Consider the following 112763-nt stretch of genomic DNA (forward strand, 5'->3'; position numbering starts at 1 on the left):
TTGCTTCTTTGCCTGAAGTGGCAAATGCGACCTCGTACCCCTCGGGTTCCAAAAAGTTGGTCAGCAGTTCAAGGTTTTCAGCCTTGTCATCAACAATCAAAATTCTGCAAATATTCAGTGAAACCGGATCATCATCCATCTTGCACCTCGTCGAGCGCCGCAATAAAGCCTGACATATCAAACCTACTTATAAATTTAGCCAAGTATTGCGCAAGCTGCCTGTTATTTGGCTGCTGTGACTCAATTTCTTTTAGGGCTTGTTTGATGCGCGAGCTGTTATTGACCTGAGCATATTGGATCAATTGCGCGCGTTGTTCCACGGGTAGCGAAAAATTGGCAGGCTGGATCTCATTTGACGACTCATTATCAGAGTTTGCTGATTCCGTCAGTTCTGTACTTTCAAAGTGGTCAGGGAAGAACGACAACAAGGAGTCGAAGATTTGCTCGATTGTGTAGGGCTTACCAATAAACTGGTCAAAGCCAATACTGAGGTAATGTTGTACCTCATGGTGTAAGCTGAATGCCGAAATAGCGACGCATTTTAGCTCAGATAAACCAAGGTCCTTTCGAATGATAACAACGGCTTCATCGCCGCGCATAACGGGCATGAGCAGATCCAGAAACACAATATCAAAGTTCTTTTGCTGAATGAGTTCGATGGCTTGTTTGCCATCCTCAGCGTAATCTACGTCAATACCACAGGCTGCCAGTGTCTGGCCAAGTATCTCCCGATTATAGGCAACATCGTCTACGCATAAGGCGCTCAATTGTTTGTCGGCACGAACACTTAATTGCTGCAAATTTTTTCTCTGGGCGTTGGTGGTAGCCACTTGTGCCTCTTGCAGCGGCAAAGTAAATGAAAAACAACTGCCTTTACCAGGCTCAGATTGCACATCCAGCTTACCGCCCATCATTTCAACTTGCTTCGACGAAATACACAGACCCAGACCAGTGCCGCCTTTTTCAACACCTGCACTGCCTTGCGTAAAGCTAGTAAAGAGGTTTTGCAGATCTTCTGGTACGATCCCCGGTCCGGTGTCTTGCACCTCGAAGTGATGTAACCCCGGTTCTGGCTGGGTGTAGCTCAGTTTAATGGTCCCCTGGTCAGTAAACTTTACAGCATTGCCAAGCAAATTGATCAGCACCTGGCGCAGTTTACCCTGGTCGCCATGAACCCCTATCGGTGCATTAAGCGTGCTGTCGAGTTGCCAGGTAAGCTGCTTTTGCTCGCACTTGAGCTTGAACATACTCCCCAGGTCTTCAAGCAGTGCATTCAGTTCAAAATCAACGGGGTTGAGCTTACTTGAACCCGCTTCTATTTTTGAAATGTCCAGCACGTCGTTAATAATGTCCAGCAGGTGATTGCCCGCGCGGATAATTTTGTTCATGGTGCCTTTGTGGCTGGTGCTTAAATCATTGGCTCGCTCAAGTAATTGGGCAAAGCCAAGCACCGCATTGAGCGGGGTGCGGATCTCGTGGCTCATGTTCGATAAAAACATGCTTTTTGCCAGATTGGCTTGCTCTGCGCGCTCTCTTGCCGATTGCAATTCAGCCGTGCGTTCTTCGACTAACCCCTCAAGCTCAATATTATTGTTACTAAGCCTTTCCTGAAGCTGGGTGTTACGCCAGGCAATGCCCAGGTTATGACCCAAATTCAGCAGCAGTTGCGCTTCTTGCTCTTCTATCGGGTTGGTGTAACAGGCTATCGCAAAGATGGGCGTACCATCGGCTTTATCACCCAGAAATAGCAGGGCGTAATTGTCCAAAATGGCACTGCGCTCTGAATGGGCGCTCTCTTGAGCACTGTATTGCGCCATAAATTGCTGCCGGATTGGCTCTGGCATGGCCAGCGCAATGTCTTCCTGAGGCAGGAGCTGCTCAAAGCTTTCCCTGGTGAGATCCAGCTCAACAATAAATACACTCATTGGGGCAGGTTCAAATTGCTGGCTAAGTGGCAAAGTTTCCGTGAGGGTCTGAAATACCCTAAGTTCGAATTCAACCAGCTCAGAGTCGCTCAAAAGGGCATTGGTACAGGTGATGATTTTGTCCAGTCCTGACTGGACTTGCTGGGTTTTGTCCAGGTGCTGATAAGTGCGTAGTGCAACCAGCACCGACGCTTTTAATTTACTGCTGGTAAGCTCCGTTTTGGTTTTGTAGTCGTTAACATCGTATTCCCGGGTAATGTCAGATTCTGGCGCCATACCTGGCTGGCCGGTGCGCAATATGATGCGAACTTTGTGATTCTGAGCTTGCTCACGAACATATTTTGCAAAATCCAGTCCGGCCTCTGCGGTTTCCATCACTACGTCGAGTAATATCAGAGCAATGTCGTCATGTTCAGCCAATACCTGCTGTGCCTGAGTACCACTGTAAGCATTCAGAAAGGTCACGCCGCGGCCATCCAGTTCCATCTGCTCAAGTACCAGCCTTGAAATCTGATGGATGTCTTCTTCATCATCAACCAACAGGATTTTCCAGGGGGGCAGGCTGGGTAACTCTTCAGGTTCATCATCAGAGCCAAACAGGAGCGTGTCATCGTCAAACATATTACATCTCACTTCACGTACCGAACTTACAGTGTAGTGAATGATCAATAAAAACGACCACTGATTGGCGCATTTATCACGGCTGATGCACCTTGGGTGCAAGCGTTTGGAGGATTATAAAAGCGGCTGGGGCAGTGTGGCTTCCATGGGCTGATAAACCAGGCCGCCAGACTCGGCAACCTCTCCGGCCAACTCAAAACCATACTTTTGATAAGCCCCCACCGATGGCAGCGAAGCCGAAACCGTTACGCTCTGCTCCGTGGCCAGTTCAAATGCCGCATTAATCAGGGCTTTGCCAACGCCCTGATGTTGCTGAGCCGGGGCAACAAACAACATGGCAATATGACGACCCGCCTTTAGCTCAAGCATACCAACAGGCGTGCCTGCAATTTCAGCCACCAAAACTTGGTTGTCTTCCGCCAGCCGCGCCCCAATCGCAGCGGGTGCGGCAATTGCCTTAAAAGTATCCCGACCTGCCGCTGGTAAGGTATTGGCCAGCGCACAATCAAATGATTCCATACAAATCTGACTGAGAATATCTAAATCCTTTTGCTCCGCGGGCCTTACGTGCATGTTATTCCTTGTTTTTTAGTTGTGATATTTTTGGGGGTAATGGTGATGCAGAGATCGATTTTAAAATGTCTATCCCAGTGATCAAATCTACCCCATCTCTACAGAATCAACAATGCAGGCTTTGAACTAAACTATACAAAAGAACGAAGTACTGCCCTGTAGCTGGCTTACCGGTCATCTCTGACTTCACTTCCTAGCGCTGCGAAAAGGTGTTTCTGTCACTCGTCACCGAGCGCCTCTACCCACAGCACCCCAACACTTTTCTTAACCACTTTGACTGTGGTGCCTTTTGCAATAGGCGTTTCGCTTTTTAGCTGCCAGGTGATCCCGGAGTAAGCATGGGTGAGCTGACTTTGCTCGTTGAGATCTTCGCTGAGTGTAAAGGTAATGTCGGCAAAGTCGCTGTTTACTTCTGTGCTTTCTGTCTTAGCTTGCATACGCTTGAGCGGTTGCCAAAGTACAGCTGCCAGAGCGGCGGTTAATACCGCATTGACCCACAGCGCGTTCATCAGGGTAGCGTCCAGTAAGCCCATTGACATCATCAGGCCACTCAGGACCAGTGACAGGCCGAGGAAAAACAACACAAAGGTGGCAAAGCCCAGTACGGCGACTTCTATGATTAAAGCCAGCAGCCCGAGTACAATCAGGATCTGGCTCAGATGTTCAACAAACAGGGTCACGGCTGCTCCTTTTGCTTTTTATTCAGGCTGTTGATGATCGACATGCCCTGTGCCACCAAAGAGCTGGGATCGGTGCCGCTTTCAGGCAACAAGACCACGGAAGATTCACGGGCAATGGCCTCTTTGGCAACAATGGCTTTGCTGGCCAGGTCGAGCTGAATGGCTTTTTGGCCCTCCTCTGTGTTGGCGGCTTCACCGACTTTTCTCAGTGCATCCGCTTGCGCTTCCGCAACGGCGATAATGGCTTTCGCTTCACCTTCTGCTTTTAGGATCTGCTCGGCTTTTTCGGCCTCTGCGGCCAGTACCTGGGCTTGCTTTTTACCCTCGGCCACATTGATGGCGGCTTGTCTGTCACCTTCCGATTCCAGGATCTGCGCACGCTTAACCCGCTCTGCTTTCATTTGCGCTTCCATGGCTTCCATTACTGAGTTGGGTGGCACTATGTCTTTGATCTCATATCTGAGCACCTGAATGCCCCAGGGGTCGGATGCGGCATTGATGGCAGAGACAATATTGGTGTTGAGCATATCCCGCTCTTCAAAGGTTTTATCCAGCTCCATTTTGCCCAGCTCACTACGCATGGTGGTTTGCGCCAGCTGAGTCACGGCGAAGATGTAATCGTCGACGCCATAGGTGGCTTTGTAGGGGTCCAGCACCCGAAAGTACAGCACGCCGTCCACAATTAAAGAGATGTTGTCGCGGGTGATGGCAGACTGTGAAGGCACATCGACGGCTTGCTCTTTAAGGCTGCGGTCGGCAGAGACCTGATCGATAAAAGGCACAATAAAGTTCAAACCGGCTTCTTTGGTTGACTGGTATTTACCAAACCTTTCTATGATCCAGGCGCGGTTTTGTGGTACGAACTTAATGCTGCCTTTGAGCACAAAGATGATAAAAATCAGTAAAAAGGCCTCAACGGTGAGGAGGTAGTCGAGAATGAGCGTGATAGGGTCCATGTTTATTCCTTCTTTATTTCCGTGTCTGTATTATAGCAACAATGCTGAATGTGGACCATTACCAGCCGCCAAATCGTGGCCAGTAGTCTATTTCATCATCCGAGATCACCTGATAACCCGCATGTTGCGCGGCGGTAGCACAGGCGTGGTTCGGCAAAATGCGCAGTAAGGTACCTATGGCAAAGTCGTGGGTGCTGAGTGTGTTTGGTAATACGACGATACCATGCTCCTGATTGGCACTGTTGACATACAACCCGGGTAAAACGTGCCCGGTTTCATCACATACCTGACCGTAACCGCCTGGCTGTGACGCCAGACCAAGGTCGCGTGATAAGGCCATCCAGCCCGCGTCCAGGATCAGCCAGTTCTTTTCCTGATTATGACCAATCACCCGGGTAAGGACGCTTAATGCGATATCCTCTGGCTGGCATACGCCAAGGTCAGCCATAACAAGATCCATACTAGCGTAAACGCCAGCTCGCACTTCGGTGATTTGTGCAAACCCTTCACCCAACAGTGCTGTGGGTGTGGAGCCTACGCTAATAACGTCACAGCTGATTTGCTGCCTTTCCAGTTTACTGGCAGCATCGCGCACTGCTGCTTGTTCTTGCTGTGCCATTGCTCTGATTGCGTCCAGGCTGTGGCAGTCATATGCACCGCCGGCATGGGTCAGGACACCACTAAACAGTCCAGCGCTTTGCAGAATTTTAGCAATGGCAATGAGTTGGGGATCATCCGGTTTTATGCCGGCCCGTTTGCCGTCACAGTCAATCTCGATCAGGCAGCTAAACTGGCAATCATTTTCCCGACAAAAAGCATGGACAAATTGCGCCTGTTCGAAGCTGTCCATAAGAATGTGCATAGTGATGCCCTGGTTTTGCAGGTCCAGTATCTCAGGCAATTTGTGTTCACTGATCCCCACTGCATAAGTGATATCTTTGCAACCTGCCTGAGCAAACTGTCTTGCTTCTTGCAGCGTCGAAACCGTACAGGGCGCCGACAGATCACTTAGCATATACCGAGCGGCATCTACCGACTTCAGGGTTTTGAGGTGTGGCCGCGAGGTCACATCAAAGCGCGCCAGCTGTTTATTTAGCCGATTGATATTGTTCAGTAGCTTTTGCTTATCCAGCAATAGGCACGGGGTCTGTAAAGAATCTAGTGACATAAAAACTCCTGGTGTAATGGATCCCTGACGCAGGTAACAGTCTGCAAAAATGGGGGAGTCCTAGCGTGCTCTCAATCATACTGGTTACATGCGAATAGTCGCGAAGAATACACGGAACTACCCCCCTTTATATGGCAACCAATGTATACGTTTTTGTCACTAAATCAAAGCGTTAATCTTGACTGAACCAAAGCCATATTTAACCAAAATGTCATAATTGTGCCTTTATTATTGTCTATGATGGCGTTGTATCAGGAACAATTAAAAATGGTTGGAGCCTAGCATCTATGCCTATGCAATATTATGAAGACAATGCATTACAACTCGCCAAAGTGTATCAATCATATCGCTTTGAGCTGCTACATGCCTCTTGGCTAAAATTTGTGACGCCATTGATGTCTGAAACAGGTCTGAAGTTCCTGGATATCGGTGCCGGCGCTGGCAGAGATGCCCGGTTTTTTGCTGAGAAGGCAGAAAATGCGGAAGTGGTTGCGGTAGAGCCCGTATGTTCGTTAAACCGTTTAGGGCAAGCTTACACCCGCGATATGCCGGTTAACTGGTATCAGGATGAGTTGCCCTGTTTGTACAAAGTACGTAAGAACCATGCTGCCTTCGATGTGATTTTGGTCAGTTCGGTGTTTAACTATTTGCAGTCCAGTTCCGGCCAGCAGGCAATGCTGACCTTACGCACTTTGCTGAACCAGCATGGTTTGCTGGCTATTAAACTGCGCCATTGTGATGATGAGGAAGCACTTAAAGTGCGCGGCATGCAAAATTGCTCGGTTGAGTATATTCTTGATATTGCACAAAAGGCAGACTTGCATTGTCTTGAGGTAACTGAACCGGAAGAGGATGCACAGGGCAGAGCCTCTGTCACTTGGCAGACGCTGCTATTTAAACCTGCTTAATAGATAAATTAATCCTGTTCAATTGATAAAATCTCCTGGCTGTTACTGCTTGACCAGGCTTGCTCGGCTGCTTGTTGCTGGGTGAGCCAGCGGTAAGCCAGATGCTCTCCTGGCGCCAGCCGTACTTCGCAACCACTCGGCACACAGACACTGAATACGTACTCAGTGTTAACAGTCGCACCTGCGACATATCGGTGCCGCCACTGTTCTCTGATGGTGTACTGATTGCACTTTTGGTGATCTTTGATAGTGACCCCAAGCGCCTTTGCATCAATGCCTGTTTCTTCCAGTAACTCTCTGTAAGCCGTTTCAATCGGCAACTCTCCGGGATCAACGCCACCCGTCACAGATTGCCAGAAACCGGGATCATCTGCGCGTTGTAGCAGTAAAAATTCGTTGTGAGTAGTATAAATGACGACAAGAACGGAGTGAGGTAGTCTGAGTGTCATAAGTGGCCGCTGTACTATTTTTACTAAATTTACCCAAAAGTAAGTCAGTTTGGCAAGTACAAGGTTACAGGCAAAAAAAAAGGCAGGAAACATCCTGCCCAACCTCCAATAGCAACAAAACTGTGCCAGGAAATACCCAATAAACCAACATCCTTGTTGGTAAGCTCTACTTCTCGGGAGTTCATTTGGAATGACTCGTGTGATAAGCCATGCCCTAAGGAACGACTTCATGCTATCGCAGTGTTTTCCAAATGTAAACACATAAATGAGAAAATTCATATTAATATTTTAATATTGTGTGTTTTTGTCTATTTTTTATCAGTAAAATTATGGTCTTCCTGTTCTGTGTATGATTCGGGTAAAAATGGCGCTTTCTTTTGTTGTTAACATTTGTGTTTTTTTTGTGTGTATTTTGGGGTGTTTTTTGACCGAATTGCATTAATGATAGTCAATCAGAGTTCGGTGTGTTCTCTGGTATATTAATTGTATCTGTACCATGCTTAATAAGATTGCAATTAGGTGTCACTGATTTATGCTCACAAGCTTGTTGTTTTCCGCTGCCGTCACTTTAACACCTGCGGAGTTGTTCAAAACGTTAAACCAACTAAAAGACCTGAATGGCAAAAACCCAACGCGGGCGGTCGCTCTGTTTCGAGAGGTATATGACAAGCTGCCTGAGGAGCCGAGTAAAGGGCTATTGCAAGTTTATCTTGCCGGACTGGAGTCGAGTGTGCGCTCACATGACTCAGCATCTGTGTCAGGTATAATCAACCAACTGAGTAAAGATCAGTGGCAGAGCTATCTGCATGGAGAACACATTCATGTTATTGGCTCTTTAGCCGTATATCACAGGCATATGCACGACTACCAGTATGCGCAGCTGCTCAACGAGTGTGCGTTGAATTATGTAACAGATGATAAGCAGTACGCTCGGATTGCGAACAATCTGGCGGTGGTTTATCGCTTTACAGGTCAGCATAAAAAAGCCACTGGCATACTTAAAGACGCGATGATGCTTTCAGAAGACAGAGAGATCATTGCCAACATCAAGAACAACCTGGGTAATCTGTATTTTGATAGCAATAGTTATCGAAATGCCCAGCTGATGTATATCCGGGCATTTTTATTTCACTCAGAAACTGAACAATTTGGTCATGCCGCTGGTACGGGCCTGAATTTACTGAATACACAAATTCATTTACGTGACTGGGGTGGGTTTATGCGCTTTAAAACATCCGTCGCGACTCAGATAAATGCCAGTGGGCAGGCTGTTTTTAATGACTTCTATCGGTGGCAACTGGCAGTATTCGACACTGTGGTTGAATCACGGGTACTGGAATCGGATATGCGGGACAAATTAATGGCCTCAATGCCGACACTGATCAACTCAGAACTAACACCTTCTATCGATCTTTATGTTCAGTTACTGGCAAATAAAGCCATTGCCGATGCCTGGTCTGCTGCAAAGGCAAAACAGCAACCCGAGCAAAATGATAAACCAGTTACAGCAAGGATTTCGTTGCGTCGTTGGTGTGGTCAGGTTGAAAGTACACCCGGCCGAAATAGGGTGGCAGCGTTTTGGTAATAAAAATTTAAATTTGATAAGTTGTAAAAATATGGTTAATAATTAAGTTCCCAATTTCATATCAAACCTGATATGGAAGGGGCTATTACACATGTAAAGGAACTTAATTATGCGAACACTACACGCTTTATTGGCTATCAGTGCAGTCACTGTGACCACACTGATTCAGGCCGCAATCCCCTACAACAACACACGTTACGAATTCACTCAGCCAAATGGTCAGACTGTGACCCTGTATCTGCAAGGTAATGATTACTACGCAGAGCAAAGGACCGCGGACGGTCGCCTGGCTGTTTACGATCCATCACTCAAAGGCATGGCTTATGCTAAGGTCAGTGCGGATGGCGCAACGCTGGTTTCAACTGGTCACCTAGTTGAGGAACTGCACTCTGTTCATCGCCTTACTGTCAGTGAACCACAGACAGGCCTCAGTGACGCCGCGAAAGCTGCGTTAGTGACATCAAAACGCGCGCAAATGCTGGGCAGCGATAAGCTCTCTCGTTCATCCACGATCCGTACGCAGGGGGGCGAAGAGATCAGCGGTCAGGTGAAGGGGCTGACGATCATCATCGATTTTCCGGATGAACGGGGTAGCATTTCCAAAGCGCAGGTAGAGCGCTTTTTAAACGATTTAAATTACAATGAGTTTGGTAATGCGCAGTCGGTGAGGGGCTACTTTCGATCTGTATCAGGCGATAAGCTGGATTACACCAACACGGTGACACAGTATTACACCGCGAAAAAGAACAAAGCGTATTATGCCGATTCCAGCCTGAGCTCGACGGTTCGTTCTCAGGAGCTGATCAATGAAGCATTACAATGGCTCGAATATCAGCAGGGGTTTGATTTTTCTCAGCTGACCACCAACAGCAGTAATCAAATTCGTGGTCTGAATATCTTCTATGCTGGTGACTCGGACAGCGCCTGGTCGAAGGGGTTGTGGCCCCACATGGCCAGACTCAGTCCGCGTTTTTGTGCCGATGGCGTCTGTACTGATCGCTACCAGATCACAGATATGCGCGCTAGCCTGGCGATCGGCACGTTTGTTCATGAATCGGGTCACTTAATTACCAACTGGCCAGACTTGTATGATTACGATGGTAGCTCTGAAGGATCCGTTGCCAGTTTTGGTGTTATGGGATACGGCGCCATTGGCACAACCAATCGCTATAAACCAACGCCGCCAGTGGCGCATTTCAGAGCCATTGCTGGCTGGGACACAGTAACAGAATTAAACCCCGCGATTAACGCCAATGCACCATCTGGCCGGCTAAGTCATACCTCAGACAGCGGCACTTCTTATAAATGGACGAATCCGGCCAACAGTAACGAAGCGTTTTACATCGAAGCCATTCACAAGTCGGGGCAAAACTCAGAACAACTCGATCAGGGACTGGCTGTGTGGCATGTCGACAGTCGTGGCAGCAACTCCAATGAATGGTATCCGTACATTCAGATGGAGCATGGTGACGGCAATCGGGACCCGGAATACAAACGCAATCGTGGTGATGGCAGCGACCTATTCGATGTAGCAGGAGAATTTACCCAGGCTTTACCTAATGCACAAACGTCTCGTGGTACCAATGCGCTGTGGTGGAACGGCAGTGATTCCGGACTCAGGATCCGTGACATTTCCGATCCGGCACAAACCATCTCTTTCACTATCGAATCGACCACACAACCTGAACCGGATACTTACACAGGCACTTTGAGCGATAAGCAAAGTGCGATTGAACCAAATGGCACCTGGTTTCAGTATGGCGGTGGAACCATAGGCTTGTCGTTAAGTGGTCCGGCGAGTGCTGATTTTGATTTAAAAATAGAGAAGTGGCTCAATGGCCGTTGGCAACAGGTTGCCATTTCCGAATCACCCACTTCCACGGAGTCGATCAATTACAGTGCATCATCTGGTTATTATCGTTTTGTGGTCTATTCCTACTCAGGCGCGGGCAGCTACACACTTCGTGTAAGTAAATAGACGAAAAGAGGTAATTAGACGTGTCTGGGAAAACTGGCCAGGCACGTCCGCGCTTAGTCGGCCGTATTGGGTAAAAAAACCGCATAGTTTTACCATGACTTTGAAATCTCGGGCTATGCTTAACACAGCAATATAAAATGCTGTAGGAGCGATACCACTTCGTGTCTAGTGTTTTGCCATATCCTGGGCGAGTACTTCTGACTACTTATCTGATGTAAGTGTTTTACTTGTATTACTAAGACACTTGTATCGCTGCTAGCAGCAGAGCGAAAGCCTTACACTGGCGAGACATGTCAGCGATTTGGTAGCTGTCGTACTCCAGGGATATATAGCACTTGAGAACTTTACCGTCAGATAGAACAAGGTGAAATCATGTGCAACTCCTCGCTCAGAGCCCCATCTTTGCTATTGCGGGCTCTGTCTATACTACTCTGTCCGGCTCTGGTCGTGGCTGAAACACCCACCGATACCCAAAGCAATGAGCAAAGCGCCATCGAGACCATCACAGTAACGGGCTCGCGGATTAAACGCTCTGTCCAGTCAGAGAGCGCATCTCCTATATCAAGTACTGAGCTGAGTGACCTGACGGATATTGGTGCCAATAATGTCAGAGATCTCATCGAAGTATTGCCGTTTAATGCAGGCTCGCAAAACAACTCAGATAATTTGTCGCAAAACTTCACCGCGGGCACCTCGAACGTCAACCTCCGGGGGCTGGGTGTATCTTCTACGCTGGTGCTGCTAAACGGTATCAGGCAGGTCACATCCGCAGTGGTAACCGATCAGGGCGCAAGCTTTGTTGATACCGCCTCCCTGGTGCCAACCCTGGCGATCAAACGAGTTGAAATACTCAAAGATGGCGCATCTGCTATTTACGGCTCTGATGCGGTTGCCGGGGTTGTGAATTTTATCACCCGTGATGATATGGAAGGCACTGAGATCCAGTATGAGTATCGGACACGCTGGAGCGATGGAGATCAGGAGGACACCAAAATAGACTTTGCCCATGGGGGTTATGTTGGCGACACCGGTCACATGCTTTTTGCTGTCAGTTTTCTTGAGCGTTCCAGCTTATTACTCGACGAAGTAGATTGGTTACAGCCTGCAACCAGTAGTTTCGGTAATCCCGGCAGTTTCGTTATTCCTTCTCTTGCCGACGAGAACAATCCCAACGGCCTGACGGTTGCAGATCCAAACTGTGTGCAAAATGGTGGGATTTTCTCCGAAGGGTCGAATGGCAACTCGTTTTGCTTGTTTGATTTTGGCCCGCAGATCACCGCAGTGCCGAACGAAGACAGATTGCAAGCTTACGCTCGTGCATCCTGGGACTGGAGCGATACAACACGCTTATGGGCTGAGTTTGGTTATGCAAGAAATAAAATAACCCGGGAAGTGTCGCCCAGCTTTCCCGTACTTAATGCGCCCAGCGTGCTGGCCAGTCACCCCGATAACCCCTACGGCGAAGATATTTTCTTCAGAGGTCGCCCTTATGGTGTGGGGAAACCGACCGAAATCAATTACTACGATCATACTACATCGCGCTTTGCGATGGGCGGAGATGGTGAATTAACCGAAGGTATTTACTGGCAGTTTTCGTTTGTTGCGGCTGCGAACGACGCCATACTGAACCCCAGAGATGTGATCACAGATAACTTCCAGGCTGCCTTACATGGTTTCGGGGGGGCAAAATGCAGCGGAGCCTCTCAGGCTGGGCAGGGCGAGTGTTTCTATTTCAATCCTTTTGATCCGAACGACCCTGACAACGAGCGGCTGAGAGACTATATCATCGGTGACTATATAGGCGACGCTGAATCAGAAATGCGTGTCTATGAACTGGTCATAACTGGCGAATCTTTGTTTGAAGTGGGCGGAGGCGATGTAGGGTACGCGCTTGGCATGCAGTATCGCGATGAATCTATCAATAATGTCTACGACTCTTTCACTCAGCAAGATAGCTTTGCTTTTTTGATTGGCAACCAGAATTTTTATGGGGAACGTGACGTAAAAGCGCTGTTTGCTGAAGTCCTTGTGCCAGTGACACTCGACTTAGAAATAGGTGCAGCTGTACGCTACGAAGATTATGGCGAGTTTGGCGGTGACACTACCAATCCAAAGGTCTCCTTCTTGTGGCTGGCCAATGATATGTTTTCGTTCAGGGGAACCTATAGTACTTCTTTCAGAGCGCCTTCTGTGCATCAACTTCAGGGCGTACAGACAAACTTTGCCAATATAACTGATCCTGAAGACGGGTCCACAACCTTTGGCGGCAACAGAACTGTGGGTGATCCTGATTTGGTGCCAGAAACCTCGCAGGCGGTTAACTTAGGTTTGTCATTCTCCGTTGATGAGCTGTCTGTGGATGTTGACTATTGGGACTTTTCTTTTGAGGATGTGCTAACACGAGAGAGTCACCAGGCAGTGGTCAATGCCAATCCTAATGACCCAAGCCGGGTGATCCGCACCTCTGCCGGTACTATTTCCATCGTCAATACCAAATTCATCAATGCTGAGGCCATTGATACTTCTGGTTTGGACATCAGCGCCACCACCCTTTATCGCACCGATATGGGGGATTTCAGGCCACAACTTAAAGCCACCTATTTGCTGAGCTACGATTTGATGGATGCATCTGGTAACACCAGCGACGGACTGGGCCAGCTCAACCGAAATACGGTGGGCAATCCGGCACCACGTTTAAGGGGAAGCATAGGTCTGAACTGGTCTGATGGTGAGCATAGTGCCAACGTATACCTGCGTCATGTAGCCAGCTATGAAAACGACGTCAGTGGGGAGTCTATTGGCTCTTTCAATACCCTTGATTTGCAATACAGTGTCAATCTTGGCGAGGTTATCAGAGATGACTCCGAAACCCGGCTTATTGCAGGAGTCGTCAATGCAACTGACGAGGATCCACCCTTTGTGAGTATTGCGGGCAGCTATGACCCCAGAACCGGCGACCCAAGAGGGCGTCGGGCATACATTAAGATTCAGCTGAGTTTTTGAACTATGGCCAGGTGTTTACACAAGTCACTGTATCGGTCTCACTACTCAGTTGCTGGTTGGGTGATACAAACCGCGCGACGAGAGACGGAGTAACTATGACCTGCCGGGTGTTACTTCACTTCGTTGCATTGTTGTGTTTGCTGGGGGCCAGTGTACCCGAGGAGCGTGTAATCAAACTCGTGACGCTGGAATACCCACCCTATGAGTTTCAGGGGAAAAATGGTCCCAGTGGCATTGCCGTTGAACTGGTTCGGGAAGTGTTCAAACGCATGGAGCAGCCCTATACGATTGAAATTTTACCCTGGGGCAGGGCCATCAGAGAAGTCGAAACGGGACGCTACGATGGTATTTTCACTATTTATAAAACTCCGCAACGACTCAAGTTTTTAGATTACGCGGACGAAGTATTGATAGATCAGTCTATTGCGCTGTTTACCCTGAGGAAAAATAATATTCATTTCGATGGTCGGCTCAACTCTCTGGCACCTTACCGGATAGGTGTGATGCATAAAGTAAGCTATGGATCTGAGATCGATAAGGCCATCCGCACCGGCGTATTTGAGAGTGTGGTGACGACAGATACAGGTCGCAGGAGCTTTGAGCTGCTGCTTGCCGGCCGTGTTGAGGTGGTGATAATCAACAAACTGGGAGCGCTTGAGATCATCAAGCTGCTTGGCATTGAAGAGCTAGTTGCTGAAGTCCCCAGCTATCGCTACGAGATACCAAGCTTTATCGCATTTTCTATGGCTAAAGCCCTGGATAAAACCAGGCTGGAAGTTGAGCAAACGCTGCGGGAAATCAAAAAAGACGGGACGTACGATAAAATCCTGCGGGAGTATCTTAAACACTACAACAAGGAAGAATCCATATACGATACGTCGCCGCAAACCGGCAAAGACGTCGAAGAGCGCTCCTAGAGCAGCGCAATAAAGAGGCCGAACAGCATGAAACTCAAAATAAAATCCAGGCTCATCTTGTTGTCATTGATCCCTGTGATCATCATCTCATCGGTTGTGACCCTGATTACTTATCTTGAGGCCAAAAAACTCAATGAGGTGCAGGTTGACCTGAGCCGTAAAGAGATGATGCGGATGAAACGCGTTGAGCTCAAAGCGTATCTGGAAATTGCCAAATCAGCATTAACTCCTTTGATGCAAGGCGACCATCCACAATCAGATGCCATTGCACTCCTTAAGAACATTAAGTTCAGTGGCAGTGGCTATTTGTTTGGCTTTAAACCCGACGGTACGCGGGTTATGCAGGGAGACAGTGAGCAGGGAATTGGTAAAAACTTTATCGATTTACAAGACAAAAGAGGCAATTATCTGGTACGAGATATTATTAATTCTGCAAAAACAGGTGATGGCTACTCCGTTTACTATTTTCCCAAGCTGGGTCAGACTGAGCCTCTGCCCAAGCTGGCTTATAGTATCTATATTGCCAAATGGGACCTGGTCGTGGGCACGGGCTTTTATACCGATGATGTCGATGCATTGGTTAAGTCAATGCGAGATAAGAATGAAATCCAGCTTTACGAGAGCATCACCAATATCTTGTTGTTCACGCTAGTAGTATCCGTTGGCGTTGCAGCCCTGGGCCTGATCATCAGTAAGAGCATTACAGTACCCTTATCTAAGTTTGAAGACACCATCCATATTTACGCGGCAAGAGATGCCGATTTAACGGTACGCATTCCGGATTTTACCGTTCCTGAGTTTGACAGTCTGAGTCGGGATTTTAATATTTTCTTAGGACAGCTTCACGAATTAATCAAAAAGGTCGCTAAACTGACCAATGAGGTTGTTGATGAAACCCAGCAAATCTCTTCGGCCTCCGGAAATATCAATTCCATTTTGCTTCGCCAGCAGTCAGAAACCGAGCTGATTGCGACGGCAATGACGCAGTTAACAGCATCGGCAGAAGAAATCTCGCGCAATGCCAACGAGGCAGCAAACTCAGCTAAAAATGCCGATGGCAGTGCCAAAGATACCCGTCACTCTGTTGATGAAGCGATGAACTCGGTGAATACTTTAGCGCAAAAGCTGGATGAAGCCAGTGGTGTTATCTCTAAACTGGAAGGGGATGTTCAGGGGATCTCCGGGTCTTTATCTATCATTCAGGAAATTGCTGAGCAGACCAACCTGCTGGCGCTGAATGCAGCCATTGAAGCGGCACGCGCGGGAGAGCAGGGGAGAGGGTTTGCCGTGGTTGCCGATGAAGTGAGAGAGCTGGCTACCCGGACACAAAAAAGTGCAGCTCAGATCCTGAGTGTGATTAACACGCTGACAGACGGCTCAAAAGAAGCGGTGCGTGCCATGGATTCGAGCAAAAGCTACAGTGCCACCACCGTTGACAAGGCTGCATCTGCAGCCGAGTCGCTCAAGCAGATAGTGCTGTTTATCAATGAAATTATGAATGTGAATGAACACATTGCCGATGCGACGAAAGAGCAAAACATCGTAGACAAAGAAATATCGGAGCGGACGGAGTCCATTTCGCAGCACAGTAAAGAGTCTGTCTCAATCGGTACCGAAAACTTAGCGATCAGCACCAATCTTAGCGAAAAAGCGGCAGAGCTGGCAGCCATCGTGAATCGTTTCAAAATTTAAGTGAGGTGAGTTAAGTGGATACCAAAGTACCTGTCAGGAAAGCGTGAACCATGCTAAAGAAAATACAAAACCTGGGGCCGGGTGTGATTGTGACCGCAGCCTTTATCGGACCCGGCACAATTACCGCCTGTACGTTGGCTGGCGCTCAATTTGGATATGCTTTGCTGTGGGCATTGGTGTTTGCAACCATAGCAACGATTATTTTGCAGGAAATGTCGGCTCGGGTGGGAATCGTGACACAAAAAGGATTGGGCGAGGTGATCCATGAGTCGTTACGAGAATCTGTCTGGAAATGGCCGCTCTTTGCTTTGATTATTGTGGCTATCTGTATTGGCAACGCCGCCTATGAAGCGGGTAATTTGGTGGGCGCTGCGCTGGGTATTGAGGCTATTTCTACCCCAGGTAAGTGGGTATTCAGAGGATCAATTATTGCTTTAACTGCCCTTGGTGCGGTGATTTTAATGCTCGGAACCTATAAGCAAATTGAGCGTATTCTCATCGCGCTGGTCTCGATTATGGCGCTGGCATTTGTGGTCACTTTCTTTTTGGTGGGCCCAGATCTGACAGCGTTGTTCAAAGGATTGGTGACACCTCAGTTACCTGAAGGGTCTTTACTTACAGTCATCGCGCTGATCGGAACAACGGTGGTGCCCTATAATTTATTTTTACATGCGTCAGCGGCAAAAACGCATTGGTCGGATCCTAACGATATTCCTCAAGCGCGTACTGATACCGCAATTTCAATTGGTCTGGGTGGCCTGATTGCGATATTGGTGACGTCAACGGCTGCAGCCAGCATTTTTACGCTTGGCCTGAGCGTCAATAACGCCGTGGATATGGCCAAGGTGTTTGAGCCCTTGTTTGGAAGTTTGTCTAAATACCTGCTGGGCGTTGGGCTTTTTGCTGCGGGGTTGAGCAGTGTGATAACCGCGCCATTGGCAACCAGTTACGTAGTATCTGAGCTGCTGCAGTTGAACACTGAGGTGGATGGCAAAGCATTTCGTCTGATCAGTGTGACTATTATAGGGATTGGGGCAGTGCTTTCAATGGCTAATATAAAACCCATAGAGATCATTTTACTGGCCCAGTTTGCTAACGGACTATTGTTGCCGATTATTGCCGGTTTCCTGCTCTATGTTATGAATAATACGCGGATGTTAGGGCAATACTCAAATACGCGCGTTTCAAATATTCTAGGATCTTCAGTGCTGATTTTCACTGCAATGCTGGGCATTCGGTTAATAGGAAAGTCACTGGGCTGGATTTAACACCCAATAACTTTTGTTTGAACCGCTATAATTGCACGCGGTTTAAACCTGTCATTTTTTGTGCAGCCATAGTAATCATCATTGTGATGATTAAAAGGCCGCTTAATGCCAGCGCGACAGTATCGCATTTTTGCCTGTAACCTCTTTAAATACATGGCAAAGATAAACGATGCTGTCGGCTTCTGTTGCAAAATTATTGGGCAAGCTGTGTTTTTAAGTATGTCACGGCGGCTTCCAGTTGGTTATCTTGCTGTGCTCTTACACTGTCAATAGTTCTGGGGACCAGCATGTCTATTTCAACGCCTGCGTTTATAAGGGGGTCACCATTGAGGCGGTTAGCGAGCATATTGGTGAAAACAAAGATGTGCTCCAGGGCCAGCTGATGTGAGAAGTTAAAAAAGTCTGCTTCAAAGATCTCTCCATTAATACCGGATGTCGGTTCGCCGAGTACTTTCAGGCCACCGCTTCGCGCAAATACCAAAGCATGCTCATTTTGACTCTGGCTTTCCCGTGAAGCCAGAACTATCGCTGGAATGTTTAAAGAGTTGCTATCGACACGAATAGTCTGTGACAGGTTTTGTACGAGAGTGTCGCTCTGATCTGGGGCGCCCTGCCAAAAATAGGTGAGTGTGTTGTTAATGGCATCACGTTGGATAAACCAACTCAGCACGCCTTGCCAACCATGCCAGCTGGTTGGGTATTGCCGTAAATCTAGTACCACCGCTTTGGCATCACTCAACTGGGCTTTCAGGTCTCCAAGGGCTTGTTGTTCGACATTGTAGACATTGACCCGATAAATATTATCACCCAGGTGCTCAAGTATATCGCGGCTCGTTGGTACGTATCGCATGCCGTTGAACGTGAGCAAACCTTCGAGCTGTATCGGTGTGACAGTTTGCTGAATCTCGCTGCCATCTGGTTTTTTGAGCTGATACACAATGGGCGCATCAGATTTTTGATACAGGTGCTTTCGTGCTACCCAGTTAAGCCGGTGTAATTGATTTCGCAGTGAAGTGGTTGCGCGGCTTTGCAGATAAGCTTGAACAGGTTCTCCATCAATTGAGATGATTTCGTCGCCTATCTCAATATTTGACGTATTTTTTTCTTCTGTCCGGGTGATCACCGCTTTCCCTTCAACAAGCTCGAACAGGAAGGGCATATAGTAACGATAAGGCTGGCGCTCAGGATCCGGCAACGCGATCGAAAGGTGATTGTCATTGAGTTTTGTGAACTCAGAGAATATTTGAGACTCTCGCTGAGTATGACTGGGTTCAGTACAGGCTGTGAGGAGTGGCTTTAAACTCTGTGACCAGTTGACTTCTACCTGTTGAAAGTAAGGCCAGAAGTGCTGGATCATAGCCCACATACCAGAAACCGTAGCCATGCATATTTCCGGTTGCGCGAACGCTTCTTCCAGTTGCCAGCGACCTAACCGGGAGAATGTTTCACCTGATAACGTCGTCTGCACAGGCAGGTACAAAGGGAAATACAAGGTTTGCTGATCATAGGCTTGCGTTGTATATGGGTTACTTGGCAGATACACCCGATTACTTAGTGAAGCATAGGTGCCCGACAGTAAGTTTCTGTCATAGGTGACCTGAGAAAAGGGCGCATTTTGCTGCCAGGCTGCAACCTGAGTTTGTTGCTCTAATGCAGGTAACTGATTTTGCGCGGTTGTGATGTATGGTGCTATTTGACGCAGTAGCTCAATTCCTTTATCTGAGCGTTCAGCCTCATTGGTCTGGCTTAATTCGACAATACTCTCAGCAATAAAAAGCGGCCAGTCTGAATCCCTAACCTCTTCAGAGGGATAAAAATATTGCACCGAATGTGCGAGAGTTACAAAGTCCTCTATGTCGTCTATCAGGATTTCATTGAATGTTACGGCAGGACGGGGCTGAGGCGCGCTGGGCAGACGCGTGTTATCGGGTGGTGTTCCCTGACTGACTTCGGAGGAAGTATTTTGATTTTCACTATTTCCGCCGCCTCCACAGGCTACCAGACAGAGGCTTATACATATAAAAAACAGCTGACGTCGCATGATGCATTTTCCTTGTTTTTATCTTTATCAGGTACGAAGCTAGCGTTAATTTGAACGTATGTAAACCACCACTCAGGGATTGATCTTTGAGAGCATCAGGTCACTGTCGGTGTTTTTCCAGTGCGAATAATAATAAATAAGGGCGTTTTGCCCGGTATAGAAAGCACTGCTCACAAACTGGGCTGAATCAGGCAGCGGCCGCTGAGTAAGCAGGGTGAGCTGGTGGTTAAACTCAAGCAGCTGAGGAGTATCCGAAGCCGCTATCTGTACCAGAATACGCTCACCCACGGAGAAGGCGTGGCGTATTTTTCCGCTTTCGGGTTGCCAGCTATGCCCGGCAGATGTACTGAGTGTATTATCGTGCCAATATACTTGTAACTTCGAGTCTGCATAGACAAGGTGCCCAGAGCCGGGCAGCAACTTCACGTCACCGGAGTCGATTTCATAGCTCACTATATTGGCTTGCCCGGCATCGGCAAGGTAAAGCACCCCGGACTCTGATTGTTCAGAGGTTTGCCAGTATTCGACTCTGCTGATCTTTTGCCCAACAGCTAACTCTGAAAGCTCACGCGTAGCCGGGGTATACTCATAGACCTTGTTGTCAGCAGCAAACACCAGCCGGTTATTTGATGGATGCCAGATAGCGCGTGAAATAAAATCTTCTCTGAGAGGGTTAGAAAAAATAACGTCGGGGTGGGTGTGGTGATCTGTCAGATAAAGCTGAGGGTAACCGCTGCGGTTCGAAACAAATACCACACGACGGCCGTCAGGTGACACTGAGGCAAGGTAGTCTTCATACTTACTGTCAATGAGCGCTGTGTCAGGATTACGGCTGCTAAACACCTTGATATTCTGACGCACCTGAGTGCTGAGAAGCTTGTCCTGAAAAATGTCCGCATTGGCGACGCCTGTAGATAAATCATGCTCAATAGGCACGAGCTGGTTATCGGCTGAGAGTGTAAATATTTCAGGCTTTAAGCTGTCCAGCAACACCAGCGTTTGCAAGCGCTCAGCCCATGCCAGTTTATAGAGTCCATCAAGTTCTGAATGTACGGGGGAGACAGTTTTGAGCTCAGGTTCAATCTTCGCCAGTGTGCTGTTGGATTTATGTTCAAACAATGAAATATAAAGGGCATCAGGTGCAGTGGCCAGGTCCACCACTCTTTGTGTTTCAGACAGGGGCATCAACGTCGTTAACTCAAAGCTGACTAAGTTGAGCTGCACAATCGCGGTGCCCAATCCGCCGATTTGATCAGAAGACAACGTATTGTTTAATTGATGTGCAACAAAATAGAGCGCAGAGCCGGGCCCCTTATGCAGGTGGCTAATATCACTCAGATGCTCGATTGTCGGGAGGCTTTGCTGAGATTGAACGCCAGATTGTGTTAGCGTATATCTTGTCAGCTTTACTCCATCAGAATCTGCCAGTGCAACTATCAGTTGCTCGTTCGTAAGCCATATAAAATCGCGGATCTGATTATCGGTTACGTACAGGTCCTGAGTCGGCTTTTTAAGTTTCCTGACAATCAGGTTAGTTTGTTTATCAATCCCCTTGCGCAGAAAGGCAATGGCCTCCCCATCAGGCGAAAACTGACCTCCAAACTCAGCCTCAGAAGTGAAGGTAAACGGTTGGGTCGAGGAGATAGATGCCGCTGGTTTGGAATAAATATAAGTAATAATAACAGAGAGTAACAGGGAAACTGTGATTGCATATATGATTGCTCTGGACGGTATTTCAGAGCGGGTTTTGGGCTGTGAAATTCTGGCTTCCAGGCTGTAACCCTGTTTGGCATGAGTAAAGATGATCTTGGGTGACTTGCTGCTGTCCCTGAGCGCCTTTCTTAGCAGTGCGATCAGACGTTGTAACGAACTGGGTGAAAAAACACGACCGGGCCAGACTGCTTCATACAGGGTCTCTTGTGCAACCACTGTGCCGGGCTTTGCAGCAAGTACACATAATAAGGCCATTGCTTTTGGTTCCAGCGTGTTAACACCGTCCGGGTGCTGCACCTGATTACGCAGAGGGTCAATGACTATGTCGTTTATTGCAAAAGCGTTAGTGAGTTTTTCCATGTTTAACTTATTGATTTATATGACCTAAGAAATTCCTAAGGTAAAAATTAGGGCGACTGCATCGCCCCTGTATGTGCTTCATGCTCTATTGCGCTACGCAGTCGGTGTGAATGGCCAAACCGGAATTTGCCCCCATTAGGTGCTTTCGTGCATTCACATCATTGCACCTGTTTGTGTACTCATGCGGATGAGTATTTAAGCGCTTTTTAATAATAAATACAATGGAGTAAATGGAAATGAAGCAAGTTTGCTTAGTACTATTGTTACTTTTGTCTGGCGTATCCTGGAGCAACGACAGAGACATAGAGATACCGATCAGTTCAAAGGTGTTCAAACAACAACGGATAGTGCATATCTCTTTGCCAACGGGCTATTTTAGCAGGGAAAACAAAGCGCGGCGCTATCCGGTGCTTTACCTGACCGATGCCAGCGCACAGTTAGAGCATGCTGCCAGTATGATCCATTACCTGCAAGGTGGTATTTCTGAGATGATAGTTGTAGGGATTGAAACGCGTTCTCGAAGTCGGGATTTGAGTCCGTACGGGGATAACGGGCAGGTTATCACTAATCCGGAGCAACATCAGCTACTTGCCTTTATTCGCACTGAGGTTATGCCGCTTGTCGAACAGCGCTATCGAACCAACTCATTCGATTTACTCAGCGGGCACTCTCTGGGCGGCTTATTTACCTTGTACAGTATGTTGTCGGCTCCAGAATTATTCGATGTCTACATTGCGCTATCACCGGCTTTGGGCTGGGGGAGTAGTAATTTCCTGCCTTTTGTTGAACAGCACCCACAACGACTAAAGCTGGATAAAACGCTCATTATCTCGACGGAGGGGGATACACCGTTCGAACAACAAATTCCGAACTTTATTCGCCTGAGAAAGAATCTGGATGCACATGCCGGACCCAAGCTGAACTGGCATGCTGATATCTATGAGGCAGAAGATCATATGACCATAGCACATATTGGCTTGTATGATGCTGTGCGTTACGTTTTTCGTAACTGGTGGATCACCGGTGAGCAGGTCAAAGGAGACAAACGTCAATTTGATAAGCACTATCAGGGATTGTCTGACCGTCTCGGCTATCAGGTGGTGCCTGAGTTTAATGAACTTTGGGGGTTGAGTAATTATCTGGTTGTTAAAGAGTATTTGGAAGAGGCCGAGTACATCGTGAACAAATGGATTGACTATTATCCACACACTGCCGAGCCTTACGGCATGTTGAGCCGGGTGCTGATGGCCAAAGACTCGCCGCAGTTGGCGATAGAAGCAGTAAATAAGGCAATAAACTTGTCTGTGGATGATGCATCTCAGCTGGCCTGGCTAAAAAAGCAAAAGACTAAAATCCAACAAGCATTATGATGTGAGGAAAACAGCCGGAAACCCATCAGATGAGTTACCGGCTGGTGTCAATGCAGAACTCGGTTATTGACACTCATTGACCAGAGTCTTAGTTAAAAACTGATTAACCTGATTTTGTACTTCGCGGTTAAAGCTGTAATGGCCGCCTGGTAATTCAAGGTGTTGATATGGATAAGAAAAATCTGCTTTTTTGAGCGAGGCTATGATCTCTTGTGCCATATAATGAGAGGGCCAGATTTCATCTTGCCTGGCAGAGACCAGCAGTACCGGTCCATTAGTTTTTTCTACCGGGATCCGCGCAGCGTTCAACGTCTTGGTGTCAGCTCTGTCTAGTGCAGCAGAAAATGCGGGTGTGTAACTTCCGGTGACCACGCCCTTTTGCATATGCCAGGAAAGTAACGGTGCATTAACGTAAGGGAGCGGCGATCCGTTAAGCTGCCACCCCGGCTCAGAAGACAGTGTCTTTACAGCGTTCCAGCTAACGTGACTTGGCATAACGGCAACCGCATGGTTGATATGCTCAAAATGACTGGCCAATAGCAGCGCCAACTCAGCCCCTTTTGAGAAGCCATACACGGCAATACAGTTTTTGTTAATGCCCGGATGCTCTGCGAGTTTGCTAATACGGCTGGCGATGTCATCCAGTGGCAGTGAGATCTGCCGTTGCGGTGTGCCCGGCGTGCCATAATAAGCCAAAGAGGCAACCGACATACCGTGCTTATGAAAGCTATCCATGAGCGGTTTAAAATGTGGCTGAGCCAGTGTGTTTCCGCCCTCGCTGCCACCGAGCAGAATGACCAATGGATGAGGCTGACCGTCTTCGATAAAGTGATGCTTTACATCAGGGTCGGTGGACGATGTGCAGGCACTAAGCAGCCCTACCATTAAAATTGGCATTGCAAATTTCATAGAATTTTCCTGTGTTTATTATTGTCAGATATGAAATTGAGTGGACAGGGTCCACTCAAGGGTTAAAGCTGTAATTTTTGGCGAAGGAGTTTGGCCCCACTGCGGCTACTGATCACTTGTTGTTCACTTTGAGTTAATCTGATCAGATAACCTCCGGTTACCCAACGCTCTAAGGCACTAATACTGAGTTTGTTAACTATGGCATTGCGGTGAATGCGAATAAACTCATCGGGCAGGGTGTCCATCAGTTCTTCCAGCGTTAAGTCTATGGGATATGACTGTGTGCCGCTGTAGGCAATGGCATGGCCATGCTCTAATTTAATGACTTCTATCTGGTTTGCTTCTACGCGTGTTACCTTATCGCCCACTTTACTGGTCAGTACGAGAGGGTCGATATTTGGCGAAAGTTGCGCCTGAACCCGAGACAGCGCCAGAGCGAGCCGTTCGTTGGTATAGGGTTTAAGCAGGTAATCAGTTGCGCCCAGTGTAAAAGCATCTACAGCAAACTCGCAGTAGGCCGTGGTAAAAATAATCTGGCCTTTAAAGCCTGCACTTTTTAATTCCTGACTGAGTTGTATTCCATTGAGCCCTGGCAGGTTGATATCAAGAAAAACCAGATCGATAGAATGTTGCCGGAAGCTGCACAAAAAGCTTTCCGGATCCTCACTGTGATAAACAAGCTGATAGTCACATAACTGGGTTAACTGTGCTTTGAGTTTAACAAAGGCAGGCTGTTCATCTTCGATGATTGCAATATTCAGCATGGGAGCTCCTGTAACACAAACTGCGCCCTGGCGCCGCCATTTGGTTGGTTGGAAAGAGTCAGCTTAGTGTTGGCCTCCAGCTCGAGTCTTGACCGGGTGATTGCCAGTCCAAGGCCAGGTTTGACACCGCCAAGTAAAATCTCTGGTCCAAAGCCGACACCATTGTCGTAAACAGCGATAGTGGGGCGGCCAGCAGCAAAGTGCGCATGAATGGTCACGCACAGAGGCCGCCGGTTGCCATGTTTTATGGCGTTTTCAATAAGTGGCTGTAACACCATGGCAGGTATGGGCGCACTTAGCAGCGCTTCATCAATGTCAAATGCCACCTGCAGATTATTGCCAAACCGACATTGCTCGATTTCACACCACTGATGGAGCATCAACAATTCATCCGATAAGGAAACGACGCCAGACGACTGATGGTCCGAAATAGCGTGATTGAGCGAGTAGCGCAGAATCGCTGACAGGTTGTGCACTAGCGTTTCTGCCTGACCCGGGCTGGACTGTACTAAGGCCGCTATAGTATTCAAGCTGTTAAATAAAAAGTGTGGGTTGAGCTGACTGTGAAGTACTTTTATTTCAGCCTGCTGACGCAGCAACTGCTCATCTTTTAAGTGCTTTCGGGTGAGGTAAAATTTAACCAGTAATAGTATTGCGCTGCTCCAGGGCAGAGCGATTATGAGTGCATCGCTAAGCAAAAAGGCAGGTATGCCCAGCAAGTGTGCTCTGAGTGCCCCAAATATCCATCCTCCAGCGACCATGCTCAGATAGAGGGAGGAAAATTGCAGCATCCAGTGCGTTATTTTCGCCCTTTGTATCAGTAAATAGCCCATAATCATGGGTAGCCAGTACATAAAGAGAACGGCACTGATGGACGAAAGAACAACAGGAAGTGAGAGCGCAGCAGCGCGTTGTGCCCAGTCGGTAAAGCTAATAGACAGACTCACCATGGCAATAATGGTTAAGGCGCCGAGCTGCTCATTGCGCTGTAAAGAAACTACTGACATCTCAATCTTCCAGGTAAAAATCGTGTGGACATCTTACCCTAAATCGAGACTCGTGCAGCAATAAGCCAAGTGAACTGTCATTTTTGCTGGCTGAATGGCACAAAGCCATCAAGTCCTTAGCATTGTTTGCCAGGGTTGTGATGGCTGAGCGAGGGAACCTGTTAGCGGAAAATCCGCCTGGTGGCAGCGCCTGTGCTGGCGGTATCTATACCGTACAGCGCTGAGACGCCTTGGGCGACAGGGGTCATAGGAAATGTCTGGGCCACGTTGGCGTTATGTGCTGCGTTAGACAACGCCTGGCTTGTTGCAAGCATAAAGTTACCCGTGGCAACTGCCGGAGCATCACCAAGCACCTTGGTATTGACTTGAGAAACTGAATCCGTGATCTGACTGTTTACAGCGGTAGGAAATGCCATGAGCTTACTCCTTGTTAGGGTTGTAAAGTGCCTTATTATTATGGTCCAGTCATACAGTCTGCACGATTACAGCTGATTACAGAGTATGTACATCAGCTAGTTGCACAAACATCATTATTCCTCATGTGAGTACAATTTACATTTATAGCGGCAGTCCTTATGATACTCACTTGCAACTGATTATCATTACTATCTTTTGGGGCCTTGTGTGGTACATAAAATACTCTTAATCGAAGACGACAGTACATTAAGCGCCTATCTGGCTGATTTATTGCGCAAGGCGGGCTATCACACCGATCAATGCTTTGACGGTGAACGCGGACTTGAAGTGGCGAGGACTCAGCAGCACCATTTGATCCTGCTGGATAAAATGTTACCTAAACTTGATGGGGTGACTTTGCTCCAAAAACTGCGCGAATCTAGCCAGCAGCCTGTGATCATGGTCTCTGCTAAAGGTGCAGAGGAAGAACGGATTGTGGGCCTCAGTCACGGTGCAGATGATTATGTAGCAAAGCCGTTTAACGCAACGGAGTTATTGCTGAGAATTGAGCGCCTGTTAAAGCGCAGTCACGGTAATACTGCACCCATCTCTCAGTCTGAAATTACCGTGGATGGTCTCACGCTGGCACTACATACACAGTCTATTACGCTGCATGGCGAACCGCTGGATTTTACGCCGATCCAGTTCAAGCTGCTGTGGGCCCTCATGTCACAGCAAAATACCATAGTCCCTAAAGCTGACCTTTATTTGTCGGTACTGAACAAAAAGCTTGGCGCATACGATCGCAGTCTGGATATGCATTTAAGCCGGGTACGCAGAAAACTCAATGATGCCAACTGGTTTGGCGAGCGGCTGCAAACGGTGCATGGCCAGGGGTACTGTTTTAAATGAAGCGCACATTTCTATGGAAATTATGCCTAATCGTGGCAACGGGTTTAGTGGCATTTTTCTACCTGTTACATGCTCTGACATTAAAAACCGAAGAAAGCATGAGCATGATTGCAAAAGCGGATCGTGCAGAGCTGACGCAGTGGCGCATCAAGTCTGAGCAACTCTACATGGCTAATAATACTCAGGCACTGAATGCCTGGTTAGCGCAACTGATGGCGGAAGAATCGACCTGGGCATCGGTCGCCAGTTTCAGGGCGATCCACCTTGCCGGAGAACCTATAGACAAAGACATTGTCGGCACTTACCATTTTGGGCGCAGTATAGAGTGGAAAATTCATCTTTATTTTTCCGCAAATCCGGTGATGGAATTACCCTTTGAGCACAGCAATGCCAGCTTGCTGATAAAGCTACCCAGCAGGATGCGCCCCGGTACTTACTGGGCAACCACCAAGTTTTTGCTTCAGGTCCTGATCCCGATGGGGGTATTAGCTGTGCTGTCAGTATTACTTTATCAGCACATTATTACTCCGCTGCGCAAGCTGGACAGTGCCACATCGGCGTTTAGCCGGGGTAACTTTAAGGTCAGACTGGGCAGATATCTGGGAAAACGTAACGATGAGTTTGCTCACCTGGCCGCTACCTTTGACCAGATGGCGGCCAAAATTGGCGAGTTGATAGCCAGTCAGCGACAGCTCATTGCCGACTTGTCTCATGAGTTACGCACGCCGCTTACTCGTCTCGACATTGCGGTAGAGGGTTTTGAAGTGGATGATGCTCAGACACACCTTGCACGGATCGCACGCGAGTCCGCTCAGATCCGTAAACTCGTCGAAGATTCATTGACACTGGCCTGGTTGGAAAATGAAAAACCAGTGCTAAAAAGAGAAAACGTCGACTTAGTGGACTTGCTCGATGTGCTGGTGGAGGATGCCAGGTTCGAGTTTCCTGACAGGCGTATTGTTTTTGAACCACCCGCTAACGCCATTGTACAAAACAGCTGCCACCGAGCTTTGTGTCCTGCCGTAGAAAACGTGATTCGCAATGCGCTGCGTTACACGCCGGTGGGAAAGCATGTGCAGATCACGCTGACACAGCAAACTGAGCAGTATTGCATTCAAATTCAGGATCAGGGGCCAGGGATCCCGGAGGTGTTTCTTGAGAAAGTGTTTGAACCATTTTTTCGCGTTGACAATGCCCGTCTTGCAGAAAATGACAGTTTTGGCCTGGGTCTGGCGCTGGCAAAGCGCCACCTGGCGAGCGTAGGGGCCAGTATTTCGGCACATAATCCCAGCACTGGTGGCCTTTTGGTTACGATAATGATTCCCATTTCTCAAATGTAACAGTTGTAAAAGTGATTGCCTGAAAAGTCTAAATGACAATAATTCCGATTTAGACTTTTAACTTGTTGTTTGACTGAGATGTAAATCATGCCATTTGCCCCACATAGAAATCATTTGTTTAAGAAAAGTTTATTAGCCTGTTCGGTTGCTCTGAGCGCTTTTGGAACCAGCGTTTATGCTGCGCAGACTAGCGATGATACGGACGAGCAGAAAATAGAGCGGATCGCGGTCGTTGGTGCCACAACCAATTCAGAGATCACGCCTGAGGTGTTAGAAAATTATCAGGCGAACGATCTGGAAGATGTTTTCCGCCATACTCCGTCGGTTACGGTCGGCGGCTCGTTGGGGATTGCACAAAAGATTTTTGTCCGGGGCCTGGAAGATTCCATGGTGAATGTCACGGTGGATGGTGCGCCGCAAACCAGTACTTTGTTCCACCATATTGGCCGGGTTGCAATAGAGCCTGAGTTGCTGCGTAGCGTTGAAGTGCAAGCGGGTGCTGGTGAGGCAACGGCAGGTTCAGGCGCCGTCGGCGGTGCTATTCGTTTTAAAACCAAAAGTGCTGAGGATTTACTCAAAGCCAGCGAACGATTTGGCGGTACAGTTAAAGCGAGTTATTTTACCAATGATGGTCACAAAGAAAGTGTGTCTTTATACGGTAAAGTCACCGATTCGATAGGTGTGCTGGCATCGTATGTCACTGTTAGCCGGGAGAACATGGAAGATGGTGATGGCCAAGAAATTCCTGGGACTGCTGCTGATCAGACCCTGGGTTTTGTGAAAGTTAATACGCAACTGACTGACAATCAGGAGTTGGTTGTTAGTTTTGAGCGCCGCAAAGAAGAAGGTAAATTTGGTAAGCAAACGAACTGGGCACCGCTACAAACCGATCCACTGTTCTCATCCTGGGGGGAGCGCGAAACTTTGGTTCTCAACCATACCTGGTATCACAGCGCTCTGGTTAATTTAGAAACCACGGTTTATCAGACCGAGTCATCATTTAAACGTGAGTTATATACCTGGGATGCGTCGATTGAAACGACCGGCTTTGATATTCGCAATACCAGTGATATTGGTACGCACACCGTGACATATGGTATCGAGCGCAAAAATGACAAAGTAGACTCTGAGTCTTATGGCGATTTTGGCGGCATTTATGATGAAGATGGCACAGTGACTGGGCTCTATGTGCAGGATCACTGGCAAATGCGCGACGATTTACTGCTGAGTTTTGGCTTGCGTCATGACAGTTATGAACTCGATCACAGCGGTATTGATGCAAACTGGGTGAAAGTGGATGGTGTCTGGGTTATCGAAAAAGATGGCAATGGCAATCCAGTGACAACCAGCAACGCATTTTCAACGGAAAAACAGGATGGGATCAGTAAAAACGTCGGCCTTGTGTACGAGCTTGCTGACAATCTCAAGCTGTCGTTGGGCTACGCCGAAGCGCTGCGTGGCAGGCAGGTGGCTGATGCCTTTACAGTCGGTGAGTTAACACCCAATGAAAACCTGAACCCTGAAGAGGTTGAAAATACTGAACTGGGTCTGCAATACAACGATGGCACCTGGATGCTGGAAGCGTCACTGTATGTCAGTACCATAGATGATGTTGTATTTGACAAGTTTAAAGGCAAAGAAGGCGTTTTCTATGAAAACATCGGTGAGTTAGAAAGCAAAGGATTTGAGCTGGTTGCAGGATATCAGGCGGATAATTTTGATGTGATTATCAGTTACAACAACAATGATGTTGAACTGAATAACGCTGTATTTAACTTGCCAGACCCGGCAGCCCCGGATTCGACTAAACCCGTTACAATCAATGGTATCGATATGGCTGCCTATGAATATGGCGGGCTGGGGAATGCGGTTGGCGATTCGGTCAATGTTAATTTTAACTATCGCCTGAATGAACAGATTAAACTAGGCTGGAACTATCACTATGTCGCAAGCCTAAATGATATTGAGGTTTTCCACCGCTCAATGGAGCTGGGCTGGGTCTCTGAACTGGAAACCATCAGCAAGCCAAGCTATCAACTGGTTGATGCTTACATCAGCTATGCGCCGTTTGAGGCATTAAAAGTGGACTTGTCTGTTCAGAACCTGCTCGATGAATCATATCGCAGTCATGGCAGTGTCGCCGACTATGGTCATATCCCGGGTTATGAAAACGTGGTTGGTATCAAAGAAGCCGGTCGTGATATTCGTTTGACGCTGACCTATCAGTTCTAACCACTAATCATCTCAGCCATAGTGCTCGTTTAGACTGTGGCTGAGATGGCGTCTGTTTCTTCATATTATGGTTTTAATATCATGAGCTTATCAGCAAAGCCTGTTCAAGCCTTTGCGCTTGGCTGGCGGGTATTACTTGCCCTGGTTGGCGGATTTGCGATTGCTAACCTCGCCGCCATAGCCATTTCTCAATTATCCGGGGATAACAAAGTGGATGGCATCGTTGCCGGTATGATGTGGAGTTTTGTTGTTTATACGCTGGTTGTGATCAGTGTATTTACAGTCAGAACTGCATGGCGTGCAACTTTGCTGATATCGACCCTAATAGCCTTGCTGTATGGCCTAATCCACTTACTTTCTGTATCGGAGGCCCTATGAAAGCAAGGTTTCGACAGTCCATGGGCTGGCTGCACACCTGGAGCGGCGTGGTGTTTGCCTGGTTATTATATTTTATCTTTGTGACTGGCAGTGTCGGTTATTTCGAAAACGAGATTGACCGCTGGATGAAGCCTGAAATTGTCACAAGCAATGATATTTCGGACAAACAAGCCATTGATTTGGCGATGGCACAGCTTGGCGAACACGCTGATGATGCATCTCAGTGGTATGTGAGCCTGCCTACCTCGCGGGATCCTTACATCGAAATCTCCTGGTTACAGCCCGGCGACCCAGAGAAACAGGTCCGCCGTCAGTGGTATGAGAAGCCGCTTGAGCCAAATACGGGAGACATTACGTCTATCCGCGATACCAGTGGTGGAGAAACCCTGTACCGGCTGCACTATAACTTGCATTACGTGCCGCCGCTGGTGGGTTATATCCTGACTAGTCTGGCAGGCATGCTCATGTTAATTGGTTTGGTGACCGGGGTGATCATTCACAGGAAGATTTTTGCTGAGTTTTTTACTTTTCGAAGCGCCAAAGGCCTGCGTTCCTGGCTGGATATTCACAATGTTTTCAGTGTATTGCCATTGCCGTTTCATTTAATGATCACCTACAGCGGCGTTATGTTGCTCATGGGGGTGACCATGTCTAAGGTCATTGACAGCCAATATGGTGAAGGCAGACAGATGCATCGTCAGTTTTATGATGCCTCTCAGCTGGAGGAATACACCACCCTAACCACTGAGATTTTGCCAGCTCAGTTAAATGTAGATACGGCACTGTCTGATGCAAAACAGCGAGTGACCGAGCAGGCGGTCAACTTTGTCGGTATCATTGACAGGGGCACTGACACTGAACACATAGAGATCTGGTTTGAAACCAGTGAAGGAGTTGAGTTTGCCTCATTGCTCAAATACCGTGCCCGTACAGAGCGGGTTGAGGTTGAGATAGCGACTGGCAAAGCAGGACAGGCTGCTGCGGTATATGATCTGCTTGAACACCTTCACGAAGGTCTGTTTGCTGATATTTATCTGCGCTGGGTGTATTTCCTCTGTGGGTTATTTGGCGCTGCGATGATTGCATCCGGAATGATCATCTGGCTAAAAAAGCAGATGATGAAAGAGGCCACACCTCCATTACTTATATCCCTAATCGCCAGACTAAACAGAGGTGTTCTGCTCGGCTTGCCGATTGCAGTCGGCTGCTATTTTCTGAGTAACCGGCTACTCCCTGTTGACATGTCAGGCCGTGCCGCCTGGGAGATGCATGTGTTGTTTGCTGCATGGGTGTTGTGCTGTCTGTTTTGTTTGATTAATCGGAGTCAAAATCAGTGGCTGACTTTGCTTTGGAGCGCAGCTCTTGTTTATTTTGTTATTCCCCTGGTTAATATGCTCACCACACATCACAGTGTCATAAACAGTCTGTTGAACGCAGACTGGCTGATGCTCGGTTTTGATCTCAGTATGTGGTTATTTGCCGTTTGCTTTGGACTGGCGGCGACAGTTGTATCTAAAAAGGGTGCGGGGTCACACGTGGCTAAAAAGGAGCCGTTAGTATGCTGATCACTGTGATACTGATGTTGCTGTTGTTCGGTTTTGCGCTGCTCAGCACGGCGATGCCTCGTCATTACAGTCAGGTTATTGGGCCATCTATACATCCAGCCAGGCAACAGCTTTGGTTGTTGCGTATCGGTGGGACTGGATTGAACCTTATCGCTTTGTTTGTTTGTGTTTTTTCCTGGGGAGTTTCACGAGGACTCGTATACTGGTTTGGTAGTGCAACTATGGTGGTCTTTATTGTGATTGGTGTTTTGACCTACCGTCCCAGATGGCTGCGCTGGATCTGTAGGTCAGTGGCTTACAAGTTATAAAGTTCTCCAAAACAGAACAAATCTATCAGATTTTACGTAATTACGTTCTTAATCAACTATGTAATCATGACCATGGTCTACAGGCACTCGTGCCTATACTTAACGAAAGAAGTGATCACACATGTTTAGCTGGTTAAAACACATGTTGCCGGGACACGCCGAGGCAACTCACGGAGAAACGAAGATGACGAAAGTACTGGTTTTATATTATTCAAGCTATGGCCACATTGAAACCATGGCACAAGCCGTTGCTGAAGGTGCAGGTTCAGTTGAGGGCGTACAAGTGACAATTAAACGTGTTGCTGAGTTAATGCCGGAAGAGGTGGCTAAAAATGCAGGGGTTAAGCTGGATCAGGCCGCTGAGATTGCTGCGCCGGCAGAGCTGGAAAACTATGATGCCATTATTTTCGGCACACCAACACGCTTTGGCAATATGGCATCGCAAATGCGCAATTTCTTGGATCAAACGGGTGGCTTGTGGGCAGCCGGTAAGCTGATTAGTAAAGTCGGTAGTGTGTTTACCTCTACCGGTACGGGTGGCGGTAATGAAACCACCATACAGTCTTTTCATACGACCCTGTTCCATCATGGTATGGTGGTGGTGGGTTTACCCTATGCCGCAGCTGAGCTGACAGATATTTCTGAAGTCAGAGGCGGATCACCACTCGGTGCTGCCTGTATTGCGGGTGCAGATGGCAGCCGCCAGCCATCTGACAAAGAGCTTGCTTTGGCGAAGTTTCAGGGTCAACACGTAGCTGGAATCGCCGCGAAATTGAAGTAACGCGATTTAACAAAGCGTAATGTTTTTTTCATTACGCTTTGTTTTTGCTCATATAAATCTTTCCCACTCGCAGACGATGTCTCGCGCCATACTGAGCTATTCAATTTGTATTCGATGTGTTGAGGTCCCGTGTTTATCTTCCAGGTGTAACAGCTTGTAATGGAATAATTTTAGTTTCTCTCTAGACTTTAGCCCAGTTTTTACGACTGAGACCTATTCGCAGTTGAATGCGTTGCCAGTCGGTTTTCATGCATATCTACGGCAATTTCTTAAGGAGGAATTATGTCTATTGAAGCGGTTCAGGCTCCCCTTTATCCACCCTGTCGGGTTGTTGGCGATTTGGTCTTTGTGTCAGGCCAGAATGCTGAGGTTAATGGCTATATTCAGTCAGAGAACATCGTTGACCAGACCACGACAATTTTTGAGTTACTGACAGTCACCCTGGCCAGCGTCGGGTGTACTTTTCAGGATGTGATTAAAGTTAACGGTTTTTTGCATACCGAAGATGACTTTGAGCAATTCAATCAGGTGTACCGAGAATATTTCGGTCCACAGCATGGCAGCTATCCTGCGCGCTCCATGGCATTGGGTGTATTGACTCAAAAGCATCAACAAAACAAAGCACTCATTGAAATCGAGCTAGTGGCACAAAAGCGCACTTAACGCAGTGTCCTATCTTTATATTTGGTCCACAAGGCGAAGGAACTAACATGTCAAACAGCAAATACAAAATTTATCCGCCACTGGGTATCGCGCGGGTTGGTAACGGACCTGCGGTAAAATCGTTGGCGATCCAGACTCCCGAAGTACCCTGGGCGCATTTGTACGATACTGAGGTTCAGTATCTGGTCACCGAGCAAGAACTGGTTTCATTGGTTGACAAAGTGCTAAATCAGGATGCCAGAAAAGAACTTGAAGAGATTTATCAATCGTTTAGTGCCAGTGGTAAAAAAACACTGGAGTCAGCGAAAACAGCAAGGGTCGTGGGGATATTGAGTTTGTCTCATATGGTAGCTGCACCACAAATCATCCGTGCGCTGGACGACCTGGCACTGGAAACGGTAAGCGATGCCGATGGGTTTATTGCATTAGTCAGAAAAGCGATACTTAAAGTCCTGAGCGACCACTATTTACATGCAGTGAAAAAGCAGGCTCAGAATTTTTATATTTATCAGTGTGATGAAAATGGCAACCCAACCGAAAAACTCAAGCTCGAGGCGGGAGACAAGGTAACCTGGCATGTTGAGGTCGCGAATAAAAAGTCGTTCTGGTACGACTATAATAACGCGCTCGATTTGTCGTTAATGACAGAGGGCACAGGTAACCTGAGCCAGAATGTCAGTAAACACCGTCTTGCTCCCGCACAGACTGCGAAAAGACGTAACCCTAATGTGATCACGCACGGCTTGCGCAGACAACTCGTCATTGCCAGTCAGGGTTGTGTGTCGAGCGACGCGGATACACAAGTGCCACTGCGTGGTAAATTTCCCGCCAATGAACCCGACTCGCAAAACCGCCTGAGTGATTTGCTCAATATGTCACAAAGGCACAATGTACTTCAGGGGACGATAGAGTGTAGCCGTGAGGGGGTATTGACCTTTTTTGCGGGTGATGGCATTTCACAGGCACTATCCCCGTCTTCATTGAATACGGACTTTGCAGATAATTCTAACTGGTTCGATGATATTTGCGATGGCCGTGTTACTGCCGTGGTAGAGTTGAAAAATGGCGATACTTTCACCATCGACAGTGAATCGGACAGTGCCTGGGTTGCGACCACCCCCCCGGATTATGCACCTCAGATAGAGCCTTTGGTGACTATGTATGACATGGTGTCGGGGGCATCATTGAAAGAAAAAGAACTGGCTCAGTTAAACACTCAGTTCAGCGATGTTTTTCCCATTTTGTATCGACTATACAGAATGCAATGGGTTAATCAGGCGGACTTTACTGACAACGCAGTGAACACACAAATTCGTGAACTTAACAGTGAAGGGGCTTTTGGCCGCTTACTGGAAAGTTCGGCGACAGAAAAAACACTCAGAGAGAGCATTTTCAAACAGTTCAGAAACCCACTGTTTGATCAGGATGTTGACATTGAAGACGCGGGCCAGTCGAGCAGTGAGTGGGTCAGCACCAGCCGTATTATTCCGAGTAAAGACGCTACCAATATTGCAAATGAGCCAGCAACGTCCCGATTGCAAATTCCATTTTATCCCAATGATGGCGTTGATTATCCTGGCAGCCCGGTACAGTGGTTTGCAATTCCTCCGTTTATGTATCAGCACCTGCAAAACTGGGCGAACGGTGACTTCAGTGTAACTGATGCTGAGAAAGCCTGTGCAGCAACCATAGATGAACTAGGGCTCTTCTACAGTGAGGTGTTCCAGCGCTCTGAAAACAGTGCATTGCTGTGTGCTCGCGGTGCCCTAGATGCCTTGTATGGTGGTGGGTTTCATCCTGGCGTAGAGCTGACCTGGCCTATGCGTCATGATCTTATTTACAGTAACAACCAGTACCAGGGCGGCGTCACACCTGAGATTAACTTGCTGGGTTTGAGAGAATTCAGACTGAGACAAGATCCTGCCGGTCTGGCTTCTGCCAACATGTATCAGGATTTTGGTCATATCATCAATGTGGAGAATGTAGCGGAGTCAATTATTCCCGACTCTAAAGCCGCCTGGCTGTGGCAAAACACCCCTGGCGATCTGACTAAATGGATGGGGATCCCCTGGCAATCGGATGCCGCGAGTTGTCAGGCAGTCTATACGCCGGAAGACTTCCCAATCCCTTCGTGGTGGGCGGCAAACCTGCCTGTTCATATCCTGCCACTGGCCAGATATAACAAGTTTAAAGACAGTCAGTCAGTGGATGCGCCGACTATCAACGGCATGCAACACTCCGTGGCACAGGGTATGTCTCAAGAGACCTTTGAACACTTGCGTCTGGAGCAGTTTTCGCAACGCCTTGATTGGTTGCATACTGCTGACCTCGGGTTTGTGGGCTACCATGCTGAAGGTGGTTATACCAATGGATTGATCCAGATGGTCAGCCAGTGGAAGAATATGGCGATGGTTATGGCCCGGCCGGTGGATAATCCAGGGACGTCTGGCATACCAAATGTGGTGTATGTCGCATACAGCGAAGCCGACAAGGACTAGCAGTAGCGTTGAGAAGCACTTAGGTGCTTCTCATCAATGAGGAAGTAATATGTGTGTGAGCAATAAGTATGATTGCGTTATTGTAGGTGGCGGGATATCGGGCACTGTCACTGCCTGGCAATTGTTCAGGCAGGGTCTGAAAGTGGTAATCGTTGACCCCCGAAATGCACCCGTTATGCGTCTTGCTGAGAGCTTGCCTGCCAGCGCAGAGCCCATGATGCACCGGCTGGGACTGTTTGAATTACTCCAGCAGGAGCCGCACTCTATGCACTCTGGGCAGATTTCGTCGTGGGGAGAGCCGATACTGCGTAAAGCGCCTCTGAGTGACCGCCATCACGGCTGGAAAGTCGATAAATCGGTGCTGACGACACAAATTCAGACACAGTTGCCTGAGCAATGTCTGTTTAAAGGAAAAGTCGTTGAGGTTTCTGAGCACGACGATGTCTGGTTCTGTCGGGTAAAATCGGCGCAGGATGGGTCTGAGCATAGTCTGGAGAGTCGGTTTATTGTCGATGCCAGTGGCCGGCAAGGATACTTGCCCCGAGTATTGAACCTGCCAAGACACACATTCGACAAACTGACGGCTTTTGTTGCCAACGTACCGAGCCCTTTCAATCTGCAGGGGTTATCACCATCTGTGGTGGTCGAGGCCTTTGAGCATGGCTGGACGCTGATATCTCGCCTGAATGCAGAGCAAAGTATGTTGGCAATTTTCTGCAATCAGCATACTCCCGGTTTTAGTCAGCTCAAACATAGTTGTAACTGGCATGATATAGCAGTCAACACGCCATGCTTTTACAACGCATTGCCCGAACAGCCTTTTACGGTAAAAGCCATCAATGCAAGTAGTCATATAATGGGACGTTTGAGTGGTAAGAACTGGTTGCTGGCAGGTGATGCTGCCATGGCTTTTGATCCTTTGTCTTCTCATGGTATGACAACGGCAATCTATATGGCAGAAAAAGCGTCGCAGGCTATATTAGCGGCACTCAACGGTGAAACTACTGCTTTACACCTATACAGTAAGTCCATGACTGAAATCTACAACAGCTATCTTAATGAGCTGTTTGGGTATTATCGTCGTGAACAACGCTTTCCTGACTCAGAATTCTGGAGAAGTAAGCAAGGTATTCAACAGCCCGAGGTCCGTAACGTGATTAGCTAGCAATGCCGAAAAGGCGTCAGGTAACCCGACCTGCACCAATTGATACAGAGTGCATAACTGGCCTGCCACGATATTTCTTAGTCATGGAAGAGGACCGCGGCAGTTACTCAATTATTGTTGGCTGCTTGGCAGGTATTGCGCCCAGGATGATACCATAAACGGATATTCTCCGGTGACATCAACCCTGCTACGCCAGAATTGCAACGCGCCTGTGTTAATGCCCTGGTAGGCAAAGATCACATCGGCGACCAGTCTGTCGCCACTTTGACTGGTTTGCACGTCTACATTCACCAATTGGTAGCCATTGGGGTTTGGACCATCCCGGCGACTCTGATAGCACAAGTGGTAAGACTGCTGATAAACAGTCGGGTTATTGTACAGCGTATAATTAAGCGCGCGTGTTGCGTCGGTATCACCTGCGGATATGTCGAGTGAGGTGATCTCTGTTACCAGATTTTGAAATTGCTCTTTGCCGTGGTTATCTCCGTGTAACACGTCACCAAAGGGGAGTGCACTGACTGGCACGATGGCCTGTACCTGTAAGGTGTTATAGGATTGCAATTGCCCAATAACCACCATTTGAGCCGCCTCATCGTTTTGTGCCCGCCCAAGTGCCGTAATGCATTGTGTAAGCAGTTCATCCGTTGGGATGAGCAGAGTATACATTTGTTCATTATAGCGATTGTCCAGCACCCACTGCATGCTATAAGCAATATACCGATTTTTAGCCTGATTTAACCCCTTAAACAGCGTTTGGTATAGCTGGTTATTTCGATTCAATCGTTGCAGTGCGATGTCATCATTGATGTTTTCAAGCATAGGTAACTGGGTTTCGTTGCTGCCGAGGAGGCTATTCTGGTAAAGCTCTTTTTCCAGGTTTAGATTGGGGAACTTTGCGTTTATAAACCCAACGGCATAGGCGTACTGGTCGGGTTGTCGTGGTGTTTGCATATCGGGATCCGCAGCAAACATACGCTGAGCTGTATCCGAATGAAGTAACGGCGTATTTTGCTGATCGGTAATAGTTAAAGTCATAGGACCTCCTTAATTACTTTTTGCAAACGGCGAAAGCCGTGATGAGACAAAAGGATATTGATTGGTGACATCAATGCTACAGGCATAACGCATGCGCTCTGAACTGGTCATGATAAACTCAAAACTGTGCCGCGCGGGTTCTGCACTTGAAGGCTGAACATGAATCGCTTGCACATCCTGAAGCAGTAAAGTGCGTTCGTTAGTGACCACAATCTGATAGAAGTGACTCAGGAAATAATTACTGGCTCTGTCTTTAGCACTCAAACCCACATTGGGTTTAAGGACTGGTAATGGCAACTGGCTACTGGCCAATTGGCCGTCGGTTAATGTTGGCACTGTGATATCTGCACTGTCAATCAGGTGCTTGACACAGACCATAGGCAGAGCGGTGCCATCGCTGTAATACGGGATATCGAGCCCGGTCATTTGGCCATTTACAATGTAGGTTGCTTGCGCCTGACTGGTGGTATTGATGAGTGCATCCAGTTGAGTGGGTGTATCGGGGGTAAGGACGTAAGTATCGATCAGATTAATTGTCAGTACCCAGGTTGCTTGCTGTGCCAGGTACAAAAATGGCCGATATGTTAGTTGTGGCTGATTATCAGTTTTAACCTGATAATTAAAGACGGTGTGAAAGTCGTCCGGGCTGGCTTTGATTGACTGTGCCGCAGCTTCATATTGTTTTTCGAGGTTTAAAGTAGGGAAGCTGGGCTGTATTTTTCCGATTGCATAGATAAGCTCACCGCTATCATACTCTGCAACGCGCTGCACTGGCGCGGAATGGTTAGTGGGCGTATTCATTGTGAGTTTCCTTAGCCGAAAATCTGTCGCTACATAGTCTGAAGCGGCATGAATGACTGTATTTCTGTATTGATAAAGGGATACAGACCACTGACATCGACCCGACAGAAATAATAATGGTGCCTGGTGGAGGTATTTTCTTTATAGGTCAGTGTGATATCCACAATTCGGTGGTCGGACAGCGCATCAAATCGGCTAAAGGTGATCCTAACGAGAGATGCGCTGGGGAGTGAATTAGCCCCTGTGTTCATTTTATGCGTTTGAGCATAGATATCGGGGTATCGAAAGGCAACGAAGTTTTTGGCTCTGTCGAAATCGCTACGCCCCGGGTTTGGCTCAACCTCCAGCGCTCTGATGACATCTTGAATGGCGTTGGTCTCAGCTCTCGATATTTTTTGAATGGTGTGGTGCAACTGGGATAAAGTGTGATGATAAATTTGCTGACAGACCACCTCGGGTAAATCCAGCGAGCTATGGCTGCTAGTGATATGGCCAATCACACAGGTATAAACCGTCTCCAGCGTATTCTTGGGAGGCTGTAATGCTTCAATAAGCGCCTGTAATTCAGCGGGTGTGGCCGGGTTTAACACATAGCTGTGCGCTTGCTTGACTGACAATACCCAGTCTACCTGTTCTGCCAGATACAAGTACCTGTTCCTCGAGGGGCTATCAACTGGCTGAGATAGGTTGGTGAACACGGCATAGTAGGCTTTTTCGTCAACGCCTAACTCTGTCGCAGCACTTAGAAATTGCCGCTTGATCCCTTCATTGGGGAAGACGATATCTACCTGACCCAATGCATAAATGTAGTCATAAGTGTTACGTTGCAGAGTTTGCTCAGCGGGCTTTTCTTCTGGCTGACGCTGAACAGGCTGTTCGTTGTCATGCTTTAGATCGTTTTCAGCGTCACATGTTTGCTCTGCGTCCACTTGAGGGTCTGTCACTTGAACTGAGTGAGTTGACTGTGGAGCTGTGTTTTTTTCAGGATGGGCAGGCGGGTCAACAGCAGCTCCGTCGGTGTTCAATTCGTTCATAATTTTCTCTCCGGGAGTGAGGAAGTGCTGATGGAGCACAGCACTTCAGTGAGTGTAATGCCTCTATATTCATTAGGCTAAATACAGGTTTGGTGAGTGGTTAACTACCCAGGATCTTTGTAGTTGCAATCCCTGTAGACGCAGTGTCAATTGAATATAGTGTTGTGACGCCCATGGTTGTAGCTGCCTGCGCTGTCACTGCCATTTGTTGCTGTGCAGTGGTTGCGTTATGCGCTGCATTGGCGAGTGCCTGAGAGGTAGCCTGAAACAGATTACCCATCGACATAGCAGGCGCATCACCCAGCACTTTGACATTGGCCTGAGTAACAGAATCTGTGATTTGGTCGTTTACTGAAGTTGGAAATGCCATGATTTATTCCTTAATGGTTAGTTGCTGTTTTACGTTAATAAGTAAGGAATAATTTAGCGTGTTGTGACGGTGAAGTTTTGGTTTAACTTGTTGAACTAGTGGTATATTTAATGGCTTTTTAGACGCTCAGTTTTAACAGTATATCGTCGGTTTTTAATACTTGCTCTATCTGGTGCAGTGACAAGCATTGGCAAAGAAACAAAGTAGCCCCGATACGGGGCTCCATAATTCCACGCAACAGGGCTAGTAACTCAATTGACATTTCCAACATATGTTGGCGTTTCTAACTATACCCCTGAGTGCTTTTACCAACTTGGTAAAAGTTACGATTAGTGCATAAGAGGCATTGTATATTGATATCACCGTGTGTACTGCCAAATGTGGAGACAGCCGCTCACCGTGTTACCACCTCAGCGAGGTTTGATGCTCTGACAGGCGGGCTATCCCGTCTTTGATATCTTTAAGTTGTATCTCTTTGCGGTTTTGTGCCAGCAGTCTGAGTGACACAAAACGCAACACATTGATAATGTCGGCACCACTGAGTGGATATTGTTGCGAGAGTCTGGCAAGGCACACATCTGGTGACAAACGAGATTGATCGCACAGTCCGCTTTGCCATATTTCAAAGCGCTGCTCTGCTTTTGGGGCCTGAAACTCAACAATGGATTCAAAGCGGCGGAAAAACGCATCGTCTATGTTGTCTTTATAATTGGAAGCAAGGATCACAACGCCGTTAAAGTGTTCAATGCGTTGCAATAAGTAGGCGACGTTCTGGTTAGCAAATTGGTCGTTTGATGAGCTGGTTTGTAAGCGTTTACCAAACAGGGCATCGGCTTCATCGAAAAACAGGATCCAATTCCTATGCTCTGCCAGAGTGAATAACTGCTCGAGGTTTTTTTCTGTTTCGCCGATGTACTTGGAGGTGATCAATGACAAGTCTACTTTGTAAACTGGGTGATTCAGTGCCTTACCCAGCACACTCGCGGTGAGTGTTTTACCTGTGCCTGGTGGGCCATAGAAAAGTGCCCGGTAGCCGGGTCTGAGCTGCCGGCCAATGTGCCAGTGCGAACGCAGCGTTTCGCCATGTTGCACCCAGGTTACGATTTCATCGAGCTGTGCCCTGGTGGTATCGGGAAGTTTTAAATCGTCCCACTCCAGCACAGAACTGACAAGACTGGCCGGAAAGTGATGACTGGTTTCTGGTTGATAAGGTTCCCCTGTGGTGAACAGTTGCACATATTCAGGTTTTAGTGTGAGCGCGGTATGTAACACAGGGCGCTCAGCCTGATCTGGCTCTGAGCTCAGTATTTTTTTGAGTAAAGCGCTGCTACGTAGTCGCTCTAATATCTCAAATTGCGTTGATAATTGTGTACCATTAAACAAAAACGAGGCTGTTGTTCCCGTGGCCAGCAGTTGGCCCTGCGATTCCACAATGCCGAACTCTGTAAAAGGTCTATTGGTCTGTTCATTTATAGAAAGAAAAATGTCAAACAGGCTGGGCCGGATAACGGGCACCAGAGCAAGAATGATGACTAGCCGTTCAACTGCGGTTGGATTGTGTGGAAAGACAGTAGCCGCAAACGGAGAGCCATAATCCTGCGATGTTGATGTGGTGGACGGAGGTGCCGGTGCCGTTTCTGGCGGTGTCAATGCAGTTGGCTCCTCAGGTGAACTAAAATAGCGTGAAACTCTAAACTGAATGGTCCTTTCCAGCCACAAACATTCGTTTTCTAAGTCATGTGCATTTTGTGCGGCGTTCGAAGGAGAGAGTTCAGGCCCTTTGGGTGCGGGTTGCCACATGGGATATTCCTCATTGTCTTGATTGGCGACATTAGTCAGCGGGTTTATTCCTGTGAGTGTAGCTTGGAGCTTGCAGGATCCGGCTGGTAACTATGAGGAATCTTTTGGTAATTTTAATGAAAACAGTGGCCTTAACCCGGTGGTGTTTCGAAGCAATGATGTGTCGTCGTATACCTGATTTTTGGTGTAAATGGGATCATTAAAACCTGGCCAGGCTTTAACTTGCTGAGATCAGCGTGTGCATTGTGCTCTATGAGGTCCATGACAGTAACGCCTGCTACATTTGCCAGCGCGTCACAAATTGAATGTAGCGTGTCACCTTTCATTGTTTCATAGTAAAAATGCCCACTTGCCTTAAAGTAAGGGATTTTGATAGTCGTTTCGCTAGGTAATTCTTCTGATAACAAGGTTGGGTTCAGTCTCTCGATGTCGACAGGTGAAATACCAGCACTCGCTCTCAGTGAGATGCTGATCAAAGCCAAAGTATCACCCGGCTGAACGGTATATAGGAGTACGGTTCGCATAGGAAGTGACCTGTGTTAAGAGCAGGGGGGCGTTGGCATACCTGCTCATATGGGAAAAAAGGCGTTACTGAACTGCCCAGTAAATCGGGAATGATCCCGTATTGTCACCTATCGTTATAGTGCGTACCTTGGCGCCGCTACCGGATTGCTCAAACGGCGTATAGGTAGATTCAAGTACCCGTGCATTAGTTTGCTGCTGTTGTTGCACTTCGTCGCCCAATATTCCTACTGAGTAACCAGATTGAAAAATTTGATGTTCAATCGCCTGAATCTGGTCAGAAGTGACACCCTTATCAGCTTTGGTCAATTGCAACCAGACGGTAGTGCCGATTGGAATAGCTGCTGTACTAAGTGCGCTAAGTACATCGGCAGCAACTGCTGACGGGGTTGGTGCAGTGTTGCCCGACGCTGTTTTGTTAGTAAGTGCTGAGGAGTCCAGAATATATACAGGCATTAAAGCCAATCCATAGCCGTGCTGGTCATTTGTGCCTGTTATTCTGTTGGTTTCTTGTGCCGTTAAGGGGATATATTGACTGGAACCATCTGACTGGTTTAGGTTTCGCATACAAAAGGTGTAACCTTCGCTTTTGTACTTGTCTGCAATACTTGGTTTCATTGTACCATTATAGATAAAGCCTTTTGAATGCGGGTGCGCGACGGTTGAATATGCATGTTGTAACTCAGGTGTGTTGGTTATTTTGACATAGCCTGGATTATCTTTGGAGCCTAAAGCGGGTGCGTTACTCATAATAAAACCTCTAAAGTTAAGTGTCATTGATGTGGGAGTTGTAAAACCAAGTAATCGATTTGGTTGAATTAACTATAAAAGAGGTTTCTTTTACCAACTTGGTAAAAATGGGGGTTGAATTGGTATATGTTACTTACTCGAGTTTTATTTTCTTATTTTGATATGCGAAACGAAAAAGGCCGTCAAAAGACGGCCTAATATCAGCTTAACTGCTTTTTATTTTTGCTATTTTAGCGCTTGTGAAATTGTTTCGATCCAGAGGCCATTTTGGTCACTTGAGAATTGCCAGTTCATGATACCACCCAATTGAGAGGTATTTTGAATAGGAACAATGACCTCGTTAACTATGTTGCGTGCAGGCATGTACCCGGAACCGGCATCGTGCATAGAAACAGGGAAACCTGCCACTATTTTTGCTGGTGACATGTTCGGAAGTTTGGTGTAGTTGAGATACGAGCTGACTATCAGATCAGGGTTCGCGCTCCATGGTGGGTTGTTGTAGAACTGCACATTTAACCAGTCAATATCCTGGCCAGCCTGTTCTACCACCTCAATATAGCCAGCCATAGGACCGCCTTGTTCTAGGTAAGGGGGTTGAGGTGCATGAGAAATAATATAGTCGGGGCTGGGCAGTCGTTTTCTGAGCTCCTGAGTCAAAGATATTAAGAATTGTGCACCGTCGTACCCGGCATTACCCGTGAATGCTGCGGTGTCCTCGTAATCAATATCAATACCATCGAGTTGATGTTCTTTTACAAAATTTGCGAGAGAATCGGCCAGTCGAGGCGTGTCCTCAGACAGTGGGCGATAAGCGTTGAAATCCATGTCGCCGCCGCCAAAGGAAATCAGTACTTTCTGCCCTTTTTGTTGCATTGCCTTGATTGCCTCTATAGTGCTGCCTGTAAAGCTAGAATCAGTCGCTGCGATGGCGCCACTTAATACCAGGTTAAACGGATTGTCGTGTGATGAAGACAAGAATGCCAGATTCACGACATCATATGGTAGTTCGCTGGCGTTTATCAGTGGGATTGCGCCAGAATTGTAGTAGGTAATCGTTTTAGACATGATAGTTCCTTGTATATGTTTGACTGTAAGAGAGGGTGCGCAGTTAGCTTAGCTACACCAGCAATACCTGACTTGGTAAAAGTTACGACATTCAGTATGCAGACAACTCAATTTAACGTCTCGCAGGTTTAGAAAACGATGTTGCAATGCCTCGGCCATGACCTGCTTTCAGTCAGAAAAACTTAGCTGAGTCTGTGATAGATTGATATTACATATGATTACAAGATTTTGATTGAAAAAGCGGTTTAGGAGCTTAGTTTTTGTTCCTAAGCAACAAGGTCGGGCCATTTTTTAGCTGTCCTTGTTGCAGGATATTTGTTTTGCTGAGTTTGCGTTGTCGTTGTGCGGTAGTGAGTTAATTAAGGCGCTCTTTAAGCTGATGCAATCGTCTTTCATATTCCCCCATAATATTGCTCACTATCCAGCTGGCAATGACGCCACTGCCTACATGTGCTGCGCGAATAGCCTGATATTCGGGATAAGAATGCTGTAGCCACTCGATACCCGCGCTGATTGTACCACCGATGATCAGGCCTAATATACTGGCGTACTTGTTGTAAAAACCTCGCGCAGAGTCCATGGCTTCTTTGGCAATGGACAGATCTGATGTTTTTATTTCTTCCAGACCAAAATTCAGAATGCGGTTGGCAATAATCACGTCATCTCGCTGTGGGTTAGTAAAACCCGGGAAAAAAGCCAGAAACCTGGCGATAAGAGCAAGAGCCGTGGTTTTACGCGAGTAAAAAATGCTCAGACTGTCAGGGGGGGAAGTTTGTTCGCTTTCGGGCGGAGATGTTGCGACGGCTGCATGTAGCGCAGAGTTTTCTATGCTTGCATGTTCAGTATCATTGGTATTTTGGGTTGAATGCAACGAATCCATGAGCAATCCTTAAAATTTATCTGGTGTTTTAAATGTTAGTCTGTAACTTGCACAAAAACTTGGCCTTTTCTCAGTTCGTCAGAGGCAAGCTATGGCAAACGATAATTAGAAGAAAGTCCCTAATACATCTCCAGGGACCTCAACATCAACCTCGCCGTTATCAGGGTTAACCAGTACCATTAAGTCGGTATCATTGGGTGGATAGATGGTGGCTGATTCTGAATAATATTGACTGGACGACGGGTGGCTTTTACTAATACCTAATTTGCCAAATGTTTGCTCGGTTGTCGCAACCCATTTGCAAGCTATTCGCCAAACGCCATGTTCTTTTCTGGGGGCCGGTCTTCTTTGCAGGCTTAGTGTATACCCGTCAAGTTTAACGGGTGTCATGAGTACATTTTCGGTATGTTGACGCACATTTAAATCTGTCATTGCCTCTTGGTTAAACTGCATGGTTTTTATTGTTTCATAAAATTCATATCCTAAGCTCCTTCCGTACTCTTCAAGGATTTTAGGTCCGTTTTCTAACCAGTTCTTAACGGCATTGACCGATTTACTCTTACTCGTGAACTTTGAGGCAAAATCTACCCTGTTTTCATTTTTTAGCCGTTCCCTTAAATACTCTTCGTCTACTGCGATATGTTTCTCTATCGCATGCTGATTGCTGGCCTCTTGCTTACCATCACTAATTTCTCTGGCCCTAATGTGGTTTTTTATATCGGCTCTCTTATTGAATAATTCCGCGATTTCAAAATCGACAAAACTAGATTTTGCAAGGTTGTATATAAACTCTATTTCAGAGTCACTCAGAGTATGTTTTGGTTTTATTTTTCCGCTTTTCTCAAATCTGCGCCATTGTTCATTGAACTTCTTTAGGTCTCTATATTGTGATTCTGTTAGGACACGCTGAATAGGCGAGGCTTGAAGTGAGGGATTCTGGAAGAGAATAGGCTTTTCACTCGCTGCGTGATGGGTTACGACTTTTCTATTTGTCTCATTGATTGCGCTTTTTTTTTCAGAGATATACTTGTACATTTTTCCACCCCTCTTGTGGTGAGTTTTTAGTAAGAGTCTTGTTGAACGGTGTCGCTACTTAAATTGGCCCACTTTGATAACTGATCCAGGCTCGCATGTCGGGCTCTACTTAGTGGTTGTTTTATCTTTTTACTATAGAAAGTTTGCTGTCGGGAAAATTGGTAGAATGTGGCCGTTGATTGGTATTTCTAATGTAACTCATGCGGGTGGGGCGCTTGCTGGGCTTTATCGAACAGAATGCTCTCCTATTGACCTTGATACAAATGGCCAACCCCATTGTATTTGCGATTAAATTTTTGCTTATATACCCCGTTTAGTTGCCGCATGCCTTTTGACAGGTTGCCATTCGGGGTTTTTACGAGTAAGTGGAAGTGATTGGTCATCAGGCAATAAGCGTGGATCACCCAGTTAAAACGTGTACACACATCGCCAAGTAGGGTGAGGAACATAGCAAAATCGCCTTCCTCAGTGTAGATAGCTTTGCGCTCATTGCTTCTTTAAGTCACATGATATAAAGCCCCAGCAAATTCCATTCGTAAAGGTCGGCTCATTGATAAAACATCAAAATAAAAAAGGTTAGCTAATCTAAGGATAGCTCACCTTTTGGATCGTGTACGATGCAAGACCTGACCCCGTATTCAATTAGCTCTTGTTTACTTATACTCTTTACTCAGTTGGGTGTTAACTCTATTTCCCCATTCCCTTGCTCCGCTCGTGCCTCCTCTTCTTTTTTTATTTTCTCCAGATACATCCGATTAATTCGTTGGTCACGATAGTACAAAGCGGACATTCCGCTTGACACCAATTCATGGTACGTTTTTAGTACTTTGTCTTTCCATGTTTGACAGTCGTTTGTTATCAGAGAATATTTGGACTCGTCATAATGTAGCCATATGGCTTCAACTAACATTTTTTCGTCATATATCAAGTCGCCTTCCCCGAGTTGTTTTGACCAGTGAGACTTTGACACGTCCTCAGAGTACAATTCTCCTGGCCCTCTCATATCATGGTTTTTTGAATGAAAACCTATATTATCAAATTTACCCGTTGGTAAATCCTGTACCTCTTTAAATATAAAATGTGCATGGTACAGGTGCGTTTTCCCCTCTAACTTCGGTAGTCCTCCGACCATATTATTCGGAACATTTTCATTCCCGTTCCCAAGCCGCCTGTGCGCGACATATGCAGGCGGGTCTACAATCGTCTTAGACTCCCGTATATATCCTAGTTTGTTTATACTTGGTATGTATGCCCAAAAATACGTTTTACCATCGTGTGTTTTGTTAGGCCGCTCTTCATCGTATACCGTTACTATATTTTCGCCTTTTCTGTATTTACCCTTAGTTTTGTTTAAGTTGTAATCTCTTAATGCTCCTGCCTCGCGAGTTATACGCGGTTTTGGCAACATATTAAGTTGTACTGGCAGTAATTTTTTCTTCAGTTGGTGTCTCCCATGTTTTATTTCTTTAGTACTATGTCCTTGCGTAATTTGCCGTTGCTTAAGAAAACTACACTCTTTTGTCTTTGTTTTACTAAATTCAGCGTACATAAATATTCCTTAACTCTTGAAACTGTTTATCTGAATTGTTGACGCGGTCCGGGCTACCGTTGCACATTGAGACATGTCGATAGGATCTGGTCCTGCATTGTACACGCACCCCACCCACAACCCCTTAACCTCGTGGCCAAGTTCACTACTAAACCCTTGCTCCACACTCGCTGTCACATCCTGCGTTACGCCTGCGCTTGCCCAACTGAGCCAACGTTTAACGTAATTAGCAATACCTGCCAAGGTGGTACCTAGCTCACAAAGCAGCTTAAATTTGTTAAAGTGGTTTACTCAGGTTTTCCAGGCGAGTGTTAAGTTTGGTGCTATCCGGTATCCCACAAAATTGTCTGGAACAATTTTGAACAGCGTAGCCGGCCCGAAGGGCACAGGGCAGGAAGCCCGGAGTAACAAATCGAACCCTGCATCTTTAACTCTCCCTTTATAGGTTTTAAACGGGGCTTTGGTTGTGAAACCGCCATAGCCAGCTACTCCTGCCCACCCAAACGCAGCGCCATATTCCCCCACTCTGTGGCCTGTTGCTCAAGCTTTGGATCGTCATTTACCGCTACGCCATTGACCTCATTGGTAGGCTTGACCATCCCCAGCGCCTGCTGTGCAATATGCCCCAGTTCATGGGGCAGATGTTTCTCCTGACCGGGCGACAGATAAATATCACGTCCTTGTGCATACGCGTGGGCTTGTACCTGTGCCGGTTTGGGCGAGTTATAATGCACCCGCACATTGGCCAGATTCACGCCGGTAAGCTTTTCCATGCCCCGCCTCAGACGGGGCGGCAGGGCGCGGCTGACAGGTTGAATGCCCGTTGTTGTACGTCGTTGTGCTGGTCCTTGAGTAACGGGGCGAGCAAAGCGGTTTTGCTTCACCTTAAGTTGATAAAACGCCATGGGGTTATCCCGTGTTTGCTGGATGTATTTACTATAGATGAGCGGTTTAGAGGGAGATTGGTAAAAAAGCGCCAGTGGTTGGTACTTTTCAGTAAGTTAAAATTATATTCAGACTTTGCTGGTTCATTGCTCTCTCACCCTGTCTCTGGAGAGGTTTGGGGCTGATAGAGATTTACAGGCAAAAAAAGACCCGAACGGGTCGGGTACTTTGGCTGGAACTCGTTTCTGCATTATTCCGTCGCTTCCACTGCCTCAGTTGCTATTTGCTCCGCCAAGTCAGGAGTTGTATTTGAGGGCGAGTTAAAGGCTTGCTGATACACGCTCTGATCTGCCGCAACAACGGCATTTCTGGCGACATCTTCGGCCTCAAAAGGTGTGGTAGTGGCGTATCCGGTGGATTGTGCTGCCGTGTCAGCATCGGCTTGTGCTACCGCCTGGGTAGCTTGCTGCTCGGCGCCGTTCACTGCTTGATCGTATAAATTACTCATGGCTGATTTTCCTTACGTATGGTTAAGTTATGCACTATGCAGTGCGTCGAATGGGCCTTCCACCCAAATATCGTTTTGTGTGAATAAATTCAGTAGCTCCAGGGGGCGGGAGCTGGCCAGCTCAGCGAAAGAGGTTTCCCAGATATTGCGCTCAGAACGTACTTTGATCAGTTTATGCTTATCCTGCTGCCAGTTCAGGGGCAGAAACACGCATTTTTCTTTGGGTTTTTGTCCGTATAATTTGTCTCTGGCCGAGAGAAATACGAGGTTACGCTTGTGTGTTTCTGTCAGCTGAGATTCCTCAATACAGTAGCGTAGTGAGGCTCTGAACCAGGCGGGAAAAACGCTGCGTTCTGGTATCGATAAGTTTTCGGGCAGGGAAGGCTCTGCGTCGCTGAGCTCCTGTTCGTCGGACTGATTATGCCAGGTTTGTAAGGCATCGATACTCAAGCTTCTGAACTGAAGTATAGGTAGCGAGTCAATAAATGAGCTCATATCTGATTGTTTACTGTGCCTGAAGTGTTCAAAGGCCAGGTGTAACTGGCTGAGTGCACTCAGCCGAGCAATCACCAGCTCTGGTCGGTTTAACCCCAGCAACTGAATACTGTTCTGGCCTTTACTGAGCTGCTTTAACCTGTCTTTGTCCAGTGAATGAAACCAACTCGTAAACTCTGGTAATTGATGAAAGTCAGGTGCGTGACGCAAAATGTCCGGGTGTGACCAGATTTCTTTTGCTACGCCGTCAAGGTGTAATGTACGGGTATCCATTAAAAAGGCGGCCAGTAAATCAAAAGGGTATGCACGGCCGGTTACAGGGTCAAAGCGAATAAACAGTCTGGGGTCTTCCTCATAGGGGTTGATGAGCAGCGGTTGTTCCTGTTCAATACTGATCGCAGGCAGACGCAGACCTGCCAGTGGAAATCGTCCGCCTTTATGCTGTTCATGGCATGCCTCGCAGACAAATAGCAGGTTTCGCTGTTCATAGGCTTGTGAGTAGTAGGGAGAACAAGTGGTAACCGTACTTTGTCCGGACTCCTGCTCTGTTTCCAACAGCTCTACAGGGCGAAAGTGTCCGACTTTTCCTCCATCAGTTGCCGACAAATAGCTTTCGCAGTAGGCGCAGCACCCCCGATTAAGCTGTGCCAGATATGTCCTGAGGTGCGCAGAACTGAACAGTGAGGTATCAAAAGCCGCGTAGTTAAACCCGCTTGTCACGACATCCTTGCCCAGCTCGTCGGTTCTGAGTGTAATAAACACCAGATTGTCTACCAAGTCTGCAGCATAACCTTCATCAATGAGTTGCTGGCGGTCCTGAGTTGTCAGTGTGTGGTACTTTGGTGCGTCCGCTAATCGTGATACCAGCTCTTGCATTTGCCTGTTTGCCGCATTCACTTTTACTTTTTCATCGGGTAACCAGGTGAGCGGGCTAAAGTTAATTCTGATCATGACGAGGTAGCTCCTTATCTTATGATTTAACCCTCGGGTGTTTCTGTGCTACGTTGCATGACTTCACTTTGAAAAGCCTGATTTTGTTGCATCAGCTGAGCCTCCATGTTCTTAATGGTCGTTTCCATGGCTTGCTGAGCTGCCTGGGCACTTTGTTGAGCGGCCAGCTCTTGTTCCGTGTAAACTTGTTTCATATGAATGTTTTGCTCTTCCAGATAAGTTACCTGAGCGTTGAGCATTTGTTCCTGATTTGGCTCTGCCTGAGTCGTCTCGTCATTCAATGTGTGAGGTGACGCGCTGACAGCCTCGCTTGCCAGTGCGTGATTAATACGGGCCAGATGTTGACGCGACTGATCAACAAGCTGAGATGACTGCTGTAAAGACTGATCTATGGTCTGCCGGGCACTGGCTAGCATGGCGTCTATGTCTGACAGAATAGTGTTCAGCTGTGTAGGCATAACGACTTGGGTTAACTCACCAAGCGCGGCTTTTTTCTGTTGTGCTGGGTTCATGTTAGTTTCTCCGGTTAGGCGGCCGTCGGCCAATGGTTAAATAGGCTCAGGCAGCCCTGACTGTCTACGTTGAGCAAGGCTTCACTGTTGTGTAATTTAAATAAATAGTGACGACAAAGCCCGGCTTGACACACAAAACTGTCACTGGCTAAGGCATTGCTCAGAGTGGTTTGAAGTGTGCTTAAGTAATCATTTGCAGCCTTTACCAGATCGTCAGTATGCAAGTCGATATTGAGTACAATATTGAGTAGCCCAGCGCTGAAACTACTGAATCCCAGGTTATTGCCTCCTTCATGCCACTGCTTTATTGCGTTGTGCAGGTCAATGGCCTGTAGCTCAAAGGTCACAATCGGAGAGTCGAGGTTGCTGTTTACTACTGGCGCCAGTATGTCAACAAGGTGATCGGGTGTACCGGGCATTTCTTTTTTGTTGTTTTTCCATGCCAGATAAATGCAAAAGTAGTGGGCAAATTCGCTCAGGCTTTGTGCTTGTTGTGTTGCCCACTGGCAGGCAGGGATCACTGTCTGGTTTGATAGATCATACACTTGCTCACAGTAGCAGATAACGCTGTATAATGTGAGCTGATCATGGAACGAAGCGCCCCAGCCCAGCGTGTGATAGTTGAGATTATAGCGTCGGTAAAAAAGGGCTATTTTGTTTAAAATGGCACTGTCTACCAGGCGATATTTGGCCAGAATGCTTGCCAGCCTGGCTTTGTCTGTTTCTGAATCCCGGTTACTGAATGTTGCCAGATCCCTGAGGTCGTTGGTACTTAGCTCCAGGAGCTTTTTGATGTCGACAGACAGGGGGATCTGATGTAAATACAGCATCGTTGAGTTCATTAGTCCCAGATACAGTTGCTCGATAAATTGCGCTTCTGAGGTGAAACTAAGTACCTCACTTTGTTGTATGAGTGCATCGGTGCTGTGTGCACCCTGATTAAGAAACTGGATCAGGGTCTGCGTTTTATCAGCAAACTGGTCAAGTTGCTCAATCTCTTTATTGTTCACAATGATCGTCATATTCGTCTCCTTAGTCGCCGTTAGCCTTGTATTTGTTCAGCTAACTGCCACCATCGGGAAAATTGTCGAGCAGGTTACTGGCTGAACTACCTACCGCACCAAAGTTTTTGGTGCCATTTTCTACCATTTTATTTGCGGCTTCGATAATGCCAGCGTAATCACCGACTGAGCCGGTGGCCAACATCTGAGAAATGGCGACCCCCATAGCCGTTGTCGCCATTGTATTGATATTTCTTAGGTTATCGGTGGCATCCTGGATAGCTATGGCAGTTGATTGTGAAACCGACTGATAAGCCTTGCCGGCGCCGGAGAGTTTGTTTAGCTCGCCGTTCAGACTGGCGTTTTTTAACACATCCAGTGAAGTCTGTGTCGATGGCCCGACATTTGTTAACTCGTTCATATGCTGTGCCTCTGTTGGTTACTTTTTGCAGTGCGCATCTTTATGACTTAGCTGGAGTCTGCGAATCGTCTTGTTTCTTCTGCGAATCGTCTTGTTTCTTTAGAAGCTCCTTTACTAACGCTTCTACCTGACTTGGGTCCGGTTTCACTTCTGGCGTCGGTTTCTTTGTAGGTGGTGGTGGCGACTGCTGGAGCATTTTTGCACAGCTCGCGGCTGCGGCAGCTGAAGCTGAAGTTTGTGCATTTTGCTGCGCAGAAACGGCATTAAACATCGACATACCTATGGTTTCGCTCGCAGTAACATTGAGCATTCCCATAGACTGCATAGGTGCAGAGCCCATTAGCAAAGTGTTTATTTGATTCACCGAATCGGTGATTTGATCGTTTATAGTACTCATAATAACTTCCTTAGTTATCCAGATTTAATGGCAGCGGCACCGGCTGCGACCATGAGTGTGCAGCATTGAGCAACAGCAGCGCTGGATGTCAGCTGGCTGCGTGCTTCATTTTGCACCGCATTTTCCATCAACAACGAAATAGAATGGCCCATGGTTGTTGATGCGACAGCGAGTGAAAACCCGTTGGCTTCAAGTGTGTTTAACACAGCGATTCCTCATTAAACTCTCTCAGATGACGCTGACCGAAATGGTACTGATACGATTAGTATCAGTACCCAGGCGGCTTGCTTAACGGAAAACCTTGTGAATGCCTTCTGCCGTTGTTGCCGTATTGACGCTCATGAGCGTATCAACACCCTGAACCAAAGCAGCTTGGGCAGTAACCGTATTATTTTGCTGGCTGGTCGTGGCGTTGTGTGCTGCGTTTGACAGCGCCTGGCTGGTTGCAATCATAAAGTTACCAGTTGCAATAGCAGGTGCATCACCCAATACTTTAGTGTTCACTTGTGAGACAGAATCAGTAATTTGACTATTTACAGCGGTTGGAAATGCCATAACTATTTTCCTTTTAAAGTTTTAATAAATAGGCGTTATTGCCTGGTTGTTTAAGACTGAGAAGAGACCGCTACGCAAAAATTTTGCTGGTCGCAACGCCAGTCGTTGCAGTGTCAATGGAGTAAAGAATATTTACACCCATTGTGGTTACCGCTTGGGCGGTAATATTTGCCTGTTGCTGTGCTGCCGTTGCATTATGTGCTGCGTTGGCAAGCGCCTGAGAGGTCGCCTGAAACAAGTTACCCATAGCAATGGACGGTGCGTCGCCCAGTACCTGTACATTGGCTTGAGTAACTGAATCGGTAATTTGACTGTTTACTGCGGTTGGAAAAGCCATAGTGTCGTCCTTATTTTTGTTTTCAAATTAAGCCTGGTTGTTACCGGCCTTATTCTGGGTGTCGTAAACCTGCGCTTTGTAATTGCAGTTGCGCCATTTCAGTTTGTCGCTACGCGCAACCACGGATGCAAAGTGCATTAGTTGCCTAACCCTGCGACAGGTTGTTTCTGCGGTTGCAGAATGCGTTTGGTCGCAATGCCTGTGGTCGCTGTATCAATTGAGTACAGGGTTGTAACACCCATAGTGGTTGCAGCTTGTGCAGTCATGGCTGATTGCTGCTGCGCAGACGTAGCGTTGTGCGCAGCATTGGCGAGTGCCTGAGACGTTGCCTGAAATAAATTCCCCATAGACATAGCGGGTGCATCACCTAGTACTTTGACATTGGCCTGTGTGACGGAGTCTGTGATTTGATCGTTAACTGCGGTTGGAAATGCCATAATTTCACCTATTTGCTTAGAGTTTTTGAATAAAATACAAGTTTGGTGTCTGGTTCATCATGCTTTGTGGAGTCGCCTAAACACTGAGGTCAGTATAGAAAAAGCCAGGTGTCAGGAATTGGCAGGAACACGTGACTTGATTGGTAAAATCGTGGTGATAAGTTGGTAAAACGGTTGATTGCGGTGTGTGCTGATTCCAAAAGCAATCAGCACAAGGCTTACTCATTGACTAATGCTTGGTGCGCTGGTCGCGGTACACACCCGGACTGACACCAACGACCGATTTAAACTTTCTGACAAAAAAGCTCAAGTCAGAGAAGCCAACATCGTCACACACTTCTGTCACCTGACTGTAGGGATCTTCACGTAGCAGTGTCATCGCCGTTTTGATTCGGATTCGTAGTAAGGTTTGTTTAAACGATTGGCCCACATAGCGTTTAAATAAGAACGATAAATGTGACGGACTAACACATGCATAACTTGCAACTTCGCTCAGGCTCAGTGGTTTTTTGAAGTTTTCATCTATGTATTGCAGCGCACGGGCCAACGCTGGGTGAGGTTTATTGGCAGCTTGTAGTTTGAGAAGCGGGGCGGTGAACTGCTCAGTGCCTGTGCTTTGGGGCTCAAATGAAAGTTCATTATCACAGGCAATGAGCGACTGAATTAACGTGGTGAATTCATTGCTCACTCGCTTCGATGGGGCGTTATCAGGTACTTCGGGGTATTGGCTGTGCGTATCGTTCATGGCCGGAAAAATGCTGATGAGTAGTTGTTTGGTGATCTCCTGTTGGCCACTCAAGAATGACAGCTTGTCCAGGCAGCGTTTAAGCTGTTTTGCATTATGCGGCCAGTTATAAGCCGTTAGTGTTGCCATTGCTTGTTTGTCTATTTGCAGGTTTTCTACATGCTGACAGGTTTCTTTGTAATGGCTTATCAAATCGGGTATATCTTCCTGGCGCTCAGCTAGTGATGGAATACTCAGCTCAAGGCAATGGTAGTGCAACCAGCTTAAAAATGAACTGTGTTGTGGTTCTATTAAGGCTTGGTCATGCTTTTGGGTGGAGGTAGAAGTAATGAGTCTTGGAGTCGCGGAAGCGGTGTTCAGGTTAAGCCAGTAGTCTTTAACAGCTTCGGCTTGTTCGGGAGCCAGTGCATCTATATTCTTCAGGTAAAGTGTGCCATCGCGTGTTTGTGAGAGCAGAGATTCTAGTTTTGTAACTGCGCAACTGTCATCCCAATGATTCACACAAGAGACAACCAGTGGATGAGAGTCTGTTTTTCCCAATTGATGTAGATGACTTACCGCTAAGTGTTTACCACTGCCAGGTTGGCCATTGATGTGGACCGGCAAGTTACACTGGGCAAGTAAAACGATTTGCTGTTTTAGTTTAAAAAGTGCGTCACTACTGCCAATCCAGGGCTGTGCCTTTGGTGTTAGTTTCAAAAGTGTAGACATGGTATTTCCTTGTTTTCAGGTTATGTGAAAACATGCACTTCCAGCAAGTGCTGGAGGTGCATGCCGTGTGGTCAAGGAAAATGTATTTTTTTATGCGCCCCGATATTGGGTCAGATACTGGTCACTTGATTCGGGCAATTATTAGGATGATGGTGTCTGGGGTAGGTGTACCAGCTGAAGTCACTGCGTGTTGTCTGGCTCTTGAGTGCTTCCTGAACCAGAGGGTGTACAAAGCAAAAGTGCTCATCACTTTGTGTGACCAGCCCGCTGCAGAGCATTTTGTGTAATACACATAGCGGAGCGCGAATATTCTCGTTGTCGTTGAATTGTTGTAATTGATGCGTGTTGAAACACAGCCCCAGACTGGCAGCAAACTTAAGCGTATTGGCTACTTCACAAGGCATTGAGTTTAAGCAATTGCGGGCAAAGTGTTGTAATGCGTCGGGCAATGCGACGACTGGATCTGGGTGAGACAAAAGCTGTTTGAGGAAATAGGGGTTGCCTTGCGCACGAGTTATGGCATCAGTTGCTCGGTCCCTGTGTTTGTCGGGCACTCTGCCCTGGCTCAATAATGTGTGATTAGCAATTTGCACCATAGCGTCCAGATCTAATGGTTTTAGAATGATAGTGTGGGCATGGCTGAGCCATTTTGGTGGGTGGATAAAGGTTTGTTTTTGTTGCGCCGAAATAATAAAGGTGATTGCTAGTTGAGCGCCGCACGAAGTGAACAACTGAATGAACTGGAGTGCTTTGGTTGTTAAGTTGTGCGCACCATCAATCATAATCGCTATTACCCCTTTGTGATGTGCATAAGCGAGCAGATTCTGTGCAACTTGTTTATCTAATTGCTTGATTCGAGTTTTGGTTAACAGAGCCAGCGTATCTGTTTCATTCTGGTTTAAGTCGCAGCCTAACCATTGACGCAGGCGCAGCGAGCAGAGCGCACTGCTGGCTACCAGGTCTATTTTATGGCGAATGTCATGGCCTGGAGTCTTATCATTGACAGACATGAGTGCCCTGACAAAATACAAAACGGAGAATGGAGACTGAGTGCGCTCGGTAAAAGCATCACATGAAAAAGTAAGGCTGCGCCTGCCTGCTGTGGTCAGCTGTGCGGCAAAAGCCGTCAGCAGGCTGGTTTTCCCAGCGCCTGTCATCCCCTGTAAGTAGAGTGTTTGTAGTGAACAGAGGTTAAGTGTCTGGTTGAGCATTGAATGGAGGTGATTGAGTTCCCACTCTCTGCCGTAGCAAGGGTTGGGCATATCTTTCACCAGATGACGGTAAATCCAGGGGGGGGCATCTGTATCGTTAATGAGTGTGTCAATACTGACCTGAAAGTAACTAGCAAGGCTTTGTATGGTGCGACATAGTACTTGTTTCCCTGCTTCTGCACGTTTTATTGTGGAAACCGAAACAGGTAAACGCCTATTACTGCACTCTTGGGCTAGTTTTTCCCGGCTAAGTGCTTTTTTTTCTCAGCAAACGCAGAGTTGTTTTGTTTACCGCAATTCTTCCGTGGCTGGAAGTGTACATAGTTAGCTCCTTTATCTTGAGATTGATTATTACGACATTGTTACTATTTAATTATTTACCACCTGTGTCTTTGAGTTTATTTTTATGTTAATGGGTTTGGTATTACAAGTTGTTACACCTGCTTTTAGCAAGTCACACAGAAGATGTGACATGTTAGCCAGCTTATACGCGCTCGCTTGGCCTCTGTATTGCTGATTTAATTGCTAGCTCAGACCATTCTTTGCACGCTCTTTAATCACAATTAAAAATGACATGTTTAAAGATTTTTAAATTTTCTTGATCTTTGTTTCACAAGGTTGCGTATTGCTCGAATGTTGACCACCTTGATGGAGAAAATCGTGAAAGTACTAATAAGAATAATGTTGATCAGTACCCTGGCCTTGCTCGCGGCCTGTTCCGACGATGATCATGAAGTCGTAACAACACCACCACCAGAGGAGAATTCGGTTTATGATGCTGCTAGAGCAGCTGGCAGTTTTAACACTCTGGTGGCGGCCATTGATGCTGCAGGCCTGACAGCCACGCTAGATAATACGGACAGTACGTTTACTGTGTTCGCCCCAACCGATGCAGCATTCGCTGCACTGGGAGAGTCGGCCATAAATGAGTTACTGGCGGACCCAGACACACTGGGCAAGATTTTGACCTACCATGTTCTGGCATCTGAAGTGAAAGCCGAGACGGCGCTTACCTTAGCCGGGCAAACGACAGAAACAGTAAACGGTGCAAAGCTTGCCTTGTCTCTGTCGGGCGACAACCTGCTCATAAACACGGCGACGGTGACACAAACAGACATAATGACCGACAACGGTGTGATCCATGTCATCGATGCTGTGTTAATGCCCCCCAGTGATGCAACCTCAACAGCGAACATTGCACAGGTAGCGACTCAGGCTGGTAATTTTACAACCCTTCTGAAGGCCGTCGAAACAGCCGGTTTGACCAGTGCCCTGACCGGTAGTGATGATCTGACTGTGTTCGCGCCTACTGATGCTGCGTTTGCAGCGTTGGGTACCAAAACCATCAATACCTTGCTGGCAAACCCTGAAGTGTTGGGCAGTATACTTAAACAGCATATTGTGGCAGGTAAAGTCGACTCGGTGACGGCCATGTCGCTCAACGGTAAAAACGCGACAACCCTGGAACAAAATCAGCAAAGTGTGGCAATTGATGCTGCCACAGACATGCTGAAGTTTGCAGGTGTAACGGTAACGCAAACTGATATACCGGCCTCAAACGGTGTGATCCACGTATTAGATGCGGTGGTTGTTGGCGATATCAGTGTGCCGGAATCGCTGGGCCTCATTCCTGAGGTAGCTGCAGGTGCAGGTTCCTTCAATACCTTATTGAGTTTGGTGACAGCAACGGGCCTGGACGCAACACTGGGCGACCCGACTACCAAATTCACCGTTTTCGCGCCCACTGACGCGGCGTTTGCAGCCCTTGGCCAGGCTACACTCGACGCATTGGCCGCTGACACCGACAAACTGAAAGACATTCTTCTGTATCACGTTGTTGCAGGGCAGAGTGTAATGTCAGACACCGCTGCTGGTATTGCGTCCTCTGCAGACAACATGGTTGCGATGGCGAATACTGATAAGAGTGCGCTAAGCATTGTGGATAGCATGCTATTCATCAACGACGCGGTGATCCGCACTGCCAATGTAAAAGCAGACAATGGCGTTATTCATGTGCTCGACAAGGTGATCATGCCGCCAATGGATAAAATGGCGACAGACAAAACCATTGTCGATGTAGCGATGGAGACAGATGATTTGTCGACGCTGGTGACTGCACTTCAGACTGCCAATCTGGTCGATGCTTTGTCAGATACTACTAAGCAATTTACCGTCTTTGCGCCAACCAATCGCGCATTTCAGAAGATTCCCGCGGCCGATTTAAATGCTCTGCTGGCTAACCCAGCAGGCCTTACTCAGGTGTTGACTCAGCATGTGCTGACACTGGAAGCCTCTTCTTCTTTGGCTTTCAGCCTCAATGGTAAGCAGGTAGAAACGTTGGCCACCAATATGCTGGACCTCAAGGCTGTTGACTTTGTATCAACCGCCAACACAGACACTGATATGGTTGCCTATGACGCGATGAATCAAAGATTGGTCTCTGGTAATGGTGCAGCGATGGCTGGCAAAACGCTGTACGTATTTGATGACGACCTGACGTTCGCAAATAGCCAGTGTGTTGATGCATGCGCTACCAACTGGCCACCTGTGATTGCAACGCAAGCGCAGATAGCTAATATTCCGGGCTTGTCGCTGATCGCAAGATTAGATGGCAGCATGCAAGCCGCTTATCTGGGTCGTCCTCTATATATGTATGCTCAAGACGTAAATGCGGGCGATGCAATGGGACAAGGGGTTGGTGGAAAATGGTGGCAAGTAAGTCTACCTACCTCTGGGTTGCAGGTCGAGGGTAGCAACATCACCCAGGTTGATATTTATACCGCAAACGGAGTGGTTCATCTGATTGATACCGTGATAACCACCGTAGATTAATTCCCTTCCTCACTTCTTTCCTATGAGGTTTGGCGCAACGCCCTGAGTTGCGCCTTTTTTATTTGATGACTATTTGTCCAGCGTCAGGACTATTCGGCCATTTATTTCGCTGTTTAGCATTTGATCAAATACATCGTTAATGGCTTCAAGCGGTTGAGTCTCAATAATGGCTTTAACTTTTCCTTGCGCAGCAAATTGCAAGCACTCTATGAGATCCTGGCGTGTACCCACAATGCTACCCACAACACTGACGCCTTTGAGTACAGTATCAAAAATGGGAATTGGCATATCCTCTGGAGGCAGGCCAACAAGCACGCAGACACCGCCTCGTTTAACACTGTGAAAAGACGAGGTAAAAGCGGATTTAGAAACTGCGGTACAGACCACAGCCTGAACACCACCGAGCTGAGATTGTATGGCTTCAGCGGGATCCTCTTTGGTATAGTCGATAACCAAGTCTGCACCTAAAGTGTGTGCCAGTGAAAGCTTCTCTTCACCGCTGTCTACCGCTACCACATTCAGGCCCATGGCTTTCGCGTACTGAATGGCCAGATGGCCCAAGCCGCCAGCGCCAACAATGGACACCCAGTCGCCAGGTTTTGCACCAGACACTTTGAGTGCTTTATAGGTAGTGACACCGGCACAAAAGAGGGGTGCAGCTTCGACAAAAGGCACATTATCGGGGATTTTAACAACATAATTAGCGTCAGCTTTGGTAAATTGCGCATAACCCCCATCAACAGAGTAACCACTGTTTTGCTGCTGCGGGCAGAGGTTTTCGTCCCCTTTAAGACAATGCTCACAGTGACCACAGGCGCTGTGTAACCAGGGCACACCGACGCGGTCTCCAAGCTCAAGATGGGTCACATCGTCTGCTTTTGCTACTACGGTACCAACCCCTTCGTGGCCTGGGATCAGAGGGAGTTTTGGTTTGACTGGCCAGTCTCCGTGGCAGGCATGCAGATCGGTGTGACAAACCCCACATGCAGCAATTTCAACCAGTACTGAGCCGGGCGATAAAGTTGGTTTTGGAACAGTTTGGATCTCTAACGGTTGTTTAAAGGCATGGACGAGTGCGGCTTTCATTTGCTTCTCCCTGATAGGTGTTTGCCATGAGTATAGTGATTTGTACCTGTCATAATTTGATCCGGCGCAAATTCAGCACCAACAAAGTCAGCAATTTGCTGCGGCCATCTTTTATCGACTTTCAGTTAGAATGTAACGATTGTCATACACTGCGCCCAAGATATCTGTGCGTTTTTCAAATGAGCGACTAAACTTCATGAAAAATAGCAGCTTGTGTCACCAACAGCTGGGTTAAGCTAAAGTGATCAAGCCTGGTTTAGGTAATTAAATAGGTACGTAAGCCACTGTAATTTACCCCAGCCAATTGCTGAGTTAGCATTTGGCGTATGCTCTGAACGGCTACTTATCGTTATTTTTATGCTGTTCAACGCCTATGGGTTCTGGCACAACGGTTGTCTAAACTCAGCCATGGGTAATATTATCGTTACGCATATGTTAAATTTGTGATTGGTTTTGCTTTATTTTTTAGTGCTTTGTGTTAGCATCAAGAGGTAAATCATCAAACAGGAACCTGACAGCCAATTGTTTAAACGGCTTAGCAGAAGATAAAAACAACATTAGGGAATGGTATTTTTAGTTCAGTTGTCGTCCCGCTAGATTAACACTATCAGAATATTTTAGCCTGATTGAATGCAATAGATTTAGATTGTTTTCAAGGATAATCAAAGTTTTATGTTTTTCAGGCGAAAAGGTGTAGTTGATTAGCATAGCTTGCGGTTTTAAGCGGTTAGTTAACCTTTAAAACCACAATGACCCTGTGCTGCGTTTTCGCGGTTAGGTGTGATCGGACAGGTCATACTTTGTCATTGTGTTTATGTAATTAATTGGTTTTTGCCAATTTTACGGATCGGACAACTGTACTCAGCCTCGATAGCGGCACGGCGTTGTATTGCCTGCTCAGGGTCATTGAGTCAGATGTTCTGGTCAAAGGAACTTACTCAATAAACCTTGTATGGGTATGGCATGAATAACGATTTAGTGGCTACATTAGTGACATTGGCCCGGACACGTGGCGATGACATTGCATATCAGTATTTCTTCGAAGACAATCAACCGGCAGTTTCCCTGAGCTACGCAGAGCTCGACCTGAATTCCAGACGGATCGCGGCACGCTTGCTGACTTACTTTGAAAAAGGCGACAGAGCTTTGCTCTTGTACAACTCAGGGTTTGAGTTTGTAGAAGCGTTTTTTGCCTGTCTGTACGCTGGCATTGTGGCCGTACCGGCATACCCGCCAAAAAAGAACCAAAATACCGACCGCCTGAGAAGCATTATTGAAGACGCCGGTGCAACGGGTGCACTGACCAGCAACAAGATCTATGAAATTGCACAGCCGCTATTTGAAGCCGAGGAAAGTCTGAGCAATGTGTCTATCATTGCCACCGATGGTGAGGGGGTTGAGCTGGTCGAGCCCATGGCCTGGCAGGATATCCAGATTGCGTCACAAGACCTGGCTTTTTTGCAGTATACCTCCGGCTCGACGGGGAGCCCCAAGGGGGTAATGGTCAGCCATGGCAACATCATGGATAACGAAGAAATGATGAAGCTAGCCTTCGGCCACAGTGCGCAGACGCCCATTGTAAGCTGGCTCCCACACTTTCATGACATGGGGCTGATCTTCGGTATTTTGCACCCTATATACATAGGTGCACCAGCCGCGCTAATGAACCCGACATCGTTTTTACAAAAACCACTGCGCTGGCTGAAGCTGCTGAGTGAGACCAAAGCCGTTACCTCCAGTGCCCCCAATTTTGCCTACGACCTGTGTGTAGACACAATCAAAGAAGAAGAACTGGCAAACTTAGACTTATCGCATTGGCAAAGCGCACTCAATGGTGCCGAGCCGGTTCGGGCCAGTACCCTTGAACGCTTTTACCAGAAGTTCAAACGTTGCGGCTTTCGTCGTGAGGCTACGGCACCCTGCTACGGTATGGCTGAAACCACCTTGTTTGCAACCGGGGGTCGTTTGTTGACTACGCCAGCGGTCCTTACGCTTGACAGTAAAGACATGCATCAGGGCAAAGCGTCGTTGTTAAATACGCAGTCCGCAAGCCGTGCTACGTTTTACGATCTTGATATAGCCGAAGCGACTCAGACAGATAATCAACCCTATTATGCGGTGTCATGCGGCGGTACCTGGCATGGCCACACATTGGCCATCGTTGACCCGAATACAAAACAACGCTGTGAAGACGGACACACCGGTGAAATTTGGGTGAAAGGTGCAAGCGTTGCGCAGGGCTACTGGCGCAAGGACGAGCTGACCGAGGAGATTTTTAAGGCGCGCATTGCTGATGACAACGACGGGCCTTATTTGCGAACGGGCGATTTGGGGTTTGTCTACCAGGACGAACTCTATGTAACCGGGCGCGCTAAAGATGTGATGATTTTCCGCGGTAAAAACTACTATCCGCAAGATATAGAGCTGACTGTGGTGGAAGCCCACAGCGCTATGGACAACAACGGAGGCGCCGCGTTTTCTTGTTTATCAGAGCAAGGAGAGGAACGTCTGGTTATTGTGCAGCAGGTCAAGCGTACCGCTGTGCGCAAACTGAACGAGCAGGAGATCTTTGCAGCGATTACGGCTGCGGTCACTGAGCAACATGGTATTACCCCGTATGAGGTGGTGTTGATCAAGCCCGGGCGGATCCTGAAGACCTCCAGTGGCAAAATTCAACGACAGGAAAACAAACGTCACTATCTTGCCGATACTTTCGATGTACTGGCGCGCTCACGAGCACCGCAAGTGCAACCAAAGAAGATACAAGATAACAGCAAAGTAACTGATTATTCGGGCGTCGAAGCGGCGTTACGTAAAGTTTTGCAGGAAGTCGTAGGGCTGGAAGTCGACCGTCAACCTGGTAGCCTGGATATTGACGCCACCTTTTTATCTTTGGGTGTAGACTCAATGAAGGCAGTGCGGATTTCCGGCGAGCTGATGGAGCTACATGACATAGAGCTCGAAGCAACGGTACTGTATGAGTATCCGTCAATTGCTCAGCTGGCTCATCATTTAAGTCAATTTGAATCGATACGTGAGCGCCTGAGTTGTGATAGTCACACTACGTCTGAGTACAATGCAACGCCCTCAGAGAGTTCAGAAACCAGTACACAAGGTGATGCTTCGACTAGCGAGAGTGAAGGTGACACCGATGTTGCTGTAATTGGTATGGCGTGTCGCTACCCGCAAGCCGCAGACCTCAATGGGTACTGGCAGTTGTTGACTGATAAGCGCGATGCCATCAGTGTACCCGATGCCGTGCGGCAGGCTTTATGTCCGGCACTGAGTAAGACCCGGTTGGGTGGTTACCTGAGTGACATTGAGCAGTTTGATGCCGGACTTTTTGGTATTTCACCGGCAGAGGCCAATTACATAGACCCTCAGCATCGTTTGTTGCTTGAAACCAGCTACCATGCCATCCAGTCGGCCGGAATGATGCCTGCCGAATTGACCGGTCAGCCCGTGGGTGTATATGTGGGCATTTCTCAGAATGACTACTTTAATATGTCGAACCAAGCGCAGCAGGGTAATCCCTATCTTGGCACTGGTACAGCACTGAGTATTGCTGCTAATCGCTTGTCTTATACCTATAACTTCACAGGTCCGAGTCTGTCGGTAGATACAGCCTGTTCTTCTTCCTTGGTTGCTTTGCACCATGCTCTGAATGGGCTCCGTGTTGGTGATATGCCCATGGCCCTGGTGTGTGGCGTCAACCTGATCCTCAGTAATGAGGTCACCGATGCTTGTGACAATGCGCAGATGCTGGCAGAAGATGGTCGTTGCAAAACGTTTTCTCGCGCTGCTGACGGTTATGTACGCAGCGAAGGCGTGGGTTGTGTTTTATTAAAACCTCTGGCGCAGGCAATGGCCGATAAAGACCCTATTTACGGGGTACTCAAGGGCAGTGCGGTAAATCAGGATGGTCGGAGCAACGGTATCACCGCCCCCAATGGTGTGTCGCAGCAGCGCGTTATTAAATCAGCATTGCAACGTGCGGCGGTGGCTCCTGAGGATATCCAGTACATTGAAACCCACGGTACAGGCACAGAGCTGGGCGATCCTATCGAAGTATCGGCACTGGCCAAGGTGTATGGCGAAGGACGTGCACCAAACCAGCCCCTGTTACTGGGCTCAGCTAAGGCCAATATTGGCCACCTGGAGTCTGGTGCAGGTCTGGCGGGGTTGATCAAAACGCTGTTGTGTCTTGAGAAAGCGCAGCTACCTGCACAATTACACACAGAGCAACTGAATGCGCATATTCCATGGCAAAAACTGCCGGTTGAGGTTGTAACCCAGTCTCAGACATGGCCTTCGCAGGAAAACAAGCCGAGACTGGCAGCGGTGAGTTCGTTTGGATTTGGTGGCACCAATGCCCATGTTATTTGTGCGCAACGGCCAGAAAATGTTGCAAAAGCCGATAAAGATGCATCGCAATATGCGGGATACGTGCTGCCACTATCCGCAAAATCAGCCAACTCCCTGACTCAGCTTGCACACCGCTATGCGGATGTTTTAAGTGCAGCCACCCCAAATGAGTTCGATACATTGGTGCGCCAGACTGCGAGAAAGCCCCATTACAAAGAAGCGCGCCATGCCTTTGTGGGCGAGAGTCGCGAAGCACTGGTAGCTGCACTGACAGCTGTGCAAGACCTCCCGGAACTGGCAAGCCAAATGTCGGCACTAGGGCGTGAGCTGGTATTCCTTTTCACCGGGCAGGGGGCGCAATACCCTGATATGGGTAAGTCGCTCTACGACACGCAACCTGTGTTTCGTGACGCCATTGATGAGTGTGACCGCTTGTTGGCGGACACTTTAGGGCCAAGGCTTATTACTGTTTTGTATCAGGATCCCAACGAGGAATACCTGGCCCAAACCCAGTGGACGCAGGTCTGTCTGTTTGCCATTGAGTATGCTCAGGCGAAATTGTGGCAGAGCACCGGTTTGCAACCAGATCAATTAGTGAGTCACAGTGTTGGAGAATATGCGGCGGCCTGTATTGCGGGGATTTTTTCACTTGCCGATGCGATAAAGCTTATCTCAGCGCGTGGCCGGCTGATGAATGCACTTGCGGACAACGGCCGTATGGTGACTGCGCGGTGCGACCGTGAGCAGGCCGATGCGCTGGTGGCTGGCATTGACGGTCAGATATCGGTATCGGCTTATCACGGTGAGTCGGGCGTGGTGTTTTCGGGCCACAACACCGCAATGGACACCCTGTGCAGGACGCTGCAAGAGCAAAACGTGCGTCACAAAGACATTAATACTGCACGGGCATTTCATTCACCACTGATGCAGCCGATGCTCAGTGAATTTGCGCAAGTGGCGGCACAGGTCAAGTATAGCCAGCCTGCTATTGCGTTTGTCTCTTCTGTGACTGGCAAACAAGAAGCGCTGAGGGTGTGTGACCCCAGCTACTGGGTTGAGCAGATCTGTGCCCCGGTGCAATTTGCTGCGTGTATCGCTCACTTGTCTCAGTCAGAGGCTTATATTGCCCTTGAGCTGGGCCCTAAACCTGTGCTGTGTGGTTTATTGCAGGAAAATCGCCCTGCACAGCAGTGCGAGTTTTTACACGTATTACACAATAAAGGCGCCGATTTACCGCGTTTACTGACAGTAAAGGGACGCTTGTTTGAGTTGGGTATAGAGCTTGACTGGACTCATTACTATGGCGATGACACCCAGCCAAGAGTCCCTTTACCTTTATATCCTTTCGATCGCAGCCCTTACTGGATCCTGGATATCCCGTCACAGCGCAGCGCTGCACAAAACACTGACCTTGAAGAGTCTGATGAAGGTGCAGTTGGCGCCTCACGTGATGATGCTATCCGGGCCTTTGTGCTCAATACCCTGTCACGATTATTGGCTATGCCTGTCAGTGATATACAGACTCACATTCCTTTACTGGAGATGGGGGTCGATTCACTGATGATCATGAATGCGGTGCGGACTTACGAGCGGGAATTTGGCCTGGAGTTCAGTGTGCGCCAGTTCTATGAGGAGCTTAGTACGGTAGACCTGCTGGTAGCATATATCATAGAGCACAGTGATTATCACAGTGCAGCGACAGCGCCGTTGGCAGTCACCACTGAGCCTCCTCAGCCAAATAGCGATGTGGCAAGTCCCGCGGCAGTTGAACAAGGTGCGCTGAATGTCTCTTCTGAGCTTGTTGCAAACATTTGCCGGGAGCAGCTGCAGGCCGCCGCATCTGTATCTAATACGACTGCCGCGCAAAGCGTTGAAGCCGTTGCTGCCCGCCAACTTGCGATGTTGCAGGGTCATCAGAATAACTTTGCTATTTCCAACCCGACCACTCGTCTTGCCACACAATCTGCAGAGCAGACCATTAAGACGCATGCTCCAGCCACGTCTCAAAGCGCGCAATCGGGCAGTGCTGCCAGAATACTTCCAGGCTTTGGTCAGAAGCAGATAACGTCGGCTGCAAGCAGCAGATCTGTGCAGCGGCATCTGGCCTCACTCACACACAGTTATTGTGCTAAAACGCCCTTATCAAAAACGCTGGTGTCTGAACACAGGGCACACCTGGCGGACTGTCGTGCGTCGGCCGGGTTCCGCTTGTCCAGTAAGGAACTACTTTATCCTGTATTTGGAAAACGTTGTGAAGGCAGCCGCATCTGGGATATTGATGGCAATGAATATATTGATATTACCATGGACTTTGGGGTCAACCTGTTTGGCCATAAGCCCGCGTTTGTTACTCAGGCGTTGGCACAACAAATTGATGAAGGCCTGCAACTGGGGCTGGCAAGTCCGCTGGCCTGTGAGGTGGCTGAGCTGGTAAGCGAGCTGACCGGACTTGAGCGAGTCACCTTCTGTAACTCAGGCACAGAAGCGGTAATGACGGCTGTGCGCCTGGCGCGCAATAAAACCCGCCGCAACAAAATCGTCCAGTTTGAAGGGGCTTATCATGGCCACTATGACGGTACGCTTGCGCAGAATGTGCCCGGTGGTGACTCGGTAGAACCTATGTGCGGCGGGGTCAGGAGCGGGGCAATCAGTGATAATCTGGTGCTGGAATATGGCGTTGACGCTGCGCTGGACGCCATCAGAGCACAGGCTGATGACATTGCCGCAGTATTGGTTGAACCCGTACAGAGCCGTCATCCGGCCCATCAGCCCTGGGCATTTTTGCAGGCATTAAGGGCACTGACGACAGAGCTGGGCATTGCACTTATCTTTGACGAGATGATCACCGGGTTCAGAGCGCATCCGGGTGGGGTGCAAGCGATGTTGGGGATCCAGGCAGACATGGCTACCTATGGCAAGATTGTTGGTGGAGGGTTGCCGATTGGGGTGGTTGCCGGTAGTCACGATTATCTGGATGGCATTGATGGTGGCCATTGGCAATATGGCGATGCGTCTTACCCGCAGGCCGATACCACTTTCTTCGCCGGCACATTTTGCAAACACCCACTGGTGATGGCCAGTGCTAAGGCGGTTCTGAGTGAGATAAAACAACACGGGGCCCAGCTTCAGGAAGCGATAAGTCGCAAGACCGACAATCTTGCCAATACCCTCAATACCTTTTTTACTGCACAGAATATTCCAATACAAATAGAGCACTTTACGTCTTTGTTCCGCTTCCGTTTTAGTCAGAACCTGGACGTGTTTTTCTATGAAATGCTCAACCGTGGCGTGTTCATTTGGGAAGGGCGGAATTGCTTCTTATCGGCGGCACATACGGATGCGGATGTGAACACCATTATCCAGACCGTTAAAGACAGCGCACTTGCTCTGAAAGCAGCGGGCTATTTTGGCGAGCCGGATCCTGCGGATACGCTGCCTGTGCAATTCCCGTTAACCGGTGCGCAGCAGCAGTTACTGGCGCTGGCTTTAAAGTCAGAACAAGGTGCGCAAGCCTATCATGTGCAGGCCGTGTTACGTCTCAGCGGTCAGTTAGACAAGGCACGTCTAGCGCAGGCTGTTGCCCAGCTGCAAACCGACTATTCATTGCTAAGTTATTCGGTTGACCCGGACACCCTGTCTCATGTTCGACTTGAAGCATCGGCTGTATCCTTGATTGAACATGCAAATACAGAACAGTCATTGCAGGTCATGTTAGCCGATGTGCGATACCGTACATTTGAGTTCGGTACTGAGCCACTTTGTCGCTTCGATTTGCTGCAAGACGGCCCGCAGGCACATGTGCTCAGTATTACGGCGCACCATGTTTTGTATGACGGACTCAGTCTGCAACAAATGATGAGTCGTATAGCGGAAAATTATACTTGTATTGGTGGTGACTTAACTGCGCCAGCCACCGTTCATTTCAGTGCCTATGTTGAAGGCGTGGCACACTACCTCAGCAGCACTCGCTATCAGCAGGACAAAGGCTACTGGCTTGATCGACTGGCACAGTGCGAGGCGCTGGCGTTGCCAACCAGTCCGGGAGCAGGCAGGCAGGAAAGCTTTGCGATTGAAAAGCTGGTATTGGAGCTTGGCGAGCTACCGAATATTGCGGCGCTGAGCAAAGCTCAGGGCTGTGGTCAGTTTGCAACCTTACTGGCAATTTATGCGCTCTGGTTACATAAGTTGACCGGCCAGCAACATATTGCAGTAGGCATTCCAGTCTCTGATCGTCAGCTACTCAGTGATGCGTATGATCCGGACTGTCTTGATCAGCATTTACCGGGCTACTGCACCAACATTTTACCTTTGGTGGCTGATTTCTCGGGTCCCCTTACTGTTGCTGCCTTGGTTAAGCAACTGCAAAACAGCCTGCTTGAAGCCTTTGAGCATCAGCACCTGCCATACAGCGAGCTGACCCATGAGGCCGTGTTCTTGCCAGAGACTTTGTTCAATCTGGATAAAGTGCAAAAGCTTCCCGAATTTGACGGACTAACGGTATCAAGTTGTCCAACGGATACCCGGTTTGGTCAGTATGAATTAAGCTGCAACTTATTGTGTATCAATGGTCAGTGGACACTGGAGCTGGAGTATCTGAGTGCGCGCTATGACAGCGATATGATGGCGCACTACGCCCAGTCGCTGGTTCGCTTATTTGCGGGCCTGCAAGCTACGCAGGACTGTGACAAGGTGAGTCTGCTGGATAGTCAGATGCATGCGCAGCTAGTCACACCTATTTCAGAGACGCTCGGACAGCCACTGCTGTTGGATGCATTGTCGGCACGGGCGGCTCAGCAGCCACAAAACACCGCACTTATCTGCGCAGAACAAGCACTGTGCTATGAGCAACTGCAAGAGCGCGTTAATCAACTGGCAAACTATATATCTGCCAGAGGAGTCGGTGCCGATTCTCTGGTGGCCATTGCGCTGCCGCGGCGCACTGAGCTGCTGGTTGCCTTATTGGCAGTATTGAAAACCGGTGCAGCCTTCCTGCCGCTGGATCTGGCTTTCCCTCAGGCCAGGTTAAAAGAGATGCTAAGCGACAGTCAGGCAAGTTGTTTGCTGTGTGACGCAATGAGTGAGGCTGCCCTTGCCATTGCGCATACAGACATAGACATTGTTGATTTGGATGTCAGGCAAGCTGAGATTGCACAGTGCGCCAGTGACTTTGATGCTCAGGTAATTACGCCACAGCAGCGTGCGTATGTGATTTATACCTCAGGCTCCACAGGGAAGCCAAAAGGGGTAGAGATAAGCCACGGTGCGCTGGCAAACCTGTTACACACAATGGCCCGCCAACCAGGATTAGATCAGTCAGACTGTTTGCTGAGTGTCACCACCATCGCCTTTGACATAGCCTTGTTGGAGCTGTTTGGTCCACTTATGGTTGGCGGCACTGTATTGCTGGCCAGTGAGCAGGCCTGTAGTGATCCGAATGCGCTGGCTGATCTGATTGAGCAACACCCGGTCACTGTGATGCAGGCTACCCCGACCTTATGGCAATTATTGTTGTCGACATGTCCCAACTTTGCGGCGGGCTTAACTGTGTGGAGTGGAGGCGAACCTTTAAGTTCGGTACTTGCCGCTCAGTTACTCAGCCAGGCAAAAGCGCTGTGGAATATGTACGGGCCTACTGAAACCACTATCTGGTCAGCAACCGAGCAAATATTCCACCCTGAAGACATTACTATAGGCCAGCCGGTAGCCAATACCAGCCTGTATGTACTGCCCGAAAATGCAACATACAATGCCGCTGTGCAGCCGGTGGGAGTATGGGGAGAGCTGTGGATCGGTGGAGCTGGTCTGGCTAATGGCTATCTGGCAAGACCTGAGCTCACACAAGCCCGTTTTGTTGTCCACCAGTTTGATGAACACCACACTGAACGACTATATCGCACCGGGGATCGGGCACGCAGGCTGGCCGATGGCCGCTTTGAACTTGATGGTCGACTTGACCATCAGGTGAAGCTGCATGGCCACCGGATTGAGCTGGGTGAAATTGAAGCGCAGCTACGCAACGTGCTGGGAGATGTAGATGTTCGGGTATTCATCAAAACAACTGGCCAGAATCAAGCCGCATTGTGCGCCTACTGCATTGAGCAGGGCGAACTGGCGCAGCACTGGACTATCAGCACATTACGAAGCGCTCTGGCAAATCAGCTGCCAGCTTATATGTTACCTGAATACCTGTGCTGGCTTGGAGAGTGGCCAACAACAGCCAATGGCAAGCTTGATCGCAATGCGCTGGTGGTGCCGGATAACAATCAACTGGTGCAGACAGAGCTGTGTGAACCTGCCAACCCGATAGAAACGAAGATCCTGACCATTTATCACGAGTTATTAAATTCAGAGCAACTGGGCACCCATCACAATTTCTTCGAATGTGGCGGTAACTCAGTGTTGGCTATGCAATTGATATCAAGGCTGAATCAACACTTTGCTATCAGGGCCACGGTCGGTGACATCTTTGATAACCCCAGTGTTGTGCAACTTGCTGTCCGGGTAGAAGATCTGGTCAGTTCAGGCGCATCGGCTGCTCCTGATGGCGTTGCGCGCCTCAGTAACATTGTCAGCGGTCGTGATATCAGCGTGGCATTTGATGATCAATCCATGACGGAGATGGACTTGTAAGTATGGAAAATTCAGCGATTGAAGCACTATTGGCCGAGTTGGATGGTCAGGGTATTTATGTTTATCTGCAAGAAGGCCGCCTGAAACTGCGTACCCACCTTGCGACTGTGCCTGAGGCGCAGCTTAATAAGATCAAAGAAAATAAGCCGGCATTGATTGACTATATGCAGGCGAACCATCAAAAGCAGGGCGCTCTGTCATTTTCTCAGCAAGGGATTTGGCTGATTGACCAGTACCATGGTGGGGAAGTGGCCTACACCATGGCTGGATTACTTAAGCTGTCGCACCCGATCACAAAAGCGCAGCTTGAAGCGGCGTTAAATACCTTGCTTGTGCGCCACGACATTTTGCGTAGCCAGTTCTTTGCCACGGAGCAGGGTGGATGTCAGCGCGTCAATGCTGAGTTGTCTCTTAAGGTTATGTCGCTGAGCGTGGCTGAGCCTGTGACCCGAGCAAAAATTGAAGCGCATGTGCAACCCTACCTGCAGCAAGGATTTGACTTACAAAAAGCGCTCCCCGTGAGAGCGGCACTGATCAGTGGCGATGAACAAACCCGGGGTCAGTGGGTATACCTGATGTTGCACCACCTGGTAGCTGATGGCTGGTCGGTGCAATTATTGGTCAATGAGCTGCTTGATGTATTACAGAACACAGCGACGGAACAGGCGGCACCGGCACCACTACAATATCTCGATTATGTGCATTGGGAAAAACGCTTTGTCCAGTCTGAAGCTTACCAGCAACAGCATGCATATTGGCAAAAGCAGCTGGAAGGGTTCACGCCTTTTGCTCTGCCAACCAGTTTTGCCAGACAAGCTCAGCCTTCATTTCAGGGGGCCAGTCATCAGTTTATATTGAACGACGAGCAATTCCCGCGTTTTGAAAGTTGCTGTCAGCAACTGGGGATCACTGTGTTTGCCGGGCTGCTGAGTGTGTTTTACGCGTTGCTCTATCGCTATAGCCAGCAACAGGACATTACGGTGGGGGTGCCGGTGCTGGGTCGGGAGCACAGTGAATTTGAATCCATGATCGGCTGTTTTATTCACACTCTGCCACTGCGTCAGCAGATAACCCCTGAGATGTCATTCAGTGAGCTTGCCCGTAACACCCTGACACAAGTGACCAGGGCGCTGGAAAACCAAAGTGTGTCTCAGGATGCGCTGGCTAAGCTTGCCGACACCTCACAGCTTTTTAGTGTGTTGTTTAATTATAACGCTGTACCCACAACGTCATTACGTTCAGGTTCACTGGAAGCAGAACTGTTCACGCTGAATAATCACAGTGCAAAATTTGATCTGACGCTAACCCTGACTACTCAGGGTCAGGCAATGATTGCTGAGCTTGAATACAATGTGGCCTTATTTACACACGAGCTTATCACTCAAATTGGCGAAGACTTTCAGGCATTATTCCAGGCGTTTAGTGGTGACCAGAGCATGCCACTGTCAGACGCTCAGTTACCCTCTGTGAAACTGGCTCAGCAGCTTCTGACGACAGAGCCGCCGCGCCGAGCTGTGCCTTTGGTGTTACCTCAAATTCTGGCTCATGCCCAATCGAGACCTGCTCACGCCGCGTTGGTTTCGGCAAGTGACCCTGCTCAGTCCCTGAGTTACGCTGAGCTGGATGAGCACAGTGCCAGTCTGGCCAGTGCGCTCGATGACACAGTACAGAGCGATGATATTGTGGCTGTACTGGTTAATCGACAGGTTAAGAGCCTGGTGGCTTTGCTGGGCGTGATGCGTGCCGGGGCGGCCTATCTACCCATTGACCAGGAAACGCCGGTTCAGCGGGTGATCGAAATTATGCAGCTGGCAGGGTGTCACACTCTGGTGGTGGTCGATGCACAGGCAGTACAGGCAGATACAAAAGCCACACTGGATGAATGTGGACTCCTTGTACGGAGTTACGATGAGCTGGTACAGCACAATAACAACGTGGGTATAGTAGATAAAACCAGTCCGCGTGACCTGGCTTATGTGATCTTTACCTCAGGCTCGACGGGCAAACCAAAAGGGGTGGCGATAAGCCATGGTGCACTGGCCAGTTACTGTGATTCTATCTCTCAGTGTATTGAATTTTCATCGCATACCCGATCTGGTGTTGTCACCGGACTTGCCACCGATCTCTGTCTGACCGGTATTTATCCGGTTCTGATGCAAGGGGGCACAGTGGTGATGCCAACAGAGCTGGCGCTGCCAGATCCTCAACAGCTGGTTGAGATGCTCAGTAAGCAGCAGGTCAATATGTTAAAGATCACGCCTTCTTTTGCCCGTGAATTGTTGCCGCACATAGCCGCTCAGAGAGAAAACCAGCCAGCCATTGAACAGTGGGTGCTCGGCGGAGAAGCACTGGATGCCTCCCTCGTCAGTGACTTACGAGAACACTATCCGTCAGCACATATCGTCAATCATTACGGTCCCAGTGAAACCTGTATTGGGGTGACTACACACACCATCTCGGAGCCGGTACCAAGTGACATTGAGCATTATCCCATTGGTAAACCGCTGACACACGTCAGCGTACAGGTACTGGATAAACAGGCGCATCCTGTGCCGGTCGGTATGCCGGGTGAGCTCTATATTGGCGGCACCTCGCTGGCCGATGGTTATTTGCGAGCGCCACAGTTGACAGAGCAATATTTCGTACGCCGCCATAGCGAAAATACAGGAGCTGAGCGCTTCTATCGCTCAGGTGATCGTGTTCGTCTGACGCATCAGGGCACGCTGGAATATCTCGGCAGGCTGGATAGTCAGCTCAAGATCCGAGGTTATCGCATCGATATCAGTGAAATTGAAGCGAAACTGACCGCCCTCGTAGACGTAAAAACGGCGGTCGTTGTCGCCATTAAGCAAAGCGGTATTGATACCCTGGTTGCCTATTTTGTCGCAGCGGATCAAGAGACACCAGTCACCGCAGCCGCTTTACGAGATACCTTATCAAAGAGCCTGCCTCAGGCCATGATACCCAGTCATTTCGTGGCGCTGGCACAATTGCCCGTGCTGGGTAACGCAAAGGTAGACCGTAAACAGTTAGCTGCCCGGCCCCTGAATTATGAGCGTAGCTACACGCCGCCGAGTACAGCATTACAACAACAGCTGGCAACCTTATTCAGTGAGTTAACGGGTGTGCCCCAGGTTGCAGCTGACGATGACTTTTTCTCTATTGGTGGTCATTCCTTACTGGCCATGCGTCTTGCCAACTGTATCCGTGCCCGGTTCGAGCGGGTACTGTCGTTACAGGCTATTTTTGCTAACCCGACGGTTGAGAAACTGGAACTATGTCTGTTAGCTCAGGATATTCTGGTCGGTCATACATTGGCGTCGATTGATCAGTCAGGTGAGCATCCTTTGTCTTTTGCACAGCAACGGATCTGGTTTGTTGATCAAATGCAGGGTCATAGTAAGCAGTATAATTTGCAAGGCGCGTTTACCATTAAAGGCGAGTTAGATATTGAGGCCTTATCGCAGGCATTCGAACAGGTGGTGCAGCAACATACAATCCTGCGCTTTAATTATAGTCAGAACGCACAGAATGAACCGTTCCAGTATCTGAATTCCGGCCTTAACTTTGCGTTAAAACAACAGGACTTAAGCCATGTTGATGACGAGGTGCAGGCTGATACGCTGCGCTCCTTACTGGCTGAGGATTATCACACAACATTCGACCTGAGTCAGGATCTGCTGCTGCGCGCTCAGCTGCTAAAGCTTGATGAGCAGCTTTTTGTATTGATAGTGACCATGCATCACATCGTGTCTGATGGTTGGTCAATCGGCGTGTTGTGTCGGGCGTTAGAAGCGGCATATCAAGCTGCGGTTGAACACCGCACTCCCGCGTGCACCCCGCTAAACCATAGCTACATAGACTATGTGCACTGGCAACGCCATTTAGTCTCCCAGCCACAATGGCAAACCAGCGTTGACTACTGGCAAAGTCAGTTGGTCAATTTGCCTCGGGTACATGAATTACCGCTGGATAATGCCAGAGAAAATCGCGTGATCAGTGGCGGGGCGCTCTACTGCTGCGAACTACCGAAGGAACTGAGTGCGACCTTGCGGCAGTTTGTTTCGACCAATGGACAAACTCTGTTTGGCGTACTGGAGTGTGTGTTTGCACTGTGGATGAGCCGTTTGTCCGGGCAGTCTGATTTGGTGCTGGGTACTCCGGTTGCAGGGCGTGAACTTAGTGAACTGGAAGCTGTGATAGGCAACTTCATTAATACACTGGTGTTGCGCCATCGTATTGAACCTGAGCTGACCTTTACTGATGTATTAGTTCAGTGCAACGAAACACTGCAAAATGCGCTGAGCCATCAGCATATTCCGTTTGATGCATTGGTCGAAACGTTGAACAGTGAGCGCAGCCTGGGGATCCATCCTTTGGTTCAGGTGGTTTTCCGGGTCAATAATCAGGTTAACGAGGCGTTGAAGCTGGATGGTCTGGATGTCACCGTCAACGACACCGGCGTACGCAGCGCAAAACTGGATCTCGAAGTTTCTGTGATCGACAGTGGCGATAACATTGTGGTCGAATGGCTTTACGATAGCGCTTTATGGCAGGAGCGCAGCATTGAGTCTTTCGCGCGTCAGTATACCCATTTGCTCCGGACATGCCTGCAAGAGCCGCAGCGACGCATCAGTGAGATGAGTTTGTGCGATGCCAAATTGCTTGAGCAACTGCTGGCGTATAGCGAGGCCGATAACGAGCAACACAGCAGCGATATTGGCTGGCATCATCATTTCAGTGCCATTGCAGAAATACAACCCCATAGCGTTGCGCTGCGTTGTAACGGTGAAGCATTCAGTTACCTCGAAGTGGAACAGCGTGCCAATCAACTTGCTCATTGTTTGCTGGAAATGGGCTTTGATGAGCAAAGCCGTATTGCACTGCTGTTGCCTTCGGGCCCAGCCATGGTCATTGCGGTGCTGGCTATCCTCAAAGCGCGCCATGTGTATGTGCCTTTGCATTATGACACGCCAGAAAAATCTCTGTCTTACATTGTTGAAGATGCAGACATTGTGATGATTCTGGCATTCAGCGAAGATACCGAAAAGCTGATAGACAGCGGCACGGACTTTCTTTTTCTGGATGACTTATTTGACGTGGAATCCAGTTTTGCCGGTTATCCGGTTTCAGTCCCGGGCAATGATGAGCTTGGTGAGTCAGAAACCTCTGATGCAGAACGCTTGTGCTACATCATTTATACGTCGGGCTCTACCGGACGACCAAAGGGCGTCATGATCACCCATGGCAACCTGAACGGGTATTTATCACATGCGATGGATACTTACCTGGATGCGGATGTAACACTGCCGCTGGCGGTAGTGAGCACGCCTTTGGCTTTTGATGCCACGATTACCGCGCTTGTTCCCCCGCTGTTATGTGGCGGGGAGGTCGAGATAGTGACTCAGGGACCTCATCAGTTGGCAGCCATCAGTGAGCTCCTGTTTAATTCTATCAGGCCACGCCTATTCAAGCTCACACCTGCACACTTACGTGCGATCCAGGCCTTGATGGATGAGCTTGGCAGCAACAGTGCGCCGCATACTCTGGTGATTGGCGGCGAAGCGCTGGACAGCGATTTATTACTTGCATTACGCAACAAGTTGCCAGCCTGTACCTGGGTAAATGAGTATGGTCCGACCGAGGCCACTGTAGGCTGTAGCGTGTTTTCGCTCACCCCCGATCTGAACCCGCAAACTACCCTATGTTATGCGGATGTGCCGATTGGCCTGCCTAATGAGGGTGTGGCAATGCTGGTTGTTGACCAGTTTGATCAGCCTGTGCCCGACAATGTACCCGGAGAGTTACTGATAGGCGGCCCGGTTATCAGCCCGGGTTACGTCAACCTTGAAACTCAGAATCAGGCTAAGTTTGTCACTCTCAACGTGGCGGACAAAAAGCCGATGCGCTTTTATCGAAGCGGTGACCTGGTACGATGGCAAAGTGATGAACAGGGAAGGCTTGCATATCTCAGATACTGTGGCCGTACCGACGAGCAGATTAAGCTGCGTGGCTATCGAATAGACCTGAATGCGATTTGCCATTATCTCAGAGAGCTGGATGGTGTGCGTGATTGTGCGGTGACCGTCGATGAATCCCAGGCGTTGTTACAGGCGCATGTACTTTACCTCAATGGCAAAGTGCCATCAGACAGTCATCTGAGAAACCATCTTGCCCAATACCTGCCTCCGTACATGATCCCGGGGCAGTTTAATCGGGTCGAAGCGATTCCCCTGACAGCCAATGGCAAAGTAGACAGTAAAGCGCTGATGGCGCTGGCGCAGCAACGAGAAAGCAGCACCAGCAGGGCGCTGGATTTGACTACGCTGACTCCCATGCAATCCTATTTGTATCAGCTTTACAGTGATATTTTACTCACTGAGCATGTGGATCTCGAAGACAGCTTTTTTGACTTGGGCGGGCATTCGCTGCTGGCCATCAAGCTTATTAGCCAGATCCGGCAGCAAAAAAATCTCGATGTCACGCTGCCTCAACTATTCAAAACACCCACCATCGCCTCGCTGGCTCAGGCGTTAGAACACTGCGCACCGATTGCAGCAGTGCATGCGATTGTGCCTGTGTCACGCCAGCAAACTTTGCCTTTGTCCTTTGCCCAGCAACGGCTCTGGCTGATAGAGCAATTACACGAGTCGAGCACTCAGTATCATATGCCTGCCGGGTTTAAATTCAGCGGGACGCTCGACAAAGGCGCGTTCAGTGAAGCGCTTAACGCCCTGATCTCACGCCATGAAGTGTTACGCACTCAGATTATTCAGGGGGCGCAACACGCAGAGCCCGTTCAGCAAGTAAGCGCCAGGTTTGATTTACCGCTCACTCACCTTGACCTGACTAAACTGGGTGAGCGAGCCCGGCAACAGCGCTGGGAGCAGGCGGCCCATGCCAATGCAACAAACCGGTTTGATTTGAGTAGGGACCTGCTGATCCGAGTGTTACTGGTTGAATTTGCGCAGGACGATTATCGGGTGCACTTTAATATGCACCACATCGCCAGCGATGGCTGGTCTATGGCAATTTTAGTCCGAGAATTCATTGCGTTTTATCGCCATTTTGCGAAAGAAGCGCAGTACCAGCTGCCGGCCGAATTGACTCAGCCTCTGCCTGTTCAGTACGGCGACTTTGCGTACTGGCAACGTAATACCTGGACAAAGCATGCTAATCAGGATGCGGTGAAATATTGGCTGACAGCCCTTGATGGCCATCCCCCATTGCATCAGCTCCCACTGGACTACCCGCGTCCTGCTATGGCGCAGCTAAGTGGTCAGCGTCATACCCAACGTCTGAGTGCAGCATTGACCCGGGCAATTCATGAACACTGTAAGTCTCAGGGCGTGACCTTGTTCATGTGGCTCAATACCGTGTTTTCTTTACTGGTACAGCGCTACAGTCAAACGGATGATGTGGTCATTGGCTCGCCGGTTGCTGGCCGTGAACACAATGAAGTGGCCAATCTTATCGGCTTTTTTGTCAATACCTTAGTAATACGCACACGTACTCAACCAGGGCAAAGTTTCAATCAGCTATTGGCTCAGCAAAAGCAGGTTATTCTGGATGCGTTTAAACATCAGGCACTGCCCTTTGAGCAATTAGTTGAGGCGCTTAAGCCGGAACGAAATCTGGGACACCAACCGATTTTTCAGATTTTGTTTGCGCTACAAAATAATGAAACCACCGATCTGGTGCTGCCTCAGTTGCACATTGAAGTTGAAGCGCCTGCCGAGCCCATGATGAAGTTTGATCTCGAAGTGAACGCCATTGAAAAGGGTGATGGCATTGAACTGGAGTGGAACTATTGCTCGGCTTTATTTAAACCCGCGACAATGGCAGCCCTTGCTGAGTCATTTGAAATATTGATCAGTGCCATTCTCAAGGCGCCTGAACACAAGGTGCAGTGCCTGCCTGTGATGACGCAGCAAGCTCAACATCAGCTGGTCAATATGCGCGGTCCGGTCAAAGCGGTCCCGGCACAATGTATTCACAGCCAGATCAGTGCAAAGGCACACCTAGCGGACAGCCAGCTTGCGGTGCGCGACGCTGACAGCTGTATGCTCAGTTATGCAGCGCTGGAGCAAAAGGCCAGCGCCCTGGCCAGCTATTTGCTGGAGCAGGGGGTGAAGCCGGGCATGCGTATTGCGTTGTGTCTGAATGCCGGGTGCGACCAGGTGGTTGCTATGCTGGCGGCATTTAAGGTTCGCTCTGCATATGTGCCGGTTGATCCGACACTGCCTGCGTCACGTGCTCAGTTTATTATTCGCGACAGTGGCGCGAGCTGGCTGCTCACTCATAGTAAGCTCATGACACAGCTTAAACCGATTATCGATGCAGCTACCCAACCCCCTTTGTCGGTGTTGGAAATAGACCAGCCGAATAGCTGGTTGCCAAAGCAAACGCGTGAACAGTTCCCACGCAGTGAACATTCAGATCTGGCCTATGTGATTTACACTTCAGGCACGACAGGGCAGCCCAAAGGTGTCGCCATCACCCATGCCAACCTGGCGCTTTACCTGGATCATGCTCGCCATGACTACTTCAACGACACGATAAGTTTCAGTGTAGTGAGCACGCCGTTGGCGTTTGATGCCACTGTCACGGCCATCTGGCCAGCCTTGTTGCAAGGAGTGTGCATCGATATGCTGGCAGATGACGAGCGTATGCTCAAAGAGCTGGCAAACCGATTGTGCCAGGAGATTGCCGGGGTGTTTAAGCTGACACCAGCACATCTGCAGGGGGTCGTTTCGGTACTGAAACAGTGCGCGCTTGCAGAAGAGCGGAGTTTTAACGGGGCGCATCAGGTGGTCGTGGGTGGCGAGGCGTTACCGGTTTCGCTTGTGGCTCAGCTTAGCGAACGTTTACCCAATGTTGAGTGGATCAACGAATACGGTCCCACCGAAGCCACTGTGGGTACTAGTACCTTCCGCTGTGACAAGCGGCAAATAGCCGCGCTTAACGCACAGCCCCATAGTCAGGTCCCAATTGGTCAACCAATAGCGAATACACACTTATTGGTACTGGATGAGCAGATGCAGCCTGTCCCTGCCGGTGTAACCGGTGAGCTCTATATCGGCGGCAACAACCTGGCTCAGGGGTATTTAAACAGAACCGAGCTCAGTGATGAGAAATTTGTGTGGCTGCCATTTGGTGCAAAGCAGAGTGAGCAGCGTTTTTATCGCAGTGGTGATCTGGTGCGTTGGTCTATAAATGACGATGGTACCCCTGGAGCGCTGGTGTTTTGCCACCGCGCGGATAGCCAGATAAAACTGAGAGGCTATCGAATAGAGCCAGAAGAAATTGCCCACCAGTTACAGCAACTGCCCGGTATTGAACAGGCTGTGGTGTTGCTCAATGAAGCGGGTGACAACCTCGAAGCCTATTTGCTATCGGATCTGGCTGAACGCACTGAAATGCCAACGCTTGCCGAGCCTGCGCTGGCCTCAGAGTGGTCTGCACACCTGAGTCAGTCTTTGCCCGCCTATATGCTGCCGTATCGCTATGTACTGACAGAAACCCTACCTTTAACGGCGAATGGCAAAGTGGATGTTCGTGCGCTGCATGCCTTAGGTGCGCAATGTGCATCATCAGCCAATAATGTTGTTGCGCCAAGAAATGACATGGAGTTAATGCTGGTCGAGATTCTGGCCTCGGTACTCAACGTGGAAACGCTCGGTATTGAAGACAACTTCTTCAGTCTGGGAGGCCATTCGCTGCTGGCGACTCAGTGTATTGGTTTGATTGAGGCACAACTTGGCGTAAGCATGTCGGTCAGAATTCTATTTGAGCGGCCTACCGTTGCGGCACTCGCGCAGTGGATTGAGATCCATCAGGCGATGGCCCAACAGGCACAGGACGATAACGAAAACGATACTTCAGAAGAGATGTTTTTGTAATGACGGAACAGGTGAGAGTAATTGAGCAGTTGATAGCGGATGCATTACGTGCAGGGATCACCTTGTATGAGAAAAACGGTGCTCTGGCATTTAAGCAAAAAGGGGAGTTTCCCGCTGTGCTGAAGCAACGGATTGTCGCCCACAAGGCTGAGATCATTGCCTATTTTCAGCAGCAGCGTGGCACCTCGTTGGAGCAGGCTGAATACTCGGCCATTCCAAAAGCAGACCGCTCCGTGCCACTACCCGCAAGCTATGCACAGCAAGGGTTGTGGTTTATTGAACAGTTACAGGGCAGTAGTCAGTACTACATGCCTGCTGAATTTGTCCTTACCGGACAACTGGATATTGCCGCACTCAAAGCCAGTATTGAAGCGTTAATCGTCCGTCATGAGTCTTTGCGCAGCCACTTTGTTGCCACTGAAAGTGGTCAGCAAGGTGTGTCTGTCATAGTACAAGAACAGTTTGAAACGCCATTTCAGTGGTACGATGCCAGTCAATGGCCACCACATGACAAAGCGCAGAAAGTTCGTGCGAAACTCAATGAGTTTTTGTCCCAGCCATTTGATTTAAAGCAGGGTTTACTGATCCGTGCGGTGATGATATCTGATCAGCAAACCCATTATCTGGCGTTTAATATGCACCATATTATATCAGATGGTGCGTCCATGCAGGTGCTGGTCAGGGAACTGGCTGCCCTTTACCGTGCAGCTTTAGAAGCAGACTCGGCGCCTCAATTGGCCCCGTTAAAGGTGCAGTACGGGGATTTTGCGACCTGGCAGCAAAAGACCCTGACGTCGGCCCACCTTAGCGATAAGCTGGCGTTCTGGCAGCAGGCACTGGCTGACCTGGATCCCATCCAGTCTTTGCCCGGTGACTTTGTGCGCCCCGCCGTACAAACCCAGCGTGGGCGGGTCTATCGTCAGGCGCTGAGCCCTGCTCTGACAGCCCGCATTCAAACCCACAGTGCACAACAATCCGTTACGCCTTTTATGTGGTTACTGAGCAGCTTTATGCTGTTTGTGGGTCGGTTAACTCAAAATGAGCAGGTGGTTGTGGGGACGCCGGTTTTGGGTCGTGATCATCCCGATCTGGCGCCGCTGATAGGTTTGTTTGTCAACACTGTGGTGATCCCGGCAAACATAACAGAATCATTGTCCTTTAATGCCTGGTTACAGCAACAAAAAGAGCAGATCCTGGCTGCGTTTGAGCACCGTGAAGTACCCTTTGATAAGGTGGTCGAAGCGCTAAATTGTCCCCGTGATATGAGCCACCATCCTTTGGTGCAGATCTTATTCACACTGGATCAAAGTAGTGCGGCACACGCGCTGCAACTACCCGGGTTGACTGTGGTGGAACAATCCCGCGCGGATGGCGATGAGATTGACATTAAATGTGACCTGGAACTCAATGCCGTATTGGATGAAAATACCAAAGCACTGACTTTAAACTGGAAGTATGACAGTGACTTATATCTTGCAAAAACGATTCAGCACTGGTCAGAGAGTTTTGAAGTACTGCTGGAGCAGTTAGTTAAAGCCCCGCAAACACAGATTGGCCGAATTCCGTTACTGAATCAAACCCAAACGCAGTCCATACTGGAATATGCTCAATATACACAGACACAGTGGGACAACACGCAGACACTGGTTAGCTTGTTCGAGGAGCAAGTAAAGCGTTTTGGCCAGCGCATTGCCGTGGTCGATGAACACGAAAGATTAAGCTATCAGGCATTAAACAATCGCGTTAACCGTCTTGCCAGAGTGCTGGTTGCCAGCAAAATAGAACCCCAGACCATGCTGCCCGTCAGTGTGACACGCTCAGTCAATATGGTCGTGACCTTACTGGCGATTTTAAAAGCGGGCGCAGCGTACGTGCCCATCGACCCGGATTACCCAAAAGATCGGATTGAGTACATTATAGGTGATGTGGACAGTCGCTGGCTGATCTGCGACAGCGTTACTGAGGCTCGTTTTGCCGGGTGTGCTCAGTCGATGATCAACATTGACGATGAGGCTATTTACGCCGGTATTGCCATCGCCGACAATCTTGAGCTGGATATTCAGCCGGACCACCTCGCCTATATGATCTATACGTCAGGGACCACAGGCCGGCCAAAGGGAGTTCAGATAGAGCACCGACATGTTGTCCGGCTATTGCACGTTGAACCTGCATTGTTTGATTTTAACGAGCGGGATGTGTGGACCCTGTTTCACTCCTTTTGCTTCGACTTTTCTGTCTGGGAAATGTACGGCGCCTTGCTGTTTGGCGCAAAACTGGTGGTGATTAGTAAAGCAATGAGCCAGGACACCCAGGCTTTTGCATCCTGCCTGTTGAGTGAAAAGGTCACTGTGCTTAACCAGACGCCGGGTGCCTTTTACGCGCTTCAGTCTGCGATGTGCGGCTTGGAGGAAACCGAGCAGGCACTATGCCAGGTACGCTACGTTATTTTCGGTGGAGAAGCATTGCAACCGGGCAAACTCAAACCCTGGGCCAACCGGTTTGATGCCTGCCAGCTTATTAATATGTATGGCATTACCGAAACCACAGTTCACGTGACCTTTAAACGACTCAGCGATGCGGATCTGGCACTTGGGGTGAGTAATATTGGTCATGCCATTCCTACCATGTCTTGTTATGTGCTTGATAAGCATCAGCAGTTGCTGCCGATGGGCGCCGTGGGTGAGCTGTATGTGGGTGGTGAAGGGGTGTGTCGTGGCTACTGGCAAAGAGAGGAGCTCAATGCCCAGCGCTTTATTGCAGATCCTTTTGCAAACACCAGCGGCAAAAAGCTCTATAAAACGGGTGATCTGGTGCGCTTTTTACCTGACGGTGAGCTAACTTACATCAGTCGTGCCGATGACCAGGTGAAAGTGCGTGGTTATCGCATTGAGCTGGGGGAAATCGAAAACCAGCTACGCCAGCACCCTGATTTGCAGGCGGTGTGTGTATTACTAAATCGCAACGACCCACAGGGAGCCAGGATCAGCGCCTTTGTGGTTGCCCGTAACGGGGTTGAGCTCACTGACCCAATTTCACAGGTACAACAATATCTGCGCAGTGCTTTGCCTGAGTTTATGTTGCCAACCAATGTCGTTGTGGTAGAGGCTTTGCCGCTGACCAGTAATGGAAAAATAGATAAAAAAGCGTTGCTGGCATTAGATATTTTGCAGCAAGAGGCGACGTATCAGGCACCGAATAGTGACGTTGAACGCACCATTGCACAGTGTTTTACTGCGTTGCTAGGCGTTGAAAAAGTGGGTCTGAATGACCACTTTTTCCGCCTGGGCGGTCACTCATTGCTGGCCACCGAATTGGTGAGTCAGCTACGGGAACGCCATGGTTTTTCAGTCTCGCTAAAAGAGGTATTTCAAAGCCCCAGAGTGGGTGAGCTGGCGAAAGCGGTATCTGTGGCCGATACCGCAACGAGTTTGTCCGTTGACATATCTCGCACGCAATCCGGGTTACCAGTGCCGTTGTCTTTCGCTCAGGCGAGACTCTGGACCGTTGAGCAGATGACGCCCGGTTCGGCTCAGTATCATATGCCCGGTACATTCACGCTGAGCGGCTCGTTAAACCTGGCGGCGTTCAGGCAAGCCTGGCACGCTATCATCCAGCGTCATGAGGTGTTACGCAGCAAAATTATTCAGGACGATACGCTCGGTCCACAGCAGCAGGTTGTGCCAGATTTTGAAGTGCCTCTGACTTTCATTGACGCGCGCACTTTGGCACCACATGCACAACAGCAAAGCTGGCTCAGAGCGCAGCGCGACGATGCCATGCAGCCGTTCGATTTAAGTCAGGGGTTAATGATCAGGCTGACCCTGATGGCGGTTGCTGATACTCAGTATCGACTGCGGGTGAATCTGCATCACATTGCTGCGGATGCACACTCTCTTGCGATCTTGACCGAAGAACTGGCGGCTTTTTACCAGCATTTTGCGTGTGGCCAGCCATTACCTGAATTGCTTGCGCACCCATTACCCATACAATATGCCGATTATGCTCAGTGGCAGCGCAACACTCTGAACACAAGTGCTTTAGAGGCCCATAGAAGGTTCTGGCTTGCTCATCTGGCAGACGCTCCGCCGCTGCATCAACTGCCACTGGACAGGGCCAGAACCAGACTGTCTGTCGCCCAGGGGGGCATGCACACAACGCACCTTGATAGCGCGGTGTGTGAGAAAATTCAGGTGCAGTGCCGCCGCCATGACGTCACCTTGTTTACCTGGTTACAGACTGCCTTTGCTGTTTTTGTTGGCAAATACAGCCACACCACGGATGTGGTGATAGGCGCGCCTTTCTCGGGCCGTGAACACAGCCAGTTGCAACCTTTGGTTGGGTTTTTTATCAATACCTTGCCCATACGTACACGGTTTACGCCGCAGCTCACATTTACCGAGCTGCTGGCACAACAAAAAGCCGTGATGGTTGATATTCAGGCGCATCAGGCGATGCCGTTTGAGCAGATTTTGGATGCGCTTAATCTGGAGCGTTCTCTCAGTCACCAGGGCGTCTTTCAGCTGAGCTTTGCGCTAAACCCACAGCTGGATACCGATTTGCGTCTTGCGGATATAGAAGTACAGGCTGAGCAAGCAGTTTCTGTGGCCGCCAAGTTCGATATAGAACTGAGTGCGGTACAGACCGAGAATGGGATCCGCTTGTCCTGGTGTTATAACACGGCTTTGTTTGACGCCGTCAGTATTGAACGTATGAGCCAGTCACTAAAGGTGTTACTGAATGCACTTGCCAGCAATACAGATCATTGCATCGCAGACTTACCTCTGACAAAGCGGCGGTATGACGCAATCAAGGGACAATCTCATCCAGTATTAAAGCCACAGACTGTGGTTGATCGCCTTGCTCAGCTGGGGGCTCAAAACCCAGACAAAATAGCACTTAAAGACCCTCAACAGAGTGAAAGTCTGACATACGGTGAACTGAACGAGCGTACCAGCCGTTTAGCCAAATACCTGATTGGACAGGGGCTTAAGTCACAGCAAACCGTTTTGGTTAGCTGTGACGCCGGTTGCGATCTGATTGTGGCTATGCTGGGGGTGCTTAAAGCCGGTGGTGCGTATGTGCCTGTGTCGGCTCATTATCCCGAGGCGCGCATCGCGCATATTATTGCGGATAGTAACAGTCAGTGGTTACTCACACAGCAGCGCTTTGCCAGTCAGTTTGAACAGCACACACAATGTCAAACCATTATGCTGGACAGCCCTGAACTAGATGTGCAATTGGCGTCTTGCGCGATGGCTCCGTTACCCGAGCTCAATGCCGAACAACTGGCCTATGTGATCTATACCTCAGGTACAACAGGGCAACCTAAAGGGGTGATGATCCCTCATCAAGGTTTGACTAACCTGTGTGCCTGGCATCAGCGAGCATTTACACTGGATGCTGATAGCGTGGGCAGCCAGACGGCGAATATTGCCTTTGACGCGGCAACCTGGGAGATCTGGCCTTATCTGAGCGCTGGTGCACAGCTGGTGTTTGTTGCCAACGCCGAGCTTACGGATCCGCAGTCACTCTCGGCATTTTTGACCCAAGAGTCGGTAAGTCACTGTTTCCTGGCTACTCCCATCGCAGAAGTGATGCTGGCAGACCCCCGTTTTGCGCCGGCATCACTTCAGTATCTGCTGGTGGGTGGTGACAGGCTCAACCCGGTTAACGGGTCATTTCCTTTTAAGCTGATCAACAATTATGGTCCAACCGAAGCCTCTGTAGTGGCGACATCGGGTCCGGTTGTCTGCGGTACAGAGGCACTTCCGGATATTGGTTTACCAGTGGACAACTGTGATGTTTATATTGTCGATGAGCAGGGTCACAGTGTTGCGGACGGCATGGTCGGTGAGTTGCTGATTGCCGGTCTGGGGTTGGCGCTGGGTTACCTCAATAGACCTGAGTTAAGTGAGGAAAAATTCACTGAACTGGAGCTGGATAGTGGCACGTCAGTGCGTGTTTATCGTAGTGGCGATCTGGTACGGCGACTAAGCAATGGCCGTATTGCGTATATTGGCCGCAATGATGCCCAGGTTAAGATACGCGGTTATCGCATTGAACTGACTGAAATTGATCACCAACTGCGTGCACAAGACGGTGTTGCTGAATGTACGGTGCAGATAACCGAAGCGCAGTCTGGTAATAAACAACTGACGGCCTTTGTTGTACCAGAGTTAACGCATACGGGACACAATTTAGCGGCACAACTGCGAGGACTGCTGCGTCCGATTCTGCCTGAGTACATGGTGCCAGCGCGCTTTTTGATGTTGGAGGCACTGCCTCTGACCGCTCATGGCAAATTAGACCACCGGGCTCTACAGGTACTGGCACAGCGGGCACAGGAAGTGGCAGCAGACCTCCCGAAAGAGCCGGACGCTAAAAGTAACACGCAAGCACAGCACAACCGTATTTTAATCCTGATGCGGGAGCTGTTAAACCAGCCTGATCTGCAACCCGAGGATGATTTTTTTGCCAGCGGTGGCGACTCTATTTTAGCCATTCAGCTTGCCAGTCGGGCCAGAGCGATAGACATACCTGTCTCTGTGGCTGATATTTTTGTTCACAGCACTGCGGCAGCACTGGCGGCAAACTTTACAACAACCAATGCGCTCTCTGAATCATCTGGGGCTGATCACGAGCAGCAACATTTTGTGGGCAAGCTGAGACCTCAGCCCATACAGCAGTGGTTCTTCGAACAAGCTTTTGCTGAACCGGAGCACTGGAATCAGGCTGTAATGCTGAGCCTCGACAAATCAGTGTCTTTTGCGCACCTGTGCGAAGCTGTTCAGAGCCTTGTCGCATGTCATGATGCACTCAGACTGTCGGTCAGGAACAAAGATGAGCTCTATATTACTGATCAGCTGAGCAGCACAGATATATGCCAGTATCACAACCTGAGTGGAGCCGGCGTGCAGTGGCGGGACGCACTTGCAGAGCTAAGTAACTCCGCGCAGGCAAGTTTTTCTTTTGATGGCTCACCTTTACTACGACTATGTCATGTCGCGACTCCCGGTTCAGAGCAGACGGATCGACTACTGATAATTGCTCATCATTTATTGGTAGACGGCGTATCCTGGCGTATTTTACTGACGGATCTGGAGCAAGCCTGCACTATGGCACAAGCCGGACAGGCTGTGACATTACCGCCCGCCAGTGCCTCGCTCGATGCGATTGCCTTTTACCTTCAGGAACTCGCTTGTGAGGGTAAGCATCTTGAACGGTGGCAGGGGACTTGTGCGACGGCCAGGTGTCAGCAAGCTTTGGGTGCCAGCTTGTCTGACCGTGCAAGCACAAGTGTGATCCGTTCGAAATTTCAGTTGAGTGAAGCGCACACCCGGCAGCTGTTACATGAGGCAAACCGGGCATACAAAAGTAATATTCAGACGTTACTACTCAGTGCCTGGCAGTGGTCCGGTTTAGCTAATTACCAGCAGGCGGAGCAGGTTGTTTTGCTTGAGAGCCATGGCCGGGCAAAACTCAGCGGTGCACACGATGCCAGCCGCACCATTGGCTGGTTAACCGCGCTGTTTCCGCTGCGTTTACACAGTCAAAGCGGGGCTTCTGACAGTGCCCTGACTCAGACAATTTGTGCAGTGAAAGAGCAGCTGGCCTGGGCCACGGAACACGGCTGTGAGTTTGGTGCGCTGCGCTATTCTCACCCCGACCCGCAAGTGAGGACGTCACTGACAATCGATACGCGCACTCAGGTCTTTTTTAATTATCTGGGCCAGCTCGATACTGTGCTACAGCAAAGGGGCTTGCTCGGTGATGCCAGCGAACCCCCGGGTGCCATGCGTAACGAACTGGATGATGGGTTTGCTGCTTTGCAAATTACGGCAGCGGTGACGGATGGCCGTTTGTCGGTCACACTGGAATGTGAATCGGGTTACTACACAGAGCAGGATGCACTGCGGTTAAGTGCGCACTTTGAACAGGCCATTGAAACTGTGCTGGCACATTGCCTGGCGCAAACCGAAAGCTGCCCGACCCCCAGCGATTTTGCGCTATTACCGGATCTTGACTGCCTGCAACTGCAGCAACTGCTCGACAAGGCAGGTCAGCCCGTAGCCGATATCTACCCCATGACGCCGTTGCAACAGGGGATGTGGTTCCATGCTCAAAGTACAGAAAGCCCAGTTTATCGCGAGCAGTCAGTGATGTTATTGGAAGGTGCACTGGATACGGAAGCCTTTGAGTACGCCTGGGCTCAGCTGATGGCGAAACACTCTATCCTGCGTACAGCATTTTTTGTCACCTCAGAGCAACCAGTGCAGCTAGTTTTTGAGCAGTGCAAGCTTCCCCTGCAAATCGATGAACCTCAGCATTATGACGAAACGGTCACCGTTCGTCTGACGCAGCTTGCTGAGCAGGAGTTCGTCAGGCCAATCGAGTTAAACCGTGCGCCTTGTATGCTGCTGAGGCTTGTACCATATGGTGAGCATTGCCATGGGTTTATCTGGACTTACCATCACATGATTATGGATGGCTGGTCCTTGCCCGTACTGTTTGATGGTCTGGTTGAGTTGTACCGTGCCAGGATTGAAAACCGGGGATTGGCGCTGGTCGCAGATCCATTTCGTGATTATGTGGCTTATCTTGAGACCCGTGATACACAGGCAGAAAAGGCATTCTGGCATAGCCAACTGGGCCATATTGACACACCAACCTTAGTGACAGAACACCTGACGCTGAGCGCAGACAAAGATCCTGGCGTGAGTGAGCTGACCCAGACGCTCAGTACTGAGTTCACTCAGCGATTGAACCAGTTTGCAAAGCATCAGGGACTGACACTCAATCAGGTGATCCAGGGGGCCTGGGCTTACTGGTTGCGCACCTGTTGTCAGAGTGACTACGTGTTATTCGGTCAGACCATTTCAGGTCGCCCGGACGCTTTGCCAAATGTAGCGCAGCGGGTTGGGCTGTATATTAATACGCAACCTGTTCTAATTACTACAGCGGGGCAGATGTCAGTAAAAGATTACCTGCTGCAGATTAAAGCGCACCAGGCTCAGCTGACACGGTTTGCCCATACACCTCTGGCGCAGATCCACCAGTGGAGTGGCATTGATAACAGCAGTGACCTGTTTGATGCACTTTATGTCTTTGAAAATTACCCCAACGATCCACTGGCAGAAGAAAGCGCACCATTCAGGGTAAAGGTCTGCTCGGAGCAGGATCAGACGCATTATCCCATCACATTTGTAGTAGGTGTAGCGGATCAGCTGTCGCTGACGCTCAGTTATAGCGAAGCAATACTGACAAACACACAGGCCAGTCAGAGTCTGAACCTGATCACGGATTTGCTGGATGCCTTTATGGCGCAGCCCGATATGACGCTGGCTCAATTGCCTCTGGTGCGGCCTGACCAGGCAACTCAGATCCCCCATTTCGAATTGCCTGGTGCGCAACCGCGGATGGATCAGTATCAGACGTTACAGCAGGCATTTGCGCAGAACAGGGCCAAATATGAGACGAACCCCGCCATTCGTTACATTCAGCAGAGTAATCACACTGAGGTTGTGCTGAGCTATGGTGAACTGGATGAAGCCGCCTGTCAGCTGGCGAATTACTTGTCGTCGCACCATTCGCTGTGCACAGGCCAGGCGGTCATTGCGGTTTGTCTGGACTCTGGCCCGCAACTTATCATTGCCATTCTGGCCGCCCTTAAACTCGGTACCTCTTATCTGCCGATTGCCCCGGCATTGCCCGAAAAAAGGCGCCACTACATGCTGACTAATGCGCAAGCTGCTGTGCTGATCAGCGTCGAGTCTGCCTGGATAGACGACGCACCTGCTTGTCCGGTCGTTGACCTGACTGCAAGTCATACTGCTATCTCAGCGCAGTCAAACGAGTTTGTGGAAGCGGGTTGTCACGGCGAGTCTGCTTGCTATGTTATCTACACTTCTGGCACCACAGGTGAGCCAAAAGGCGTACAGGTTGCGCATCGCAGCGTGTTGAATTACGTGTCTTGCCTGCAAAGCAATTATGCGATTACGCCTGAGGATAATTATCTGCAATTTGCAAGTTGTAGCTTTGATGTGTTTGCCGAAGAGGTCTTTTGTACTTTACTCAGCGGCGCAACGCTGGTTATGGCAGAGCAGGAGCAGTTGCTTAACAGTCAGGCTCTGGCCGAATTATCCCGGCAAAGTAAGCTGAGTTTAATGAGTCTGCCAACGGCCTACTGGCATCAGCTGGCGATGAGCCCTGTGGACTTAGGTTCGGCTATGCGGATTATCACCGTAGGTGGTGAACAAATGCAAAGTACGGCGTTACGTGCCTGGCAGCGTCACTACGGTTATGCCATCCGAATTATTAACGCTTATGGCCCGACGGAAACCACCATTTCAGCCACTCTTATGGATGTCACCCGGTACCAGGGAGATTCAATTCCGATAGGTCAGCCTCTGACTGGACTGACAGTGCACATTCTCGATAAGGAACTCAGATCTGTACCTGATTATGTGGCTGGGGAGCTGTATGTGGGCGGAGCCGCTCTGGCGCTTGGTTATCTGGGTGACAAAACGAAAACAGACAAAGCCTTTGTGTTTAACCCGAATACGCAAGCCCGTTGCTACAAAACCGGCGACAAAGTTCGGCTTGAGGGTGGGGCGTTGCACTTTTTAGGGCGTCTGGATGAGCAGGTAAAAATCAGGGGGTATCGTATTGAACTGGGCGAAATTGAACGGGCATTGCTTGAACACCAAGAGGTAAAAGCGTGTGCTGTCGTAGTTAAAAGTGATAAAGCGGCTGGTGATCAGCTGGTTGCTTTTATTGAATCACATGATGCGGATGTCACTTTGCTCAAAGCAACTTTGGCTGAGCAGCTTCCCAAATATATGGTGCCTCAATGGGTGGTGCCTCGTGCCCAGCTACCACACAACAATAATGGCAAACTGGACAAAAAAGCGCTGGTTCGTGAGGCTCAGACGCTGACACTGGCCAGGCCTGAGCACTATATTGCCCCGGCAACACCACTTGAACGCCACCTGTGTGACTACCTTGCTGAGTTGCTTCAGTGCCCTCAGGTGGGCTTAAGTGACGACTTTTTTGAGCTGGGAGGTCATTCACTGCTGATGATGCGTTTGCATACTGAGCTGTGCGATACGCTTAAGGCGGAAGTACCGATAGCTTTGTTGCTGCAACACCCGTGTGTAGGTGACCTTGCCAAAGCGTTAACTGAGTTTCAGCATGCCCGCCAGGACCAGCATCTGTCTCCTCAGAGCCTGCTGTGCCTGCAAACAGGCAGCAATGGCGTCACCCCTGTGGTGTTGATAGCCGGAGCTGGCGGACTACTGATGGCCTTTCAGGCATTGGTACAGGGGCTTGATAAACGGATCCCAGTGTATGGTTTACAGCCAGATCTGATAGCACATGACCCGGATGCGGTCGGATCAGTTGAAGCCACAGCTTTGCATTATGTGTCTGCGCTGACACAAGCTGGTCTTGGTCAGGTCAACCTGATTGGTCATTCATTTGGTAGTTTTATTGCGCTGGCAATGGCCCGGCACCTGGAACACAGCGATGAATTCGTTTCGGGCTCGCAGGGAGTGTCTGTTGCTTCCATCACGATTTTAGACACGCCCAGACCTGTGCAAAGCGTAGTACCAGTTACGGAGCAACAGGCAAATCGCCTGATGCTCGACAATATGAACGCATTTTTTGCACTGCAGTTTGATGACGCTCAGCTGGAAGCTCTGTTGGCACTGTCGGCCGAGGCGCAGGGCAAAGCCTTAGCTCAGTCCATGGCTCAGTCGGGGTATCACTTTTCGCCGGCCCAGTTGCAGCGTTTACAAACGGTATTTTGTGCTCAGCTGATGGCTGATGTGTACTTGCCTGAACAGCTTAGCTGTCCGGTCAGGGTGGTCAAAGCCACACAGACTCAAGAGTTTGAGGGGCGAACTTTAACGTCTGATATGGGCTGGCGGGCACTTTATGGCCATGTGCGCGCATTTGAAGTTGCAGGGGGACACCTTTCAATTTTGGGCCACAAAGACGTTGGAGCGGTCGTGAAAATAATAGAGAGTGATTATATTTTGTAGTCTATTGTTTATGAATATGTTTTTAAAATGTTTAATTTGATGTTGGTTGAGCTTAAAAAGCAAACAATTAATGTCAAAATTACGATGTAAATTTTACTTGTTACCTTACTTAAAGGATGGGAATAAAATGGATCAGTTACTATCACCAGACATGGATTTAAATTCCGCCGATACAGATCAACGGATCCATGATCTCTCAGGACAAAAGCAAAGTGGTCTTGCCTGGGTTAAGGCGAATGTTAAGGAAATTAATGCCTGGGTTGACCGCGATGGGTTTGCGCTGTTGCGTGGCCTCAACATTGTTAGCACCAACCAGTTCAGCACCATTTTGGAAACGATTTTTGGTGAACCGCTCAGTCAATATATTTATCGCTCTTCGCCTCGTACTGCACTTCGCAACAACATCTATACCACCACGGAATATCACGCCGACCAGGTGATCCTGCAACACAATGAAAATGCCTACTCCAATTGCTGGCCAATGCGGATGGGCTTTTTCTGCGTTGTTCCCGCTAAAACGGGGGGCGATACCCCGCTTGCAGATAGTCGGGAAGTATACAAGCGACTGCCTGATGACCTCAAAGCGCGGTTTGAAGAGCGCGGCATTATGTATGTACGCAATTACGGTGACATAGATTTGCCCTGGCAGGAAGTGTTTCAGACCAGTGATCGGGATGAAGTAGAAGCGTATTGCTGGAAAAACGACATTCAGTGCGAGTGGTTTGACGATGGCAGGTTACAGACCAGACAGTTCAGACCTGCGGTTATGACACATCCGAAAACCGGCGAAAAGGTTTGGTTTAACCAGGCGCATTTATTCCATTGCTCTGCAGTAGACAATGAAATGCCCGACAGCATCGGAAGCGATTACTTGCCTCGCAACGCCTATTACGGTGACGGTAGTGAGATTGCCAGAGAAGACATTGATGTCATCAATGATGTCTACCGTTCGCTCACTTTTTCTTACCCCTGGCAGCGCAACGACATTTTGCTGCTAGACAACATGCTATTCACTCATGGCCGTCAGGCTTATACAGGTACTCGCAAGGTACTGGTGGGAATGGCAAAAGCGGCGTGTTAATGAGCGCCAACTGGGGTTTGTTAGTGGTGATGTGGTTGGCAAACAAAGTGGTCAAAATTGAGGAATCCATACAATGAACTGGTTATACCCTTCAAGACTCAAGATCATGGTGATGTGTTTGATCAGCCTGATCCTGGCATCATGTCTGCAAAACAAAAGTTCGGCAAAAGACACGACTATCACGGCATCGCAACTGGAAATGATAGATGTTTCCGTTAAGCAGTATTGCGACGCTATGGTGTTTTTCGGGACTATCTATATTACTTCCGTGGACAAAGTGGTTTATGAGTACCATTGTGGCCCGCAAAACATACAGTACAACGCGGATAACACGGTTAAGTCTAAGTACCGCATTGGCTCAAACACCAAAGCATTTGCCGCTGCTATCCTGATGCGCATGTTAGAGGGTAAGGACCTCAGAGTCGAAACTGTTGGTGACTATCTGCCTTGGTATCCTAAAAACCAGTGCGCAGACGTAACCTTGCATAACTTGCTGGCGATGTCGTCGGGGATCCCTAACTACAGTGACAACGAAGAAGTGTATAACAACTGGGGCTGGCGTCCTTACTTGTATGACGAAACGCTCAACCTGAATGGTCCGGAAGGGTTTGGTAACCGCTTTTGTACATGTGATGAGCAAGGGGGGCAGCCTTCTTTTACCCAGGGAAGCAAATACGAATACAGTAACTGTAACTACTATCTGGTTGGCAACATCATTGAGCAGCTAGCAGCGGGTACACAAGGGGATATCGACCGCAGTTTCTGGTTCAGTAACATCCTAAAAGAACAGATCCTGGATCCGCTGGATATGAGTGACAGTGGCTCGTTTAGTGCCATTGGCATTTATTCTGATATGACAACAGGTTATATCTACAAAGACAACCAATACCTGCCACTGGCCAACGGCCGTCCGCCAGCAACCGGTGGCCCGGCACCCTATCAGGATATCCTAGTTAATCCATACAGTAACCCTTTGGTGCTGTACTCGGCCGGTGATATGTACTCCACCGTTGAAGATATGCACAAGTGGGATCAGGGTTTATATACCAACAAAATCCTTAATGAAGCGCAGAAGTTGGCTGCATTCGCGCCTTATTCAAATACCGGCAGCTCAAGCTCGTGTGAATACTACGGATATGGTTGGTTTGTCACCTATATCGACCCCAATCAGTACGGCAAAGTCGCAGACTGTCCCGATGACCCCAGCGAAACAAACCTCAGAAAGTACGAGAAATTTTTACAATATTCGGGCAGTTATCCTTACTCATGGGTGACCAGCTTTAATCGCCTGCTGGAGCGGGATCAGAACGTGATGGTGTTCAGCAACTATGTGAAAACCGGCACTGAGTCGGACTGTATCGCAGAAGAAATTCGCAACATTATTTTCTATAGCGACAAGCACCGCACCGAGGCATGTCAGACAGTATTGGATGAAGCGTAAAAGTGCGGGCAACACAGGTGTTTATCGGTTCAAGGCTGGGGTGGCAAACCAGCCACCCCGTAACAACACCTTTGTCACCCTTCAACAACTCCGTTGTCATCCCGCACTTGATGCGGGATCTACTTACAGACAACACGGTTGTTGGGTAGTTAGCGGTACGAGTGAAGAATTTGTGGTTCCCGGCTCGTTGGCCGGGATGACGGGGTTTGGAGTGTAAACAACAACTGCGTTGTCATCCCGCACTTGATGCGGGATCTACTGACAGACAGCACGGTTGTTGGGTAGTTAGTGGTACGAGTGAAGAATTTATGGTTCCCGGCTCGTTGGCCGGGATGACGGGGATTGGAGTGTTAACAACAACTGCGTTGTCATCCCGCACTTGATGCGGGATCTACTCACAGACAACACGGTTGTTGGGTAGTTAGTGGTACGAGTGAAGAATTTATGGTTCCCGGATCGTTGGCCGGGATGACGGATTTAGGGCTATTAGCAACAACTGCGTTGTCATCCCGCACTTGATGCGGGATCTACTGACAGACAGCACGGTTGTTGGGTAGTTAGTGGTACGAGTGAAGAATTTATGGTTCCCGGCTTGTTGACCGGGATGACGGGGTTTGGAGTGTAAACAACAACTGCGTTGTCATCCCGCACTTGATGCGGGATCTACCGACAGACAACACGGTTGTTGGGTAGTTAGCGGTACGAGTGAAGAATTTGTGGTTCCCGGCTCGTTGGCCGGGATGACGGGGTTGGAGTATAGGCGTGTGCCCAAAATCAGGATGACGGGCTCTGATGCTGGTTTGTAGGGACATACTGCTATCCGACAACAACTGCGTTGTCATCCCGCACTTGATGCGGGATCTACTGACAGACAACATGGTTGTTGGATAGTTGGCGGTACGAGTGAAGAATGAATGGTCCCCGGCTCGTTGGCCGGGATGACGGGGTTTGGAGTGTAAACAACAACTGCGTTGTCATCCCGCACTTGATGCGGGATCTACTCACAGACAACACGGTTGTTGGGTAGTTAGTGGTACGAGTGAAGAATTTATGGTTCCCGGCTTGTTGGCCGGGATGACGGGCTCTGATGCTGGTGTGTTTGGGCATTGCGTCATTTGGCAGCAACGAGTCTGGTAGAAATAAAAAATATACTCGCGGTGAGTTTAGGCGTTGTAACGGCTTATCCACTGCATTTTTAAGCATTTACTTGCTGTGTTTTAGGACATGGAAAGTGAAAAAGGGCAAGTTAGGGTCTAGGCTTTACCTGACTTGGTGGGTTTAACAACTGTTTATGCCAACTGAGTTTTAAACGACGTTGGTACAATTCCAATCATAGAGGAAAAAACATGACAGCGACAAAAACAGCGAAGGATGACAAGGCAACAACTGCTGCTGAAGCTGCTGCAAAGCAGGATACAGTCAGTGTTGAAGCTGAGAATCGCGAAGCCGTAGCGCGCATTATTGTCGATAAGTACACCAAATGGTCTTTCGGTACCGGTCTTATTCCAGTACCTGCGATTGATTTGGTGGCGTTAACTGGGGTGCAAATCAAGATGATCAGTGAGATCGCCAAGGTTTACGGCCAGTCATACAGCGACAATAAAATCCGCGGAACGGTTAGTGCGGTGATTGGCGGCTCATTCCCACAATCTTTGGGCGGTGCTGGACTGAGTAGTTTCTTAAAGTCAGTACCAATCATTGGCACGCTTAGCGCAATCGCATTTATGCCTGTGGTTTCTGCTGCTTCTACAAATGCAGTCGGTTCCACATTTATTCGACACTTTGAAAATGGCGGTACTTTGCTAGATCTGAATCTGGCAAGTATTAAGGGAGACATCTCTGAAATTGCAGCAAAGTATCGTAAAGATAAAGGCAACAGCACTCAAGAGAATCAAGCTGCAGTGTAGTTGAGACGCTAAATCTTAAATAAACCAGCAGTTTACTGTTGGTTTATTTTCGTTTGTTAAATCGAACTGTAAAGCAGTTCAAAGGAGCAAAAAATGTTAGTTACTTTGTATCTGGTGTTGTGTGTACTTTCGGGCTACTGGGGACGTAACACGTTTGCAGGTCCGGTGGGCTTCTTTTTAATTGGCCTGTTCTTCACGCCCTTAGTCAGTTTGCTAGTGCTGCTACTGGCGCAATCACGCCTGGCAGAACCGAAAGAAGTAGAGGAAGAATAGTAGAAAACAATCGCATTGCCAGCAGTCATTGCTTGATTGTGATTGAAAAACAGGCAAGCTAAAAAACAGAGGAAGCAGATCCTCAAGATAAGATAACAAGGATTGCAGTTTTTGCTGCGTCGTAGCGCTCAGTATTCTGACCAATGGCGGACTTTCAGGCCATTGGTAACACAATGAAAAGACAATAAAAATGGTATTATACGATTTAATAAGTCGAAACATTAAAATTAAGAAAAGGACCTTTGTATTACTCGGTTGTATCTCTGGCCTGGCGAATGCACTGGTGCTTGCTCTCATCAACAACGTGGCAGAAAATATTTCTGATATCCACAAAGAAAACTTTATCTTTTACTACCTGATCCTGTTCACGCTGACAGTCTTGATCTACGGGTTGACGCAACAAAGAGTTATGACCAAAGCTGCAAAAATGGTAGAAAAAGCCATCGACAAGTTACGGGTCGAGCTATTTGAATCTGTAAGGCATACCGAGCTATCAACTCTGGAGAAAATTGGTAAAGAACGTATCTTTAACACCCTGAGTAAAGAATTGCAGACCATTTCTCACTCTGCGCAGCTGTTTGTGATCATCGGCCAGTCAATAAGCTTGGTGTTTTTTACATCTTTATATATTGCTTATCATTCAGTTGCAGCATTCCTGGTACTTGGCGTACTGATTACCATGGGCGGTTTTATTCACCGTTTCAGATCTGATGAGATTCAGCGCAACATGCAACAAGCGTTTCAGAGTGAAAACCAGCTTATTCAGCGCCTGTCAGACCTGCTTGACGGTTTTAAGGAAGTAAAACTGAGCACACCAAGAGCAGAAGATCTGGAGCATGAGTTTGCTATGTCCTCGGGCAAAGCCCGACGCGCGCAAACCGTCACCAAAACCTTATTTGCTACCGACTTTGTGCTATCACAAATTACTTTTTTTGCCGCGACCGGTGCGATGGTGTTCTTTGTTCCTGTGTTATCCGATGTTTATCCGGAAGTGGTGATAAAAGTCACCACCGCATCGCTGTTTTTAATCGGCCCGATCACCAGTATTGTGGGCGGTATTCCAATCTTCACCACAGCAACGGAGGCGGCACAAAACGTGCTGGCGCTCGAGGCCGACCTCAAGCAGGAGCAGGCTGAATCCGTAGCACGGCGCAATCATCAGGTAACCCAAATTGACAGTTTCGATGAACTGCGCCTGGAAGGCGCTTATTATCAGCACAACCGCAAGCCTGGTGACAGGCCCTTCTTTGTTGGGCCTGTTGATTTGACGGTGAAAAAGGGTCAAATCACCTTTATCACTGGCGGAAACGGTAGCGGTAAAACCACATTTATTCGTATGCTGACCGGTTTATATGAACTTCAGGCCGGGCAGATATTCCTTGATGGACAGGCAATCAGCGACGCTGAACGAGCAAGTTTCCGCAGCATATTCACATCGGTGTTTGCGGATTTTCACCTGTTCAAACAACTATATGGTATTCGCGCAACCTCTCAGGAGGAAATTGACGAGTGGCTGGCCTTTTTAGAGATGAACACCAAGGTCAGTGTTGTGGACGGTGAGTTTAGTACCATAGAGCTTTCTTCCGGGCAAAGAAAACGCCTGGCGTTACTGAGCACCATATTGGAAAACCGGCCCATCTATATTTTTGATGAGTGGGCGGCGGATCAGGACCCGATATTCAGAAAGAAATTCTACGAACAAGTGCTGCCCAGATTAAAGGCTCGGGGCAATACGGTAATAGCAATTACGCATGACGACGCCTATTTCCATCTGGCGGACGTACATTTGAAGATGGTAGAAGGACAACTAATGGAACATCATGAAGTAAACACTGATGGAGTGCCGTCATGAATATAATTTTACCGCCCGATTTGATGTTGATGGCACTGGCGGGTATTTGCCTGCTGATCCTTATCGCCAACCTGGTAATGCGAGGCCTCAGGCGCTACAAACCCAGCTGGCGTAAACGTATATTATCCTGGCGTTTCAGAGCCGGCCTGACTTTACTGATCTGCTTGTTCTTAATTGTGGCACTGGTGCCTTTCATTTTTGTTAGGGTAGATTCGGGTGAGGTGGCTGTATTGTGGAAACGCTTCGGTGGAGGTACTTATCTTGATCAGCACTTTAGTGAAGGTACCGTGCTTGTCATGCCCTGGGACAAGTTGATTATCTATAACGGGCGATTTCAGACCGCACACGAGAACATTGATGCGATTACCAATGAAGGATTGAGGATCACATTAAATGTTACCGTGAGGTATCGGCCTGTTATCAACCATGTTCCCTATCTGCATCAACTTGTGGGGCCAAAATATCTTGAAGAAATGGTCTTGCCTGAAGTGGCATCAGCAGTACGTATGATAGTTTCACGTTATCGTGCTGAGCAAGTGTACAGTCATCAGCGGATCCAAGTACAAAAAGAGCTACTTCAGGAAGTATTACACGAACTGCATCTTCAGGAAGAAACCATTTTAGAACAGAGCGGAAAACTCAAAGACGGCCACACTTTAGTCAATCTGGACGATATGCTGATAAAAAGAGTGGATGTGCCGGATAAAGTGCATGAAGCCATCATCTCTAAAGTCAACCAAAGCTATCTGAACGAAGAATATGCGATGCGTCTGGAAGTTGCGAAGAAAGAAGCGCTGAGAAAGAAAACCGAAGCGCAGGGGATCGCAGACTTTCAGGAAACTGTTGCTGGTGGTATTTCAGAAACCTACCTGAGGTGGCGAGGCATTGAAGCCACGATTGAATTGGCGAAGTCAAACAACAGTAAAGTTGTGGTTATTGGCAGCGGAAAAGATGGTTTACCCTTGATCCTTAATACCGAAAGCAGCCTAAGTGGGCCTACCCCGACGTTGGGACAAGATACGTCGACATTAGTGACGGCTGGGGAGACATCATTGCCCCAGAGCGAACACACAAAAAGTATCATTAAGCCCGGGGAGCCGATGAGTTCGCACCATATGAGCTCGGCAAAATCAGGTGAGCCAATGCATAAATAACATCAGTGTCAGAGTTTAATCTGTACACAGAGCATTATCACAATGCATTGGGGCAACAACGAAGCTGAGTGATTCTCTATCAACTAAATGAACAATATTGATTAAAAAACAGATGTTTATAAAATTTTGTTACATTAAATTAGAGTGTTTTGATGTTGACGGGCAATGGGGGTTACGTTACTTTGTTTCTGAGCTTACTGACAAGCTCGTCAATAAAAGGAAATTAAGAAAATGAAATTGACATTAAAAAAATCAAAAATGAAAAACTTATCACAAAGCTCTAAGCTGCAAATGAATGCAACTCCAGCTGTTGCTGGTGGCGGTATCATTGATAATACACCTACACGTTACCTTGAAGGCTGCGATCGTCACTCTTTTGACTGGCAGTACTCTTGTGGTCTGGGTGACGGTTGTAACGACGTACCTCGTTAATAATCAATAGTCTGGCGCAGTTATAACTGTGCCTTGATGCGTAAAGCGCCTTGTCAGTTTGACGAGGCGTTTTTAGTTTTGGGGTCTGCTACAACATTGGTCACCACTACTCAATTGTTCTTTACTTCTGCATACTGAACGACAGTTCAGCTCCAGCCCGCGTTTTTACTTCTGCCAGATTGATATATCACACCTGAGACAAGGATAGGTTGCTCATGGTGAGTTAGTGAGTTTATTTACGCCGTAATAAAGCTGCCTATTTATCGGGAAGTTAAAGCGTATTTTTTCGAGTAAAAATGTACGTGGCGAAGTGGTTGTAAAGGGGCTTTACAACATAAAAAAGCGCCTGGACGACGCTTAGATTATAAAGAAAGTAATGATTAACTAGTTTACACCCCGACAAGTCCATCCCATCCCACAGGTATTTGCATACCAGTCAGTAAAGAATGGGCAGCCTCTGTCAAAGCGAGTTTCAATATCAGTGGTAGGGCGGGGGCCGCCACCTGCGATCATGGGAGTAGCCTTGTGATCCACTGATTGCGTTGAAGAAAGGTTCTTTATCTTAGTTTTCTGTAGTTTTAGTTTCATATTACGAGTCCTTGATAAGTGGTGGTTGAAAATTAACCTTATCAAGTGTTTTTGTCAACAATATATTGTATATTATTTGGTTGGTTTTAGCTGATGTTAAGTATATGAGTTAGTCCAGAGAGGTAGAACCAGGTCGAGACTATCCAGGCCAACTAAAACATGTTGGTCTGCTACACGGAAAAAGCCAAAGTTAGATCTAGGGGTTGTGCAATAGAGTGGGAGTTAAACTTGTCAAAAGGCACACAAGATGTGCCTTCGCTGATGCCTGTGTTTAAAGTGGCATGTTACAGGTGTATACCTGAACATAAGTGTGCCACGGGCAACCTTTGTTTACTTTTGTTGGCGGGAATGCGATATCACCATCACCGGCAACTTGGGGTGTTTGTTCTAAACCGACGCTTTTACTGCTAGATAAGTTTTTGAATTTCTTTTTATTTAAACTTAACTTCATTTTTATCTCCTTATGATAGGTTTGGCAGTGTGCCATTTGTATTTATGTCACATTTAAGGGTAGTTGTAAATTTATTGTGTTTTTTTATGAGGTTCGAACTGGCTTATTATTTTATTCGCAGAGAGGTTTCTTGCCGGGGGTTGCCATCCGGAATACGGAGAAACACCAGGGCGCTCAGAGCACCCTGGCTGTAATTGCTTTAACGCGGGTTACACGTGTTCAATGGATAATAAGAGAAATAGGGACAACCTTGCTGTACTCTGGTGGGAGGGATAGCACTGGCGCCACCTGCAATCATCGGCGTTTGCTCTTCGGCCACGGTCTTTTTGTCACATAAGTTTTTGAGGTTCTTTTTGCTTAGATGTAATTTCATATATATTTCCTTTTTTACATGTTGATAGTCGTGGTTATTTTTTGCACACAATGTTGCTGGTGTAAATTGAAAGAATTTAATGTGCCATTATCAGGGATCTCTGAATCTGCTCCAAAGTAAAGTGCAAGTTGGTTGTGGCTGTTTGTGATGTAATTTTACCCGGTGAGTACGGCCTTAGCCTGGGCCTGGCATAAGGATTTCACGCATCCATATTTTATTCTTATTTATTGGGTAACCTTTCGGGACGGTCTAAGGGATTTACTGTCTGCTTATTATTCGGGCTTTTGTTGTTTGGTAACTACTTTAGTGAGGTGGCTCCGGGTTATTCCAATGTGGCCCACTCCACGCGTTAATTATCAGATGGCTGGGTACTGATGTTTGTTATCAGTTTGTATTGACGGATGAAATATGTAATTAGCTACAGTCTCTGATCAGGGTAGCCTGAAAAGGTGGTCAGAGTGAAACGACTGTAATGAGAGTACTTGTATTAAGGCACACTGGAGGTGCCTTTTCTTAGCAACTCAAAAAGGCATGCCTCATTCTGAGACGTTGCGTTTTTATTGCTTAATCAGCCTGACCCCAATAGCGTAGGTTTTCAGAAACGCACCCGCAGGGTACAAATACTCTTTTGCCTTGGCGACGACTTTGGAGCTGTCACCAAATTTTTTGGGCATGATGCTATATAGCAGAACTTTTGGCTCTGACTCTTTGTTCCTATTGGCACTTAACTTTGCGCCAACCCCGGTTAGAATATAATCATTCTCCATAAATACTTCAGATTCGATTCTGGAACTACTTAACTTATTGACCGCACTCACTCGGTGAATGGTATCAACATACCCCAGATTGTGGCCCAACTGTGCGCTTGCAAGATCCTTTCGAATACCGACAACACAGCTGGTAAGCTCAGGGCTGTTGATATCGCTTGCTTTCTTACTGGCCGCTATCCACTGATCCCACCTTCCAGGTGCGGAAGCATACACAGGAGCACTTCCACGCTCGGCATTTTGGGTAGCCTTTGCACCTCCGCTTATCATAAGGTAGCCATTGTCGGGAATAGTGGCAGATGAGGCCACGTCTGCACTGTCATTTTGCACCTCATTTTTGCACCAGGATTTAACAATGCTGTGTTTGCGCATATCGCTGCGAGAGATACCCTCTATCTTAATACCAATAGCATAAGCTGTTAGTGCATGATCCGCTGAGCTTTTATCAGCTAGCGTAGATACAATCCATGATTGCTGTGTTTCTATATCTGGATATGAGGCCGCAATCAACGCTGAATTATTAACCTTTAAGTCAACACCACCACCTACGACTACCCAGTCATGTGGAATCGTGAGCCTGGTAGTGTGATTGCTGTTGTTACTATCCAGTGTGTATTTCCATACTTGCATGTGAATGCGCCCGGAGCCATCTACGTCACTATAAACTGGGGTCGCAGCATGTATATGTGTGCTTGCCACAAGTAATGCACCAGAGATTATGAGGAATTTGTAATTCATTTTATACGCTCCATTTTCACAGGTTGTCCTTGTTATAACGAGGTTTTTCTAATTCAATCCACTACCTATGTGTGGGGTTGTAGGCCAATGGCTATTGGCAATTTTTGCTGCCTCCCTGTTCAGGGAGTGGTGTGTAAGGCATGTAACGAGTAGCCTGTATACGAAACACGAAGGCGCTGTTTCCTGACATTCGTGCGGCTTTGTAATCAGTATTCAGGTAAATAAACCATCAGTGAGAAGCCATTCCCTGAGCGCTCACTCCGGGCTGGCCTCGTTAGGGGATAAGCAGGCTTTGTTTTGCTTTTAATACTGCTTCTGTTCTGTTTGCTGCGCCGAGTTGAATGAGGATCTGGCTTACGAGTTCTTTGACTCTATCCTTTGAGACCTGCATCAGCTCAGATATTTCCGGGTTTGTCATGCCCTTTGCCATATACAGTAAACACTCGCTGCTTTTTGGCGTCAGTGATGGGCGCATAAACAAATAGTCCGGGCACTCGTTGATTATTCTCGGTACCAGGGTGAGGGTGATATCACTCAATAGTGTGCCATGTTGTTTATAAAGGAACTTTATCTTTTCTGCGCTCTGGTTTGAAAAGTAATTCACAAACACAATGGCACTGTTGTAATGAACGGGTATGACAATACCGCCGTTAATACTTTCTTGTTGCAGGAGGTTGCCCAGACTTTGCGGGCCCAGAGTTGCGCGATGATAGTCGTCGGTGCACCAGTATCTGGGAGCCAGTGTATGCTGGCAGTACTGCACTAATTCGTCAGAGAAGCAGTGACCCTCAGTAAAATAAGTGTGCAAAAATTGCTCTGAGCAGGTTGAAAGGTATCTGAAAGTCGGCTCTGTACCATTCACACCTACGATAAGAAATCGGTCCATGCCCAGTGGTTCTGAGAATCTGCTTAATGCGCTTGTAATGGCTGTTTCCGGATAAAGTGCAAATGCGTCTGGATGCTCGATCCTGTTACCTGAGTAGTCCATATAAACTCCTGTGTGCTTTTTGTTGTCTTACAGATTCGTTTTTGGGTCTGCATCGTTAAATTAGAGAGTTTTGTGGTTTATCCGTTATAAAAAAAGCGACACCTGATACTGAAAAAGCGACATGTAAAATTATTAGCATATAAATCATATTGTTGCTTCGATCTTGGTTTTAACTCTCACTATGCGACCTGGTTGATTGTTGTGCAAATTGAAAGTGGAAGGATTGAAAATACTGAATGTATTGTCAATTTTTTAACATTTAGGTTGACTGTACCTGTTAAAGGTTATAGAAAGTAACTACGCATTTTACAGTAAGGACGTAAGGGCAATAATGCTAAAATGGACCTTGGCAATTATCTTATTCTTTATCATTCAGTGTCATGTACAGGCGCGCGAGGTTGCCGAGCTCAGGTTGCATCTTCAATCCATCGACAAACTCGATATGGTCACCATTATTAACTCTGTTTCACAAGACAGTCAGGGTTATTTGTGGATCAGTGGTACGTCTGGTGTATTGAGGTTTGATGGTTATCAGTCCATATTCTACCCGCACCCGTTAGCAAGAGAAGTCGTTGAAGACGCTCAGGGACGCAGGTGGTTGCTGACAGACCATGGTTTGTATTTGCATAATGACCAGCAGGACAGTTTTACGTCCTATATGGACTCGCTTCGTCAACAGGCTCCACAGGGCACAAATCTTTTTAAGAACAGCATTTTATCTGTCCGTACTATGGATAACGACGCCTTCAGGCCAGCTGCCTTATATCAGGATAGCCAAGATATGTTTTGGCTTGTGGGTGATGATGGTCAGTTAGTTCATTTTTCTGCCGATGAGGATATCTATCAGTTATATGACCTCGACAGCTCAGGGGTCAAGCACAACTTTCGATATGGGGTCGCATTGTATAAAGATGCCCCTTTGTTTATCTCTAAACTTGGCGAAGTATTTTGGTTTGAAAAATCCACCGGCACTTTTATTAGATTGTGGCAAAACAGTATCCTTGCCGATACCCGAATTGTAACGACCGGACCTGAAGACACCTTATATGTGGTGTCTGAGCAAGGTTTTTTCAGGCTCGAACAGCTTGATTCAGGGCAGCCTTTGCTTACCCATTTAAGTGATATTGATCATCATGCGGTTACTTCTGTGCATTCAGGCGGCCAAGCAGTTTATGTGGGAACTGCCTCTGAGCTCCTTGTATTAGATTCCAATGACAGAGTAAGTCGAGTCAGCAGGTACCATACCAACGCCCGTTCGCAGCAAATATTTCTGATACGTAGTGTATTTGACGATCAGGGAACGGTCTGGCTCGCATGCAGCCACTCCATATTTGAGGTCGAGCTTATACAGCCTGAGCATGCCAGTGGTTCAGCTAACACAATTTCTGTCGTGACCCAAAAGCCTAATATTGACGGCTTGCAGTTTGATGAAAACGATAACCTCTGGTTTGTAAGCCTGAACCGAGTATACGTGCAGTATAAAGGCCATGCAGAGCCAGAGCCCGTATATTTGGACCCGGCTCAGCCGGAGCGCGATTTTTACACTGTTTATGCCGGGCGAGATGGGACACTGTGGTTTGGTGCATCATCAGCCCTATATCGGCTTGATAAGGAGGCATCCTCTGCAACCAGGGTCAATGTGCCACCCTCAAACTCAGGTATTGAACTTACGATCAGAGACATGGAGCAATCGAATAACGGTCATTTATGGTTACTGACCTATCAGGGAGTTATAGAATATGATCCACAAACTGGCCGGCGGGTATCCTTTTTACCCGGGAATTTTAAAAACCTGAAAAAAGGCAGTAACGATACTGTCTTGGCGTGCGGTTTTGAGACATACATTTTGGGCCGGGGCGAACCGGAAAGGGTGCAATTCCAGATATCGAAAAGCAGTAAGGAACTGGTTGTTTATGACGCTGACATCGATCCAAAAGGACGATTCTGGGCGGCAACCTCTTATGGATTGTTACTTCATGACTTGAAAACCAAACAATCACAGCAGTTTGATGTCAATGGCGTTTATCCCAACGTCGCATTTGGTTTTGTATATCGGGTTAGTACAGGGCATATCTGGGTGTCTGATATGACTAATCTGTATAAACTCTCGCCAGATACCATGCAAGTGGTATTTTCAATGCCAGTTAAGCACATGAATATTGGCGCAAAAACTTATGACAGTGTAGATGAATCGAGCTCTGGAGTTTTGTACCTGGGTGGAATAAGCGGGATTGCTGCCTTATCAAAAGTACAAGCCAAGGAGCCATATGGAGTACATATAAGCAGAGTCTATGTGCAAGGGGAGCGCTATGCTGTGTACCAGGATCCCCAGCATTCGGTGAACGCGATTATGCCCGGCAGATGGTTTAATAGTGCACAGCGAAACTTTAAGTTTGAGTTCGTCAATATCAAACGCGACCGGGACGTGGACGTTTATTATCAATACCGTTTGCTGGGCTTTGATACAAACTGGACGGAGGCAGAACAAACCCAGCGAAGCGCTACTTATACCAACTTGTCACCGGGCAGGTACGAGTTTGTGATTAGAAGTCGGGCGATTTCGAGTGACTGGACTGAATCGCGCTTTGAGTTTGAGGTTGCAACCCCCTGGTATTTAACCGGCTGGGCTTTCACACTTTATGTTTTTGGCGCTGTTGTTTTGATTGGACTAATCCTATTCGCCAGAACACATCAGCTAAAGCGACGCAATCTGCATCTGGAAGAACTCGTGCTGTCGCGCACCGAAGAAATAGAGCAAAAGCGTGCTCAAATCGCCAGTTTAATGGAAAGTAAAAATGTGTTTTTTGGTAATGTATCTCATGAACTGAGAACACCTCTGGCAGTGATCATGCTGCCAATTAAAAGTATGTTGAAGCAGGCAAATAATGACGGTAACAGCAAATGGCATACAGCGTATTCACAGGCTTTGAGGCTGGAAAAGCTCATCGACAACCTGATCCGCTATGCCAGAAAAGACGATGTCTCTCCTTTTGAGAATCATCACTTTACTGCCAAAGAGGTATTACTAAAACAGGCTCATGCGTTTGAGCTGCTCGCCAGTGAAAAACAGATCCGTTATGAAGTAACTCATACTCTGGATGCACAGGAAGTGTTGCTTAATGAGGCGGACTTTGAACAGATAATCACAAACCTTTTGTCTAACGCCGTGAAATATACTCCTGTAAAAGGCGAGATTATTGTGGAAGCGAATCAACGTGGTGGCTTTCTGCAATTGATGTTTAGTAACTCCGGGCCCGGTATTTGTAAATCTTTACAGGCACACGTGTTTAAACGGTATGTGCGTGGAGAGCACAGTGAAATAGGCGGGCAGGGGATTGGCCTGTCTGTGGTGCATCAGCTCATCAGCGACTGTGGAGGAGAAATAGTGCTGAGCAGCGAGCCCGGAGAGGGATGTCGGTTTACCCTGACAATCCCGCTTTACTGTGAAGCGTCAGCGCAAGATATAGGTAGCAGAGTACACACAGAAGCCATAGCAAAAGCAAAGGCTAAGTCCCAGGTGACTGACAAACCTGGACCCAACGCCCAAGTGTTAATTGTAGAGGATAACCCCCAGTTAAGAATGATGCTTCAGCAGACTTTGTCTGAATGGTTTGATTGCTCAGTTGCCTGTGATGGAGAGCAAGGCCTGTCACAAGCAAAATCCGAGTTACCCGACCTTATTATCAGCGATGTGATGATGCCAAAAATGTCGGGACTGGAAATGCTGCGAGAACTCAAGCAGGATGATACAACGAGCCATATCCCCGTGATATTACTGACAGCAAAAGAGGACGACGACAGTCGTATTTTGGGGTTTGAGGCAGAAGCCGATGATTACATGGGTAAACCCTGCGATCTTGATGTACTAAGACATAGGGTGGAAAACTTGATTAAAGGGCGCAAGAAACTGGCGCGGCTACTCGCAGATCAGATCCTACACAGCCCCCCGCAGGCTGATGTGCTCAGCACGACAAAGCGGCTCCCCTTTATTGATAAAATTCAACAAGTGATTGCGCAAAACTATCAGGATCCCAAGTTTGATACTGAGTGCATGGCCAGTCACGTGTTTTTGAGTGTGCGACAGCTGCAACGCAAAACCCGAAATCTGACAGGGCTATCGCCAAATGCTTTGCTCAGGCAGTATCGCTTAGAGCAAGCACGCATCCAGTTGCAAGCGGGCGGTTTGGTGGCTGATGTTGCTTATCAGGTTGGGTTTTCATCCCCTGCTTATTTCAGTAGTTGCTTTAAAGCAGAGTTTAATATTTCGCCTCAACACTATGCAAAGCAGTGTGAGCCTGAATCACAGTGACAAAAACATACAAGGCACGGAGAACGTGCCTTGTATGTTTTTTCTTGGTACAAATCCTGATCAGTCTGAGTAGTAGGTTCGATTAGTTGTTTTCACAAGTCACTACATTTGACCCAGTTGCACATGGCTTGCTATGACTGCCAACGCCTGCAAACACTCCTCCCTGTACCAGAGGTGTTAGCTGTGCCTGCATAGCGTGATTTGCAGACAGATTTTTCACTTTTTTTGTTTTTAGAGTAAGTTTCATAATGGTCTCCGTTTTGTTATGTCACCGTGGGTCACTTTTACACTTCCTGAGTCGCTTGTAAATGGCTATGTCACTAAAATAAGTACTTGATCCTCCCCCCATCTGGGGAGTGTTTTTTTATTACAAAATATGCTGGCTACGAATGGTAATGGCAGTATAAATTAGCTTCGCCAGGCCAGCTGAAAATGACAGCTGTGCTATTTGCAAAGAACTTTGTATATCTTGTCATTTTGGCCAACGAGCCGGGATCTACTAACCGGCACCACCGTAAGCCTGCGCTATTCATATCAGCCAAACGCCCACACAGTCATCCCGGCCAGCGAGCCGGGATCTACTAACAAACGGCTCCGTAAGCCTGCGACATTCATATCAGCCAAATGCTCACACGGTCATCCCGGCCAACGAGCCGGGATCTACTAACCGGCACCACCATAAGCCTTCGACATTCATATCAGCCAAATGCCCACACGGTCATCCCGGCCAGCGAGCCGGGATCTACTAACCGGCACCACCGTAAGCCTGCGACATTCATATCAGCCAAATGCTCACACGGTCATCCCGGCCAACGAGCCGGGATCTACTAACCGGCACCACCGTAAGTCTGCGCTATTCATATCAGCCAAACGCCCACACAGTCATCCCGGCCAGCGAGCCGGGATCTACTAACAATCGACTCCGTAAGCCTGCGACATTCATATCAGCCAAATGCTCACACGGTCATCCCGGCCAACGAGCCGGGATCTACTAACCGGTACCACCGTAAGCCTGCGCTATTCATATCAGCCAAACGCCCACACGGTCATCCCGGCCAACGAGCCGGTATCTACTAACAAACGGCTCCGTAAGCCTGCGACATTCATATCAGCCAAATGCCCACACGGTCATCCCGGCCAACGAGCCGGGATCTACTAACCGGCACCACCGTAAGCCTGCGACATTCATATCAGCCAAATGCCCTCACGGTCATCTCGGCCAACAAGCTGGGATCTACTAACAATCGACTCCGTAAGCCTGCGACATTCATATCAGCCATAACGCCCGCACGGTCATCCCGGTCAACGAGCCGGGATCTGCTTACAGACAGCTCCGTAAGCCTGCGACATTCATATCAGCCAAATGCCCACACGGTCATCCCGGCCAACGAGCCGGGATCTACTAACCGGCACCACCGTAA

73 protein-coding genes and 1 pseudogene (1 of these 74 only partly in view) are annotated in these 112763 nt (G+C 48.3%); 30 read left to right on the top strand and 44 right to left on the bottom strand.

Annotated features, from left to right (window positions below):
- The 6 genes from ACXAH1_RS17175 to ACXAH1_RS17200 form a co-directional block, all read right to left on the bottom strand.
- A protein-coding gene (locus tag ACXAH1_RS17175; RefSeq protein ID WP_475198362.1) for a hybrid sensor histidine kinase/response regulator crosses the window boundary here: on the bottom strand, nucleotides 1–139 show its start. Its footprint begins 1097 nt before the window's first position; 139 of the gene's 1236 nt are visible here — the first part of the coding sequence; the start codon lies at nucleotides 137–139; its stop codon lies beyond the left edge, outside the window.
- Nucleotides 132–2546, bottom strand: coding sequence for a hybrid sensor histidine kinase/response regulator (locus ACXAH1_RS17180; protein ID WP_475198364.1), 2415 nt, complete (start codon nucleotides 2544–2546; stop codon nucleotides 132–134). The genes ACXAH1_RS17175 and ACXAH1_RS17180 overlap by 8 nt, the downstream gene beginning before the upstream one ends.
- Before the next feature lie 114 nt (nucleotides 2547–2660).
- On the bottom strand, nucleotides 2661–3119 hold the full coding sequence (locus ACXAH1_RS17185) for a GNAT family N-acetyltransferase (protein WP_475198366.1): 459 nt from the start codon (nucleotides 3117–3119) through the stop codon (nucleotides 2661–2663).
- Nucleotides 3120–3337: 218 nt separating this feature from the next.
- Nucleotides 3338–3799, bottom strand: coding sequence for an NfeD family protein (locus ACXAH1_RS17190; RefSeq protein ID WP_475198368.1), 462 nt, complete (start codon nucleotides 3797–3799; stop codon nucleotides 3338–3340).
- On the bottom strand, nucleotides 3796–4755 hold the full coding sequence (locus ACXAH1_RS17195) for an SPFH domain-containing protein (protein ID WP_046007417.1): 960 nt from the start codon (nucleotides 4753–4755) through the stop codon (nucleotides 3796–3798). Before ACXAH1_RS17195 ends, ACXAH1_RS17190 begins: the two co-directional genes overlap by 4 nt.
- 58 nt (nucleotides 4756–4813) lie before the next feature.
- Nucleotides 4814–5923: an alanine racemase gene (locus ACXAH1_RS17200; RefSeq protein ID WP_475198371.1), complete on the bottom strand. Its 1110-nt coding sequence runs from the start codon at nucleotides 5921–5923 to the stop codon at nucleotides 4814–4816.
- A 287-nt stretch (nucleotides 5924–6210) separates the two neighbouring features.
- On the opposite strand from ACXAH1_RS17200, the gene ACXAH1_RS17205 reads away from it, so the two are divergent.
- Nucleotides 6211–6831, top strand: coding sequence for a class I SAM-dependent methyltransferase (locus ACXAH1_RS17205; protein ID WP_475198372.1), 621 nt, complete (start codon nucleotides 6211–6213; stop codon nucleotides 6829–6831).
- Nucleotides 6832–6839: 8 nt separating this feature from the next.
- Here the strand turns inward: ACXAH1_RS17205 and nudB are convergent, their stop codons facing one another.
- Nucleotides 6840–7280, bottom strand: coding sequence for a dihydroneopterin triphosphate diphosphatase (gene nudB, locus ACXAH1_RS17210; protein WP_475198373.1), 441 nt, complete (start codon nucleotides 7278–7280; stop codon nucleotides 6840–6842).
- Nucleotides 7281–7812: 532 nt separating this feature from the next.
- Here nudB and ACXAH1_RS17215 point away from each other — a divergent pair.
- From ACXAH1_RS17215 to ACXAH1_RS17240, 6 genes are all read left to right on the top strand, one after another.
- Nucleotides 7813–8865, top strand: a complete 1053-nt coding sequence (locus ACXAH1_RS17215; protein ID WP_475198374.1) for a hypothetical protein — start codon at nucleotides 7813–7815, stop codon at nucleotides 8863–8865.
- Between the two features lie 109 nt (nucleotides 8866–8974).
- The gene (locus ACXAH1_RS17220; protein ID WP_475198375.1) at nucleotides 8975–10843 is read left to right on the top strand and encodes a M6 family metalloprotease domain-containing protein; all 1869 of its coding nucleotides are present in this window, start codon (nucleotides 8975–8977) and stop codon (nucleotides 10841–10843) included.
- Nucleotides 10844–11215: 372 nt separating this feature from the next.
- Nucleotides 11216–13846 carry a TonB-dependent receptor plug domain-containing protein gene (locus ACXAH1_RS17225; protein ID WP_475198377.1) on the top strand — a complete coding sequence of 877 codons (2631 nt, stop codon included), beginning with the start codon at nucleotides 11216–11218 and terminating at the stop codon, nucleotides 13844–13846.
- Nucleotides 13847–13941: 95 nt separating this feature from the next.
- Complete coding sequence (locus ACXAH1_RS17230; RefSeq protein WP_475198378.1) at nucleotides 13942–14763, top strand: substrate-binding periplasmic protein; 822 nt, start codon at nucleotides 13942–13944, stop codon at nucleotides 14761–14763.
- Nucleotides 14764–14790: 27 nt separating this feature from the next.
- Entirely contained in the window at nucleotides 14791–16455 is a 1665-nt protein-coding gene (locus ACXAH1_RS17235) for a methyl-accepting chemotaxis protein (RefSeq protein WP_475198379.1), read from the top strand.
- A gap of 50 nt (nucleotides 16456–16505) precedes the next feature.
- On the top strand, nucleotides 16506–17723 hold the full coding sequence (locus tag ACXAH1_RS17240; protein ID WP_475198380.1) for an Nramp family divalent metal transporter: 1218 nt from the start codon (nucleotides 16506–16508) through the stop codon (nucleotides 17721–17723).
- A 193-nt stretch (nucleotides 17724–17916) separates the two neighbouring features.
- On the opposite strand, the gene ACXAH1_RS17245 is transcribed toward ACXAH1_RS17240, so the two are convergent.
- Together ACXAH1_RS17245 and ACXAH1_RS17250 are read right to left on the bottom strand one after the other, a co-directional pair.
- Nucleotides 17917–19764: a S41 family peptidase gene (locus ACXAH1_RS17245; RefSeq protein ID WP_475198382.1), complete on the bottom strand. Its 1848-nt coding sequence runs from the start codon at nucleotides 19762–19764 to the stop codon at nucleotides 17917–17919.
- 72 nt (nucleotides 19765–19836) lie between these two features.
- Nucleotides 19837–21837, bottom strand: coding sequence for a winged helix-turn-helix domain-containing protein (locus ACXAH1_RS17250; RefSeq protein ID WP_475198383.1), 2001 nt, complete (start codon nucleotides 21835–21837; stop codon nucleotides 19837–19839).
- A 236-nt stretch (nucleotides 21838–22073) separates the two neighbouring features.
- On the opposite strand from ACXAH1_RS17250, the gene ACXAH1_RS17255 reads away from it, so the two are divergent.
- Complete coding sequence (locus ACXAH1_RS17255) at nucleotides 22074–23207, top strand: alpha/beta hydrolase (protein ID WP_475198385.1); 1134 nt, start codon at nucleotides 22074–22076, stop codon at nucleotides 23205–23207.
- A 63-nt stretch (nucleotides 23208–23270) separates the two neighbouring features.
- On the opposite strand, the gene ACXAH1_RS17260 is transcribed toward ACXAH1_RS17255, so the two are convergent.
- From ACXAH1_RS17260 to ACXAH1_RS17275, 4 genes are all read right to left on the bottom strand, one after another.
- Nucleotides 23271–24116 carry an acyl-CoA thioester hydrolase/BAAT C-terminal domain-containing protein gene (locus ACXAH1_RS17260; protein WP_475198387.1) on the bottom strand — a complete coding sequence of 282 codons (846 nt, stop codon included), beginning with the start codon at nucleotides 24114–24116 and terminating at the stop codon, nucleotides 23271–23273.
- A gap of 62 nt (nucleotides 24117–24178) precedes the next feature.
- Nucleotides 24179–24880, bottom strand: coding sequence for a LytR/AlgR family response regulator transcription factor (locus ACXAH1_RS17265; RefSeq protein WP_475198388.1), 702 nt, complete (start codon nucleotides 24878–24880; stop codon nucleotides 24179–24181).
- Nucleotides 24874–25887, bottom strand: a complete 1014-nt coding sequence (locus ACXAH1_RS17270; protein WP_475198389.1) for a sensor histidine kinase — start codon at nucleotides 25885–25887, stop codon at nucleotides 24874–24876. The genes ACXAH1_RS17265 and ACXAH1_RS17270 overlap by 7 nt, the downstream gene beginning before the upstream one ends.
- 161 nt (nucleotides 25888–26048) lie before the next feature.
- Nucleotides 26049–26303, bottom strand: coding sequence for a RebB family R body protein (locus ACXAH1_RS17275; RefSeq protein ID WP_475198390.1), 255 nt, complete (start codon nucleotides 26301–26303; stop codon nucleotides 26049–26051).
- A 208-nt stretch (nucleotides 26304–26511) separates the two neighbouring features.
- Between ACXAH1_RS17275 and ACXAH1_RS17280 the strand changes: the two genes are divergently transcribed.
- From ACXAH1_RS17280 to ACXAH1_RS17325, 10 genes are all read left to right on the top strand, one after another.
- A complete protein-coding gene (locus ACXAH1_RS17280) occupies nucleotides 26512–27195 on the top strand; it encodes a response regulator transcription factor (RefSeq protein WP_475198391.1) in 684 nt (227 codons plus the stop codon).
- A 32-nt stretch (nucleotides 27196–27227) separates the two neighbouring features.
- Nucleotides 27228–28535, top strand: coding sequence for a histidine kinase sensor domain-containing protein (locus ACXAH1_RS17285; protein WP_475198392.1), 1308 nt, complete (start codon nucleotides 27228–27230; stop codon nucleotides 28533–28535).
- Nucleotides 28536–28649: 114 nt separating this feature from the next.
- Complete coding sequence (locus ACXAH1_RS17290) at nucleotides 28650–30767, top strand: TonB-dependent receptor domain-containing protein (RefSeq protein ID WP_475198393.1); 2118 nt, start codon at nucleotides 28650–28652, stop codon at nucleotides 30765–30767.
- An 81-nt stretch (nucleotides 30768–30848) separates the two neighbouring features.
- A complete protein-coding gene (locus tag ACXAH1_RS17295) occupies nucleotides 30849–31145 on the top strand; it encodes a hypothetical protein (RefSeq protein WP_475198394.1) in 297 nt (98 codons plus the stop codon).
- A complete protein-coding gene (locus tag ACXAH1_RS17300) occupies nucleotides 31142–32710 on the top strand; it encodes a PepSY-associated TM helix domain-containing protein (RefSeq protein ID WP_475198396.1) in 1569 nt (522 codons plus the stop codon). The genes ACXAH1_RS17295 and ACXAH1_RS17300 overlap by 4 nt, the downstream gene beginning before the upstream one ends.
- Nucleotides 32704–33018: a DUF3325 domain-containing protein gene (locus tag ACXAH1_RS17305; protein WP_475198397.1), complete on the top strand. Its 315-nt coding sequence runs from the start codon at nucleotides 32704–32706 to the stop codon at nucleotides 33016–33018. Before ACXAH1_RS17300 ends, ACXAH1_RS17305 begins: the two co-directional genes overlap by 7 nt.
- A 184-nt stretch (nucleotides 33019–33202) precedes the next feature.
- Nucleotides 33203–33799, top strand: coding sequence for an NAD(P)H:quinone oxidoreductase (wrbA, locus tag ACXAH1_RS17310; RefSeq protein WP_475198400.1), 597 nt, complete (start codon nucleotides 33203–33205; stop codon nucleotides 33797–33799).
- A 282-nt stretch (nucleotides 33800–34081) separates the two neighbouring features.
- The gene (locus tag ACXAH1_RS17315; protein ID WP_475198402.1) at nucleotides 34082–34462 is read left to right on the top strand and encodes a RidA family protein; all 381 of its coding nucleotides are present in this window, start codon (nucleotides 34082–34084) and stop codon (nucleotides 34460–34462) included.
- A gap of 47 nt (nucleotides 34463–34509) precedes the next feature.
- A complete protein-coding gene (locus tag ACXAH1_RS17320; protein ID WP_475198403.1) occupies nucleotides 34510–36960 on the top strand; it encodes a LodA/GoxA family CTQ-dependent oxidase in 2451 nt (816 codons plus the stop codon).
- A gap of 55 nt (nucleotides 36961–37015) precedes the next feature.
- Nucleotides 37016–38125 carry an FAD-dependent oxidoreductase gene (locus ACXAH1_RS17325; protein ID WP_475198405.1) on the top strand — a complete coding sequence of 370 codons (1110 nt, stop codon included), beginning with the start codon at nucleotides 37016–37018 and terminating at the stop codon, nucleotides 38123–38125.
- Between the two features lie 111 nt (nucleotides 38126–38236).
- On the opposite strand, the gene ACXAH1_RS17330 is transcribed toward ACXAH1_RS17325, so the two are convergent.
- From ACXAH1_RS17330 to ACXAH1_RS17450, 25 genes and pseudogenes are all read right to left on the bottom strand, one after another.
- Nucleotides 38237–39160 (bottom strand): cyanobactin maturation protease PatG family protein, encoded by a 924-nt coding sequence (locus ACXAH1_RS17330; protein WP_475198407.1) that lies wholly within the window; start codon nucleotides 39158–39160, stop codon nucleotides 38237–38239.
- A 9-nt stretch (nucleotides 39161–39169) separates the two neighbouring features.
- A complete protein-coding gene (locus ACXAH1_RS17335) occupies nucleotides 39170–39961 on the bottom strand; it encodes a hypothetical protein (protein ID WP_475198410.1) in 792 nt (263 codons plus the stop codon).
- 29 nt (nucleotides 39962–39990) lie between these two features.
- A complete protein-coding gene (locus ACXAH1_RS17340) occupies nucleotides 39991–40995 on the bottom strand; it encodes a cyanobactin maturation protease PatG family protein (RefSeq protein ID WP_475198412.1) in 1005 nt (334 codons plus the stop codon).
- Between the two features lie 100 nt (nucleotides 40996–41095).
- Nucleotides 41096–41365, bottom strand: a complete 270-nt coding sequence (locus ACXAH1_RS17345; RefSeq protein WP_253048307.1) for a RebB family R body protein — start codon at nucleotides 41363–41365, stop codon at nucleotides 41096–41098.
- 402 nt (nucleotides 41366–41767) lie between these two features.
- Nucleotides 41768–43165, bottom strand: a complete 1398-nt coding sequence (locus ACXAH1_RS17350; RefSeq protein WP_475198414.1) for an ATP-binding protein — start codon at nucleotides 43163–43165, stop codon at nucleotides 41768–41770.
- Between the two features lie 131 nt (nucleotides 43166–43296).
- The gene (locus ACXAH1_RS17355; protein ID WP_475198416.1) at nucleotides 43297–43689 is read right to left on the bottom strand and encodes a LysM peptidoglycan-binding domain-containing protein; all 393 of its coding nucleotides are present in this window, start codon (nucleotides 43687–43689) and stop codon (nucleotides 43297–43299) included.
- A gap of 64 nt (nucleotides 43690–43753) precedes the next feature.
- Nucleotides 43754–44437, bottom strand: a complete 684-nt coding sequence (locus ACXAH1_RS17360; RefSeq protein WP_475198417.1) for a glycoside hydrolase family 25 domain-containing protein — start codon at nucleotides 44435–44437, stop codon at nucleotides 43754–43756.
- Between the two features lie 225 nt (nucleotides 44438–44662).
- The gene (locus ACXAH1_RS17365; RefSeq protein ID WP_475198418.1) at nucleotides 44663–45502 is read right to left on the bottom strand and encodes a glycosyl hydrolase family 18 protein; all 840 of its coding nucleotides are present in this window, start codon (nucleotides 45500–45502) and stop codon (nucleotides 44663–44665) included.
- A 355-nt stretch (nucleotides 45503–45857) separates the two neighbouring features.
- Nucleotides 45858–46382 carry a hypothetical protein gene (locus ACXAH1_RS17370; protein WP_475198419.1) on the bottom strand — a complete coding sequence of 175 codons (525 nt, stop codon included), beginning with the start codon at nucleotides 46380–46382 and terminating at the stop codon, nucleotides 45858–45860.
- A gap of 105 nt (nucleotides 46383–46487) precedes the next feature.
- Nucleotides 46488–47417 carry a hypothetical protein gene (locus ACXAH1_RS17375; protein WP_475198421.1) on the bottom strand — a complete coding sequence of 310 codons (930 nt, stop codon included), beginning with the start codon at nucleotides 47415–47417 and terminating at the stop codon, nucleotides 46488–46490.
- 245 nt (nucleotides 47418–47662) lie between these two features.
- Nucleotides 47663–47896: pseudogene (locus ACXAH1_RS17380) on the bottom strand (transposase); the annotation flags it as partial.
- Between the two features lie 191 nt (nucleotides 47897–48087).
- Nucleotides 48088–48966, bottom strand: coding sequence for a hypothetical protein (locus tag ACXAH1_RS17385; protein WP_475198422.1), 879 nt, complete (start codon nucleotides 48964–48966; stop codon nucleotides 48088–48090).
- 485 nt (nucleotides 48967–49451) lie between these two features.
- On the bottom strand, nucleotides 49452–49871 hold the full coding sequence (locus ACXAH1_RS17390) for an eCIS core domain-containing protein (protein ID WP_475198424.1): 420 nt from the start codon (nucleotides 49869–49871) through the stop codon (nucleotides 49452–49454).
- Between the two features lie 230 nt (nucleotides 49872–50101).
- Complete coding sequence (locus ACXAH1_RS17395) at nucleotides 50102–50359, bottom strand: hypothetical protein (RefSeq protein WP_475198426.1); 258 nt, start codon at nucleotides 50357–50359, stop codon at nucleotides 50102–50104.
- 27 nt (nucleotides 50360–50386) lie between these two features.
- Complete coding sequence (locus ACXAH1_RS17400) at nucleotides 50387–51805, bottom strand: hypothetical protein (RefSeq protein WP_475198428.1); 1419 nt, start codon at nucleotides 51803–51805, stop codon at nucleotides 50387–50389.
- A 26-nt stretch (nucleotides 51806–51831) separates the two neighbouring features.
- On the bottom strand, nucleotides 51832–52317 hold the full coding sequence (locus ACXAH1_RS17405; protein ID WP_475198429.1) for a hypothetical protein: 486 nt from the start codon (nucleotides 52315–52317) through the stop codon (nucleotides 51832–51834).
- A gap of 14 nt (nucleotides 52318–52331) precedes the next feature.
- Nucleotides 52332–53339 carry a hypothetical protein gene (locus tag ACXAH1_RS17410; protein ID WP_253048294.1) on the bottom strand — a complete coding sequence of 336 codons (1008 nt, stop codon included), beginning with the start codon at nucleotides 53337–53339 and terminating at the stop codon, nucleotides 52332–52334.
- Nucleotides 53340–53379: 40 nt separating this feature from the next.
- Nucleotides 53380–53739 (bottom strand): hypothetical protein, encoded by a 360-nt coding sequence (locus ACXAH1_RS17415; RefSeq protein ID WP_253048293.1) that lies wholly within the window; start codon nucleotides 53737–53739, stop codon nucleotides 53380–53382.
- 40 nt (nucleotides 53740–53779) lie between these two features.
- Nucleotides 53780–54136 carry a RebB family R body protein gene (locus tag ACXAH1_RS17420; protein WP_475198430.1) on the bottom strand — a complete coding sequence of 119 codons (357 nt, stop codon included), beginning with the start codon at nucleotides 54134–54136 and terminating at the stop codon, nucleotides 53780–53782.
- A gap of 14 nt (nucleotides 54137–54150) precedes the next feature.
- Nucleotides 54151–54342: a RebB family R body protein gene (locus tag ACXAH1_RS17425; protein WP_475198432.1), complete on the bottom strand. Its 192-nt coding sequence runs from the start codon at nucleotides 54340–54342 to the stop codon at nucleotides 54151–54153.
- An 82-nt stretch (nucleotides 54343–54424) separates the two neighbouring features.
- A complete protein-coding gene (locus ACXAH1_RS17430) occupies nucleotides 54425–54691 on the bottom strand; it encodes a RebB family R body protein (protein WP_253048290.1) in 267 nt (88 codons plus the stop codon).
- Between the two features lie 70 nt (nucleotides 54692–54761).
- A complete protein-coding gene (locus tag ACXAH1_RS17435; protein ID WP_010380819.1) occupies nucleotides 54762–55028 on the bottom strand; it encodes a RebB family R body protein in 267 nt (88 codons plus the stop codon).
- A gap of 137 nt (nucleotides 55029–55165) precedes the next feature.
- Nucleotides 55166–55465 (bottom strand): RebB family R body protein, encoded by a 300-nt coding sequence (locus tag ACXAH1_RS17440; protein WP_039607636.1) that lies wholly within the window; start codon nucleotides 55463–55465, stop codon nucleotides 55166–55168.
- A 229-nt stretch (nucleotides 55466–55694) separates the two neighbouring features.
- Nucleotides 55695–56921, bottom strand: coding sequence for a helix-turn-helix domain-containing protein (locus tag ACXAH1_RS17445; protein ID WP_475198433.1), 1227 nt, complete (start codon nucleotides 56919–56921; stop codon nucleotides 55695–55697).
- A gap of 110 nt (nucleotides 56922–57031) precedes the next feature.
- Entirely contained in the window at nucleotides 57032–58183 is a 1152-nt protein-coding gene (locus tag ACXAH1_RS17450; RefSeq protein ID WP_475198434.1) for an AAA family ATPase, read from the bottom strand.
- A gap of 609 nt (nucleotides 58184–58792) precedes the next feature.
- Here ACXAH1_RS17450 and ACXAH1_RS17455 point away from each other — a divergent pair.
- On the top strand, nucleotides 58793–60964 hold the full coding sequence (locus ACXAH1_RS17455; RefSeq protein ID WP_475198435.1) for a fasciclin domain-containing protein: 2172 nt from the start codon (nucleotides 58793–58795) through the stop codon (nucleotides 60962–60964).
- A 69-nt stretch (nucleotides 60965–61033) separates the two neighbouring features.
- On the opposite strand, the gene adhP is transcribed toward ACXAH1_RS17455, so the two are convergent.
- Nucleotides 61034–62050 (bottom strand): alcohol dehydrogenase AdhP, encoded by a 1017-nt coding sequence (gene adhP / locus ACXAH1_RS17460; RefSeq protein ID WP_475198436.1) that lies wholly within the window; start codon nucleotides 62048–62050, stop codon nucleotides 61034–61036.
- A gap of 963 nt (nucleotides 62051–63013) precedes the next feature.
- On the opposite strand from adhP, the gene ACXAH1_RS17465 reads away from it, so the two are divergent.
- The 10 genes from ACXAH1_RS17465 (at nucleotide 63014) to ACXAH1_RS17510 (ending at nucleotide 103128) form a co-directional block, all read left to right on the top strand.
- Nucleotides 63014–73045, top strand: coding sequence for an amino acid adenylation domain-containing protein (locus ACXAH1_RS17465; protein WP_475198438.1), 10032 nt, complete (start codon nucleotides 63014–63016; stop codon nucleotides 73043–73045).
- A 2-nt stretch (nucleotides 73046–73047) separates the two neighbouring features.
- On the top strand, nucleotides 73048–82947 hold the full coding sequence (locus ACXAH1_RS17470) for an amino acid adenylation domain-containing protein (protein ID WP_475198439.1): 9900 nt from the start codon (nucleotides 73048–73050) through the stop codon (nucleotides 82945–82947).
- Entirely contained in the window at nucleotides 82947–94988 is a 12042-nt protein-coding gene (locus tag ACXAH1_RS17475) for an amino acid adenylation domain-containing protein (RefSeq protein ID WP_475198440.1), read from the top strand. Before ACXAH1_RS17470 ends, ACXAH1_RS17475 begins: the two co-directional genes overlap by 1 nt.
- A 127-nt stretch (nucleotides 94989–95115) precedes the next feature.
- Entirely contained in the window at nucleotides 95116–96069 is a 954-nt protein-coding gene (locus tag ACXAH1_RS17480) for a TauD/TfdA family dioxygenase (RefSeq protein ID WP_475198442.1), read from the top strand.
- Between the two features lie 73 nt (nucleotides 96070–96142).
- Nucleotides 96143–97510 carry a serine hydrolase domain-containing protein gene (locus ACXAH1_RS17485; RefSeq protein WP_475198444.1) on the top strand — a complete coding sequence of 456 codons (1368 nt, stop codon included), beginning with the start codon at nucleotides 96143–96145 and terminating at the stop codon, nucleotides 97508–97510.
- Between the two features lie 1346 nt (nucleotides 97511–98856).
- The gene (locus ACXAH1_RS17490; RefSeq protein WP_138543464.1) at nucleotides 98857–99417 is read left to right on the top strand and encodes a YcjF family protein; all 561 of its coding nucleotides are present in this window, start codon (nucleotides 98857–98859) and stop codon (nucleotides 99415–99417) included.
- A 93-nt stretch (nucleotides 99418–99510) separates the two neighbouring features.
- Nucleotides 99511–99690, top strand: coding sequence for a hypothetical protein (locus ACXAH1_RS17495; RefSeq protein WP_253048279.1), 180 nt, complete (start codon nucleotides 99511–99513; stop codon nucleotides 99688–99690).
- 190 nt (nucleotides 99691–99880) lie between these two features.
- On the top strand, nucleotides 99881–101542 hold the full coding sequence (locus ACXAH1_RS17500; protein ID WP_253048278.1) for a cyclic peptide export ABC transporter: 1662 nt from the start codon (nucleotides 99881–99883) through the stop codon (nucleotides 101540–101542).
- The gene (locus tag ACXAH1_RS17505; RefSeq protein WP_475198446.1) at nucleotides 101539–102696 is read left to right on the top strand and encodes a prohibitin family protein; all 1158 of its coding nucleotides are present in this window, start codon (nucleotides 101539–101541) and stop codon (nucleotides 102694–102696) included. The genes ACXAH1_RS17500 and ACXAH1_RS17505 overlap by 4 nt, the downstream gene beginning before the upstream one ends.
- A gap of 231 nt (nucleotides 102697–102927) precedes the next feature.
- Nucleotides 102928–103128, top strand: coding sequence for a hypothetical protein (locus ACXAH1_RS17510; RefSeq protein WP_253048275.1), 201 nt, complete (start codon nucleotides 102928–102930; stop codon nucleotides 103126–103128).
- Between the two features lie 859 nt (nucleotides 103129–103987).
- On the opposite strand, the gene ACXAH1_RS17515 is transcribed toward ACXAH1_RS17510, so the two are convergent.
- The 4 genes from ACXAH1_RS17515 to ACXAH1_RS17530 form a co-directional block, all read right to left on the bottom strand.
- The gene (locus ACXAH1_RS17515) at nucleotides 103988–104167 is read right to left on the bottom strand and encodes a hypothetical protein (protein ID WP_475198447.1); all 180 of its coding nucleotides are present in this window, start codon (nucleotides 104165–104167) and stop codon (nucleotides 103988–103990) included.
- Nucleotides 104168–104366: 199 nt separating this feature from the next.
- Nucleotides 104367–104540 (bottom strand): hypothetical protein, encoded by a 174-nt coding sequence (locus tag ACXAH1_RS17520; RefSeq protein WP_253048273.1) that lies wholly within the window; start codon nucleotides 104538–104540, stop codon nucleotides 104367–104369.
- A 557-nt stretch (nucleotides 104541–105097) separates the two neighbouring features.
- Nucleotides 105098–106045 carry a hypothetical protein gene (locus ACXAH1_RS17525; RefSeq protein ID WP_475198449.1) on the bottom strand — a complete coding sequence of 316 codons (948 nt, stop codon included), beginning with the start codon at nucleotides 106043–106045 and terminating at the stop codon, nucleotides 105098–105100.
- Nucleotides 106046–106319: 274 nt separating this feature from the next.
- The gene (locus ACXAH1_RS17530; protein ID WP_475198451.1) at nucleotides 106320–107033 is read right to left on the bottom strand and encodes a response regulator transcription factor; all 714 of its coding nucleotides are present in this window, start codon (nucleotides 107031–107033) and stop codon (nucleotides 106320–106322) included.
- A gap of 331 nt (nucleotides 107034–107364) precedes the next feature.
- Here ACXAH1_RS17530 and ACXAH1_RS17535 point away from each other — a divergent pair, with 331 nt between their 5' ends.
- On the top strand, nucleotides 107365–111342 hold the full coding sequence (locus ACXAH1_RS17535) for a hybrid sensor histidine kinase/response regulator transcription factor (RefSeq protein WP_475198453.1): 3978 nt from the start codon (nucleotides 107365–107367) through the stop codon (nucleotides 111340–111342).
- A gap of 82 nt (nucleotides 111343–111424) precedes the next feature.
- Here ACXAH1_RS17535 and ACXAH1_RS17540 read toward each other — a convergent pair whose 3' ends face one another.
- Nucleotides 111425–111589, bottom strand: a complete 165-nt coding sequence (locus tag ACXAH1_RS17540; protein WP_475198454.1) for a hypothetical protein — start codon at nucleotides 111587–111589, stop codon at nucleotides 111425–111427.
- Nucleotides 111590–112763: the final 1174 nt, after the last annotated feature.

Source organism: Pseudoalteromonas sp. AWH4_217 (assembly GCF_056161105.1).

What these genes read in the sequence shown, in the direction of transcription:
- ACXAH1_RS17400 (WP_475198428.1), bottom strand. Translation starts at nt 51,805, where the DNA reads ATGATCAGAATTAACTTTAGCCCGCTCACCTGGTTACCCGATGAAAAA.
- ACXAH1_RS17515 (WP_475198447.1), bottom strand. Translation starts at nt 104,167, where the DNA reads ATGAAGTTAAGTTTAAATAAAAAGAAATTCAAAAACTTATCTAGCAGT.
- ACXAH1_RS17255 (WP_475198385.1), top strand. Translation starts at nt 22,074, where the DNA reads ATGAAGCAAGTTTGCTTAGTACTATTGTTACTTTTGTCTGGCGTATCC.
- ACXAH1_RS17215 (WP_475198374.1), top strand. Translation starts at nt 7,813, where the DNA reads ATGCTCACAAGCTTGTTGTTTTCCGCTGCCGTCACTTTAACACCTGCG.
- ACXAH1_RS17185 (WP_475198366.1), bottom strand. Translation starts at nt 3,119, where the DNA reads ATGCACGTAAGGCCCGCGGAGCAAAAGGATTTAGATATTCTCAGTCAG.
- ACXAH1_RS17445 (WP_475198433.1), bottom strand. Translation starts at nt 56,921, where the DNA reads ATGTCTACACTTTTGAAACTAACACCAAAGGCACAGCCCTGGATTGGC.
- ACXAH1_RS17505 (WP_475198446.1), top strand. Translation starts at nt 101,539, where the DNA reads ATGAATATAATTTTACCGCCCGATTTGATGTTGATGGCACTGGCGGGT.
- ACXAH1_RS17355 (WP_475198416.1), bottom strand. Translation starts at nt 43,689, where the DNA reads ATGCGAACCGTACTCCTATATACCGTTCAGCCGGGTGATACTTTGGCT.
- nudB (WP_475198373.1), bottom strand. Translation starts at nt 7,280, where the DNA reads ATGACACTCAGACTACCTCACTCCGTTCTTGTCGTCATTTATACTACT.
- ACXAH1_RS17500 (WP_253048278.1), top strand. Translation starts at nt 99,881, where the DNA reads ATGGTATTATACGATTTAATAAGTCGAAACATTAAAATTAAGAAAAGG.
- ACXAH1_RS17480 (WP_475198442.1), top strand. Translation starts at nt 95,116, where the DNA reads ATGGATCAGTTACTATCACCAGACATGGATTTAAATTCCGCCGATACA.
- ACXAH1_RS17260 (WP_475198387.1), bottom strand. Translation starts at nt 24,116, where the DNA reads ATGAAATTTGCAATGCCAATTTTAATGGTAGGGCTGCTTAGTGCCTGC.
- ACXAH1_RS17435 (WP_010380819.1), bottom strand. Translation starts at nt 55,028, where the DNA reads ATGGCTTTTCCAACCGCAGTAAACAGTCAAATTACCGATTCAGTTACT.
- ACXAH1_RS17395 (WP_475198426.1), bottom strand. Translation starts at nt 50,359, where the DNA reads ATGAGTAATTTATACGATCAAGCAGTGAACGGCGCCGAGCAGCAAGCT.
- ACXAH1_RS17470 (WP_475198439.1), top strand. Translation starts at nt 73,048, where the DNA reads ATGGAAAATTCAGCGATTGAAGCACTATTGGCCGAGTTGGATGGTCAG.
- ACXAH1_RS17245 (WP_475198382.1), bottom strand. Translation starts at nt 19,764, where the DNA reads ATGCGACGTCAGCTGTTTTTTATATGTATAAGCCTCTGTCTGGTAGCC.
- ACXAH1_RS17340 (WP_475198412.1), bottom strand. Translation starts at nt 40,995, where the DNA reads ATGAACGAATTGAACACCGACGGAGCTGCTGTTGACCCGCCTGCCCAT.
- ACXAH1_RS17365 (WP_475198418.1), bottom strand. Translation starts at nt 45,502, where the DNA reads ATGTCTAAAACGATTACCTACTACAATTCTGGCGCAATCCCACTGATA.
- ACXAH1_RS17220 (WP_475198375.1), top strand. Translation starts at nt 8,975, where the DNA reads ATGCGAACACTACACGCTTTATTGGCTATCAGTGCAGTCACTGTGACC.
- ACXAH1_RS17335 (WP_475198410.1), bottom strand. Translation starts at nt 39,961, where the DNA reads ATGAATACGCCCACTAACCATTCCGCGCCAGTGCAGCGCGTTGCAGAG.
- ACXAH1_RS17430 (WP_253048290.1), bottom strand. Translation starts at nt 54,691, where the DNA reads ATGGCATTTCCAACCGCTGTAAATAGTCAAATTACTGATTCTGTCTCA.
- ACXAH1_RS17275 (WP_475198390.1), bottom strand. Translation starts at nt 26,303, where the DNA reads ATGGCATTTCCTACCGCTGTAAACAGTCAGATCACGGATTCAGTTTCT.
- ACXAH1_RS17490 (WP_138543464.1), top strand. Translation starts at nt 98,857, where the DNA reads ATGACAGCGACAAAAACAGCGAAGGATGACAAGGCAACAACTGCTGCT.
- ACXAH1_RS17230 (WP_475198378.1), top strand. Translation starts at nt 13,942, where the DNA reads ATGACCTGCCGGGTGTTACTTCACTTCGTTGCATTGTTGTGTTTGCTG.
- ACXAH1_RS17535 (WP_475198453.1), top strand. Translation starts at nt 107,365, where the DNA reads ATGCTAAAATGGACCTTGGCAATTATCTTATTCTTTATCATTCAGTGT.
- ACXAH1_RS17320 (WP_475198403.1), top strand. Translation starts at nt 34,510, where the DNA reads ATGTCAAACAGCAAATACAAAATTTATCCGCCACTGGGTATCGCGCGG.
- ACXAH1_RS17375 (WP_475198421.1), bottom strand. Translation starts at nt 47,417, where the DNA reads ATGTACAAGTATATCTCTGAAAAAAAAAGCGCAATCAATGAGACAAAT.
- ACXAH1_RS17205 (WP_475198372.1), top strand. Translation starts at nt 6,211, where the DNA reads ATGCCTATGCAATATTATGAAGACAATGCATTACAACTCGCCAAAGTG.
- ACXAH1_RS17315 (WP_475198402.1), top strand. Translation starts at nt 34,082, where the DNA reads ATGTCTATTGAAGCGGTTCAGGCTCCCCTTTATCCACCCTGTCGGGTT.
- ACXAH1_RS17305 (WP_475198397.1), top strand. Translation starts at nt 32,704, where the DNA reads ATGCTGATCACTGTGATACTGATGTTGCTGTTGTTCGGTTTTGCGCTG.
- ACXAH1_RS17520 (WP_253048273.1), bottom strand. Translation starts at nt 104,540, where the DNA reads ATGAAATTACATCTAAGCAAAAAGAACCTCAAAAACTTATGTGACAAA.
- ACXAH1_RS17350 (WP_475198414.1), bottom strand. Translation starts at nt 43,165, where the DNA reads ATGTGGCAACCCGCACCCAAAGGGCCTGAACTCTCTCCTTCGAACGCC.
- ACXAH1_RS17235 (WP_475198379.1), top strand. Translation starts at nt 14,791, where the DNA reads ATGAAACTCAAAATAAAATCCAGGCTCATCTTGTTGTCATTGATCCCT.
- ACXAH1_RS17385 (WP_475198422.1), bottom strand. Translation starts at nt 48,966, where the DNA reads ATGTACGCTGAATTTAGTAAAACAAAGACAAAAGAGTGTAGTTTTCTT.
- ACXAH1_RS17360 (WP_475198417.1), bottom strand. Translation starts at nt 44,437, where the DNA reads ATGAGTAACGCACCCGCTTTAGGCTCCAAAGATAATCCAGGCTATGTC.
- ACXAH1_RS17410 (WP_253048294.1), bottom strand. Translation starts at nt 53,339, where the DNA reads ATGACGATCATTGTGAACAATAAAGAGATTGAGCAACTTGACCAGTTT.
- ACXAH1_RS17475 (WP_475198440.1), top strand. Translation starts at nt 82,947, where the DNA reads ATGACGGAACAGGTGAGAGTAATTGAGCAGTTGATAGCGGATGCATTA.
- ACXAH1_RS17450 (WP_475198434.1), bottom strand. Translation starts at nt 58,183, where the DNA reads ATGCCCAACCCTTGCTACGGCAGAGAGTGGGAACTCAATCACCTCCAT.
- ACXAH1_RS17300 (WP_475198396.1), top strand. Translation starts at nt 31,142, where the DNA reads ATGAAAGCAAGGTTTCGACAGTCCATGGGCTGGCTGCACACCTGGAGC.
- ACXAH1_RS17420 (WP_475198430.1), bottom strand. Translation starts at nt 54,136, where the DNA reads ATGAGTACTATAAACGATCAAATCACCGATTCGGTGAATCAAATAAAC.
- ACXAH1_RS17440 (WP_039607636.1), bottom strand. Translation starts at nt 55,465, where the DNA reads ATGGCATTTCCAACCGCAGTTAACGATCAAATCACAGACTCCGTCACA.
- ACXAH1_RS17270 (WP_475198389.1), bottom strand. Translation starts at nt 25,887, where the DNA reads ATGTCAGTAGTTTCTTTACAGCGCAATGAGCAGCTCGGCGCCTTAACC.
- ACXAH1_RS17495 (WP_253048279.1), top strand. Translation starts at nt 99,511, where the DNA reads ATGTTAGTTACTTTGTATCTGGTGTTGTGTGTACTTTCGGGCTACTGG.
- ACXAH1_RS17465 (WP_475198438.1), top strand. Translation starts at nt 63,014, where the DNA reads ATGAATAACGATTTAGTGGCTACATTAGTGACATTGGCCCGGACACGT.
- wrbA (WP_475198400.1), top strand. Translation starts at nt 33,203, where the DNA reads ATGACGAAAGTACTGGTTTTATATTATTCAAGCTATGGCCACATTGAA.
- ACXAH1_RS17240 (WP_475198380.1), top strand. Translation starts at nt 16,506, where the DNA reads ATGCTAAAGAAAATACAAAACCTGGGGCCGGGTGTGATTGTGACCGCA.
- ACXAH1_RS17525 (WP_475198449.1), bottom strand. Translation starts at nt 106,045, where the DNA reads ATGAATTACAAATTCCTCATAATCTCTGGTGCATTACTTGTGGCAAGC.
- ACXAH1_RS17485 (WP_475198444.1), top strand. Translation starts at nt 96,143, where the DNA reads ATGAACTGGTTATACCCTTCAAGACTCAAGATCATGGTGATGTGTTTG.
- ACXAH1_RS17345 (WP_253048307.1), bottom strand. Translation starts at nt 41,365, where the DNA reads ATGGCATTTCCAACTTCAGTAAACGACCAAATCACAGATTCTGTTACT.
- ACXAH1_RS17330 (WP_475198407.1), bottom strand. Translation starts at nt 39,160, where the DNA reads ATGACTTTAACTATTACCGATCAGCAAAATACGCCGTTACTTCATTCG.
- ACXAH1_RS17225 (WP_475198377.1), top strand. Translation starts at nt 11,216, where the DNA reads ATGTGCAACTCCTCGCTCAGAGCCCCATCTTTGCTATTGCGGGCTCTG.
- ACXAH1_RS17295 (WP_475198394.1), top strand. Translation starts at nt 30,849, where the DNA reads ATGAGCTTATCAGCAAAGCCTGTTCAAGCCTTTGCGCTTGGCTGGCGG.
- ACXAH1_RS17200 (WP_475198371.1), bottom strand. Translation starts at nt 5,923, where the DNA reads ATGTCACTAGATTCTTTACAGACCCCGTGCCTATTGCTGGATAAGCAA.
- ACXAH1_RS17390 (WP_475198424.1), bottom strand. Translation starts at nt 49,871, where the DNA reads ATGGCGTTTTATCAACTTAAGGTGAAGCAAAACCGCTTTGCTCGCCCC.
- adhP (WP_475198436.1), bottom strand. Translation starts at nt 62,050, where the DNA reads ATGAAAGCCGCACTCGTCCATGCCTTTAAACAACCGTTAGAGATCCAA.
- ACXAH1_RS17415 (WP_253048293.1), bottom strand. Translation starts at nt 53,739, where the DNA reads ATGAACGAGTTAACAAATGTCGGGCCATCGACACAGACTTCACTGGAT.
- ACXAH1_RS17195 (WP_046007417.1), bottom strand. Translation starts at nt 4,755, where the DNA reads ATGGACCCTATCACGCTCATTCTCGACTACCTCCTCACCGTTGAGGCC.
- ACXAH1_RS17265 (WP_475198388.1), bottom strand. Translation starts at nt 24,880, where the DNA reads ATGCTGAATATTGCAATCATCGAAGATGAACAGCCTGCCTTTGTTAAA.
- ACXAH1_RS17180 (WP_475198364.1), bottom strand. Translation starts at nt 2,546, where the DNA reads ATGTTTGACGATGACACGCTCCTGTTTGGCTCTGATGATGAACCTGAA.
- ACXAH1_RS17530 (WP_475198451.1), bottom strand. Translation starts at nt 107,033, where the DNA reads ATGGACTACTCAGGTAACAGGATCGAGCATCCAGACGCATTTGCACTT.
- ACXAH1_RS17250 (WP_475198383.1), bottom strand. Translation starts at nt 21,837, where the DNA reads ATGGAAAAACTCACTAACGCTTTTGCAATAAACGACATAGTCATTGAC.
- ACXAH1_RS17540 (WP_475198454.1), bottom strand. Translation starts at nt 111,589, where the DNA reads ATGAAACTTACTCTAAAAACAAAAAAAGTGAAAAATCTGTCTGCAAAT.
- ACXAH1_RS17405 (WP_475198429.1), bottom strand. Translation starts at nt 52,317, where the DNA reads ATGAACCCAGCACAACAGAAAAAAGCCGCGCTTGGTGAGTTAACCCAA.
- ACXAH1_RS17370 (WP_475198419.1), bottom strand. Translation starts at nt 46,382, where the DNA reads ATGGATTCGTTGCATTCAACCCAAAATACCAATGATACTGAACATGCA.
- ACXAH1_RS17510 (WP_253048275.1), top strand. Translation starts at nt 102,928, where the DNA reads ATGAAATTGACATTAAAAAAATCAAAAATGAAAAACTTATCACAAAGC.